Source organism: Pseudomonas sp. App30 (genome assembly GCF_047947025.1).
Taxonomy (GTDB): domain Bacteria; phylum Pseudomonadota; class Gammaproteobacteria; order Pseudomonadales; family Pseudomonadaceae; genus Aquipseudomonas.
Genome location: NZ_CP133165.1, coordinates 4,427,501 through 4,542,843, shown reverse-complemented (window position 1 = coordinate 4,542,843; position 115,343 = coordinate 4,427,501). Strand labels below are relative to the sequence as shown.

At 62.8% G+C, this 115,343-nt stretch carries 97 protein-coding genes, 2 tRNA genes, 3 rRNA genes, 1 other RNA gene and 1 pseudogene (2 of these 104 running past the window's edge); 58 read left to right on the top strand and 46 right to left on the bottom strand.

The annotated features are described in order from the left end of the window. The 11 genes from RAM80_RS21160 to RAM80_RS21110 form a co-directional block, all read left to right on the top strand. Positions 1-1,335 carry the 3' portion of a lactate permease LctP family transporter gene (locus RAM80_RS21160; RefSeq protein WP_416422384.1) on the top strand. Its footprint begins 360 nt before the window's first position, so 1,335 of the gene's 1,695 nt are visible here — the last part of the coding sequence; the start codon falls outside the window, past its left edge; its stop codon occupies positions 1,333-1,335. Between the two features lie 93 nt (positions 1,336-1,428). Next, the gene (locus tag RAM80_RS21155) at positions 1,429-2,253 is read left to right on the top strand and encodes a (Fe-S)-binding protein (RefSeq protein ID WP_416422383.1); all 825 of its coding nucleotides are present in this window, start codon (positions 1,429-1,431) and stop codon (positions 2,251-2,253) included. Beyond that, positions 2,250-3,698: a LutB/LldF family L-lactate oxidation iron-sulfur protein gene (locus tag RAM80_RS21150; protein ID WP_416422382.1), complete on the top strand. Its 1,449-nt coding sequence runs from the start codon at positions 2,250-2,252 to the stop codon at positions 3,696-3,698. Before RAM80_RS21155 ends, RAM80_RS21150 begins: the two co-directional genes overlap by 4 nt. Then, on the top strand, positions 3,695-4,366 hold the full coding sequence (locus RAM80_RS21145) for a LutC/YkgG family protein (RefSeq protein WP_416422381.1): 672 nt from the start codon (positions 3,695-3,697) through the stop codon (positions 4,364-4,366). Before RAM80_RS21150 ends, RAM80_RS21145 begins: the two co-directional genes overlap by 4 nt. Beyond that, positions 4,363-7,173: an FAD-binding and (Fe-S)-binding domain-containing protein gene (locus tag RAM80_RS21140; RefSeq protein ID WP_416422380.1), complete on the top strand. Its 2,811-nt coding sequence runs from the start codon at positions 4,363-4,365 to the stop codon at positions 7,171-7,173. The genes RAM80_RS21145 and RAM80_RS21140 overlap by 4 nt, the downstream gene beginning before the upstream one ends. Positions 7,174-7,460: 287 nt before the next feature. Next, positions 7,461-7,742: a hypothetical protein gene (locus RAM80_RS21135; RefSeq protein ID WP_416422379.1), complete on the top strand. Its 282-nt coding sequence runs from the start codon at positions 7,461-7,463 to the stop codon at positions 7,740-7,742. Positions 7,743-7,836: 94 nt separating this feature from the next. Beyond that, positions 7,837-8,228, top strand: a transfer-messenger RNA (tmRNA) gene (gene ssrA, locus RAM80_RS21130). Positions 8,229-8,415: 187 nt separating this feature from the next. Then, on the top strand, positions 8,416-9,672 hold the full coding sequence (locus tag RAM80_RS21125) for an integrase domain-containing protein (protein ID WP_416422378.1): 1,257 nt from the start codon (positions 8,416-8,418) through the stop codon (positions 9,670-9,672). Positions 9,673-10,622: 950 nt separating this feature from the next. Further along, entirely contained in the window at positions 10,623-11,603 is a 981-nt protein-coding gene (locus RAM80_RS21120; protein ID WP_416427533.1) for an integrase domain-containing protein, read from the top strand. Then, the gene (locus RAM80_RS21115; RefSeq protein WP_122554816.1) at positions 11,600-11,875 is read left to right on the top strand and encodes a hypothetical protein; all 276 of its coding nucleotides are present in this window, start codon (positions 11,600-11,602) and stop codon (positions 11,873-11,875) included. Before RAM80_RS21120 ends, RAM80_RS21115 begins: the two co-directional genes overlap by 4 nt. A gap of 265 nt (positions 11,876-12,140) precedes the next feature. Then, positions 12,141-13,793, top strand: coding sequence for a DUF6119 family protein (locus RAM80_RS21110; RefSeq protein ID WP_416427532.1), 1,653 nt, complete (start codon positions 12,141-12,143; stop codon positions 13,791-13,793). A gap of 197 nt (positions 13,794-13,990) precedes the next feature. On the opposite strand, the gene RAM80_RS21105 is transcribed toward RAM80_RS21110, so the two are convergent. From RAM80_RS21105 to RAM80_RS21060, 10 genes are all read right to left on the bottom strand, one after another. Further along, positions 13,991-15,385 carry an N-6 DNA methylase gene (locus RAM80_RS21105; protein WP_416422377.1) on the bottom strand — a complete coding sequence of 465 codons (1,395 nt, stop codon included), beginning with the start codon at positions 15,383-15,385 and terminating at the stop codon, positions 13,991-13,993. Positions 15,386-15,390: 5 nt separating this feature from the next. Next, positions 15,391-15,978: a restriction endonuclease subunit S gene (locus RAM80_RS21100; RefSeq protein ID WP_416422376.1), complete on the bottom strand. Its 588-nt coding sequence runs from the start codon at positions 15,976-15,978 to the stop codon at positions 15,391-15,393. Then, complete coding sequence (locus RAM80_RS21095) at positions 15,944-16,156, bottom strand: hypothetical protein (RefSeq protein ID WP_134743149.1); 213 nt, start codon at positions 16,154-16,156, stop codon at positions 15,944-15,946. The genes RAM80_RS21100 and RAM80_RS21095 overlap by 35 nt, the downstream gene beginning before the upstream one ends. A 279-nt stretch (positions 16,157-16,435) precedes the next feature. After that, positions 16,436-19,624: a type I restriction endonuclease subunit R gene (locus tag RAM80_RS21090; RefSeq protein ID WP_416422375.1), complete on the bottom strand. Its 3,189-nt coding sequence runs from the start codon at positions 19,622-19,624 to the stop codon at positions 16,436-16,438. Positions 19,625-19,777: 153 nt separating this feature from the next. Next, a complete protein-coding gene (locus RAM80_RS21085) occupies positions 19,778-19,909 on the bottom strand; it encodes a hypothetical protein (RefSeq protein ID WP_416422374.1) in 132 nt (43 codons plus the stop codon). Continuing rightward, positions 19,902-20,852, bottom strand: coding sequence for a GIY-YIG nuclease family protein (locus tag RAM80_RS21080; RefSeq protein WP_416422373.1), 951 nt, complete (start codon positions 20,850-20,852; stop codon positions 19,902-19,904). The genes RAM80_RS21085 and RAM80_RS21080 overlap by 8 nt, the downstream gene beginning before the upstream one ends. Then, positions 20,849-22,105 carry a restriction endonuclease subunit S gene (locus RAM80_RS21075; protein ID WP_416422372.1) on the bottom strand — a complete coding sequence of 419 codons (1,257 nt, stop codon included), beginning with the start codon at positions 22,103-22,105 and terminating at the stop codon, positions 20,849-20,851. The genes RAM80_RS21080 and RAM80_RS21075 overlap by 4 nt, the downstream gene beginning before the upstream one ends. Beyond that, positions 22,102-24,021: a type I restriction-modification system subunit M gene (locus tag RAM80_RS21070; RefSeq protein ID WP_416422371.1), complete on the bottom strand. Its 1,920-nt coding sequence runs from the start codon at positions 24,019-24,021 to the stop codon at positions 22,102-22,104. Before RAM80_RS21070 ends, RAM80_RS21075 begins: the two co-directional genes overlap by 4 nt. A gap of 1,106 nt (positions 24,022-25,127) precedes the next feature. Then, positions 25,128-25,592: a restriction endonuclease gene (locus tag RAM80_RS21065; RefSeq protein WP_416422370.1), complete on the bottom strand. Its 465-nt coding sequence runs from the start codon at positions 25,590-25,592 to the stop codon at positions 25,128-25,130. 4 nt (positions 25,593-25,596) lie between these two features. Beyond that, a complete protein-coding gene (locus RAM80_RS21060; RefSeq protein ID WP_416422369.1) occupies positions 25,597-25,995 on the bottom strand; it encodes a restriction endonuclease in 399 nt (132 codons plus the stop codon). Positions 25,996-26,133: 138 nt separating this feature from the next. Between RAM80_RS21060 and RAM80_RS21055 the strand changes: the two genes are divergently transcribed. The 7 genes from RAM80_RS21055 to RAM80_RS21025 all read left to right on the top strand — a co-directional run bounded on the left by RAM80_RS21055 (position 26,134) and on the right by RAM80_RS21025 (position 34,331). Then, positions 26,134-26,811 carry a hypothetical protein gene (locus tag RAM80_RS21055; RefSeq protein ID WP_416422368.1) on the top strand — a complete coding sequence of 226 codons (678 nt, stop codon included), beginning with the start codon at positions 26,134-26,136 and terminating at the stop codon, positions 26,809-26,811. 62 nt (positions 26,812-26,873) lie between these two features. Continuing rightward, entirely contained in the window at positions 26,874-27,335 is a 462-nt protein-coding gene (locus RAM80_RS21050) for a hypothetical protein (RefSeq protein ID WP_416422367.1), read from the top strand. A gap of 54 nt (positions 27,336-27,389) precedes the next feature. Continuing rightward, the gene (locus tag RAM80_RS21045; protein ID WP_416422366.1) at positions 27,390-28,826 is read left to right on the top strand and encodes a hypothetical protein; all 1,437 of its coding nucleotides are present in this window, start codon (positions 27,390-27,392) and stop codon (positions 28,824-28,826) included. Between the two features lie 163 nt (positions 28,827-28,989). Then, positions 28,990-29,988, top strand: a complete 999-nt coding sequence (locus RAM80_RS21040) for an ATP-binding protein (protein ID WP_416422365.1) — start codon at positions 28,990-28,992, stop codon at positions 29,986-29,988. Between the two features lie 10 nt (positions 29,989-29,998). Then, entirely contained in the window at positions 29,999-31,243 is a 1,245-nt protein-coding gene (locus RAM80_RS21035; RefSeq protein WP_416422364.1) for a hypothetical protein, read from the top strand. Continuing rightward, positions 31,240-33,684: a hypothetical protein gene (locus RAM80_RS21030; RefSeq protein ID WP_416422363.1), complete on the top strand. Its 2,445-nt coding sequence runs from the start codon at positions 31,240-31,242 to the stop codon at positions 33,682-33,684. Before RAM80_RS21035 ends, RAM80_RS21030 begins: the two co-directional genes overlap by 4 nt. Next, on the top strand, positions 33,681-34,331 hold the full coding sequence (locus tag RAM80_RS21025; protein ID WP_416422362.1) for an OmpA/MotB family protein: 651 nt from the start codon (positions 33,681-33,683) through the stop codon (positions 34,329-34,331). The genes RAM80_RS21030 and RAM80_RS21025 overlap by 4 nt, the downstream gene beginning before the upstream one ends. A 59-nt stretch (positions 34,332-34,390) precedes the next feature. On the opposite strand, the gene RAM80_RS21020 is transcribed toward RAM80_RS21025, so the two are convergent. Both RAM80_RS21020 and RAM80_RS21015 read right to left on the bottom strand, forming a co-directional pair. Continuing rightward, positions 34,391-35,443, bottom strand: a complete 1,053-nt coding sequence (locus RAM80_RS21020) for an ADP-ribosylglycohydrolase family protein (RefSeq protein WP_416422361.1) — start codon at positions 35,441-35,443, stop codon at positions 34,391-34,393. 9 nt (positions 35,444-35,452) lie between these two features. Next, positions 35,453-35,707 carry a hypothetical protein gene (locus RAM80_RS21015; RefSeq protein ID WP_416422360.1) on the bottom strand — a complete coding sequence of 85 codons (255 nt, stop codon included), beginning with the start codon at positions 35,705-35,707 and terminating at the stop codon, positions 35,453-35,455. Between the two features lie 120 nt (positions 35,708-35,827). On the opposite strand from RAM80_RS21015, the gene RAM80_RS21010 reads away from it, so the two are divergent. Then, on the top strand, positions 35,828-36,700 hold the full coding sequence (locus tag RAM80_RS21010) for a helix-turn-helix transcriptional regulator (protein WP_416422359.1): 873 nt from the start codon (positions 35,828-35,830) through the stop codon (positions 36,698-36,700). A 116-nt stretch (positions 36,701-36,816) separates the two neighbouring features. Here RAM80_RS21010 and RAM80_RS21005 read toward each other — a convergent pair whose 3' ends face one another. The 3 genes from RAM80_RS21005 to RAM80_RS20995 form a co-directional block, all read right to left on the bottom strand. Continuing rightward, positions 36,817-37,164 (bottom strand): DUF6124 family protein, encoded by a 348-nt coding sequence (locus RAM80_RS21005; RefSeq protein WP_416422358.1) that lies wholly within the window; start codon positions 37,162-37,164, stop codon positions 36,817-36,819. Between the two features lie 378 nt (positions 37,165-37,542). Next, entirely contained in the window at positions 37,543-38,067 is a 525-nt protein-coding gene (locus RAM80_RS21000) for a VOC family protein (RefSeq protein WP_416422357.1), read from the bottom strand. A gap of 57 nt (positions 38,068-38,124) precedes the next feature. Further along, a complete protein-coding gene (locus RAM80_RS20995) occupies positions 38,125-38,877 on the bottom strand; it encodes an SDR family NAD(P)-dependent oxidoreductase (protein WP_416422356.1) in 753 nt (250 codons plus the stop codon). A 112-nt stretch (positions 38,878-38,989) separates the two neighbouring features. Between RAM80_RS20995 and RAM80_RS20990 the strand changes: the two genes are divergently transcribed. From RAM80_RS20990 to RAM80_RS20980, 3 genes are all read left to right on the top strand, one after another. Beyond that, the gene (locus RAM80_RS20990) at positions 38,990-39,922 is read left to right on the top strand and encodes a LysR family transcriptional regulator (RefSeq protein ID WP_416422355.1); all 933 of its coding nucleotides are present in this window, start codon (positions 38,990-38,992) and stop codon (positions 39,920-39,922) included. A 101-nt stretch (positions 39,923-40,023) separates the two neighbouring features. Beyond that, positions 40,024-40,422, top strand: a complete 399-nt coding sequence (locus RAM80_RS20985) for a nuclear transport factor 2 family protein (RefSeq protein ID WP_416422354.1) — start codon at positions 40,024-40,026, stop codon at positions 40,420-40,422. Between the two features lie 134 nt (positions 40,423-40,556). Next, on the top strand, positions 40,557-40,718 hold the full coding sequence (locus tag RAM80_RS20980; protein ID WP_416422353.1) for a DUF2986 domain-containing protein: 162 nt from the start codon (positions 40,557-40,559) through the stop codon (positions 40,716-40,718). Positions 40,719-40,728: 10 nt separating this feature from the next. On the opposite strand, the gene RAM80_RS20975 is transcribed toward RAM80_RS20980, so the two are convergent. Then, on the bottom strand, positions 40,729-41,067 hold the full coding sequence (locus tag RAM80_RS20975) for an acyl carrier protein (protein ID WP_416422352.1): 339 nt from the start codon (positions 41,065-41,067) through the stop codon (positions 40,729-40,731). A 308-nt stretch (positions 41,068-41,375) separates the two neighbouring features. Next, positions 41,376-41,615: a DUF6124 family protein gene (locus RAM80_RS20970; RefSeq protein WP_416422351.1), complete on the bottom strand. Its 240-nt coding sequence runs from the start codon at positions 41,613-41,615 to the stop codon at positions 41,376-41,378. Positions 41,616-42,305: 690 nt separating this feature from the next. On the opposite strand from RAM80_RS20970, the gene RAM80_RS20965 reads away from it, so the two are divergent. Continuing rightward, positions 42,306-42,749: a hypothetical protein gene (locus RAM80_RS20965; protein WP_416422350.1), complete on the top strand. Its 444-nt coding sequence runs from the start codon at positions 42,306-42,308 to the stop codon at positions 42,747-42,749. Positions 42,750-42,838: 89 nt separating this feature from the next. Here the strand turns inward: RAM80_RS20965 and RAM80_RS20960 are convergent, their stop codons facing one another. After that, positions 42,839-43,162, bottom strand: coding sequence for a hypothetical protein (locus tag RAM80_RS20960; RefSeq protein WP_416422349.1), 324 nt, complete (start codon positions 43,160-43,162; stop codon positions 42,839-42,841). 333 nt (positions 43,163-43,495) lie between these two features. Further along, complete coding sequence (locus RAM80_RS20955) at positions 43,496-44,056, bottom strand: helix-turn-helix domain-containing protein (RefSeq protein WP_416422348.1); 561 nt, start codon at positions 44,054-44,056, stop codon at positions 43,496-43,498. 94 nt (positions 44,057-44,150) lie between these two features. Here RAM80_RS20955 and RAM80_RS20950 point away from each other — a divergent pair, with 94 nt between their 5' ends. Next, positions 44,151-45,011: a DMT family transporter gene (locus RAM80_RS20950; protein WP_416422347.1), complete on the top strand. Its 861-nt coding sequence runs from the start codon at positions 44,151-44,153 to the stop codon at positions 45,009-45,011. 33 nt (positions 45,012-45,044) lie between these two features. Here RAM80_RS20950 and RAM80_RS20945 read toward each other — a convergent pair whose 3' ends face one another. After that, positions 45,045-45,236, bottom strand: a complete 192-nt coding sequence (locus RAM80_RS20945; RefSeq protein WP_416422346.1) for a hypothetical protein — start codon at positions 45,234-45,236, stop codon at positions 45,045-45,047. Between the two features lie 236 nt (positions 45,237-45,472). Here RAM80_RS20945 and RAM80_RS20940 point away from each other — a divergent pair, with 236 nt between their 5' ends. The 9 genes from RAM80_RS20940 (at position 45,473) to RAM80_RS20900 (ending at position 54,354) form a co-directional block, all read left to right on the top strand. Further along, the gene (locus tag RAM80_RS20940; RefSeq protein WP_416422345.1) at positions 45,473-46,876 is read left to right on the top strand and encodes an MBOAT family O-acyltransferase; all 1,404 of its coding nucleotides are present in this window, start codon (positions 45,473-45,475) and stop codon (positions 46,874-46,876) included. Then, positions 46,863-47,876 carry a DUF459 domain-containing protein gene (locus RAM80_RS20935; RefSeq protein ID WP_416422344.1) on the top strand — a complete coding sequence of 338 codons (1,014 nt, stop codon included), beginning with the start codon at positions 46,863-46,865 and terminating at the stop codon, positions 47,874-47,876. The genes RAM80_RS20940 and RAM80_RS20935 overlap by 14 nt, the downstream gene beginning before the upstream one ends. Then, complete coding sequence (locus tag RAM80_RS20930) at positions 47,877-49,079, top strand: SGNH/GDSL hydrolase family protein (protein ID WP_416422343.1); 1,203 nt, start codon at positions 47,877-47,879, stop codon at positions 49,077-49,079. A 319-nt stretch (positions 49,080-49,398) separates the two neighbouring features. Then, a complete protein-coding gene (locus RAM80_RS20925; protein ID WP_416422342.1) occupies positions 49,399-49,989 on the top strand; it encodes an amino acid synthesis family protein in 591 nt (196 codons plus the stop codon). 18 nt (positions 49,990-50,007) lie between these two features. Next, positions 50,008-50,841, top strand: coding sequence for an alpha/beta fold hydrolase (locus tag RAM80_RS20920; RefSeq protein ID WP_416422341.1), 834 nt, complete (start codon positions 50,008-50,010; stop codon positions 50,839-50,841). After that, positions 50,838-52,319: an aldehyde dehydrogenase gene (locus RAM80_RS20915; protein ID WP_416422340.1), complete on the top strand. Its 1,482-nt coding sequence runs from the start codon at positions 50,838-50,840 to the stop codon at positions 52,317-52,319. The genes RAM80_RS20920 and RAM80_RS20915 overlap by 4 nt, the downstream gene beginning before the upstream one ends. A gap of 13 nt (positions 52,320-52,332) precedes the next feature. Beyond that, on the top strand, positions 52,333-52,818 hold the full coding sequence (locus tag RAM80_RS20910; RefSeq protein ID WP_416422339.1) for a flavin reductase family protein: 486 nt from the start codon (positions 52,333-52,335) through the stop codon (positions 52,816-52,818). A gap of 217 nt (positions 52,819-53,035) precedes the next feature. Next, positions 53,036-53,788, top strand: coding sequence for a GntR family transcriptional regulator (locus tag RAM80_RS20905; RefSeq protein ID WP_416422338.1), 753 nt, complete (start codon positions 53,036-53,038; stop codon positions 53,786-53,788). Positions 53,789-53,790: 2 nt separating this feature from the next. Next, positions 53,791-54,354, top strand: coding sequence for an NUDIX hydrolase (locus tag RAM80_RS20900; protein ID WP_416422337.1), 564 nt, complete (start codon positions 53,791-53,793; stop codon positions 54,352-54,354). On the opposite strand, the gene RAM80_RS20895 is transcribed toward RAM80_RS20900, so the two are convergent. Beyond that, positions 54,355-54,666 carry a DUF1330 domain-containing protein gene (locus RAM80_RS20895; protein WP_416422336.1) on the bottom strand — a complete coding sequence of 104 codons (312 nt, stop codon included), beginning with the start codon at positions 54,664-54,666 and terminating at the stop codon, positions 54,355-54,357. Positions 54,667-54,749: 83 nt separating this feature from the next. Between RAM80_RS20895 and ribBA the strand changes: the two genes are divergently transcribed. The 5 genes from ribBA (at position 54,750) to RAM80_RS20870 (ending at position 60,107) form a co-directional block, all read left to right on the top strand. Further along, positions 54,750-55,859, top strand: coding sequence for a bifunctional 3,4-dihydroxy-2-butanone-4-phosphate synthase/GTP cyclohydrolase II (gene ribBA / locus RAM80_RS20890; RefSeq protein ID WP_416422335.1), 1,110 nt, complete (start codon positions 54,750-54,752; stop codon positions 55,857-55,859). Positions 55,860-56,173: 314 nt separating this feature from the next. Beyond that, the gene (locus RAM80_RS20885) at positions 56,174-57,199 is read left to right on the top strand and encodes an ABC transporter substrate-binding protein (protein WP_416422334.1); all 1,026 of its coding nucleotides are present in this window, start codon (positions 56,174-56,176) and stop codon (positions 57,197-57,199) included. Then, the gene (locus tag RAM80_RS20880; RefSeq protein WP_416422333.1) at positions 57,184-58,131 is read left to right on the top strand and encodes an ABC transporter permease; all 948 of its coding nucleotides are present in this window, start codon (positions 57,184-57,186) and stop codon (positions 58,129-58,131) included. Before RAM80_RS20885 ends, RAM80_RS20880 begins: the two co-directional genes overlap by 16 nt. A 6-nt stretch (positions 58,132-58,137) precedes the next feature. Beyond that, entirely contained in the window at positions 58,138-58,959 is an 822-nt protein-coding gene (locus RAM80_RS20875) for an ABC transporter permease (RefSeq protein WP_416422332.1), read from the top strand. Next, positions 58,956-60,107, top strand: coding sequence for an ABC transporter ATP-binding protein (locus RAM80_RS20870; RefSeq protein WP_416422331.1), 1,152 nt, complete (start codon positions 58,956-58,958; stop codon positions 60,105-60,107). Before RAM80_RS20875 ends, RAM80_RS20870 begins: the two co-directional genes overlap by 4 nt. Positions 60,108-60,261: 154 nt before the next feature. Here RAM80_RS20870 and RAM80_RS20865 read toward each other — a convergent pair whose 3' ends face one another. Continuing rightward, entirely contained in the window at positions 60,262-61,662 is a 1,401-nt protein-coding gene (locus RAM80_RS20865; RefSeq protein ID WP_416422330.1) for a purine-cytosine permease family protein, read from the bottom strand. Positions 61,663-61,848: 186 nt separating this feature from the next. Here RAM80_RS20865 and RAM80_RS20860 point away from each other — a divergent pair, with 186 nt between their 5' ends. Together RAM80_RS20860 and RAM80_RS20855 are read left to right on the top strand one after the other, a co-directional pair. Then, entirely contained in the window at positions 61,849-62,334 is a 486-nt protein-coding gene (locus RAM80_RS20860; RefSeq protein ID WP_416422329.1) for a flavin reductase family protein, read from the top strand. Positions 62,335-62,453: 119 nt separating this feature from the next. Then, entirely contained in the window at positions 62,454-63,491 is a 1,038-nt protein-coding gene (locus tag RAM80_RS20855; RefSeq protein WP_416422328.1) for an LLM class flavin-dependent oxidoreductase, read from the top strand. A gap of 115 nt (positions 63,492-63,606) precedes the next feature. On the opposite strand, the gene RAM80_RS20850 is transcribed toward RAM80_RS20855, so the two are convergent. Further along, positions 63,607-64,914 carry an MFS transporter gene (locus RAM80_RS20850; protein ID WP_416422327.1) on the bottom strand — a complete coding sequence of 436 codons (1,308 nt, stop codon included), beginning with the start codon at positions 64,912-64,914 and terminating at the stop codon, positions 63,607-63,609. 238 nt (positions 64,915-65,152) lie between these two features. Between RAM80_RS20850 and RAM80_RS20845 the strand changes: the two genes are divergently transcribed. Next, the gene (locus RAM80_RS20845; RefSeq protein WP_416422326.1) at positions 65,153-65,971 is read left to right on the top strand and encodes an NAD-dependent epimerase/dehydratase family protein; all 819 of its coding nucleotides are present in this window, start codon (positions 65,153-65,155) and stop codon (positions 65,969-65,971) included. A 732-nt stretch (positions 65,972-66,703) separates the two neighbouring features. Here the strand turns inward: RAM80_RS20845 and RAM80_RS20840 are convergent. The 5 genes from RAM80_RS20840 to glnT all read right to left on the bottom strand — a co-directional run bounded on the left by RAM80_RS20840 (position 66,704) and on the right by glnT (position 72,507). After that, positions 66,704-68,026, bottom strand: coding sequence for an ammonium transporter (locus RAM80_RS20840; RefSeq protein WP_416422325.1), 1,323 nt, complete (start codon positions 68,024-68,026; stop codon positions 66,704-66,706). A 152-nt stretch (positions 68,027-68,178) separates the two neighbouring features. Then, a complete protein-coding gene (locus RAM80_RS20835) occupies positions 68,179-69,501 on the bottom strand; it encodes an FMN-binding glutamate synthase family protein (protein ID WP_416422324.1) in 1,323 nt (440 codons plus the stop codon). Between the two features lie 11 nt (positions 69,502-69,512). Continuing rightward, entirely contained in the window at positions 69,513-70,196 is a 684-nt protein-coding gene (locus tag RAM80_RS20830) for a protein glxC (protein ID WP_416422323.1), read from the bottom strand. 11 nt (positions 70,197-70,207) lie between these two features. Continuing rightward, positions 70,208-71,113 carry a class II glutamine amidotransferase gene (locus tag RAM80_RS20825; RefSeq protein ID WP_416422322.1) on the bottom strand — a complete coding sequence of 302 codons (906 nt, stop codon included), beginning with the start codon at positions 71,111-71,113 and terminating at the stop codon, positions 70,208-70,210. A 59-nt stretch (positions 71,114-71,172) separates the two neighbouring features. After that, positions 71,173-72,507, bottom strand: a complete 1,335-nt coding sequence (gene glnT / locus RAM80_RS20820) for a type III glutamate--ammonia ligase (protein WP_416422321.1) — start codon at positions 72,505-72,507, stop codon at positions 71,173-71,175. A gap of 258 nt (positions 72,508-72,765) precedes the next feature. Here glnT and RAM80_RS20815 point away from each other — a divergent pair, with 258 nt between their 5' ends. The 9 genes and pseudogenes from RAM80_RS20815 to RAM80_RS20775 all read left to right on the top strand — a co-directional run bounded on the left by RAM80_RS20815 (position 72,766) and on the right by RAM80_RS20775 (position 82,548). Then, positions 72,766-73,371: a helix-turn-helix domain-containing protein gene (locus RAM80_RS20815; protein WP_416422320.1), complete on the top strand. Its 606-nt coding sequence runs from the start codon at positions 72,766-72,768 to the stop codon at positions 73,369-73,371. A gap of 284 nt (positions 73,372-73,655) precedes the next feature. Beyond that, complete coding sequence (purU, locus tag RAM80_RS20810) at positions 73,656-74,522, top strand: formyltetrahydrofolate deformylase (protein WP_416422319.1); 867 nt, start codon at positions 73,656-73,658, stop codon at positions 74,520-74,522. Continuing rightward, positions 74,519-75,415: a bifunctional methylenetetrahydrofolate dehydrogenase/methenyltetrahydrofolate cyclohydrolase FolD gene (gene folD, locus RAM80_RS20805; RefSeq protein ID WP_416422318.1), complete on the top strand. Its 897-nt coding sequence runs from the start codon at positions 74,519-74,521 to the stop codon at positions 75,413-75,415. Before purU ends, folD begins: the two co-directional genes overlap by 4 nt. Next, positions 75,397-76,638, top strand: coding sequence for an FAD-dependent oxidoreductase (locus tag RAM80_RS20800; protein WP_416422317.1), 1,242 nt, complete (start codon positions 75,397-75,399; stop codon positions 76,636-76,638). The genes folD and RAM80_RS20800 overlap by 19 nt, the downstream gene beginning before the upstream one ends. A 10-nt stretch (positions 76,639-76,648) precedes the next feature. Beyond that, on the top strand, positions 76,649-76,945 hold the full coding sequence (locus RAM80_RS20795) for a sarcosine oxidase subunit delta (protein WP_416422316.1): 297 nt from the start codon (positions 76,649-76,651) through the stop codon (positions 76,943-76,945). Continuing rightward, positions 76,942-79,836 carry a 2Fe-2S iron-sulfur cluster-binding protein gene (locus tag RAM80_RS20790; protein ID WP_416422315.1) on the top strand — a complete coding sequence of 965 codons (2,895 nt, stop codon included), beginning with the start codon at positions 76,942-76,944 and terminating at the stop codon, positions 79,834-79,836. The genes RAM80_RS20795 and RAM80_RS20790 overlap by 4 nt, the downstream gene beginning before the upstream one ends. Before the next feature lie 3 nt (positions 79,837-79,839). Continuing rightward, positions 79,840-80,394, top strand: a complete 555-nt coding sequence (locus RAM80_RS20785) for a sarcosine oxidase subunit gamma (RefSeq protein ID WP_416422314.1) — start codon at positions 79,840-79,842, stop codon at positions 80,392-80,394. Positions 80,395-80,643: 249 nt separating this feature from the next. Then, positions 80,644-81,645 (top strand): annotated as a pseudogene (locus RAM80_RS20780) (methyl-accepting chemotaxis protein); the annotation flags it as partial. A 39-nt stretch (positions 81,646-81,684) separates the two neighbouring features. Then, a complete protein-coding gene (locus tag RAM80_RS20775) occupies positions 81,685-82,548 on the top strand; it encodes a methyl-accepting chemotaxis protein (protein WP_416427531.1) in 864 nt (287 codons plus the stop codon). An 83-nt stretch (positions 82,549-82,631) separates the two neighbouring features. On the opposite strand, the gene RAM80_RS20770 is transcribed toward RAM80_RS20775, so the two are convergent. The 6 genes from RAM80_RS20770 to RAM80_RS20745 all read right to left on the bottom strand — a co-directional run bounded on the left by RAM80_RS20770 (position 82,632) and on the right by RAM80_RS20745 (position 90,094). Next, on the bottom strand, positions 82,632-84,059 hold the full coding sequence (locus RAM80_RS20770; protein WP_416422313.1) for a hypothetical protein: 1,428 nt from the start codon (positions 84,057-84,059) through the stop codon (positions 82,632-82,634). Positions 84,060-84,193: 134 nt separating this feature from the next. After that, positions 84,194-85,651 (bottom strand): hypothetical protein, encoded by a 1,458-nt coding sequence (locus RAM80_RS20765; RefSeq protein WP_416422312.1) that lies wholly within the window; start codon positions 85,649-85,651, stop codon positions 84,194-84,196. Positions 85,652-85,765: 114 nt separating this feature from the next. Further along, the gene (gene ggt, locus RAM80_RS20760; protein WP_416422311.1) at positions 85,766-87,433 is read right to left on the bottom strand and encodes a gamma-glutamyltransferase; all 1,668 of its coding nucleotides are present in this window, start codon (positions 87,431-87,433) and stop codon (positions 85,766-85,768) included. 114 nt (positions 87,434-87,547) lie between these two features. After that, positions 87,548-88,441: an NAD-dependent epimerase/dehydratase family protein gene (locus RAM80_RS20755; protein WP_416422310.1), complete on the bottom strand. Its 894-nt coding sequence runs from the start codon at positions 88,439-88,441 to the stop codon at positions 87,548-87,550. A gap of 95 nt (positions 88,442-88,536) precedes the next feature. After that, a complete protein-coding gene (locus RAM80_RS20750; RefSeq protein ID WP_416422309.1) occupies positions 88,537-89,442 on the bottom strand; it encodes a LysR substrate-binding domain-containing protein in 906 nt (301 codons plus the stop codon). A 61-nt stretch (positions 89,443-89,503) separates the two neighbouring features. After that, positions 89,504-90,094, bottom strand: coding sequence for an NAD(P)H-dependent oxidoreductase (locus tag RAM80_RS20745; RefSeq protein ID WP_416422308.1), 591 nt, complete (start codon positions 90,092-90,094; stop codon positions 89,504-89,506). A 150-nt stretch (positions 90,095-90,244) separates the two neighbouring features. Between RAM80_RS20745 and RAM80_RS20740 the strand changes: the two genes are divergently transcribed. Beyond that, the gene (locus tag RAM80_RS20740; protein WP_416422307.1) at positions 90,245-90,556 is read left to right on the top strand and encodes a putative quinol monooxygenase; all 312 of its coding nucleotides are present in this window, start codon (positions 90,245-90,247) and stop codon (positions 90,554-90,556) included. Between the two features lie 111 nt (positions 90,557-90,667). Here the strand turns inward: RAM80_RS20740 and RAM80_RS20735 are convergent, their stop codons facing one another. Continuing rightward, entirely contained in the window at positions 90,668-91,432 is a 765-nt protein-coding gene (locus RAM80_RS20735; protein ID WP_416422306.1) for a sulfite exporter TauE/SafE family protein, read from the bottom strand. 86 nt (positions 91,433-91,518) lie between these two features. Here RAM80_RS20735 and RAM80_RS20730 point away from each other — a divergent pair, with 86 nt between their 5' ends. Together RAM80_RS20730 and RAM80_RS20725 are read left to right on the top strand one after the other, a co-directional pair. Next, on the top strand, positions 91,519-92,406 hold the full coding sequence (locus RAM80_RS20730; protein WP_416422305.1) for a LysR substrate-binding domain-containing protein: 888 nt from the start codon (positions 91,519-91,521) through the stop codon (positions 92,404-92,406). A 96-nt stretch (positions 92,407-92,502) separates the two neighbouring features. Further along, positions 92,503-92,847: a cupin domain-containing protein gene (locus tag RAM80_RS20725; protein ID WP_008373643.1), complete on the top strand. Its 345-nt coding sequence runs from the start codon at positions 92,503-92,505 to the stop codon at positions 92,845-92,847. 70 nt (positions 92,848-92,917) lie between these two features. On the opposite strand, the gene mmsB is transcribed toward RAM80_RS20725, so the two are convergent. Together mmsB and RAM80_RS20715 are read right to left on the bottom strand one after the other, a co-directional pair. After that, on the bottom strand, positions 92,918-93,802 hold the full coding sequence (mmsB, locus tag RAM80_RS20720; RefSeq protein WP_416422304.1) for a 3-hydroxyisobutyrate dehydrogenase: 885 nt from the start codon (positions 93,800-93,802) through the stop codon (positions 92,918-92,920). Positions 93,803-93,812: 10 nt separating this feature from the next. Beyond that, a complete protein-coding gene (locus RAM80_RS20715; protein ID WP_416422303.1) occupies positions 93,813-95,330 on the bottom strand; it encodes a CoA-acylating methylmalonate-semialdehyde dehydrogenase in 1,518 nt (505 codons plus the stop codon). A 102-nt stretch (positions 95,331-95,432) separates the two neighbouring features. On the opposite strand from RAM80_RS20715, the gene RAM80_RS20710 reads away from it, so the two are divergent. Then, positions 95,433-96,386, top strand: a complete 954-nt coding sequence (locus RAM80_RS20710; protein ID WP_416422302.1) for a LysR family transcriptional regulator — start codon at positions 95,433-95,435, stop codon at positions 96,384-96,386. A 113-nt stretch (positions 96,387-96,499) separates the two neighbouring features. Here the strand turns inward: RAM80_RS20710 and RAM80_RS20705 are convergent, their stop codons facing one another. Beyond that, a complete protein-coding gene (locus RAM80_RS20705; protein ID WP_416422301.1) occupies positions 96,500-97,435 on the bottom strand; it encodes a diguanylate cyclase domain-containing protein in 936 nt (311 codons plus the stop codon). A 334-nt stretch (positions 97,436-97,769) separates the two neighbouring features. On the opposite strand from RAM80_RS20705, the gene RAM80_RS20700 reads away from it, so the two are divergent. The 4 genes from RAM80_RS20700 to RAM80_RS20685 are packed head-to-tail and all read left to right on the top strand — an operon-like array spanning position 97,770 to position 102,086. Continuing rightward, positions 97,770-98,618, top strand: a complete 849-nt coding sequence (locus RAM80_RS20700; protein WP_416422300.1) for a sugar phosphate isomerase/epimerase family protein — start codon at positions 97,770-97,772, stop codon at positions 98,616-98,618. A 9-nt stretch (positions 98,619-98,627) separates the two neighbouring features. Continuing rightward, positions 98,628-99,665 (top strand): isopenicillin N synthase family dioxygenase, encoded by a 1,038-nt coding sequence (locus RAM80_RS20695; RefSeq protein ID WP_416422299.1) that lies wholly within the window; start codon positions 98,628-98,630, stop codon positions 99,663-99,665. Positions 99,666-99,694: 29 nt separating this feature from the next. Beyond that, entirely contained in the window at positions 99,695-100,486 is a 792-nt protein-coding gene (locus RAM80_RS20690) for an ABC transporter substrate-binding protein (RefSeq protein ID WP_416422298.1), read from the top strand. 58 nt (positions 100,487-100,544) lie between these two features. Continuing rightward, positions 100,545-102,086 (top strand): amino acid ABC transporter permease/ATP-binding protein, encoded by a 1,542-nt coding sequence (locus RAM80_RS20685; RefSeq protein ID WP_416422297.1) that lies wholly within the window; start codon positions 100,545-100,547, stop codon positions 102,084-102,086. A gap of 108 nt (positions 102,087-102,194) precedes the next feature. Here RAM80_RS20685 and recD read toward each other — a convergent pair whose 3' ends face one another. The 8 genes from recD to RAM80_RS20645 all read right to left on the bottom strand — a co-directional run. Next, positions 102,195-104,264 (bottom strand): exodeoxyribonuclease V subunit alpha, encoded by a 2,070-nt coding sequence (recD, locus tag RAM80_RS20680; RefSeq protein WP_416422296.1) that lies wholly within the window; start codon positions 104,262-104,264, stop codon positions 102,195-102,197. After that, positions 104,261-107,959 carry an exodeoxyribonuclease V subunit beta gene (gene recB, locus RAM80_RS20675; protein WP_416422295.1) on the bottom strand — a complete coding sequence of 1,233 codons (3,699 nt, stop codon included), beginning with the start codon at positions 107,957-107,959 and terminating at the stop codon, positions 104,261-104,263. The genes recD and recB overlap by 4 nt, the downstream gene beginning before the upstream one ends. Further along, positions 107,956-111,432 carry an exodeoxyribonuclease V subunit gamma gene (gene recC, locus RAM80_RS20670; protein WP_416422294.1) on the bottom strand — a complete coding sequence of 1,159 codons (3,477 nt, stop codon included), beginning with the start codon at positions 111,430-111,432 and terminating at the stop codon, positions 107,956-107,958. Before recC ends, recB begins: the two co-directional genes overlap by 4 nt. A gap of 195 nt (positions 111,433-111,627) precedes the next feature. Further along, a 5S ribosomal RNA gene (gene rrf / locus RAM80_RS20665) occupies positions 111,628-111,743 on the bottom strand. Between the two features lie 144 nt (positions 111,744-111,887). After that, positions 111,888-114,780 (bottom strand): 23S ribosomal RNA (locus RAM80_RS20660). A 238-nt stretch (positions 114,781-115,018) separates the two neighbouring features. Beyond that, positions 115,019-115,094 (bottom strand) — tRNA-Ala (locus RAM80_RS20655). A 10-nt stretch (positions 115,095-115,104) separates the two neighbouring features. Beyond that, positions 115,105-115,181: transfer RNA gene (locus RAM80_RS20650), tRNA-Ile, on the bottom strand. An 84-nt stretch (positions 115,182-115,265) separates the two neighbouring features. Next, positions 115,266-115,343 (bottom strand): 16S ribosomal RNA (locus RAM80_RS20645); it runs 1,459 nt beyond the window's last position. The 16S, 23S and 5S rRNA genes sit together here with 2 tRNA genes alongside, the layout of an rRNA operon.

Genomic DNA, 115,343 nt, shown 5'->3' with positions numbered 1-115,343 from the left:
ATCGGCTTCTGCTTCGGGGCGTTCCTGGAAGGCGCCGCCGGCTTCGGCGCGCCCGTGGCCATCACCGCGGCGCTGCTGGTGGGCCTGGGTTTCAACCCGCTGTACGCCGCCGGCCTGTGCCTGATCGCCAACACCGCGCCCGTGGCGTTCGGCGCCCTGGGCATCCCGATCATCGTCGCCGGCCAGGTCACGGGCATCGACGCCTTCAAGATCGGCGCCATGGCCGGCCGCCAGCTGCCGCTGCTGTCGGTGTTCGTGCCATTCTGGCTGGTGTTCATGATGGACGGCATGCGCGGCGTGCGCGAAACCTGGCCAGCCGCCCTGGTGGCCGGCGCCAGCTTCGCCATCACCCAGTACTTCACCTCCAACTTCATTGGCCCGGAACTGCCGGACATCACCTCGGCGCTGGTCAGCCTTATCGCCCTGACCCTGTTCTTGAAAGTCTGGCAGCCGCACCGCAGCGCCGGCGACCACATTGCCGGCACCGCCGAGGGCGCATCGGCCGTGGCCAGCATCGGCGGCTTCGGCAAGCCGCGCACGCAGCTGGTCTCGCCCTACAGCCTGGGCGAGATCTTCAAGGCCTGGTCGCCGTTCCTGATCCTCACCGTGCTGGTGACCATCTGGACCTTGAAACCCTTCAAGGCCCTGTTCGCCGCCGGCGGCGCCATGTACTCGACGGTGTTCAACTTCGCCATCCCGCACCTGGACCAGCTGGTGATCAAGATGGCGCCGATTGCCGCCACGCCAACGCCCATCGCCGCGGTGTTCAAGCTGGACCCGATCGCCGCCACCGGCACCGCCATCTTCCTCGCCGCGCTGATCTCCATGGCCGTGCTGAAGATCAAGACGAAGATTGGTCTTACCACTTTCTTTGAAACCCTGTTCGAGCTGCGCTGGCCCATCCTGTCCATCGGCATGGTGCTGGCCTTCGCCTTCGTCACCAACTACTCGGGCATGTCTTCGACCATGGCCCTGGTGCTGGCGGCCACCGGCGCGGCGTTCCCGTTCTTCTCGCCGTTCCTGGGCTGGCTGGGGGTGTTCCTGACCGGTTCCGACACCTCCTCAAACGCGCTGTTCAGCTCGCTGCAGGCCACCACCGCGCACCAGATCAACGTCAGCGACACCCTGCTGGTGGCCGCCAATACCAGCGGTGGCGTGACCGGCAAGATGATCTCGCCGCAGTCCATCGCCGTGGCCTGCGCCGCCACCGGCCTGGTGGGCAAGGAGTCGGACCTGTTCCGCTTCACCCTCAAGCACAGCCTGTTCTTCGCCACCATCGTCGGCCTGATCACCCTGGCCCAGGCCTACTGGTTCACCGGCATGCTGGTGCATTGATGCAACACGCCCGGCGCTGCCCTGGGCGGCGCCGGTACTGATAACCCCGGCCCTCACGGCCGGCTAACCGGGCCAACCCGGAGACAACGCCTGATGAGCGAGCTTTTCCACAACGCCATGCCCAACGCCACCCGCGTTGCGCCCCCCATTCCCCAGCCGCGCCGCTACCCTGCGGCGAAGCCTGCGCGGGTGTACCTGTTCGGCACCTGCGTGGTCGACCTGTTCTACCCCGAGGCCGGCATGGACGCGATCCGCCTGCTGGAACGCGAAGGCATCCGCGTCGATTTCCCCCAGGGCCAGACCTGCTGCGGCCAGCCGGCCTACACCAGCGGCTACACCGACCAGGCCCGCGAAGTGGCGCGCGCGCAGCTCAAGCTGTTCGCCAACGACCAACCGGTGGTGGTGCCCTCGGGCTCCTGCGCCGGCATGCTGCGCCAGCACTACGCCGACCTGTTCAAGGACGAGCCTGAAATGTTCGAGCAGGTGCAGGCCCTGGCCGAGCGTACCTATGAGCTGGCCGAATTCCTGCTGCACGTGTGCAAGGTGCAGCTCAAGGACCGCGGCCAACCGGTGAAAGTGGCGCTGCACACCTCCTGCTCCGCCCGCCGCGAAATGAACACCCACCTGCACGGCCGCGCCCTGCTGGCGCAGCTCGGCAACGTCGAGCGCGTGGAGCACAGCCATGAAAGCGAATGCTGCGGCTTCGGTGGGACCTTCAGCGTGCGCATGCCGGACATTTCCGGCGCCATGGTGGCCGACAAGACCCGCAACCTGAAGGAGTCCGGCGCCCACCAGGTGCTCAGCGCCGACTGCGGCTGCCTGATGAACATCAACGGCGCCCTGGAAAAACAACGCGAAGCCCTGCGCGGCCAACACCTGGCCACCTTCCTGTGGCAACGCAGCGGGGGTGGCCAATGACCGGCCAGGCACGCATTCCCGCCGTCGAAATAGAAGACGACTTCCGCACCCGCGCCCACCAGGCCCTGGGCGACACGCAACTGCGCAACAACTTCCGCACCGCCATGGACTCGCTGATGACCAAGCGCGCCGTGGCCTTCGCCGACCCCGACGAGCGCGAGCAGCTGCGCGCCCTGGGCAACGCCATCCGCGCCCGCGCCCTGTCGAAGCTGCCCGACCTGCTGGAAACCCTGGAGCGCAACCTCACCCGCAACGGCGTCAAGGTGCACTGGGCCGAGACCGTGGACCAGGCCAATGCCATCGTCCAGGGCATCATCGACGCCCACGGCGCGCGCCAAGTGATCAAGGGCAAGTCCATGGTCAGCGAAGAGATGGAAATGAACCACGCCCTGGAGGCCCGCGGCATCGAATGCCTGGAGTCCGACATGGGCGAGTACATTGTCCAGCTGGACCACGAGAAGCCTTCCCACATCATCATGCCGGCCATCCACAAGAACGCCGGCCAGGTGGCGTCGCTGTTCCACGACAAACTGGGCGTGGAATACACCAATGACGTCGACCAGCTGATCCAGATCGGCCGCCGCGTGCTGCGGCAGAAATTCTTCGAGGCCGACATCGGCGTGTCCGGCGTCAACTTCGCCGTGGCCGAGACCGGCACCCTGCTGCTGGTGGAAAACGAAGGCAACGGCCGCATGACCACCAGCGTGCCGCCGGTGCACATCGCCGTCACCGGCATCGAGAAGGTGGTGGAAAACCTGCGCGACACCGTGCCGCTGCTGTCGCTGCTGACCCGCTCGGCGCTGGGCATTCCCATCACCACCTACGTCAACATGATCAGCGGCCCGCGCAAGGCCGACGAGCTCGACGGCCCCCAGGAAGTGCACCTGGTGCTGCTGGACAACGGCCGCAGCCAGGCCTTCGCCGACAGCGAACTGCGCCAGACCCTCAACTGCATCCGCTGCGGCGCCTGCATGAACCACTGCCCGGTGTACACCCGCGTCGGCGGCCACACCTACGGCGAGGTGTACCCCGGCCCCATCGGCAAGATCATCACGCCACACCTGGTGGGCCTGGCCAAGGTGCCGGACCACCCCAGCGCCTCGTCGCTGTGCGGCGCCTGCGGTGAAGTGTGCCCGGTGAAAATCCCCATCCCGGCCATCCTGCGGCGCCTGCGCGAGGAAAACGTCAAGGCCCCGGACAGCCCCCACCCCGTGATGCGCGGCCAGGGCAGCAAGTATTCGCGCAAGGAACGCTTCATCTGGAACGCCTGGGCCACGCTCAACCGCTCGCCGCTGCTGTACCGCGCGTTCAGCTTCTGCGCCACGCGCCTGCGCCGCCTGGCACCGAGCAACGTCGGCCCCTGGACGCAAAACCACAGCGCCCCACAACCCGCCGCGCGCTCGCTGCACGACCTGGCCCGCGACCACCTGGGAGACTCGAAATGAGCGCCAAGCAGAACATTCTGGGGAAACTGCGGCAAAGCCTGACCGGCACCACGCCCATTGTGGATAACTTCGACGAAGCCCTGGTCACCCGCCCGTGGACTTATCCACAAGGCGAGCGCCTGGCCCAGCTGCGCAAGCTGATGGAAGCCGTGCACACCGAAATCCACCTGACCACCGACGCCGCCTGGCCGGCGTTGCTGGCGCAGCTGCTGCGCGACCGTCAACTGCCCAACCTGCTGATCGCCCCCGGCACGCCCCACGGCCAGCGCATCAGCGCCCATTGGCAAAGCGAGCCTGGCCTGCCGAACCTGAAAGCCTACGACCGCCCCGTGGAAGAGTGGAAAGCCGAGCTGTTCAACGACACCAGCGCCGGCCTCACCAGCACCCTGGGCGCCATCGCCGCCACCGGCAGCCTGATCCTGTGGCCAACCCGCGAGGAACCGCGGCTGATGAGCCTGGTGCCGCCGGTGCATTTCGCCCTGCTGAAGGCCAGCCAGATCCACGACAACCTCTACAGCGTGCAACGCCAGTTTAACTGGGCCGCCGGCATGCCCACCAACGCGCTGCTAATCTCCGGGCCATCGAAGACCGCCGACATCGAACAGGTGCTGGCCTACGGCGCCCACGGGCCCAAGGATCTGGTGGTACTGATTCTGGAGGACCAATGAGCCTGCCCGCTGCCTTCCTGCGTGACGCCTGCCAGTTGATTCCGGCCGCACGCCGTTTCGACGACCCCACCTCCACCCTGGCCTTCGGCACCGACGCCAGCTTCTACCGGCTGATCCCCAAGCTGGTGATTCGCGTCGAGTCCGAAGACGAAGTGGTGGCCCTGCTCAAGCTGGCCCACCAGCACCAGGTGCCCGTCACCTTCCGCGCCGCCGGCACCAGCCTGTCCGGCCAGGCCATCAGCGACTCGGTGCTGCTGGTGCTGGGCGACAACTGGAACGGCCGCGAAATTCGTGGCCAGGGCACGCAGATCCGCCTGCAGCCCGGCGTCATCGGCGCCCAGGCCAACGCCTGGTTGGCGCCGTTCGGGCGCAAGATCGGCCCCGACCCGGCGTCGATCAACGCCTGCAAAATCGGCGGCATCGTCGCCAACAACGCCAGCGGCATGTGCTGCGGCACCGCGCAAAACACCTACCACACCCTGGCCGGCATCCGCCTGGTGCTGGCCGACGGCACCCGGCTGGACAGCGAAGACCCGGCCAGCGTCGCCGCCTTCCGCCACAGCCACGGCGCGCTGCTGGAGCGCCTGGCGGAACTGGGCCGCGAGACCCGCGCCAACGCCGAACTGGCCGCGCGAATCCGCCACAAATACCGTCTGAAAAACACCACCGGCCTGTCGCTCAACGCCCTGGTGGACTACGACGACCCGCTGGACATCCTCAGCCACCTGCTGGTCGGCTCCGAAGGCACCCTGGGCTTCATCAGCGCCGTCACCTACGACACCGTCATCGACCACCCCTTCAAGGCCTCGGCGCTGATCGTGTTCCCCAGCGTGGAAACCTGCTGCAACGCCGTCACCGTGCTCAAGACCCAACCGGTGGCCGCCGTGGAACTGCTGGACCGCCGCAGCCTGCGCTCGGTGCAGAACATGAAGGGCATGCCCGCGTTCGTCCGCGAATTGTCCGACGGCGCCTGCGCCTTGCTGATCGAAAGCCGCGCCGCCAGCCAGGCCCTGCTGCACCAACAACTCGCGCTGATCATGGCCGCCCTGGCGCCTTTCCCGGTGGAACGCCAGGTCGACTTCAGCGAAGACCCGGTGGAAAACGCCCGCCTGTGGGCCATCCGCAAAGACACCTTCCCGGCCGTGGGCGCCGTGCGCCAGACCGGCACCACGGTGATCATCGAAGACGTAACCTTCCCGGTCGAACAACTGGCCATCGGCGTCAACCGCCTCATCGCCCTGTTCGACAAACACCGCTACGACGAAGCCATCCTGTTCGGCCACGCCCTGGAGGGCAACCTGCACTTCGTCTTCACCCAGGGCTTCAACAACCCCGCGGAAGTGGCGCGCTACCAGGCCTTCATGGACGACGTGGCGCAACTGGTGGCGGTGGAATTCGGCGGCTCGCTGAAAGCCGAGCACGGCACCGGCCGCAACATGGCGCCCTTCGTCGAACTGGAATGGGGCCACGACGCCTACCAGCTGATGTGGCAGCTCAAGCGCCTGCTCGACCCCACCGGCATCCTCAACCCTGACGTGGTGCTCAGCGAAGACCCACAAATCCATCTGAAAAACCTGAAGCCACTGCCCGCCGCCGACGACATCGTCGACAAGTGCATCGAGTGCGGCTTCTGCGAACCGGTGTGCCCGTCCAAAGGCCTGACCCTCAGCCCCCGGCAGCGCATCGTGATGTGGCGCGACATCCAGGCGAAAAAACGCGCCGGCACCGACACCAGCGCCCTGGAACAGGACTTCCAATACCAGGGCATCGACACCTGCGCCGCCACCGGCCTGTGCGCCCAGCGCTGCCCGGTGGGCATCAACACCGGCGAACTGGTGAAAAAACTGCGCGCCCGCAACGCCCACAACCTCAAGGCCGCCACCTGGCTGGGCGAACACTTCAGCACCGCACTCAAGGGCGCGCGCTTCACCCTGCACGTGGCCAACGGCGCACGCCTGCTGCTGGGCGCGCCGCGCCTGGCCAGCCTGTCCGCCAGCCTCACCCGCGCCTCCAAAGGCCGCGTGCCGCGGTGGACCGCCGCCATGCCGCAACCGGAAAACGCCATCCGCATCAGCCCGCCGGTGACCGACGCCCGCCCCCGCGTGGTGTACCTGGCCGCCTGCGTGTCCCGCGTCATGGGCCCGGCCGCCAGCGACCGCGAACAAGCGTCCCTGCTCGACAAAACCCGCGGCCTGCTGGAAAAAGCCGGCTACCAGGTCATATTCCCCGCCAACCAGGACAGCCTCTGCTGCGGCCAGCCCTTCGCCTCCAAAGGCTACCCCGAGCAGGCCGAACACAAACGCCAGGAACTCATCGCCGCCCTGCTCACCGCCAGCCGCGGCGGCCTCGACCCCATCTACTGCGACACCAGCCCCTGCACCCTGCGCCTGGTGCAGGACCTTACCGACACCCGCCTGGACCTCTACGACCCGGTGCGCTTCATCCGCACCCACCTGCTGGACAAACTGGTGTTCACCCCGCAAGACACGCCCATCGCAGTGCACGTCACCTGCAGCACCCAGCACCTGGGCGAAAGCCAGGCCCTCATCGACCTGGCACGGCGCTGCAGCACAAAGGTCGTCATCCCCGAAGGCATCCACTGCTGCGGCTTCGCCGGCGACAAAGGCTTCACCACCCCCGAACTCAACGACCACGCCCTGCGCACGCTAAAGGATGCCGTCCAATACTGCGAAGAAGGCATCTCCACCAGCCGCACCTGCGAAATAGGCCTGAGCAGCCACAGTGGCATCGACTACCACAGCCTGGTCTACCTGGTAGACCGCGTCACCCGCCCACGGGCACTCTGAGGCCTGCAAAAAGCCGATCCCGTAGCCGCTGCCGCCAGGCTGCGCTGGCCTTATGACTCACTGAAAATCTTCAGGCTTCATACCCAGCGCAGCCTACCGCAGGGGCTATAGAAGTATTCTGTTGCAATTGAAATGGCTTTTTCACACTATCGCCGCGCAAATATTTCGAACCCCTTGCACCCCCCAAAGTCCATCTATCAAGGCCTGCTAAAAAGGCTCAATCGCGCTCGGTGCCTGAGCCTTTCCTGGTCGGCGCTGCCGAGTCTTCCACGTCGAGGAGACTTACCATGAAACGCCTTACCCTGACCGGCCTGTGCATGGCCGCCGCCCTGATGACCTCCCACGCCTTCGCCGCCGACGACCTCTGCGCCGCCAACCTGCAGAAAATCGACGACGCCGACAAAACCGCCGGCAGCGCCTCCGCGCAAATCATGGAAACCAACAAGGAAGACATCCAGAAAGCCCAGGCCGCCCAGGCCAGCGGCGACAAGAAAACCTGCATCGCCCTGTCCACCCGCGTGCTGGGCGACATCGACAAAGCCACCAACACCGACGGCAAATCGCAGTAAAGCCGTCCAGACGTGACAGACGGTCGACTCCCGCCACGTTTTGCCGTACACTGAGCGTCCTGCCCGCTAGCGCGGACAGGCAAGAGCAGAAAGCGGGGCCGATTAGGATTCGACGCCGGTAACGAAACTCTAGGTGCATGCCGAGTGGGTAACAGAACTCGTAAATCCACTGTTGCAAACTTTATAATTGCCAATGATGACAATTACGGGGAATTCGCTCTCGCCGCGTAAGCGGTGTTAGCTTTCCCTTCTGGTAGCTTCGGCTCCAGCAATCGTTAGAGGATGTCTGTAAACTCGAAGCGATTGTCATATAGAACAGAATCGTCGCCTAGTACGTTGTGGACGAAGCGCCTAAAACTTACACAACTCGCCTGAAGCACCCTGCCCGTCGGGCGGCCGAGGGTTAACTTAGTAGACACGGCTAAGCATGTAGAACCGACAGCAGAGTACTGGCGGACGGGGGTTCAAATCCCCCCGGCTCCACCAAATGATCAAAAAAAGACGTCCACGGACGTCTTTTTTTGTGCCTGCGATCCAGTAAATACGCGGCCTCCAGCGCTTTTACGGTCTTTTGAGAGTTTCTGAGTTCCAGCCATTCTGGTATTCCAGACGGTCTTCCAGTCCATCCGGTGCTAATCTTTGGAATACCGAATCAGTGCCTGAGGACAATCTCATGCCTGCCCAAAACCTCCGCCTCTCCGATCGACAGCTCAAGGGAGTCAAACCCGCGTCCAAGGATTACGTCCTCACTGACGGTGACGGTTTGCAGCTCCGCGTACGCAGCAACGGCTCGTTGCTGTGGAATTTCAACTACCGCGAACCGCTCACCAAAAAGCGCATTAACATCGGCTTCGGGACCTACCCCGAACTGTCACTGGCGAACGCACGAAAGAAGGCAGTCGAAGCGCGCGAGCTACTCGCCCAGGGCATCGATCCGAAGGTGCAGCGCAATACGTTGAATGAAGTCAAGCGCGCAGAAACGGAACACACCTTCGAGAACGTGGCCACCGCCTGGTTCGAGCTCAAGAAAGACTCGGTCACCCCTGCCTACGCCGAGGACATTTGGCGATCGCTCACGCTGCACGTGCTCCCCGACCTGAAGACGACGCCACTCGCGAAAATCACCGCGCCGATGGTGATCGAGTTGCTTCGTCCGATCGAAGCGAAAGGCAGCCTGGAGACGGTCAAGCGTCTTAGTCAGCGGCTTAACGAGATCATGACCTACGGCGTGAACTCCGGCCTGATCATCGCCAACCCGCTCAGCGGCATCAGGGCAGTATTCAAGAAGCCCAAGAAAGAGAACATGGCTGCGCTTCCGCCCGAAGAGCTCCCCGAGCTGATGCTGGAGATCGCGAACGCCAGTATCAAACGCACGACCCGCTGCCTGATCGAATGGCAGTTGCATACTATGACTCGGCCAGCAGAAGCGGCGACAACTCGCTGGGCAGACATCGACTTTGAAAGGCGTGTCTGGACTATCCCTCCGGAGCGGATGAAGAAGCGCCGCCCACATAGCATCCCGTTGAGTGATCACGCTGTCGCACTGTTGGAGTCACTGAAGACTCACAGCGGCCATCGCGAATACGTCTTCCCGGCAGACAGAAATCCGCGCACCCACGCCAATAGCCAGACCGCCAACATGGCGTTGAAGCGCATGGGTTTCCAGGATCGTTTGGTCAGCCACGGCATGCGTTCGATGGCGAGCACTATCTTGAATGAACATGGGTGGGATCCGGAGCTCATCGAAGTGGCTTTGGCGCACGTCGACAAGGATGAGGTGCGCAGCGCCTACAACCGAGCCGACTACATCGAACGCCGGCGACCGATGATGGCCTGGTGGAGTGAGTACATCCAGAAAGCCGCCACCGGCAGCTTGCTCGCCTCAGCGTACGGCCAAGTCAGAGACAAGAACGTGGTGCCGATTCGCTAGCGCGGTACAGGCGCAAGAACTGCAGAAACAACTGAACGTTCAAGATTCGGGGCAAGCAGCCTCACTTATCCGCTTCTAAGCGCGGGTCCATCCAAACAGGGCTGCAAAGCCGCCCTGTTTGGATGGACCTTACTTTGAAGAGCTAAAAGCGATCACGTTGCCCAGGATTTACCACGGAATTCCACCGGTGGATAACCGCTCTTCAAGTCCAAAGTGGCGCTGAATTTCGAACCTTGACCGGGTTTATCCACAGGCGTAGAACTGGCCGTGCAAGCGCTGTCGATGACAGCAACCCCAGGTGGCCCGAACCTTGAAGGTCACGCCGCTCTCGCGGTGGTTCCCCCCAAAAGGCGATTCGCGTCCGGCAGCTCGCCAGGTCACCTCCCCGGTGATGGATGCCTACTTCAGATCATGGCCCTCGTGCGCCAGACGACACTTCCTACTTCGCTGCCCTGCAGCAACCTATCCGCTTGGCCGAATCTTGCGCCAACCTGCGCCCGTCTCTTTCTCTTGGAAAGAGACGGACGCTCCCACCACTGCTGCAGCCCATATAGAACGGGGCTTTGCCGCAACCCTCCTCGTGACAATCGGCGTGACAAACGCTGATGTCACCAGCAACAGCGATGTAGATGATGGCGCCGCAGACCAGGAAATGGACTGCACCTGACTGACAGTCAGGCATGCCCCGGTCATCGCATTACTGCTTCCACCCGGCTCAGGATCTCGCGGCACCGGTCTCGTCAGCCAGTGCAGCCTCCACCCGCCCACCGGTATCGGTGCTCAGGAGGCCAGATCATGAGATGCCCTTGCTCCCGGTCGTAAGGAACCGCCAGTCCCGCGTAGTGGACACCCCCCACAGGTCGCAGGGGCCTTGATCCCTGATAACACTCAGCATTCTTGGCGGGAAGACGTGGGGCGAGGACGGGAGAACGAAAAGTGAGGTGACCGACATGGCATTAGTGGGTAGGCGCGGTGGTCGTAATTTCGGTTACGGCAGGCAGTTGAGCTATGCAGGACCGCAGGCGCTGAAAGATATGTTCGGCTGTGGCCACTACGGCACGGTTAAAGCGCACTGTGATCGGTGGCTGGCATTCGTGAAGTGGTGCCGCTCCGAACAGGGGCCCGGTATCAATGATGCGCGGCAGATTGATCGGAAGGTGTTGGCCGACTATGCGGCGTATCTACGCGACGTGGTTGGGCGCGGTGACCTCGCCGTCAGTACCGCACAAAACCGGCTATCCAGCGTTAACAGGACCATGGCGGCGCTTCGCGGTGATCAGTACGTGAAGTTACCAAGCCCGAGCAAGGCGTTGGGTATGCAGCGCACCAGGGTTCGCCAGTCGGTGCCGCAAGGGCAGGATCGCGCGCAGGTGCAGCAGATTGTCGATGTGCTTTGTAATCGTGAACAGCTACGCGCGGGGGCGATGATTCAGATGGCACGTGCCACTGGGATGCGGTTGCGCGAAACAATATTGGCTGATTTGCCCAGATTGATCCGTGAGGCTGACAGGCTCGGCAAGATCAATATCCAGGAGGGCACGAAAGGCGGCCGAGGTGGTGCATCTGCGCCACGATGGATTGCAGTGCATCAACATATTCGGGATGCACTGAGGTTTGCGGCAAAGGTGTCGCCGAAAGGTAGCCGTAACATGATCGCGCCAAGCGAGAGCTATGCGAACGTGTTGCAACGAGTAGCCGGGGCATCGCGGGACGTCCTGCATAAAAACGCCCTGAAAGGATTTCATGAGTTGCGCGCGGCGTATGCCTGTGAGCGCTACGAGCAGATTACCCAGCATCCTGCACCGATTAATGGTGGTCATTGCTATGCCATCGATCCGCGCCTCGACCGTGAGGCTCGCATACAGATCAGCTATGAGCTAGGGCATGGCCGGATTGAGGTAGTCGCTGCCTACATCGGGGGACGGGTATGACCAAGGCGTTTGATATGGAGGTGTTCTTGGCTGCCGCGCTGACTGGGTCTCACGCGACGCGGCAGCGACACTTGCGCCAAGCGAAGATTATCCAGGCTGCAATCGTACAGCGATGGCAGCGCGAGTCGCCTTGGGGATGGAAACGGAAGCATCTAGCTTGGTTTCTCAAACATAGCCTGAAACATCGCGGTGAGGGCACACGATATTACTATCTGCTCACTGTTCGACTGATCACCCGACGCCTAGAAACGTCATGGGTTTTCGATCTTTGAAAAGAAATAGGGCCTCCGCTGCGAGCGGCGGCCAGAATCGGCCAGGAGCCGTCACCGAGATGCGTGGATGAAGCGATTTAAGTTCTGCTCCGAAGGTCAAACTAGCTTTAACTTCGCTAGGAAGGCCAAGCCAATACGGACTGAATGGATACTCGACAAGGAATTGAACAGTCGCGACGTAGATTGGACAGCTTGATGGCCTATTGCTACGCTAAATTGGTTCTCTGACATTGGCTGACACACAAGGAATAGTGCTTTGCCTAACGTGGAAAAAGTCAGGACGTTATCAATTCGGCTCCTACGCGAGGAGTTTGATATTGCGGAGACGTTCAAGGACGAGTATTCGCCCGGTACTGGAAGAGTCCAGCTCAGGCGTAGCGACTGGCCGTTAGTGGAAGGTGGCGAGCTGTTTGTGGGCCAACTATTCACGAGCCGTCCAAGCTGGCTCGGGTTCTTGGAAGAGCAAGCAGGGCCTCAGCCTGAGAACCTGATTGCTAGCGGTGCCGGAGGCGTCCTGTTTTTGCCTACAGATGACCGCATTTTCGCCATCTGCTTCGGGCATATTCATTTTGCTCTTAATGACGAAGCATTCGAACGCCAGTTTGGCCTTAAGGTCACGCTTAACTCAGTGCCGCGTGATGGACTGCGGACGCTGGACCTGGCGACACCAGATGCCGTCACATTCCAAAAGCGAGTGCAGGCTAGCAAAGACAGTGATTTGCAGGACTTTGGAGTAGATGTTCTAAGAGACCTCGCGCGTGTAGCGGGTGGTACTCCCAGTGATGTGTCCTTCGCAAGATTTGCAGCCGGCCGTGACACTCTTTCGATTACGTGCAAACTAACGTCAGAGACTCTGGCGGATAAGTGCGAGCAGGTACTGGCTGTCTATCGAAGCGATACGTACAAGCAGCGATTCCCGTGGATCGACAACATGCAGGTTGTGCGGATAAAGGAGACTCTCGCTACCCTCGACGGACACTTGTTCGAGGCAATTAACTCATTGCGAGCAGGGGATGAGAGTGAGCTCCATATGGCCCCCCCAGAGATTGTTGACTATGAGGAAGGCTGTCTCCTTCATTACAACGGCTTCGGCAGCAGTGGTACAGATTTTCACAGCCTGTCGATCGAAGACTATGTGGCGGAACTAAATCGCTGTGAGTTCGATGGTACGATTGATGACATCCGCGAGCGCCACTACATCAAAGCCAAGGCCCCAGATGCTGAGGTGTTCAAGGAGCAGTGGCGGGTATACCACTGCTTTACCTTCGAAACCAACCTCAGAGCGGATGATGAGGATCGCAGCTATGTGCTTTTCGCTGGGCACTGGTACAGCGTAGACCGCAATTTCAAACGACAGGTCGAAGCTCGTTTCCAGGCTATCCCTCGGGTAGATATCATAGGGCCGACCGAGTGTCGGAATGAGCGAGAGCTCATTGCAAATCTCGTTGAGCATCGTGAAGACCTACTATGCCTGGATCAGGTAAAAATCAATCCGCTGGGGGTACGCTATGCCAACATCGAACCGTGCGATTTTCTGTCCAGCGATAAACAGTTTATCCATCTGAAGGACGGCCACTCTTCGGGGCCAATAAGCCACCTTTGGTCACAAGGTGTGGTGAGCGCGGAGGCGCTTGTGAGCGATGCAGATTTTCGCAAGAAGCTTCGCAGTGTAGTGCGAGGGCTTCGTAACGAGGCTGTACGCCTCTTGCCTGCAATCAATGGTCGTGTCGTCCGAGCCGACTACACCGTCGTCTATGGCGTAATGCGCAAACCCTACAAGAATGGTGAACTCGATCTGCCTTTTTTCAGCAAGGTGAGTCTTCAGGCGGCCGTGGACCGCATTGATCAGCTCGATATTCCCGTCGCGCTGGAGATCATAGCCAAACCTGCCAACGAGCAAGACGAAGGAGAAGAGTAGATATAGGGTAGAGCAGCAGGTCTGCAGGGCAAGCACACCGCGACAGATCCGCAATTACTCTCTCCAGATTATTACCTGAAATCAAAGTTTCAAGTTGCTTGCTATAAATTGCCACTTCAAACCCACGGCAAACGTCGGGTCAGTAAAATTCTCCTCGGCTCAACCACCGCGCTGCAAGCCAGAAACCACGATTTAAACTAATCAATATTGTCCCGACTCAACAGCAATCTCATCTCTTGCTGCAATACGCTTAGTTCGAACTGCAATTTTTCTTGTCGCTCCAATAGTGTAGCCATAGACTCCACTCCCTCTACAGCAGGAGGGGCAACATATCTAGAAACCGTCAGATTCCAGTCATTCTCTTCCAAATCCTTAACAGGAACGCAACAAGCAAGACCATTAATATTTTTTCGCTCTGCATACAATTTTGAAACTTTTTCTATCGCATCTTTCCCCAGACGATTCAGGCGTTGACTTCTCGAAAAAAAACTTGATCCATCAATAAATAGCACATCACTGAAGACTGAAGACTTCCTCATTATCAAAATATTCGCCGGTATGGCAGTACCATAAAATGACATTGCAGGAATTGAAATAACGGCATCCACATTATTCTCTAACAGCATCCTCCTTCTGATTTCCCTCTCTACTCCCCCTCTGAATAGAACCCCCATAGGCACAACCATTGCTGCTCGACCATTCTTATTCAAACTGAAAAGGACATTCTGGATAAATGCAAAATCCGCATTAGCTTGAGGAGGCAACCCATAGCGCAGAAAGTCAACGGATCTTTCGCCATCCCAATGACGAAGTGAAAAAGGCGGATTTGCAAGAGCTAAGTCAAACCTTCCGCAAATTTTCTCTTCATAATCCATACGGGCTAGCGCATCACAAACTTCTATACTATCCACACTAACTCCGTGGACATAAGCATTTGCCATTGCTATAAAAGCTGTCTCAGCAGACCTTTCCCGCCCTAAAACATACAGCCAATTCCTTTCCGATGACTCCTTAACTTTATTGATAGCCCCTATCAAAAACTCTCCGGAGCCACATACCGGGTCATATAGCTTTTCTCCACTTTTAGGATCGAGAAGCTGGACCATCAAACTTACTATTCCGTCAGGAGTAAAGAAATACCCTCCCTTATTAGAATTTCGCTCAGCTAACTCTACCAAGAACCACTCAAAAAATGCGGCCAACCCGTCTTCGTGATTACACTCATCAAAAGAAAAACACCTAAGCTCATCCCAGAGCCTAACCAACTCACTCCTCTCCGACATATCAGAGCTGAGGACAGGATTTATTTCACCCCAAATACTTAGAATGGAATCTGAGAAAAACGAACTTGATTTACTCTCAACTATCCGCCCAATAACCGATGCCAACGACTCCACATCGCTCAACTCATCAGTATCTGAGTCTTTAACCAAGCCCTCTCTCGCTTGAATACTCCGCTCCTCATCAAGTGCTTTTTTGCAGACCATAAAGAGCAACAAAACCTTTACTGCATCCAGATCCGTTCCGCTCAAGCGCATACGCTCAATACTTTCCAGCACAAACGCTTTCAAACCAGCAAACGAAATACCCATACCTATCAGTCTCCACCCAATATTTCGTGCGCAGCACTTACCACCATATTCTCTCCATTAAAAATCAACTTACGCAACGTATCCCTCTGCGCACACCAATTATGATAAATATCAACGATTTGCTTTTGCCTTTTCGGGCTTGGAACTGGCACCGATATTTCAAGTAAATTCTTAACACTTATATTGGGTATGCTTGCGGAGGTTCGTATAGACTCAAGTAAAACACTACCCTTAGCTGAATTAAAAAACCAATGGAGGTACTCCAAACTCACCCCTCCATCCTGCCTTGGGCGAATTATGGCGACTTGGTTTGTTGTGGTGACATTACCGCTCTCCCCTCTAAACACCATGGCTTCAGTTCGCATACCTCTCAGCGGCAATAGCAAATCTCCGACCAGGAGCTTAACCTTCAATTTAGAGGGCTCGATATCAGCATAAGGGAGGGAATTTATATCATTCAGCTCCCCCTCCCGGACGTCCTTTATCTGAATCAACCTAACGCCGCTTTCGGGGCTGTCTGTCTCCGCCCGCTCCCGAAAAGTCTGACCTAATGAGACATCAGCGATGTGAGAGAGTATTTTTTTCGCCACCATTGATTAACTTCCCATGTTCAAATTTTTTTATATCTACTTGCAGGTTTCTAGTTTCACTGCCATCAGCATGTACCTGCCACGAACGATTGAAGCCGACCTCGATATTGGGGCTGAGAGCAAGGTAGACCACAAGGGAAAGATACGTCGGGGGTGCTAATTTCAATCGTTTTCGTTTCATTCTATCTCCTTGCGTGTCTGCCAATAGTCAATTCGATCCGTTGCAATCGCAGAATGCAATCATACTGCAGTCGACTTGAAAGCCATGCTAAGGGAATGCCAGTGAGCCGTCAATGCAGTATTGATGCATTCTGCATTTTTGTACGCAAAAAGGTCAGCTTGAAGAGACAAGCCTTATGAGATGAAATGCACCCTACCTAATCCAGAGGGGCGTCCAGCGATTCGACAGCAAATAGCTTTCAAAGCCGCTTGCCCCTCAAGGTTGAGGACTAGCCGATCTCTACTTACTCGGCCTCGCTAGGTCAAAGAGCTCTGCCCCAGGATCTTTCTTTAACAGCTCGTACACCACCGTCAGGAACACCTCGCGTGTCGATTCATCGCTGAGCAGCTTGGTCGCCATACTAGTGTGGCTGCTCATGGCGGCAGCGATGGCAGAGATGGCTTTTGAAGGCAGGTCCGCCTTCATGGTCTGTTCCATCGTGTTGTTCTGCACTTGGGCCATCACCACGCGGTCAGCGCGCAGCTTCTCGGAAACGTGCACCGCGAAGGCCACCTGGTCAGTGTCGGTAATGTCCTTGCCGAAGGAGTTGTTGAGCTTCTCAATCAGCTCGGCAAGGTATTTTTTCTCGCGGTCGCGGGCGTCGCGCAGGCCGTTATCGGTCATACCATAGAGGCCAGGTGTTTCACCCAGCACGGCGACGCCACTGAGGTTGCTGCCCTTCTTGATTTTGTAGTGGCTGAGCTTGAGGTCACCCAGATCCACCTGTTCGGCAGTGATGCCTTTGAGCCGTTTGCGCAGCAGGCGTGCATAGCTGGCAAAGGCCTCCAGGCTGGGGTCGCCGAAGTCGATCAACTGGGCGATGTACTCATAGCTGCGCACGAACTTGGTCAGGCTCTCACTGAAGATCATCAGCTCGTCGCGTGCCTTGCAATATTCCGAACGCTGCACATCGGCGTATTCCATGTCCTTGTCGCTACCCTCGTCATGGGCCTTCTCCCAGGCTTTTTCCCACTGGTCGATGGCATCGTTGAGCGTCTTCAACTTTCCGTTGAAGCGGTCGGTGGCTGACTGAGTAAGCGAGAACAGCTTCTGGTGCGTCACCTTCGGATCGACGATGGCATCACCGAAAGCCTCCACCTCAGCCTGCTCATAGATGAACATGCCATCCAAGCGCTGCTTGATGTCATAGACGATGTTCGGATCCTGGATGTCCGCCACCTGGGCATCACGATAGAAGGTCTTGAATGACGCCAGTATCTCGTCGGCCTTGTTAGCGAAGTCGATGACGAACGTCTTGTCCTTCCCGGGGAAGGTACGGTTCAGACGCGAGAGGGTCTGCACGGCCTCCACACCGGATATTTTTTTGTCCAGGTACATGGCAACCAGCTTGGGCTGGTCGAAGCCGGTCTGGTACTTGTTGGCGACGATCATCACCCGGTAGTCCGGAGTGTCGAACACCTTGCGCATGTCGCGGCCATGCAGGCCGGGGTTCAGGTTGGTTTCACTGAATTGGTGATCCTTGGGCAGGCTGGCCGCTTCCACATCCGTATTAGGCACCTCACCAGAGAAGGCCACCATCGCCAGCACGTTGTCATAGCCCTTGCGCTTGCAGTAGTCCTCCAGCGCCAGGTGGTACTTCACCGCTGCAGCACGCGAGCTGGTCACCACCATGGCCTTGGCCTGGCCACCGAGCAGGTGCGCGACGTTCTTGCGGAAGTGCTCGACGATCAGCTCGACCTTCTGTCCCACATTCACCGGGTTGAGCGACAGCCATTTGGCCAGTTTGCGCCCGGCGCTCTTCTCGTCCACGCGCTTGTCATCGACCATCTCGCTGCCAATTTTGAACGCCACCTCGTAGCTGGTGTAGTTCTTCAGCACATCGAGGATGAAGCCTTCGTCGATCGCCTGCTGCATGGTGTAGAGGTGGAACGGTGCCGGCGGGTTGTCGGTGCTGACGGGCTGCGCCGGATTGCGCGGGCGACCGAACAGGCTCAGCGTCGAATGCTTGGGCGTGGCGGTGAAGGCGAAGTAGCTGGCATTGCCTGGGCGCGAGCGCGAGCTCTGCCACACGGACAACCGCTCCGCCTTGGAGAGTTTTTCCCACTCCGCCTCGCTCTGCCCGGTCAGTACATAGCGTAGGTCATCCGCCGTGCTGCCCCCGGTGGAGCTGTGCGCCTCGTCGATGATGATAGCGAAACGCCGATCGCGCAGGCTCTGCTCGCCGAGGATGGCCTTCTGCGCATAGGGGAACGTCTGTAGGGTACAGACGATAATGGGCACACCATCGAGCATGGCCTTGGCCAACTGCTGGCTCTTGGGCAGATTCGACTGTTGGCGGTCTATGGCGCATACCACGCCGGCCTGGTGCTCGATCTGCTGGATGGCATCCTGCAACTGCTGGTCAAGCACTTGGCGGTCGGTCACCACTATCACACTGTGGAAATACGGCTCACCGTCCGGACGGCGCACACGAATCAGCGAATGCGCGGTCCAGGCGATGGTATTGGTCTTGCCCGAGCCGGCGCTGTGCTGGATCAGATACGGTTGCCCTGCCCCTTCTACCTGCACCGCGTCGATCATCCTGGTCACGCCTTCCCATTGATGGAAGCGCGGGAAGATCAGGCCTTCTTTAAAGTAGGTTTTGCCGTTGACGTCCTGAGCTTCCTTACGCTCCTGCAATACGAAACGGTGGAAGATGTGCAGCCAGTTGTCCTTCTGCAGCACCCGCTCCCAAAAGTAGCTCGCCGGGTAACTACCGTTTTCACCCGGCGGGTTGCCGGCGGCACCATCGTTGCCCCGGTTGAACGGCAGAAAGAAGGTCGAATCCCCGGCCAGTTTGGTGGTCATGCGTATGTCGCTGTCGCTCATTGCGAAATGCACTACCGCGCCACGTTTGAAGGTGAGCAGCGGCTCCAGGCCACCGCTCTTGCGCTCAGGACGGCGATCCATACAGTACTGCTGCATAGCAGCCTGGACTGACTGGGTGAAGTCGGTCTTCAACTCCACAGTGGCCACCGGAATGCCGTTGATAAAGAAGGCCAAATCGATCTCGTCGGCCTTGTCCAAAGAGTAACGCAGCTGTGGCAAGACGCGCAGCCGATTGGCTGCATAGCGGGCGATCACCGTGTCGTTGCGCGCGTCCTCAGGCAGCGCCTGGCTCATAGCTAGGGTGCCGCCACCGGCCACAGCAAAGCCGTAGCGCAGCACATTTACCGTGCCGCCTTCGACTTTATTTTCGAGCTGCTTGACCAACCGATCCAGCAGCACATCGCGCGTGCCAGCACCATTCATGACGCGGAGCTTATCCATGGCTGCAGGCTGGCTGGCCTCCAGCCACCCCAGCACATCCTCAGGGACCAACGCCCGCCCTTGGTCATAGTCAGCGGACTTACCCACCAGCCAGCCGGCAGCTTCAAGCTGCTCGACAATATGGCGTTCCAGTTCGCACTCGTGGTGGATATGACTCATCGTTTCGTCCTTTAACTTCTCGGCCATACCTAGGAACGGCCCATCAAATAATGTCTATCGGGCGTGTCCACTGATACAACTGGGGCACATCTACTCGCCGCAGTTTTTGGTATCGCTAATCATGTCGGCACCGTAGTAGCACGCCGTTCTTGTTCAGGTAGAGCAACAGAGGGTCGAAGCACCCTGGCCCCGGGCACGACAGAAGGCATCGCACAGCGACGGGCCAATCTTGCTGATGTACTCGTAGCTCAGGTTCAACCGCTGCGGCTGCTTGATCTTATTCACTGAGCAACTCATTTTCTGGCTTCACACCGATACCACTCAGTTGACTGTCCTGCCAGGCGGCATAAGTTTCGCCACTACCCTCGACCAGCCAAGAGACTCGACCACTGGCTGCACGACCATACACAACCGCTGCTGCGGCACTCGGACTACTGAAGGCATAGTCGTCCTTGAACATTAGGTACTCACTTCCGTCACTGATCATGACACCGTCACTCACCAACTGCTGGTACAGGTTCCGGTAGTTGTGATCCGCAGTTCCTACCCACTGAGCTCGAGCTCGGGACCCTTTCAGTACAAAGAACTCCCCATCAACCTCTTGCGCTTGCGCGCGCTCCTTGCTCTTTGGAAGCTGTAATGCAAAACGCGGCGATTGGCTAACCGGTTGCTCGACTGGTGCCATAACGAGCTTGGAGGGTTTGATCAGCTCGCGCAGGAAGTCGAAACCCAGCACTGGTAGCACAATGCGGATCTGCTCGAGGAAAAACGCCATGTCAGCACGGTCCGACTCAGGCAAGTTGGTGTAGCTATGCGCTGTGCCATTACCTACTACACAGCGACCGGTTTGACTGGCGATCTGGATAAGTTGGCTCTCCAGATACTTGGCATGGGCCTTGGTCAGGTTTTGGTCCTTGCTGGTAATCAGACACACACGCTCCCAGAAGTCCTTGCCACCTTGCTCTTGCGGACGGTTATGTTGCTTTAGACGCTGGGCCACATCATCAGACTCGCCGATATACACCCGGGTACGCAGGCTGTCGTCCGGGTCGGGACCGACAAGAAAGTACACGCCGGTGCGCGCGCATTCGGGACGCTGCACCAGTTCGGCCAGCTTGGAACGCGGGCCGGTCAGCACATGGCCGGTCCAGTTCATGATCTCGGCGGTCAGCAGGCCATTGGGCGTGCCATCCACCAGGAACAGACGCAGGCTGCGGCCCTGGCTCACACAGCCTCCCGAAGATCGATCTGACCGGTGACGGCGGCAGTAATCAAAGCGGCGCGGCGCTCTTTGAGTAGGTCGATACTACGCTCGGTTTTATTGAGTATCGAATTAAGACGAGCCGTTGCCTTACTCAATACACCCTCAATGTCAGCCTGCTCCTTGCTCGGAGGTACGGGAACAAGTAATTCCTTGACCGTTGCTATCGATACTTCATTAAACGTTGAGCCTTGCTTAGCAAGCTGCCAGTAGCCATCGACAGCTACGCTGCTGAGATATGCCACGAGAAAATGGCTCGACAACTCAGACGAACAGTCGATCCTTGCAACACCTCTGGAAAGGTTCACTCCAGCTAGATGCTTTGGGACAACGAAAGCAGCCCCAATCGATGCTCGAATCCCTAATATGACCTCTCCCCCTGCCAAGCGCGACCGAGGAAAGCCAGCTGCGATTTCTGGAGTAGTTTTTTGCAGACTTTCGATCTCGAAATCGCCAGAAGACATGTTGGTAGTCTGGACAAAAGGCACACCTTCATCCAGAGGATCCCCTGGCTGAACAATACCGTAAGAGATTGTGGATTCCTCTTTGACGAGTAACTTCAAGGGTTTTACGCCCCAATGCTCTGGCACCTCCCCCAGCCACTCCACGCCGGAGTCTTTCATCTTAACGCTGGAGTCTAGGCCCTTAGTGACGGCATGGGTGATCAGTGCCTGGCGTTTTTCGCTCAGCAGTTGAATAAAGCGGGTTTTCTTCTCAATCAACGCATCGATGCGGGCGGTGTCGCGGTCCAAGTGACCAGCGATAGACTGCTGTTCTTCGAAGCCTGGAAATGCAACAACGTGCGAGCCCAGCACACTTTTCGTCATGCTGGGTAGCGCTGTGTTTGTTGAGTACATGTCGAAGGGGATTGTAGTCGCGATGTAGTACGCAAATCGCCCATGCGCCTTGGGCTTTATGACCGACCAGTACATGGTGTCGACCGCCCAGAAAGCTCCATTAATGTAGAGCGGCTTATCAATAGTTCCCTTCCTACCAAGTAGGACAGACTCACCGTCGTACATCAACTTCGAAGAGTATGCGAACGGACCTCCGGAACCAATCACGGGGTACCCGTCATCAGCCTCAACGTCTTTGTAATCCGAACCGTTCTCGATCTGAATCGTTGCTTTGTACGGACCAATAGTCCAATGCGCCGGCACCCGCCCCAACCACTCCACCCCGGAGTCTTTATAAGCCGGATAGGGCTTGTACTGGCTCATGCCGTCACCTCGCCCAGCAACTCGGCAATCTCGGCCTCCACGGCTTTAAGATCAGCATCTATCTCGGACAGCGGACGCGGCGGCTGGTAGACGTAGAAGTAGCGGTTGAAGTTGATCTCGTAGCCGACGATGCCGATCTGACCGTCCTTCTCGTCTCGTTTGCCGGTGTCGACCCAGGCATCCGCTACATGGGGCAGCACTTCGCGAACAAAGTAGTCGTCAATGTTCTGGCTAAGCGGCACATTCTCGAACTCGCGCAGATCTGAGTCGGCCTGCAGGTTGCCCTTATCGTCCAACACCGGCTGAGCATTCGTGTCGCGCTCGCCAAAGCAGGCCAATGCGGCCTTGAGCGCGCCCTTGCCGAGCTTCTTGATGCCGGCGGCATTGAGAAAGGCAGGCAGGTTATCGAACTCGCCAGGCACGCCAGCAAAAGCCTCGGCCTGATCGGAGCCCTTGCTGTTCTGGTAGGCGGCAAGCTTGTCCGGGGTGACCGAGAAGCGCAGGCGCAACGGGCGCTCGACGGTGATACGACGGTAGCCGAAATCGGTGGTGGCGAAGATCTTAGACTTCGGGCCTTCCTCGTAGTCATCGTGCAGCTTGGCGATCTCGGCAATCTGTACATCCGACAGATACTTGCGTTTGCTGCCCAGGCTCTTGCGCATAGGCACGTGTATGGCACTGGCGTCGATCATCTGCACCTTGCCCTTGCGCAGCGCGTCCTTGTGGTTGGATAGCACCCAAACAAAGGTGCCGATACCAGTGTTGTAGAACAGGTCGGTGGGCAGCGCGATGACCGCCTCCAGCCAGTCGTTCTCCAGAATCCAGCGGCGGATCTCCGACTCTCCGGAGCCCGCGCCGCCGTTGAACAGCGGCGAGCCGGACAGCACAATTCCGATACGGCTGCCGCCCAGCTCGATGGGCTTGCGCTTGGACAGCAGGTGCATAAGAAACAGCAGAGAACCATCGCCCACACGCGGCAGGCCCGGGCCGAAACGGCCGGCGTAGCCTTGCTGGCTGTGCTCGTACTGCACCTGCTTCTGCACCTTCTCCCACTTCACGCCGAACGGCGGGTTGGCCAAGCAGTAGTCGAACTGCTCATGGGGCAGTTGGTCGTTGGACAACGTGTTGCCGAGCTTGATGTTGCGGGTCTCGAAGCCCTGGATCAGCTTATCCGCCACGGAGATGGCGTAGGTTTCCGGGTTCAATTCCTGAGCGTAGGGTACCAAGCGGGCATTGGGGTTCCACTCGGCCACCTGCTCGATGGCCGAAGACAGAAAGCCACCGGTGCCGGCGGCGCAGTCGTACACGGTACGCACTACACCTTCTCCATTGAGCGCCTGGTGATCGGGGGCGAACACTAGGGTGGTAGCCAGGCGCACCACATCGCGCGGGGTGAAAAACTCTCCTGCGGTATCGTTGGCGGATTCGGCGAACTTACGGATCAGGTGTTCAAACACCAGACCCATCTCGTGGTTGCTGATGGTTTCCGGATGCAGGTCGATGCTGGCGAACTTCTGCGTCACCAGGTACAGCAAGTTGGCCTTGTCGAGCTGAACCAACCAGTCGGAGAAGGCGAAGTGCTCGAACACTTGGCGGGCGTTGGCGGAAAACTTGGCGACATAGTCCTCTAGATTGGCGCGGGTACTCGTGGAACCGACAGAGGCCAAGGAGAAGTGGGAGACGTTGTAGAAGGTGGCGCCGGCTGTGGTCGGCAGGATCAGGTCCATGTCTACACCGCTGGCCTTCATGCTCTCGTACTGGCTGCACACCTTGTCACGGGTCGGCTCCAGCACGCACTCCAAGCGGCGTAGCAAGGTGAAGGGCAGGATGATGCGGCCGTAGATGGACTGTTTGAAATCGCCGCGCAGCACGTCGGCCACGTTCCAGATGAAATCGGCGAGGTTTTGCTGGTTCAAGCTATTGTTCCTTACTGGGCGGACGAGGCGATTGGCGCGCCTTCCTGCGGGATATCTTGATTGATGCCGAACCTTAACCGGTTGGGTAGCTCCGTACCAGTATCAGAAGCCGGCTAGGGTACTGATTTGCCTATTCAGCTAGCGAGCTCTCATTTCGGGAACGTTCATGTCTTCGCCACGTCGCCGCGACCTGTGCAAGGCTATGCAGTTGTCGCGAGTAGGTTACGAGCAACGCTATTTCCTGAGCCTGGAGAGTGCCTAGAAAACTAGGGGGATTCAAAGTCCTGATTAGAACGAAAGCGAAAGCCGGCGCGCACCAGGTGAGTACTTGAAAGTAACGGTGCGACACTGGTGCAAGGAGATTGGCAAAATTCGCCCCCCGAAACGGCGCCTTGGAAGTCCAGATGAGGGTTTCATAGCCGTACCAAGCCCATCGAGGGCCGCTCGCAAATCGGTTGAAGACTCGGAGCAGAAAAAACCCTGCTCACCATCGCTCTCACTGCACCGAATGAGAACATTGGTATTCCAGTTGGTATTCCACAGGTAAAACCTAACCGCTAAAAACATAGAAAATTCATATGAATAGGCTATCGTTTCAAATTACCCCGGCCCAACCAAAGCGTTACAAAAAAGACACCACTCCCGGCGCGCCCGAACACCAGCCAAAGACGGCCCTGCTACCCCCGCATGCTCCACACCCAGGTAGCCAAGACGACAGCCACGCAAACCATCAGGATGGGCCGGCACACACTTTTGATTTTCATCAGCTCCTGCTCGGCCTTAAGCTTCTCAATTTCGGCCTCAATCTTTCGCGTCTCAGCGAGAATGGCATGTGTTGCAGTTGATCACGCTCTTCGACATCCATCTCTCGACTCACCTTCAGTAACCGTTCAGTCCCAGCAAGCGCCGGTAGCGAGACGATATGTAAACTCGGATTGCACGTCCATAGTGTGATCTTGTACAGGTAAAGTATTCGTGCAGATGCGGTATGGGCAAAGCGCCAAGGAGTCGTTAAAAAAAGGATCTAGGCCCGAAACTGTGACCTTGCCAGTGGAACCTCCCGATGCTCGCAGCGCGTTGCCTGTCCACTTTAAGAACACACCTCCCTAAGCCGGCACATAAAAATACCTCAACGGCACCAACCGCTTCGTCTCCGGATCGGTCGCCGGATAATGCGCCATCAACGTCCGCGCCAACTCATCCAACGTCCACATCGTCAGCTGAACGTTAGCCCTCTCCCCTTCATACAGCGCATCCTTGGTAAACCCGCCAGTACTCACATAAAGCCCGCGATCATCCTTGTGCCGCCCGCCCAAAAAGCTGCGGATCTCACTGCTGCCCATGCGCTCATTACGATGCTTGACCTCAACCACAATGCGGGGCGGTTCGAAGCCGAAGCCATCGGGCGACGCGATGATGTCCTTGCCGCGATCAGCACCTGCAGGGGACACCAGCGTCTTATAGCCCATTGCCCGGAGGATACCGGCAACCAGCTCCTGCATCTCGGACCAGTCCAGGCTGTTGATCTGGTCTTTAATACGCTCGAAGGCAATTTCTTGAACGCCCTTCAATGGGTCATCCAGTGCTGCTTAGTTTGTCGCGGTCAACTTCTTGCGAAAGCCACCTCACGGGGCGCGCCAACGCCATTCCCTGTTCCGCTAATTCTGGGCGATGTTGGCAGGCGCCGGTGAAGTGGCCTACCGAGTAGGTGCGGTTGGCGGGCGAGTAGGTTACGACGGCATCGCCTTCCTTGACCTCGTTGACGAAGCGGAACACTTGGGAGGCGCCCGATATTGCCGTGCCGTCTTTGATGCCTGGCTCTACGTTTTTGTATGCCCGGATCAACTCTGCGCGCGATACGCCCGGCTTCGCTGACGGAGCCAACCCTGTCCAACCAATGGCCGCCAGGCTGCGCTCTCTGAAATCGTCATAAAGCCGCCCACCATCACCCCGAATCATCCACATCGTTGGCATACGCTCACTCGCTCGTCCTTGGCTACGGAAGCAGAACTCTAGCAACTCTCGCCCCACGCCGAAATGCCCCTTTAGCAGGACTCGACACAACCAAGGCAATTAGCCATCATCGCCACCCCCTGCATCGGACGCACGCCCATGAACGTAATGAACGTAATGCCCCAACTTTCCCTCTCCCCCACCGGCCCCGTAAACGAGGCCGGTGAACCGGTGCACTTCCGCCAAGGGGACCTCGACGGCGCCTGTGGCCCATACAGCCTGATGATGGCGCTGGTAGCCAACGGCATCGTCACCCGTTCGGAGGCCAGTTATATGGGCCTGCACGATGGCCGCACGCGTTTGGGCAAGTTCTACAACCGCTTGGTGGAGTTCGGCGGGCTCATCAATAACGGCACCAATGAGTACGACCTGGACTGGCTGATGGACTGCTTCCGCAATCAGGTAAGCCTGAAGAAATTCAATGGCACTACGCGCTCGTTGGTGACTGACCTGGTTACTGCGGTAACCGCGGGCTACTCGACTATCGTCGGCGTGGATTGGCCGGGTGGTGAAGGGCACTGGCTGTTGGTGGTGGGTTATCAGGGCCATTTAGTCGATGGCCCGGGTGGGAGTGAGAAAACCAACGTGACGCATTTGCTGTGCCTGGACCCGCTCCTGGAAGCGCCCAAAGTGTCGCTGTGGAACGCGGTGCTCGAGGTGCAGGCGGAAGATGGCAGCGTGGTAAACGCGGGGCGCTATCCGTCGAACCATTGGGGGTATCCGCAGCCAACGAAGTGCCGGATTACCAATGGGCTGGGCATCGGCAAGCGTAATTAAGCTCATCTGAATCGCTGCCGAAAGCTTGTGGAGCTTTCGGATAAATAACTACAGGAGTTGAAATGGGTTTTGTACTTGCGATCTTGGTCGGGCTGTTCGGCCACAAACTGCTTCAAACCAAACTGTTCGCCGGCGGCTATTCGCTGGGGCAGGCGTTTTGGGGGTTCGGGGTGCTGGGCGGGATGGTGTTGCTCGCTGTCGCGGGTGGGTATGTGGCACATGTAGCGCATAACGATCAGAGCAGCGGCGCCGGCTGGACTTTGGCCGCTATTCGCGGTGTCGCTACGCCGGTGGGGTTGTATGCATTTGTGGCGTTCATGGGCATTTGGCGGTCTGCGCGGCATAGCGATATGTGGGTGAAGATTGTGTCGCGCTACTTCTCGGTTTTCTTCCTGAGCACGGCTGGCGCCTGCGTGATGTTTGGCTGGTTCAACATGCTCATTGCCGGTGGTGTGTTCTTGCTCAAGCAGCGTGTACAACGCAATCGTGCGCTAAAGGCTTTGGCGAACGCCGAAGAGGCTTAAAGCGGCCGATGGCCCGTCTGCTGGTTTATCTGGATTCCCTGAACAGGAGGTCGCGTGCAGCGCGCTCAGTTTTTAAAACAACCCGAAGTGGCGGCATTTGTAGAGTGGCTAGTGAAGACCCTGCCGACTTTGACATTCAACCTGGACTTCAAGCGCAGCAAGTATGTACCGGACGGCTTGAAGGTCCAGGTCCACGGTTTTGAAAACGTCCTTGCCCATTACTGCTGGGGAGCAAGCTGGACGGATCAACATGGCAAGCCTTTCCCCTCCCGGGACTGGCCATCTACCAAGGCTTCTCTTGCCAGGCTCCGTCAGTGGCTGGATGCTGCGGTGGCCAGTAATAACAACCCGGATGCGCTGGCGGCGTGCCTGGAGGTTTTGCGTTGGGGTGGTGTTCGCGGCGCGATTCCGTTTTTGAACCGCATGGCTGGCAGTGGGCTGCTGGTGAATTACTTGCAGGCGGTGCGTGACCATCTGGCGCTGGACGATAGTAACCGGGTAAGCGGCCTCAACAAGATCAGTGTCCAACGCTTCGACGCTGGCCTGACCAAGATTCACGCGTTGCTGGATGAGTCGGGCTCGCCGATCTACGACAGCCGGGTGGGCGCTGCAATCGGGATGCTGCACTCGCTGTTTCGCCAACAGTACAGCGGCGAGCGTTTCCTTTCGCCGTTTCCGTCTGGTGCGGCGCGCGGCAGCCAGCTGCGCAATCCAGGCGCCCTGCCCGGGGGCCTGCCTGCACCACAGTTCGGTACGCTGGCCTATGAGGAGTGGGCGCGCTGGCAACTACGGCTGGGGTGGATTATTCGGGCGGTGCTGGCTAGCTCCAAATGGTTCGAGAGCGAAGGTTCCCTCGCTGAACGCTGCCACGCATTTGAAGCATCGCTCTTCATGATTGGCTATGACCTGCGTTGTTTTGGTGGCGTGAGCGCTACGGTAAGCGCGCATCCGGCCAAAACTGGCTGGGTGCCGACGGGCCATCCGTTCAGCACTGTGGTGAAATGCTATCTGAAGTTTCGCCAACTTGGTTTGCCGGATAATAAATCGAGCTTCGTGGAATGGCTGATGGTTAACCTGGGTGGAGACGCGCCGCTGAAGAAGTCCACTGCCAGCGGTTACTGCTTCGCCTTCACGATGCAGGAGTTCGACCTCTTCCAACGGCCCCTAATCGAGATCCAGGCTATTGCGGCAGGTGGGGAGGATGGTCTTAAAGCTGCACTTGGCATGCCCAAACTGGAACCGTTTGAATGGAGCGCTGAGCGCGAGCGAGTTTGTCTCGTTGACGTATGGTTGACCGGTATCGCTTACCGCAACCACTCCACCAGCCAGGCTCGTGTTAAATGGCTGATTACCCAAGGGCACGCTGGCACCGCTAACGCTGCATCCACCTTATTGGCGTTGGGCCGCAATGTAGGCCGGCATTTTGGGCTGCTGGGGGATGACAACCTGCCGACTGAACTGTTCGACCGGTTCTTCATAAACCTCCCTTGACGCTACGCTCGTAATCGTCCAACAGCACGTTGGACGATTACGCTTCCCAGCCTCCCGGCCCTCCGCAACCCCCAAATGGCCAAACGCCACTTTTTCTCCCCATCACCCATAAAGTAATCCCCCACCCCGTCGATACGCTCTCGACGAACTCCGTGCGCAAGGCATGTACGGGCGCCTTTGCGCGCATTGTGATGGACAACGACGAGACTCTTTCATGTCCTCAAAGGATTACCTGCTCGGCCGCATTCGGCCGCATCTCAAGGAAGGTCTGGAGGCTGAGGCCTTCCCCGCACAGCAGCCTGCGCTGCAGGCGGTGGCCACGCGCTATACGTTGAATGACGTGGTGCTGGGCCCTTCCATCCGCCAGCAGCTGGACGAGGCGCTGGCCAAGATCAAGTATTTCCAAACCATCTATGTGGACTGGGGCTTCGGTGCGGTCGACCCGGCCGGCAAGGGCGTGGTGCTGAACTTCTTCGGGCCGCCTGGCACTGGCAAGACGCTGACCGCCGAGGCCTTGGCGGGCAGCCTGGGCAAGCCCCTGATGTTCATGAGCATCGCCGACCTTGAAAGCAAGTTCATGGGCGATACCTCGAAGAATATCGCCCAGGTGTTCAAGACGGCGACCGCAGAAGGGGCGGTGCTGTTTTTCGATGAAGCCGACACGTTGCTGGGCAAACGCCTGTCCTCGGTGACCCAGGGTATCGATAACGAAGTGAACGCCATGCGTTCGACGTTGCTGATCGAGTTGGAGAAGCACGAGGGCGTGGTGATCTTCGCCACCAACTTTGCCAAGAACTATGACTCGGCGTTTGTCAGCCGCATTTCCCAACACATTCAGTTTGAGCTGCCGGGCGCACTGGAACGTCATGCGATCTGGTCGCGAATGCTGGTGGCGGGTATTCCCGTTGCGCAAGACCGCGAGACACTGCTGTCAACGCTCACCGAGCTATCGCACGGGTTCTCGGGCCGCGAGATTCGCAGCTGCCTGCGCCTCGCGCTGCCCAAGCCGCTACTGGAACCCGGCGAGCCAGTGTTGCTGCTGCGGCACCTGGAAGAAGCAATCAGCCAAATGCGCAGTACTCACGCTGCCTTGGCGACAGAGCAACGTGCAAACGGAAACAACAACTTGGACGCGGCAAGAAAGCTGCTGGGCGTCAACTAAGGAGCGTGTCATGGGATGGTTAAGTTCGTTTGTCAGCAAAGCGGTTTCCGTCGTCTCGGCAGTCGTGAAGAAGGGCAAGGATATTGCGGCCAAGGCGATCGGCTGGCTCGCCGATGAAGCGGAGACGTTTGTAGGTGATGTGCAGAAAGTCTGGCGCACCGTGCAGCCGTACATCACCAAGGCTCGCGCGGGCTTGCTGGTGGTGGCGCGAACGGTGCCTTGGCCTTGGGTTCGGGGCCTGGCGACCGGCCTTGAGCGGGTACTTGCCTTCGTTGAACAATTGGACAAGCACCCTATTGCCGAGAACTTGCAGAAGGCGATGGACTGGGTCATCAAGATGGCCCGCGACCTGAAGGCCAAGATGCTCGATGAAGCCGAGATTGCGACTGCCGAAGCGAACGCCAAGCACTTCGCCGAAGCCATGACACTGGTGCCCGAGGCAGAAAAAGAAGCCCTTAAAGTCAGCGAGCTGGTCAATAACTACCTGTTGGTAAAAGCCAAGGTTGCCCGTGCCGTGGCCCAGGACTCGGTGCAGAACTTCGAACACTTCCTGCGTATTCGCGCGGCGCAAAAGTTGCTGGGCGGCTACCAGCAGATGATGGACGACCTGCAGTCCATCGAGAACGTGGACCCGGACCTGTTCTTCATCATTGAAGCGGCAAACGACCTGATTTCCGATAACCCGCAACTTAGCCAGGAACAGACGCAGCGCCTGGATGCGGTAACCATCAAGTTGTTCGGCAAGCCGCTGGTGCCGTTCGTGTTCGAAGAGATGATTATTGCCTGGGCGCTGGATGTGGAGGCTATCGAGCAACAATGGGCGACACTCAACAAGGAACTGGCCAAGGACAAAGTACTGCGCCGTCGCCTGGAGCTGACCAAGGACATCGAGCCGTTGAGCACTGATGAGCAGCTGCTGCTGAGCAACCTGGTGGTCAGCACTGACCGCGACACCGTGGCGCTGCAGGCGCTGGACACCGCCGGCCGCGAAAAACGCAATTACGTCTACGCCTCCGAAGGTTTCCTGCAGTTGCTGGAAAAGGACGAAGCCACGCTGATCGAGGAAGACCGCGAATACCTGGCCGAGGAAGGTGGCGAGGTGGGCATGTTGTTGATTGCCTGCGCCCAGAATGGCCGCCCGTGGGCATCGCTGAGCGCCGATGAGCGCGCGCTGATCACTGACTTCGCGAACATCTTCAAGGCTGACTGCAAAGCCCGCGGCGCCGCGTTCAAGGAAGTCGAGGTGATGGCGTGATCAAGGATATCGTCGAGTTCCTGACGCCTGCCCAGGAGCCAATTCAGATTGTATTCTTCACGGTCATCGCCCTGGGTGTACTGGTGTCCGTATTGCTGGTCAGCCTGAAGGCCAATGCCGCATCCTGGCAACGCAAGTGGGAGGGCGAGGAACTTGATGCCACCCCTTCTGGGCTTGAAGTCGAACATGGTTCGATCAGCGAGCTGAGCCAGGCGGTGGCTACCCCCGCCGAGAAACTCGCCAGCATGATGCCGGGCCTGCTGCTGATTGTCGGCCTGCTGGGCACCTTCCTGGGCTTGGGCCTGGCACTGGACAAGGCTTCGTCGATTCTACAGAGCAGCGGTTCATCCGTCGGTGCGATGGATGACTCGATGCAGAACCTGATGGCCATGATGCAAGGCCTTGGCACCAAGTTCAAAACCTCGACCTGGGGCATCATTGCTTTCATCTTGTTGAAGGTGTGGGAGTCGTGGAGTGGTTTTGAAGAGCGCCGCCTGAAGTGGTGCATCAACAAGATGAAAGGCGAGCTTGGCCAGGCGCGCGAAGTACGCCAGCAGGAAAAACAGGCGAGCGAAGAACGGCAGCACCTGTCGCTGATGGGCTCTTCGCAGCTGATTGTCGACGCGCTGGCTGCGCAAACAGCGGCCCTGAATGCGGCGATGGAGCAGCAAAACCTGCAGGCGCGGCAGATCCACAAAGTATGGCGGCAGAAGTTCGAGACGGTAGAGACCGGGCTGGGCGCATTGCAGGCTGGTAACAAGGTGCTGGTCAACCAGGCGGCGAAGCTGAATGAAGCTCAGGTGAACGTGTTGAACGAAGGGTTTGCCGAGTTGCAAACGCTCCATCAGCGCAGCCATGCGGCCGCGGCTGAGCAGCACGTGGCTCAGGTTGAGTCACTGAAGGAACGCTTTGCTGAACTTCAGGGGCTGCAACAGCAATTGGCGTCGCACGCCGAGGCTGAGCACGTCTCGCGTCACGATGCGCACATTGAAGCCATGAAGCAGTCGTTCGCTGAACTGCTGACGGACTATCACACCCTTGCACTCCAGGCTGAGCAACGCGACAACGCCCAGCTTGAAGCGCTGAATGTAGGGTTTACCGGGCTGCAGAGCAGCCATCAAGCTGCCGCCGATCGAGCTGATGAACAGCAGCAAGCGCAGAGCGCCGCGCATATCGACGCCCTGAAGCAGTCTTTCGACAACCTGATGGCAGACAACCATACCCTTGCCCAGCAGGCTGAACAGCGCGACAACGCCCACCTTGAGGCGATGAGCGTGGCGTTCAACGGGCTGCAGGCCAGCAATCAAGCTGCCGCCGACCGGGCGAATGAACAGCAGCAGGCGCAGACCGAAACCCTGACGCACGGCTTCGCCAGCCTTGAGGCCGGCAACCAACTGCTCGCACAGGAGGCCGCCGCGCGTGGCGCCACGTTGCTGCAAGCCGTAGAGCCGATTGGCGCTATCGCGTCGGCCACCCGCAACACCAACGAAGTGCTTGCCGGCTTCACCGAGAAAAGCCGCGAGAACCAGGAGGCGATGCAGAAAGCCGGTGAAACCATGAGTGCGGCAGCGGTCGACGTGGGCTCTGCTGCCAGCGGCCTGGCTGCAGTGGTGGAGGACTTGAACCGTGAAATGGGTGCGGTGCTGCAAAGCGTCAAGACCGACCTGAACGGCGTGCTGACGAACATGAACCAGGACTTCACCCAGAACCTGACAGCGATGGCTGAGCAAATGGGTGGGGCTACCCACAAGCTTTCGGAAATCATGGAGTCGGTGAAGCATGACCTGGGCGGGACGATTCAGGTGATGAGCGAGGGCTTCAAGGACAACATGGTCGGCATGGCCAGCGATCTGCGCTCAGCGACTGACAATATTTCGACCTCCATCAACGGCATGTCGGATAACGTCAATGCGGCCATGCAGGAAGTTGCCAAAAATATGGAGCACGCCTCGGCGGTCCAGAAGGCTACCAGCGTGCAATTCTCCACCATGAGCGGTGCGCTCAGCGAAAACGTCACAGTCATGAGCAACAACATGGATGCGATTGGCACCAGCGTCAGCGGTGGGTTGGAATCGGTCTCCCACAGCAATCAACGCATTGGCAAGCTGGCCAGTAGCTTTGAAAAGATCGCCACATCCCTCCAGGAACTTCCGCAAAACCTGGAGCTGGTAGTAAAGGCATTGGGCAACAGCTCGAATGATGTTTCCTCCCAACTTGAGGGAATTCATAGCACCCTGACCCAAAGCACCCGCTACGCAAACGCAGCCGACGCCATCATGAAGGTCCCCGCCTCCATCGATGAACTCTCCACCCAACTGCTGAAGCCGAAAGACGAGATGTTGAAGGTTCAGCAATCGTTGTCCCAACTGCTGGAAGTGGCCAGTGGCATCCACGACAACATCCATGCCCTCAAACCAGCTGAGGTCTTGCAGGAAGCATGAAAGAGAAACCAAATGAATGGGTATCTATTTCTGACCTGATGGCCGGGGTCATGGCCGTTGTCATGCTCCTGTTGGTACTGTCGGTGCTGCAGAACAAGTTTGCCGCACTCAAGCGCGAGCAGGAGAAAGCCCAAGGCGCGCAGACCGAGCAGCAGCGCGTGGTGGACATGCTCAAGTCGATGCAGAGCACCATGGACGACGAAGGGGAATCCGGGCTTGTATCGTTCGATTTGACCGGCTCGAAAATCACCCTGCGCGACCGCATTTTTGCTCGCGGCAGTGCATGCGTGACGGATGAGGCGCGTCACGCCCTTTCAAGCCTGGGTCCGAAAATCGCCGAGTTTGTGAATGGCTCGGCGCAGGCCCAGGTGTTTGTCGAGGGGCATACGGACAACGTCCAGGTGTCCCGCCCGGTGACCGACTACAGCAAGTTCTGCACGGTGTATGACGACAACTTCACGCTGTCGGCGGCACGGGCTCGCGAGGCGCGCAAGCTGCTGATTGCGCTGCTCGACGAGCAGCAGGCCAAACGGGTGATTGTTGCCGGCTTTGGCGACTCTCAGCCCTTGCCAGGCCTGGAACCAGGCGACGAGAAAAACCGCCGAGTGGAAGTACAGTTCCTGACCCGTCCAGCGCCACGCACCTGATCGGCAAACCACCCACGACGCTGGCAACCTTGCCAGCGTCGTAACCACACAAGCGGGCATCACCCCCCCGGATACGCCACCTCAATCCACCCATCCTCCTCCCCCCCATACCCACAATAGTCGCGCGGCACCCGCACGATATCCTCCGCCACCCGCTCAATCACCGCGCGCAACTCCAGGCGCTGAAACCATCGCGCCGGTATCGCCGCCGCGCCGTATTCAACCCCCAGCAGGTGCCCGGCCACCAGCCCGGTGCTGTCGCTGTCACCGCTATGGTTCACCGCGCGGATTATGCCCTCCTCCAGGTTGTCGGCCGTCAACGCGCACCACACGCCAATGGCCAAGGCTTCCTCGGCCACCCAGCCGCCGCCCAGTTCGCCAATGCGCTCCGGGGTTGGCCGGTAGCCTTCGCGCACGAAGAACAGCACGCGCTCCAGCAGTTCGCGTACCTCTCGCATGCCCGGCTTGTGGCCGTGGGTGGCCAGGCTGTCGACCACGGCTTTTTCCAGACTGCCCGCGTGGTCGACCATGCGCTGCAGAATGTCGGCGAACAGCGCGGCCGCCAGGTAACCGCTGGGGTGGCCGTGGGTGAGGCGGCCGGCTTCGGCGGCGTAGTCGAAGGCCTTGGCGAAGAAGGCGCAGGGGGCGCTGCGCATCAGCGCGCCGCAACCTTTGCTGTGGTTCTGCGCCAGGCTACCCAGGTGCTGGCTGGCCTTGAGGGCGCCGATGCAGGTGGTGCCGGGGGAACGGCGCGCCCACAGGGCTTTTTCGCTGATCAGCCAGCCGTCCGCGCTGACGTGAATGGCCGGCACTTCGCCCTGGGTCAGCAGCCACCGCAGCAACGCATGGTGGATGACGCTGGGCACATGGCAGATCCCGCGGGAACTACCACGTACATAGGCGCGCAGCAGGCCTTCAGCGGTGAAGAGCATCATTTGCGTGTCGTCGGTGACGGCGCCGATCTGGCCGTAGGCCGGGGTGAAGTCGGTAATACCGTGGCGGCCGTATTTGGCCTCGATCACAGGCCACTCAAGAAATTCTACCGGGGCGCCAAGGGCGTCGCCGACGGCGCCGCCCAGCAGGCAACCCTTGATGCGTTCGAGTCGGTTCATGAGGTGTCCTTACAGGGCGGCTTCGGTGTGTTGCAGGCGGGCCAGCTTTTGCTTCAAGTCGGCGATGCAGGCTTTCTCGGCGCGCAGGGCCGAGCGCAGCTCGCGGTTTTCCATTTCGCGGATGCGCGCCCAGCGCACGCCGTTCTGGCAGTTGCGGGCCAGTTGCCACAGGTCGCGCAGACGCAGGTATTGCATCAGGAGGATCAGCAGGATGACGCCCATCAGGGTGATGGCGCCTGTCGAAACCAGGTCCGACGTACTCATGTTCATATCCTTTGGATGACGGCTTGAATTGCCTTTGCCAGACAAACGATATGTAGTGTTAAGCGACAGGTCTAGAATGTAGACTTATACAGGTAAACATTCCGCACACATGGAGACGCGATGAAACGCCTGCAGGAAATCGAACAAGTCCGCTGGGACCTGGCACTTCGCTATCGTCTGATTGAAACCGTTGCCTGGTGGGAAGGCCGGCTGACCACGGGGCACCTGATGCAGAGCTTCGGCATCAGCCGGCAACAGGCCTCGAAAGACATCAATACGTACATCAACGAACATGCGCCTGAAAATCTTACATATGACAAGAAGCTGAAGGGCTACGTACCGGCCAGGAGCTTTGCGCCGCGGTTTATCGAGAACAGCGCCAGCGCGTATCTGCACCTGCTCTATCAGAACAACGAGCGCAAGGATCATATCGAGGGGCTGGCCCTGGCCTATGCCCATACGCGAGTACTGGAGGTGCCGGATCGCCCCATTCGGCCGGAGGTGCTGCGGCCGTTGCTGAAGGCCTGCCGCGAGGGGCTGCGGCTTGAGACCGAGTATGTGTCGCTGAACACACCCCAGGCCGAGACACGGCTGATAGCCCCGCACACTTTGGTGTACACCGGCATGCGCTGGCATGTGCGCGCGTATTGCGAGAAGAATCGGCAGTACCGGGATTTCGTCTTGAGCCGGTTGCGTGGCGAGCCGGAACTGCTGGACGCATCGGCGAATGGCGCCGATCAGGATGAGGACTGGAACACCGACATTCCGGTGATATTCACCGCCGACCAACGATTGAAGCCTGAGCAAATGGCGATTATCGAAACGGACTTCGGCATGGTCGACGGGCAACTGGTAGTGCCTAGCCGTCGGGCACTGGTGAAGTATGTGTTGCAGCGGTACCAGATCGATCCGAAAAGCCATAACCCCAAGGCGGCGGCACAGCAGATTGTGGTGCAGAACCTGGAGGCGTTGAAGCCTTGGCTTTATGACTAGGGATGACCGGGTAGGCCGTTGTAACCACTGCCGCCAAACTGCGCTGGACCTTTGCGACGCTAGGAAGCTCGAGTGTCCGTGAGGGCCAGCGCAGCCTGACGGCAGCGGCTACAGAGCTACCGCGCCTTGGGCAGCCCCGCAATAGCCGCCTCCACCAACGCCCGCGCTATTTCACTCACGTGCTCCACGTTTCGCGCCAACGCGCGCCATTCCTCTGGGCAGTTTTCCACCAGTTCGGTGGCGCCGGCACTGGCGCTGCGCAGGTAGGCGCTGGCTTGTACCAGGACTTCTTCGAGTGGCATGCCTTCGCGTACGGTGAAGATGGGCATGTCGCCAACGCAGGGGCCGAAGGCGTGATGGGCGGTGACGTGGGGGCTCAGGGGGACGGGGTGGGTGTAGGGGGAGATGCCTTCGGCGGCGAAGGTTTCGGGTGGCGCGGGTGGATCGGGGACCGGCTTGAACATGGTGAACCTCTGGCTGGTGCAACTGAAGCCGCCGCCTTCGCGACTAAACGAAGGGAGGCGACCGTACGCGGGTTAGTCGACCGGTAGCCAGCACCCGGCGCGCCGAAGCGCCCCACGTACGATCACCATAAAACGCTGCTGGCAAACCTGCCGGCAACACTTCAGGAGGGCGCTTTACGCGCCTGGCTCTGTTCCGAGCGACTAAACCCGACCGCTGATGAGCAGCGGCGACCGGAGAGTAGCCCCAGAAAAAAACCAGCGCAAGCGCCAATCATGAAAGCGAAACATGGAAACTTTTAGTAATCATTTCAAAGCCGTAAGACGATTATCGCAGATCTTGTAGGATCTGTCCTACACCTTTCCTCTATCCCAAACAGATCACGCTTTAGGCAACGCCACCAACTCAACCTGCGCCCCCCACGGCGTCTGGAAGTAGAACCAGCGAATCCCATCCGGGTTGGTGATCGGCTCGTTGAGAATGGTCACGCCCCTGCCCTTCAACAGCGCCAGGCTGCCGTCGATGTCGTCGGTCTTCAGCGCGATGTGGCTGGCACCCGCATCATCGCCATGGGGCTGCTGGTGGTTGATTTCGGTGCCGCGGTACTGGAACAGTTCAAGCTTGGCGCCGCCCTGCAGTTGCAGCATCACGAAGCGCTGCAGGTCGCTGGAAGCATGCCAGCGGAACTGGGCTTTCCACTGGTCCGGAATGCTGCCCGGCTGCATGTCGGAGATGACCTTGGCGCCCATCAGGTCGGTGAAGAAGCGCGTGGCGGCGTCGATGTCAGGCACGTTCATGCCGACGTGGTCGATGGTGGACACCGCCAGTGTGGGCGGGGTGGCGGCTTGGGCGGCGGTGCCCAGCAGCAGGCTGAGGGTGAGTGCGGCGAGTTTTGGCATACGCATGTGAAGCACCTCCTTTGAGTGGGCGGGCGGCCTGGGGTGGGCCGCCCGGCGCGTGGGTCAGACCTGGGCTTGGCCGCCGTCCACGAACAGTTCAATGCCGTTGACGAAGCTGGCGTCGTCGGAGGCCAGGAACAGCGCGGCGCTGGCGATTTCTTCGGCTTCGCCGACTCGGCCCATGGGGATGAGCGAGGCCAGGTAGTCGAGCAGGCCTTGCTGTTGCGCAGCATCCGGGCCGGCCAGGTCTACCAGGCCGGGGGTGCGGGTGGCGCCGGGGCTGATGGTGTTGATGCGCACGTGGCGGTCTTTCAGGTCCAGTATCCAGTTGCGGGCGAAGGACCTTACGGCGGCCTTGGACGCGGCGTAGACGCTGAAGGCGGCGGTGCCCGAGCTGCCGGCGGTGGAGCCGGTGAGGATCACCGAGGCGTTTTTGGCCAGCAGTGGCAGGGCCTTTTGTACGGTGAACAGTACGCCTTTGACGTTGCGGTCGAAGGTGTCGTCGTAGTGCTGTTCGGTGATCTCGCCCAGGGGCAGCATCGAGCCGCCGCCAGCGTTGGCGAACAGCACGTCGAGGTGGCCGTGGGTGGCGCCGATCTGGGCATACAGGCTGTCGAGTTGGTCCAGGCGGGTGGAGTCGACTTGCACGCCGGTGGCGTTGCCGACTTCGGCTACGGCGGCGTCGAGTTCGGCCTGGCGGCGGCCGGTGATGTAGACGTGGGCGCCTTCGGCGGCGAAGCGTTTGGCGGTGGCCAGGCCGATGCCAGTGGTGCCGCCGGTGACCAGTGCGATTTTGCCTTCAAGTTTGCGAGCCATGATGTTTCTCCAGGGTTGAATCGTTGGGTTGTGTTGCGGTGTGGGAGAAGCATATCGACGGCTGTTACCTTTCAAAATAGAATCATCTGAAACTCATCATTGCAGATTTGAAATGAGCAAACTTCCCGATTTCGAAGGTCTGGCCATGTTCGCCAAGGTGGCGGAGGAAGGTTCGTTCGCGGCGGCGGCGCGGGTCATGAGTGTGTCGGTGCCCACGGTGTCGCGGGCGGTGGCGCGGCTGGAGGAGCGTTTGGGCGGGCGGCTGTTCAACCGTACGTCGCGGCAACTGTCGCTGACCGAGTTCGGCGCCAGCATGGCGGCCAAGGCGGGGGACATTTACCGCCAGGCTGAAGAGGTGGAGAGCGAGGCCCAGGAGTTGTCGGTGCAGCCGCGTGGGCAGGTGCGGCTGGCGGTGCCGATGTCGTTCGGGCTGCGCTGGGTGGCGCCTCTGATGCCGCAGCTGATGCGCCAGTACCCGGAGTTGTCGGTGGACTTGCACCTGTCGGATGCCTCGGTGGACCTGATTGCCGAGGGCTTTGATGCGGCCCTGCGCATTGCGGTGATGCCTGACTCGTCCCTGGTGGCGCGGCGCATTTGTGCGGTGACGCAGTATCTGGTGGCGTCGCCGGCCTACCTGGCGGCGCACGGCACGCCGCAGCACCCGCGCGAGCTGGCGAGCCGGGCCTGCCTGAGTTACGCCTACCGCGCGCGCAGCCAGGTGTGGCGCTTTACCCATGCAAGCGGCACTGAAGAAGACGTGGTGCCCAGCGGGCCGTTGCGGGTGACGAACTCGGACGCGTTGTTGCCGGCGTTGCTGGAAGGCCTGGCGATTGCTGAGTTGCCGGAGTTCATTGCCAGCGAGTACCTGGCGGATGGGCGCCTGGTGGCGCTGCTGCCGGAGTGGAGCATGGCCCGTGGCGGGCTGTATTTCGTCACGCCGTCGGCGCGCACGCGGCCGGTGAAGATCAAGGCGCTGTCGGATTTCTTCGCGCAGCATTTGGCGGAGCCGGTGTGGCGCTGGCCTAAAAGCAACGAACAAAAATGAAATGATGGCTTTCTATAATTGCCATTTTAACTAGGCGGGAGCTCCCTTACTGTGAGCGCACAGGCACACAGCAACGTGCCCACCTCAAGGAGAACGCCACCATGAAAAACGCCGTCGAACTGCTTCAGTCGTATCTTGAATCCATTCAGTCACCCCAGGCCGCCGCTGCGCTGTTCGCCGACGATGGCGTGCTGGAGCTGCCGTACCTGCAGTCGCTGGGCATTCCCCACCATGTGCAGGGGCCGGAGGCGATCGCCGGGTTTATCGGCTCGTTGCTGGGCAAGGTGCCTGGATTCAAGTTCCACAACGTGCGGTTCTTGATCGACACGCCTGACCAGGCGTTTGCCGAGTACAGCGTGGAGGCCTTGGTGCCGGCGACAGGGCGGGTGTATCGCCAGTTGTATGCCGGACGGCTGGTGGCGCGCGATGGCAAGATTCAGTTGCTGCGCGAGTCGTTGGACACGATGGCGGCAGCGCAGGCTTTCGCGCCGGTGGAATAAGATGCCCCACTGGCAGCCCGGACAACCGCGGCTGCCGGTACCGTTTGCGCAATTTCTATTACATGGTTTTACCCGGCTCTGGCACCATGCATCCCATGGAAACACCGTAACGCCCTCCAGCCTGAGCAAACACCATGAACCGTCGCAAGAAAATCAATCAAATCCTCAAAGCCAACGCCAAGAAGGCCAACGCCAAGCTGGCGCCCAAGAGCAAGCCGCAATACATCAGCAAGGCGGACCGGGCGAAGCTGGCGTTGGAGGCGGAGCAGGTTGCGGGGGATGCCGCTGAAGTTTGAGCTGGCCTGTTCAGGTGCCCGACAACTTTTGTTTGAGCGATGCTAGCGTGCGCTTGAGCCGGCTGGGCGGCTGCGGGGGATAGTCTTCGGGGTGCTCACGGCAACGGATGATCAAATCGACGATTTGGCCGATGGTCTCGATGACTTGCCATTCTTCGCGGGGGGCGTTCAGGGGAAATGCCTTCTGCACCTCCAGGACAAATACTGTCAGGTCATCGTCGATGATGTTGAAGTCGGTCAGGAAGCGGGTGTGCTCGTTGACCTTGTCGCGCGGGATGAAGCCGATGGTGCTGACGAAAATATCGATGACGGCGGTGACCAGCGCTTGCCTGGGGGTATCACTTTGCATTTTTGGCCTCGTATGCACACAGACCGATGCTGATTAAATCGAATACTGCCAGACGATGATTTGCGAAGAAGGTGCCAATTTCAGACCGGTCCGCCGCAGCTCATCCACGCCCAGTAAAACTGACATCGGCAGGTCTGTCTCGTGCAGCATGCAACAACCTTTTAATTTTCTCCGTGGAGCCGCAGAGGGTAACACCCCCTGCTTTTCCGCATTAGCGTAGAAATTGTAACTGCTGATTTGGGCCGTATTCTGCACGTGGAATTTACAGCAAGGGCCAGCGCAGCCTGGCGGCAGCGGCTACGCGTTGGTTACGCAGCCTCCATCTCCAGCAACCGCCCCACCAACACCTGCGCCGCTTCCATGGCATGCACCACGGCCAAGGCCAATCCTCCGGCGTTGAAACCCGGGTTTTCCGTCAGCTCGTAAGCCGCCGCCTCCCCCACCCGCAGCACTTCCGACAGATGCAGCAGCACCTCCTCGGCGCTGACGTCATCACGCACGCGGAAGAGGGATGCAGGGAGGGCTCGATTCGTTAAAGCGTCATTCATGGACATCTCCGTATTTCCTGAACCAACGTAAAGCGCCAACCACCCAAGCCTTCTCACAGAATTGGGTGGCAGCCGCACGCAGGGTGAGAACCAGGGAAATACGGGAAACCCGGTCGGGCCAAGGCCCGCCCGCGTGCAGCTGCCATAGAGCGAGCATGCAGCGACAGAACAGCCAGCGGGATGGCTGGCTGCGCTCCGATTTTCCGACGGGTTCTCACACCCGACCGCTGGTTTTCAGCGGCAGGGGAAGGCTATCACTGGGAATTGCGGACGCCTGTCGGACGGTGCCTATGCTAGCGCACTACCGAGCCGGGATTGGTGTAGGGCATAACTACGAAGGATGTGGGAAATGTCTGGGAAGGCTTTGCCTGGCAGGGGATTTCGGCGGCAGCGCCTAGGCGCGCACCGAACACCGTCCCGTAGCAGCGGCCACCAGGCCGCGTCAGAAAGCACCGCGCATTCCCAGGAACACCCCATTGCCCCAGACGCAGCCTGCGGCAGCTGCTACGGGCGTCGTGCATCAGCACTGCCCTTCCATTTACCGTTTATCACCACTGCCCTTCGAACAATCGCCCCCCGCCCGCAGTCTTAACCAAGTAACCGGTGCCAACTGCTGCCACCGCCCACGGCACTGGATTCACAGGTGGCATCGTCTAGACGGAGCCCTGCGTGGGCTCGGGAGTGGTGATCATGCAAGCGTTGCGATTACTCACGCTGTCCGGCGTCATTCTGGCAGGCCTGGCCTGCGGCCCGGTGCAGGCGGCCTGCACTGAAGCGGTGGACCCTGCCGGGGTGCACCTGGAGCCGATGAACCAGAACGGCGTCGCGTATATGTCCGGCGGCATTGGCATCGATGAGTCGTGTGCCATCCAGAAAGAGCACGGCTACAGCCTGCAGCTGACGTTCTCCGCAGGGGCGGACAACAAGTATGAGTCAGGCATCAAGGTCAGCATTCAGAACGCCCAGGGCAAGCAGCTGTTGAGCGTGGATGATGTGGGGCCGATGTTGCTGGTGCAGCTGCCCGCCGGGAAGTACCAGGTGGTGTCGCAGTTGGATGGCCATGAAATGCGCACCCCGGTCGACCTGAGTACAGGCAAGCATCAGGCAGTGAACGTGCACTGGAAAGCCATGTAACCCCGTAGCAGCTGCCGCAGGCTGCGTCAGGCAGGCACCGCGTTTTACCGGTGTATGCGCGGCGCCAAGGACGCGGCCTGCGGCCGCTGCTACACCGGTTCGGCAGGCTTGCGGCGCAGGCCCTTTGGCGCCAAGGTCTCGCTCAACACAAAAAAGAGACCGACGCACCCTGCCATGGCCATGGCGCCTTTCGTTGTCATCGCCAAGGCCAGCATGCCCGGGCTGAACGCAGAAATTGCCAGCACAACGAAAGGGGCGATCGTCGTGCCGTTCAGAAACGCAAATACGCATTCATCCTTATGGATGCGCCACCCTTGCTGTCCCCACCGCAGCACTACGCCGCAGAGGCCGGTTACCACGCTCCAGGAATCCAGCGTCCAGTGTTCCAGCAACGTGGATACCGTAATGGACATCAACGTGCCGTTAGCTTGATGGCCGCAAACGCCGCTACTGCACCCCCAATGCAGGCCAAGGTCATGCCCATGCCCTGCGAAGTGTCCACCCCAGCCCAGCCGGCTACTGCCAGGCCAACGATGCCGCCCGAAAACATCAGCCTTATCAAGCGCAAATTCATGATCACAGATTTCTCCATGGCCCATGGTTTCGCCTAAATGCGTTGGGCCTTGGAGAACTGTGCAACGAACCACCCGCAATTTCCAGCCAGCGAATCGCCCTGAAACACATTAGCGAGGAGGCTCAATTTCCGCCGGAAAAAATTCATTCAAACCCGTCGGAAATGCCCTGCTTCAACCCTGCTCAATGACCATCACCGCCACAACCTCCCCACCCACCGCCTCAAACTCATGGGGCCCATCCGCCGAGTACCGCACGTAGTCCCCCACCGTCACTTCCACCGCCCGACCGACCGGGCCGACCCGTGCGGTGCCGCTGCAGATGATGACGTGCTCGTGGGTGCCCGGCCCATGGGCCCGGGAGATTCGGGGTTCGCCCGGCAACACCTTGACCCGGTAGATGTCCCGCGGCGCGCCTGCCGGGCAGGCGGCCAGCAGGGTGGCGGCGTAGTTGGCCTGTTCGGACTCGGCAGCCGCGCCCTCGTTCGCGCGAATCACCTGCACGTGCTGGCTGGGCTGGGAGATCAGCCGGCTGACCGGCACGTCCAGCGCCAGCGCCAGGGCCCACAGGGTTTCCAGGCTGGGGTTGCCGGTGCCGGACTCCAGCTGCGACAGGGTGGATTTGGCCACGCTGGCGCGCTTGGCCAGTTCGGTCACGGACAGCCCCGCACGCTCGCGCTCGCGGCGGATGGCGCTGGACAGCAAGGCAATGGGGCTCAAGGTCGGGTCAGTCATTGTTCACCAAATCATCCGTTCGTTCGTCTTGACGAACAATTATCAGGCGTTCAGCATATCGTCCATTCGTTCGTTATGACAGGAAAACCACACCATGGATGGCAGAACACGCGGCACGCTGGAGATGACCGGGGCCATGCTGATCTCCGGCACGGTCGGCTGGTTTGTGCTGATGGCCGGGCAGCCGGCGGCGACGGTGGTGTTCTGGCGCTGCGCGTTCGGCGCGTTGGCGATGCTGGTGGCGTGCGTGCTGTTGGGCGTGTTCAAGACCGCCATCAAGCCACGGCAATTGCTGTTGGCCGCAGTGGGTGGCGTGGCCTTGGTGCTGAACTGGGTGCTGCTGTTCGGCGCCTATTCGCGCGCGTCAATTGCGGTGGCCACGGTGGTGTATCACACCCAGCCGTTCATGCTGGTGGCGTTGGGCGTGCTGGTGTTCAAGGAGCGCGTCAACGCAAGGGCGTGGGCGTGGCTGGCGGCCGCGTTCATGGGGCTGCTACTGGTAGTCAACGGCCAGGCAAACGGACCAGGCGACTACCTGGGCGGCGTGGCCATGGCCTTGGGCGCGGCGTTCTTTTATGCGCTGACGGCCGCGATCACCAAGCGGCTGACAGGCATGCCACCCCACCTGATCGTGCTCATTCAAATGGCGGTAGGGTGCGTGATGCTGGCGCCTTTTGCAGCGGTGATCAGCGCCCAGCCGCCGCTGCAAACCTGGGCCTGCCTGCTGGCCATCGGCCTGATCCACACGGGGTTGATGTCGACGCTACTCTACGGAGCGCTGCAGAAAATTCCGACAGCCCTGGTCGGCGCGCTGTCGTTTATCTACCCGGTGGTGGCGGTGCTGGTGGACCGGCTGGCGCTGGGCCACAGCCTGTCAGTGGGGCAATACGCTGGCGGGGTGTTGATTCTGGCGGCCGCAGCCGGCATGACCTTGCAGCCAAAGCAGCGGCGGTGACCAACCACCTGCCACCACCGCCTTGCTCAAGCCTTACTCTTCCTCTTCTTCCTCTTCCATGTTGTACCCGGCTTCATGGCGCAGGTAGCCTGCTGCCCCTCCGCGCGCGGTGCCCCATGGCTGTTCTATCACTTCCCCGCTGTCCCATTCCTGGTACAGATTTTCCCTGACCACTGCGCTATCCATAGCGGCCATACGTGAACGATCACTGTTTGAGCGGTCCATAACCACCTCCTTTGGTTGAAAGGAAAAGCCTAGCAAAGGGTCGGAAAAATGGTTTTCGACAAGGCTGCCGCATGTCGGAATGTCGGACAAAAGCGCCAACCACCAGCACGAAAGTTCATCCCCGGCCTGCTTGTTGGCGGGGATGGCGCTCTGACATAATCCGCGCCCTGATTTGCGGCCCAGCGCTTGAAAACGCGCCCCTCCTGCTGCCGCAGACTGCGTAACGGACTACGTTGATGAGCTACTTTTCGATCGAATTCGGTCTCTGCTTCATTGTATTTTTCCTGCTGTACTGGTGCCTGAACTTCAGCCTGCGCGTGCAGAACCTGTTGTTGCTGGCGGCCAGCTACGGGATTCTGGCCAGCTTCAACCTGAACTTCCTGTACATCCTGCTCGGCTACAGCGCGGCGGTGTTCGGGCTGGGGCAGCTGAGCGCGCGCTACCCTGGCCGGCGGCTGACCTATGGGGCAATCCTGGCGCTGGTGCTGGGCTGTTTCTACTTCTTCAAGTACCAGGACTTCTTCGTCAGTGGCGCGCAGCAGGGCTTGCAAGCCATGGGCCTGGATGTGGCGCTGCCGCTGATGGAAGTGCTGCTGCCGGTGGGGATGTCGTTCTACATTTTCCACTCGGTCAGCTACCTGATGGGCATCAACCGCGGCACGCTGAAGCCGGCGGCGCCGCTGGACCTGGCGCTGTACCTGGCGTTCTTCCCCAGCCTGATCGCCGGCCCGGTGAACCGCGCCGAGCACCTGCTGCCGCAGATCCGCCCCACGGCGCCGCGCGAGGTGCTGGAGCCGCAACGGGCGCTGGGCCTGGTGGCGCTGGCGGTGGTGAAGCTGTTCCTGTTCAGCACCTGGCTGGCGAACAACTGGGTGGACCCGGTGTTCGACACGCCCACCGGTTTCTCGCCGGAACAGATCCTGCTGGCCATCTACGGCTACTCGCTGCAGATCTACTTCAACTTCAGCGGCTACACCAACCTGGTCACCGGCATCGCCCTGCTGCTGGGCTTCCGCCTGCCGCGCAACTTCGACTACCCGTACCTGGCGCGCAACCTCAAGGAGTTCTGGGACCGCTGGCACATCAGCCTGTCGAAGTTCATCCGCGACTTCGTCTACATCCCCTTGGGCGGCAACCGCCGCGGCTTCTGGCGCAGCAACCTGAACCTGTTCGCGGCCATGGTGATCTCCGGGCTATGGCACGGCGCCAGCGTCAACTTCCTGATCTGGGGCGCACTGCACGGGCTGGGGCTGATCGGCTACAAACTGTACAGCCGCGCCTTCCCGGGTGAGCGCAGCTGGCCGGGCGCCGACCTGCTGGCGCGCCTGCTGACCTTCCACTACGTGGCGTTCGCCTGGATCTTCTTCCGCAGCGCCACCCTGGAAGACACCCAGGACATGCTGGCGGGCCTCACCCACCTGTCGTTCAGCGGCGTGGACCAGGGCCCGTGGGGCGGCATTCTTGCCTGCCTGGCGCTGGTGGCCGCCTACCCCTGGCTGGTGCGCAGCCTGCGCAAGGCGTTCGCCGCCAGCCAGCACATACCCTGGCTGGTATACCCGGTGCCCTTGGGCGTGTTCATTTCCATGGTCATCTTTGCCTCACCGTCGGGCGTGCCGGGGTTCATCTATGCAAGCTTCTAACGTGGTGGCCCGCCAGTTCATCAAGGCGTTGCAGGTGGCCGCCGGGCTGGTGGTGGCAGCGGTGATTCTGCTGTGGCTGAACCAGACCTCCGTGCGCCTGTACTGCCAGCAGAAATACCACGCCGACTGCAGCGTGCCGGGCCTGGGCGACAACCCCGCGTGGAGCGCGGGCGCGCAGTTGACCGAGGCCATGGACGACGCCCGCACGGCGTTTTTCGCACGCCTGGATGACACCCCGCCGCCGGCACCGCTGGTGGTGGCCGAGCCTGAGCCGGTGCCCGTGCCGGTGGTGGTGCCAGAGGTGAAGACGCCAGCACCGGTGAAGATCACGCCGCTGACCATCGCCAGCCTCAGCGCCAGCGACGAGGTGTTCTTCGTCGGCGACTCGCTGATGCAGGGCGTGGCGCCGCACATGGCCAACACCCTGCTCAAGCGCTACAAGATCAACAGCGTCAACCTCAGCAAGCAGAGCACCGGCCTTGCCTACCCTGGCTTCTTCAACTGGCCGCTGACGGTGCAGCAGACCCTGCAGGCCAACGCCAACATCCGCCTGATCGTGGTGTTCCTGGGCCCCAACGACCCGTGGGACATGCCGGTGGCCAAGGGCAAGCCGTTCCTGCGTTTCCACAGCGCCGACTGGGAAGCGTCCTACCGCCAGCGCGTGGAAAGCATCTTCGAACTGGCCAAGGCCCACCACGTGCAGGTGATCTGGGTAGGCCCACCGAACATGCGCAAGGACAAGCTGTCCACTGCCATGGCCTACCTGCGCGACCTGTACAAGAGCGAGGCCGAGCACTACGGCCAGCTGTACCTGTCGGCCAACGACGTGCTGGGTTACCACGACGACGCGTTCTCGCCCTACCTGGAGAGCGCCGACGGCAAGAAGGTCAAGACCCGTGTCGATGACGGCATCCATTTCACCACCACTGGCCAGAAGCTGATCGCGGAGCGCGTGATGTCGCTGATCAATGTCCAGACCCATGACTTAACGGAGCGTTGAATGAACCGACTGCCTGGCCCCATGACGCTGCTGAGCGCCCTGCTGTTGAGCGGCTGCAGCCCGGTCTCGGCCGTCGCCACGCAAACCGCGCCAAGCCCGGCGAAAGTGGTGCGGGTGAACAAGGCCGCCGACGCCGAGCCTAACCTGCGGCTGCTGCAGAACAAGCTGAAGAACGCCCAGCGCCAGGCGGTCACCATCGTGCAGCTGGGCGACTCGCACACCGCCGCCGACCTGCTCACCGGCGAGCTGCGCACGCGCTTCCAGCAGGACTACGGCAACGGCGGCATCGGCTTTATCTCCGCCACGCCGGTGCCTGGCACCCGCTATGACCAGGTGCGCCTCACCGCGGCGAAGAGCCAGTGGGCGCTGACCTCGGCGCGCAACCAGCACAGCGACCGCTTCCCGCTGGGCGGCTACCTGTCGGTGCCGCAGACCGCCGGCGCCCACGTGCACCTGGAGCCCACGCCGCCCACCGACCTGCGCTACCGGGTCTCGACCCTGTACCAGGCCGGCAGCATCAACACATTGCAGGCGCGCGACGACTACACCCAAACAGCGCGCCCGCTACCCGCGACCAATGGCCAGTGGCGCTTCAGTCCGGCCATCGGCAACCTGGCGCTGCCGCTGGACCTGACCTTCGCCAGCAGCCAGAACCTGGCCGTGGGCGGCTGGAACGTGCTGGGCCAGAACAACAGCGGCGTGGTGTTCTCGACCCTGGGCATCAATGGCGCGCAGTTCAGCGTGGTGGACAAGTGGCAGCCCGGCTGGCTGGACACCTTGAAGGCGCTCAAGCCTGACCTGCTGATCATCGCCTACGGCACCAACGAAGCCTTCGACGACGACCTCGACCTGGGCCTGTACGAGAGCCAGCAGAACCAGCGCATCCAGCAGCTACGCCAGGCGCTGCCGGGCACCGTGCTGCTGATTGTCGGCGCGTCGGACTCGATCAAGAACAAGGGCGCCAGCGGCTGCCAGGCACGCCTGCCGCGCAGCCTGCACGGGGTGATCGACACGCAGCGACGCGTGGCCAGCCAGAACCGCACGCTGTACTGGAGCTGGCAGGCGTTCATGGGCGGTGACTGCTCGATCAACAGCTGGCAGGCGCAGGACCTGGCGCGGCCGGACCTGGTGCACTTCACAAAAGAGGGGTACATCAAGGTGGCCAATGGGCTGTATGACTACCTCAAGGGCGTGATTCGCTGACTCTGGTAGCAACAAACATCTTGTGGGAGCTGGCTTGCCAGCGAGCTTTCGGGGCCCCCAACAGCTCGCTGGCAAGCCAGCTCCCACACTAAACGCCGCTGCCACGGCATTGTAGTGATCCGCTTTTAGCTCCACCCATCTGCTCCTTCTTGTCCCCCCGCCTCCTGCGCTATGATTCTTGGAATGTCATCTTCTGGCATACCGAATACCTTTTGTCGCCCCGCCCTGCCCCCACCTTGCACAAAGGGGCTTGCACGCAGAATATTATGGTATACCATCATACAACAACACCAATCCCATCCCTAAAATGGAGCAGGCCATGAGTTTCGAAATCCGCAAGATCGTCAGCTACACCGAGGAAACCCTCATCGAAGGCGGCAAGGCCACTGACAAGCCCGTGACCATGGTCGGCCTGGCCGTGGTGATCAAGAACCCCTGGGTGGGCAACGGTTTCGTCGAAGACCTGAAGCCGGTGATCAAGGCCAACTGCTCCGAGCTGGGCGCGTTGATGGTCGAGCGCCTGACCGCTGCCATCGGTGGCGCCGACAAGATCGAGGCCTACGGCAAGGCTGCCGTGGTGGGCGCCGATGGCGAGATTGAACACGCCTCCGCGGTTATCCACACCCTGCGCTTCGGCAACCACTACCGCGAAGCGGTGAAGGCCAAGAGCTACCTGAGCTTCACCAACAAGCGCGGCGGCCCGGGCACCTCCATCCAGATCCCGATGATGCACAAGGATGACGAAGGCCTGCGCTCGCACTACATCACCCTGGAAATGCAGATCGAAGACGCCCCGCGCGCCGACGAGATCGTGGTGGTGCTGGGCGCCGCCAACGGTGGCCGCCTGCACCCGCGCATCGGCAACCGCTACATCGACCTCGAAGAACTGGCCGCTGAAAAAAACAATTAAGGCTTGCAGGAGCGTTCCATGATTCGGCCTACCGCTGAAACTACCCCGGCCGGCACCAGTTACCTGGCGACCGGCCAAGGCCACCCGGTGATACTGATTCACGGCGTGGGCCTGAACAAAGAAATGTGGGGCGGGCAGATTGTCGGCCTGGCGCCGCATTACAGTGTCATCGCCTACGACATGCTGGGCCACGGCGCCAGCCCGCGCCCGGCCAGCGGTACGCCGTTGGGCGGCTATGCCGATCAATTGCTGGAACTGCTCGACCACCTGCAGATCCCCCAGGCCATCGTCATCGGCTTCTCGATGGGTGGCCTGGTGGCCCGCGCCTTTGCCCTGCACCACCCCACCCGCTTGTCGGGGCTGGTGGTGCTCAACAGCGTGTTCAACCGCAGCGCCGAACAGCGTGCCGGGGTGATCGCGCGCACCGCCCAGGCTGCCGAACACGGCCCGGACGCCAACGCCGAGGCGGCCCTGTCGCGCTGGTTCAGCCGCGAGTACCAGGCGGCCAACCCGGCGCAGATCGCCGCCATCCGCCAGACCCTGGCCAGCAATGACCCCCAGGGCTACCTCACCACCTACGAACTGTTCGCCACCCAGGACATGTACCGCGCCGACGACCTGGCCAACATCCAGGTGCCGACGCTGATCGCCACCGGCGAGCTGGACCCCGGCTCCACGCCGCTGATGGCCCGCCAACTGGCCGAGCGCATTCCCGGCGCGCAGGTTGCCGTGCTGGACGAACAACGGCATATGATGCCGGTAGAGTCGCCGCGCCTGGTCAACCAGGTGCTGCTGGACTTCCTCGCCCACGCGCTCGTTACCCAGAACCCAGCCAAGGGGATAGTTGCATGACGCTCGAACGTTTTCAGATGTGCATCGATGGCCAATGGGTCGATGCCCTGTCCGGCAAGACCTTCGAAAGCCTCAACCCGGCCACCGCCCAAGCCTGGGCGCAGTTGCCCGACGCCGACGAGGCCGATGTGGAGCGCGCTGTGCAAGCGGCGCAAACAGCCTTTGAAAGCCCGGCCTGGCGTGGCCTGACCGCTACCGCGCGGGGCAAGCTGCTGCGCCGCCTGGGCGACCTGATTGCCGAGAACAAGGAGCAACTGGCGCAGCTGGAAAGCCGCGACAACGGCAAGCTGATCCGCGAGACCCGCGGCCAGGTGGGCTACCTGCCGGAGTTCTTCCACTACACCGCCGGCCTTGCCGACAAGCTGGAAGGCGGCACCCTGCCGCTGGACAAGCCCGACCTGTTTGCCTACACCGTACACGAGCCCATGGGCGTGGTGGCCGGCATCATTCCGTGGAACAGCCCGCTGTACCTCACCGCCATCAAGCTGGCCCCGGCGCTGGCCGCCGGCAACACCATCGTGCTCAAGCCGTCGGAACACGCCTCGGCGACCATCCTGCAGCTGGCGCGCCTGGCGCTGGAAGCCGGCATCCCGCCGGGCGTGGTCAACGTGGTCACCGGCTACGGTCCCAGCACCGGCGCGGCGCTGACCCGCCACCCGCTGGTGCGCAAAGTCGCCTTCACCGGTGGCGCCGCCACGGCCCGCCATGTGGTGCGCAGCAGCGCCGAGAACTTCGCCAAGCTGTCGCTGGAGCTGGGCGGCAAGTCGCCGAACATCATCTTCGCCGACGCCGACCTGGACAGCGCCATCAACGGCGCCGTGGCCGGCATCTATGCCGCTTCGGGCCAAAGCTGCGTGTCCGGCTCGCGCCTGCTGGTGCAGGACGAGATCTACGACGAATTCGTCGCCCGCCTGGTGGAACGCGCCCAGCGCATTCGCATCGGCAACCCGCAGGACGAGACCAGCGAGATGGGCCCCATGGCCACCGCGCAGCAGCTGGCCGTGGTGGAAGGCCTGGTGGCCGCAGCCATCGCCGAAGGCGCCACCCTGCGCACCGGCGGCAAGCGCGCCGACACCGGCAGCGACGGCTGGTATTACGAGCCGACGTTGTTCGAATGCGACAGCAACTCGATGAAGATCATGCAGGAAGAAGTCTTCGGTCCGGTGGCCTCGGTCATCCGCTTCAAGGACGAGGCCCAGGCGCTGGCGATTGCCAACGACTCGCAGTTCGGCCTGGCCGCCGGCATCTGGACCCGCGACCTGGGCCGAGCCCACCGTTTGGCCCGCGACGTGCGTTCGGGCATCATCTGGGTCAACACCTACCGCGCGGTGTCGGCCATGGCGCCCATCGGCGGCTTCAAGAACAGCGGCTACGGCCGCGAGAGCGGCATCGATTCGGTGCTGGCCTATACCGAGCTGAAAACGGTATGGATCAACCTCTCCCAGGCGCCCATGCCTGACCCCTTCGTGATGCGTTAAGAGACCCGCTGCCATGATCGAACCCGGCATCTACAAAGAAGTAATGGCGTCCTTCCCCTCCGGGGTCACGGTGGTCACCACCCTGGGCCCGGACGGCGGCATCGTCGGCATCACCGCCAGCGCCTTCAGCGCCCTGTCCATCGACCCGGCACTGGTGCTGTTCTGCCCCAACTACGCCTCCGACACCTACCCGGTGCTGCGCGACAGCAAGCGCTTCGCCATCCACCTGCTGTCGGCCGACCAGAAGGCCGAGGCCTACGCCTTCGCCGGCAAGGGCAAGGACAAGGCCGCCGGCATCGAGTGGCACCTGAGCGAACTGGGCAACCCGCTGCTGGCCAAGGCCACGGCGATCATCGAGTGCGAGCTGTGGCGTGAATACGACGGCGGCGACCACGCCATCATCGTTGGCCAGGTGAAGAACCTGATCCTGCCCACCGAGCCGGTGACGCCGATGGTGTACCACAAGGGTAAATTGGGGGCGTTGCCTACTATCACCTGACTCTTGTGGCGATCGCACAACCCGTAGCCGCTGCCGCCAGGCTGCGCTGGCCCTCACGTTCACTCGAGATCTCCAGCGAGGCACCCGGCCAGCGCAGCCTAACGGCAGCGGCTACGTTGCGTGGCATTCGCATGGTAAACTCGCCCATGATTTTCGGCCCTTGTCCGGCCCGCATTCCGGCCCTGAGGTACCCCCACAACTAATCAGAGCGGACCCGATGAAACGCCTGCCCCTCGACGACAGCTTCAAGGTCAATCGCAACCCGGTCACCCTGCGCGAAATCGTGCTGGATAAACTGCGCAGCGCCATCATGAATTTCCAGCTGCTGCCCGGCGACCGCCTGGTGGAGCGCGACCTGTGCGAACGCCTGGGCGTGAGCCGCACCTCGGTGCGTGAAGCCCTGCGCCACCTGGAATCCGAAGGCCTGGTGGAATTCGCCGACGCCAAGGGCCCGCGCGTGGCCATCATCACCCTGGAAGACGCCCGCGACATCTACGAGCTGCGCTGCGTGCTCGAAGGCCTGATCGTGCAGCTGTTCACCCTGAACGCCAAGGCCAAGGACATCCGCGCCCTGGAAAAAGCCCTGGACGAGAACCGCAAGGCCCTCAACGAAGGCGAGCTGACCCAGGTGCTGGACTCGGTGCAAGGCTTCTACGACGTGCTGCTGGAAGGCTCGGGCAACCACATCGCCGCCACCCAGCTGCGCCAGTTGCAGGCGCGCATCAGCTACCTGCGTGCCACCTCGGTGTCCCAGGAAAACCGCCGCGGCGCGTCCAATGAAGAGATGGAGCGCATCGTCGCCGCCATCAAGAGCGGCGACCCGCTGGCCGCCCACCAGGCCTCGGTGGACCACGTGCGTGCTGCTGCCAAGGTGGCCCTGGACTACCTGCGCCTGAAGCAGAACGACACCAGCAAGCTGCGTGACATCGCCACCCCCATCGTCCAGAAAGAACCCCGCATAGGGAGTTGATCATGCCCAGCCCGCGCTTCTGCCCGCAATGCGGCGCCGCCAGCCTGGCCAACCAGGTGCCCGCCGGCGACACCCATGAACGGCTGATGTGCACGGGCTGTGGCTACATCCACTACATCAACCCCAAGATCATCGCCGGCTGCATCATCGAGCAGGACGGCAAGTACCTGCTGTGCCAGCGCGCCATCCCGCCGCGCCCCGGCACCTGGACGCTGCCCGCAGGCTTCATGGAAGCCGGCGAAACCACCGAGCAGGCAGCCGTGCGCGAGGTGTGGGAAGAGACCGGCGTGCGCGCCGACATCGTCTCGCCCTACTCCATCTTCAGCGTGCCGCGCATCAGCGAGGTGTACATCATCTTCCGCGCCATCGCCGTGGAGATCACCGGCGCCTTCGGCCCGGAAACCCTCGACTACCGCTTCTTCGCCCCGGACGAAATTCCCTGGGACGCCATCTACTACCCGGCCATCCGGCAGATCCTCGAACGCTATATCGAGGAACGCCAGGCCGGGGTCTACGGCATCTACATGGGCAACGACGACAGCGGCAAGATCCACTTCATCCGCTGACTACACAGCGTCGTCGTCCCCCAGCGGGTACCCCTCGACTATGATGATTTCAGCCGTGGCCACCCCTTGGCGGTGGGCCTTGGCCTGCTGGTATTCCGGCGAGTTGTAGCAGTCGATCGCGTGCTGGTACGAGGGAAACTCGATGACCACGCTGCGCTGCGGCGTCTCGCGCCCTTCCATGGCAATGCTGCGCCCGCCACGCGCCAGGAACTTGGCCCCGTACAGGGCGAAAGCCGTGGGCGCGCGCTGGGTGTATTCGACGTATTGCTCGGGGTCGGTGACATCGACCTGGGCGATCCAGTAAGCCTTCATTACTACCTCGACAGTTTCGACTCAAGTTGTATTATGGTATACCAGAATAACGTTACAGCCTGCCAGTCATAGTGAGACAACACATGGCCTTCAATAGCACCGAAGAAATCATCGAGGACTTCCGTCAGGGCAAGATGGTGTTGCTGGTCGACGATGAGGATAGAGAAAACGAAGGCGACCTGCTGCTGGCAGCCGACCGTTGCACCGCCGCCGACATCAGTTTCATGGCCCGCGAAGCCCGTGGCCTGATCTGCCTGACGCTGACCGACGAACACTGCCAACGCCTTGGTCTTGAGCAGATGGTGCCGGCCAACGGCAGCGTGTTCGCCACTGCCTTTACCGTGTCCATCGAGGCCGCCACCGGGGTGACGACCGGTATCAGCGCCGCCGACCGCGCACGCACAGTGCAGGCCGCCGTGGCTGCTGGCGCCACCGCCAACGACATCGTCCAGCCGGGGCATATCTTCCCCCTGCGCGCCCGCGAAGGCGGCGTGCTGACCCGCGCCGGGCACACCGAGGCCGGCTGCGACCTGGCGCGCCTGGCCGGCTTCACCCCGGCAGCGGTGATCGTCGAAGTGATGAACGACGACGGCACCATGGCCCGCCGCCCGGACCTGGAAGTGTTCGCGCGCAAGCACGGCATCAAGATCGGCACCATCGCCGACCTGATCCACTACCGCCTGAGCACCGAGCACACCATCGTGCGCAACGGCGAGCGCGACCTGCCCACGGTGCACGGCACCTTCCGCCTGGTCACCTACGAAGACCGCATCGAAGGCGGCGTGCACATGGCCATGGTGATGGGCGACATCCGCCGCGACGACCCTACCCTGGTGCGCGTGCACGTGATCGACCCGCTGCGCGACCTGGTCGGCGCCGAGTACAGCGGCCCCAGCAACTGGACCCTGTGGGCCGCCCTGCAACGGGTGGCCGAGGAAGGCCGCGGCGTGGTGGTGGTGCTGGCCAACCATGAATCGTCCCAGGCGTTGCTGGAACGCGTGCCGCAGCTCACCCAGCCACCGCGGCAGTACAGCCGCTCGCAGTCGCGGATCTATTCCGAGGTGGGCACCGGCGCACAGATCCTGCAGGACATTGGCGTAGGCAAGCTGCGCCACCTGGGGCCGCCGCTGAAGTATGCGGGGCTGACGGGCTATGACCTGGAGGTGGTGGAAAGCATTCCGTTTACCCTCTGACCCTGTGGGAGCTGGCTTGCCAGCGAGCTTTTCGGCGCCCCAAAAACTCGCTGGCAAGCCAGCTCCCACATTTTCTACCGTGTGAAGTCCCCATCCGCAGATAGCCGGTAAGGCGAAACTCTTGTACAAATCTTGGAATACCATAATATGATATTCCAGTAGACCGAAAGAATGTGTCAGGTGCGCCCGCCAGGGACAGCACAAACAACAAGCCCTGACGCGGTCGACCATTACCAGGTCCCCCTGGACCCACTGCTCCCGAAAGGCGGGCGTTGCTACAGCCCGCTCAAAACACAACAAATGAGGGCGTACAAATGGTGTTCAACAAAGGTGCTACCGCGGTGTTCGCCGCCGGCATTCTGGCCTTATCCACAAGCGTTGCATTTGCCGCCGACAGCATGAGTTTCGTCAGCTGGGGTGGCAGCACCCAGGACGCGCAGAAAGCCGCCTGGGCCGAGCCCTTCAGCAAGGCCGCCAACATCAAGGTGGTGCAGGACGGCCCCACCGACTACGGCAAGCTCAAGGCCATGGTCGACAGCGGCAACGTGCAATGGGACGTGGTGGACGTGGAAGCGGACTTCGCCCTACGCGCCGCCGCCGAAGGCCTGCTCGAACCGCTGGACTTCAAGGTGATCGACCGCGACAAGCTCGACCCGCGCTTCGTCGGCGACCACGGCGTGGGCTCGTTCTACTTCTCCTTCGTGCTGGGCTACAACGAAGGCAAGCTGGGCGCCGGCAAGCCCCAGGACTGGACCGCCCTGTTCGACACCAAGACCTACCCCGGCAAGCGCGCCCTGTACAAATGGCCGAGCCCCGGCGTGCTCGAGTTGGCCCTCCTGGCCGACGGCGTGCCTGCCGACAAGCTCTACCCGCTGGACCTGGACCGCGCCTTCAAGAAACTCGACACCATCAAGAAAGACATCGTCTGGTGGGGCGGCGGCGCGCAGTCGCAGCAGCTGCTGGCCTCGGGTGAAGCCAGCCTCGGCCAGTTCTGGAACGGCCGCGTCTACGCCCTGCAACAGGACGGCGCGCCGGTGGGCGTGAGCTGGAAACAGAACCTGGTCATGGCCGACTTCCTGGTCATTCCCAAGGGCTCGAAAAACAAGGACGCAGCGATGAAGTTCCTGGCCAATTCCAGCTCGGCCAAGGGCCAGGCGGACTTCGCCAACCTCACCGCCTACGCCCCGGTGAACAAGGACAGCGTGAGCCTGCTCAAGCCTGAACTCGCGCCCAACCTGCCCACTGCCTACGCTAAGGATCAGATCACCCTCGACTTCGCCTACTGGGCCAAAAACGGCCCGGCTATTGCGACACGGTGGAACGAATGGCTGGTCAAATGAAGATGACGGCGGCTTCCCACCGTCACGGCACCGGCAGCGCCCCCAGCGCTGCCGGCGCCACCCACGGCAAGGCACCTGCCATGAACACACCGACCCTGGCCCAACGCTGGCGCGGCAGCCGCAACCTGCTGCCGGCCCTGCTGTTCCTGGGCCTGTTCTTCTTCGCGCCGCTGATCGGCCTGCTGCTGCGTGGCGTGCTGGAACCGGTGCCGGGCCTGGGCAACTACCAGGAGCTGTTCGCCAACTCGGCCTACGCCCGGGTGCTGTTCAACACCTTCTCGGTGGCCGGCCTGGTGACCCTGTTCAGCGTGCTGCTGGGCTTCCCGCTGGCCTGGGTGATTACCCTGGTGCCGCGCGGCTGGGGGCGCTGGCTGCTGAACATCGTGCTGCTGTCGATGTGGACCAGCCTGTTGGCGCGCACCTACTCCTGGCTGGTGCTGTTGCAGGCCAGCGGGGTGATCAACAAGGCGCTGATGGCCATGGGCATCATCGACCAGCCGCTGGAGATGGTGCATAACCTCACCGGCGTGGTCATCGGCATGAGCTACATCATGATCCCGTTCATCGTGCTGCCGTTGCAGGCCACCATGCAGGCCATCGACCCGATGGTGCTGCAGGCCGGGGCCATCTGCGGCGCCAGCCCGTGGACCAACTTCTTCAAGGTGTTCCTGCCGCTGTGCCGCTCGGGGCTGTTCTCCGGGGCCTTGATGGTGTTCGTGATGTCCCTGGGGTACTACGTGACGCCGGCGCTGCTAGGCGGCGCGCAGAACATGATGCTGCCCGAGTTCATCGTCCAGCAGGTGCAGTCGTTCCTCAACTGGGGCCTGGCCAGCGCGGCGGCGGCGCTGTTGATCGTCATCACCCTGGTGCTGTTCTACTTCTACCTGAAGCTGCAACCGGAAAGCCCGGTCGGCTCCAGCAACGCGAGGTAAACCGACATGCTGCTGACCCCCAATGCCATGAGCACGCGCCTGCGTGTCGGCCTGTACACCACCACGGGCATCATCGCGCTGTTCCTGTTGCTGCCCATCGTGTTCATCGTGCTGCTGTCGTTCGGCTCGTCCCAGTGGCTGGTGTTCCCGCCACCGGGGTGGACGCTGAAGTGGTACGTGCAGTTCTTCTCCAACGCCGACTGGATGGACGCCGCCGTGTCGAGCCTGAAGGTGGCGGTACTCACCACCTTCTTCGCCGTGGCCCTGGGCCTGCCCACCGCTTTCGCGCTGGTGCGCGGCAAGTTCCCCGGCCGGGAAATGCTCTACGGGCTGTTCACCCTGCCGATGATCGTGCCGTTGGTGATCATCGCCGTGGCGGTGTACGCGCTGTTCCTGAAGCTGGGCTACACCGGCACGCTGTTCGCCTTCGTGGTCAGCCACGTGATCGTGGCGCTGCCGTTCACCATCATTTCCATCATCAATTCGCTGAAGCTGTTCGACCAGTCCATCGAGGACGCCGCGGTGATCTGCGGCGCCTCGCGCTTGCAGGCGATCTTCAAGGTGACCTTCCCCGGCATCCGCCCGGGCATGGTGGCCGGCGGCCTGTTCGCCTTCCTGGTGTCGTGGGATGAAGTGGTGCTGAGCGTGATGATGGCCAGCCCTACCCTGCAAACCCTGCCGGTAAAAATGTGGACCACCCTGCGCCAGGACCTGACCCCGGTGATCGCCGTCGCCTCGACGCTGCTGATCGCCCTGTCAGTCATGGTGATGGTCATCGCCGCCGCCCTGCGTCGGCGCAATGAAATGCGTCTGGGAGTAGTCAAATGAGTGCCGTGATCAACGAAACCGCCCAGCCAGGCAAAACCCTGGTCAGCCTGCGCAACCTGAACAAGCACTACGGCGACTTCGCCGCTGTGGATAACATTTCCCTGGACATCCAGGACGGCGAATTCCTCACCTTCCTGGGCTCCAGCGGCTCGGGCAAGAGCACCACCTTGTCGATGCTGGCCGGCTTCGAGACCCCCAGCAGTGGCGAGATCCTGGTCAGCGGCCAGTCGCTGGTCAACGTGCCGCCGCACAAGCGCGACATCGGCATGGTGTTCCAACGTTATTCGCTGTTCCCGCACCTCTCTGTACGCGACAACATCGGCTTCCCGCTGAGCATCCGCAAGCACTCGGCGGACGAGGTGAAGAAGCGCGTCGACGCCATGCTCAAGCTGGTGCAGCTGGAAGCCTTCGCCCACCGGCGCCCGTCGCAGATGTCCGGCGGCCAGCAGCAACGGGTGGCCATCGCCCGCGCGCTGGTGTACGAACCGCGCATCCTGCTGATGGACGAGCCGCTCGGCGCGCTGGACAAGAAGCTGCGTGAAGACCTGCAGGACGAACTGCGCCAGCTGCACCGCCGGCTGGGCATCACCATCGTCTACGTCACCCACGACCAGGAAGAGGCCATGCGCCTGTCCCAGCGCATCGCCATCTTCAGCCACGGCAAGATCGTCGGCCTGGGCACCGGCTACGACCTCTACCAGAACCCGCCGAACGCCTTCGTGGCCTCGTTCCTCGGCAATTCCAACTTCCTCAAGCTCAAGGCCCAGGGCAACGCCGCCGCGACCTTCGAAAACCAACCGCTGTCGATTCGCCTCACGGCCAACCTGCGCACCGACCAGGACGTGCTGCTGATGGTGCGCCCGGAGAAAGCCCTGGCCCTGAGCGTGGCCCAGGCGGCCAGCGAGCCGTTGCAGGCGGGCTGGAACGAGGTGGCGGCGAAAGTCACCGAGGTGTTGTTCCTGGGCGAAAGCCAGACCTGCAGCGTGATCACCGCCGGCGGCACCGCCATGACCGTGAAGGCCCTGAGCGCCGCGGGCATGCCGCTGAAAGCCGGTGACCCGGTGCGAGTGCGCTGGGCCACGGCCGATGCGTGCGTGTACACCGAGTGGGCCGAAGGCGACCTGAACAAGGCGGCCGGCGCGCACTGAGCCTGATCCCACCCACAAAAAAGGCGCCTCAACAGGCGCCTTTTTTCATGCCGGAATCGCGTTGCCTGCATCGCGGCCAAGGCCGGCTCCTACCTCGGACTATGTAGGAGCCGGCCTTGGCCGCGATGGCGTCAGAGGGAGCAACGCCCATGGGTCATTCGCTATACGCAAGCTTTGCGGCTTGGGCTTGATGGCCGCGGGTGGCCAGGCACCAGTACAGCGGGCAAGTCACCAGCAACCCCACCAGCCACGACAGGTCCACCCCATCGATCACGTTCGCCCACGGCCCCACATACAGCGAGGTATTGGCGAACGGCAACTGCACCAGGATGCCAATGAAATACGCCACGATCGCATGGGGGTTAAACCGCCCATATACGCCACCATCGGCGGCGAAAATCGAGGCAATGTCATAGCTGCCGCGCTTGATCAGGTAAAAGTCGATCAGGTTGATCGACGCCCACGGCACCAGCACCAGCAACAGCGCCAGGATCAACCCGATGAAGTGCGAGATGAAGTGCGACGAAGCGCCCAGCGCCATGAAGCAGCAGCCCGCCAGCACCACGGCCGACAGCAGCACGCGCACCTTGATGCTCGGCGTCCAGTTGCCGGCAAAGGTCTGGATCGAGGTAACGATGGAAAGCGTGGCGCCGTACAGGTTCAGGGCGTTGTGGCTGATGATGTTCAGCAGGAACAGCACCATCAATATCGGCCCCAGGCCACCGGTGGCCTGCTTCACCGCCGCCATCGCCTCGGTGCCTTCGGGGGTTGCCAGCACCGCCACCGCGCCAAAGCTGAACGACAGAATGGTGCCCAGGCAGGCACCGGCGTAGGTGGCCAGGAACGGCCGGGCAATGCCGATATCCGCCGGCAGGTAGCGCGAATAGTCCGACACGTAGGGCGAGAAGCTGATCTGCCAGATGATGCCCAGCGACACCGTGGCCAGGAAGCCCGACAGGTTGAAGGCGCCACGGCTGAAGAAGTCCAGCGGCAGGTCGTGGCTGAAGATCATCACGAAGCCGGCCAGCAGTGCGCTGCCCATCACCCAGGTGCCGATGCGGTTGAGGGTGTGGATAAAGCGGTAGCCGATCACACCGATGGCGGTCGCGCTCAGGGCGCCGATGACAATGCCGGCGGGCAGCGGCACGGCATTGACGATGCCGTGAATCGATTCACCTGCCAGGACGATATTGGAGATGAAGAAGCCCACGTAGATAATCGCCGCGAAGAACACGATCAGCAGCGCGCCGTAGCGCCCGAACTGGCCGCGGCTTTGCACCATCTGCGGTATGCCCATGCGCGGGCCCTGGGCCGAGGCCAGGGCAATCACCACCCCGCCGATCATGTGGCCAAGGACGATCGCGATCAGCCCCCACAGCAAATTGAGGTGGAACACCTGCACCACCATGGCCCCGGTCACGATCGGCAGGGGAGCGATGTTGGTGCTGAACCACAAGGTAAAGAGATCGCGCGCCTTCCCATGGCGCTCAGCTAACGGCACGTAATCCACCGTATGGTTTTCGATCAGTTGCGTCTGTTCGGTCTTCTGGGACATGGATGCACTCGATTCTCTGTTCTTGTCTTTGTATGGAAATGCAATTCGGGGGCCGTTCATCGACGGCCTTCAGAACGAAGACCATATTATGGTATTCCAAGCTTTCCACAAGCGAAAACTTGGCATACCATCAGACAACAAAGTGGCATAAAACCAATTCAGCCGCTGCCTACCGAGGAACACCAAATGATCGACGCCACCGTCTACAAAAACGTCATGGGCTCCTTCCCTTCGGGCGTGACCGTGATCACCACCCTGGACGACGACGGCCAGGTCGTGGGCCTCACCGCCAGTGCCTTCAGCTCGCTGTCCATGGACCCGGCGCTGGTGCTGTTCTGCCCCAACTACAGCTCCGACTCCTACCCCGTGCTGATCAAGAACAAGCGCTTCGCCATTCACCTGCTGTCGGGCCAGCAGCAGGCCGAAGCCTACGCCTTCGCGCGCAAGGGCAAGGACAAGGCCGCCGGCCTTGAGTGGACCCTGAGCGAGTTGGGCAACCCGCTGCTCAAGGGCGCCGTGGCCATCATCGAGTGCGAACTGTGGCGCGAATACGAAGGCGGCGACCACGCCATCATGGTCGGCGCGGTGAAGAACCTGGTGGTCCCTGAACAGGGCCCAACCCCGCTGGTGTACTGCCGCGGCAAGATGGGTGCGCTGCCCGCCTTCGCATAAAGACATTGCAGATTATTGGTATTATGGTATACCAATAATACGACCGCAGCGCCTTGGCGCTCCCACAGCATCAGGCCCGCTTTCGGCGGGCCAAAAACAAAAGATCCGAGGTACGCGTCATGAAGTTTTCCCTGTTCGTGCATATGGAACGCTGGGATGAGCAAGTCAGCCACCGGCAGCTGTTCGAAGACCTGACCGAGCTCACCCTGATGGCCGAAAAAGGCGGCTTCAGCACTGTCTGGATCGGCGAACACCACGCCATGGAATACACCATTTCGCCTAGCCCGATGCCGCTGCTGGCGTACCTGGCCGGCAAGACCACCACCATTCACCTGGGCGCCGGCACCATCATCGCGCCGTTCTGGCACCCGCTGCGGGTAGCCGGTGAATGCGCCCTGCTGGACGTCATCAGCAACGGCCGCATGGAAGTGGGCCTGGCCCGCGGCGCCTACCAGGTGGAATTCGACCGCATGGCCGGCGGCATGCCCGCCAGCAGCGGCGGCAACGCCCTACGGGAAATGGTGCCGGTAGTGCGCAAGCTGTGGGAAGGCGACTACGCCCACGACGGCGAGATCTGGAAATTCCCCACCTCCACCAGCGTGCCGAAACCAGTGCGTACCCCGCCGATCTGGATCGCCGCCCGCGACCCTGACTCGCACAACTTCGCCGTGGCCAATGGCTGCAACGTCATGGTCACGCCGCTGATGAAAGGCGACGAGGAAGTGGTGGACCTGAAGAACAAGTTCGAAGCCGCGCTGGCCAACAACCCGAGCATCCCGCGCCCGCAACTGATGGTGCTGCGCCACACCCACGTGCACGCCAAGGACGACCCGGACGGCTGGCAGGTCGGCGCCAAGGCCATCTCGCGCTTCTACCGCACCTTCGACGCCTGGTTCGGCAACAAGACCACCCCGGTGAACGGCTTCCTCGACCCAAGCCCGGAAGAAAAATTCGCCGAGCGCCCGGAGTTCCAGCTGGAGAACATCCGCAAGAACACCATGATCGGCACGCCGGAAGAGATCGTCGCGCGCATCAAGTATTACCAGGAGCTGGGGGTGGATGAGTTCAGCTTCTGGTGTGACAACAGCTTGCCCCATGAAGAGAAGAAGAAGTCGCTGAAGCTGTTCATCGACCACGTGGTGCCGGCGTTCCGATAGTCCCTGTGGGAGCTGGCTTGCCAGCGAGCTGTTAAGGCCCTAAAAGCTCGCTGGCAAGCCAGCTCCCACAAGGTTGTTGTTGCCCCATCGAACGCGTCGTCAGGGGTTCAGGAAATCAAGACCCCACCACCGCCCCACCCTGCACCACGCCCGGCGCATCCGCCTCCGGCTTGATCCGCACCACTTCCCGCGCCACCGTCCAGACGATGATCGCGGCAATGATGTCGAAGATCGCCAGCACCACGAACAACGGGCTGTAGCCAACCTGAGTGACCAGCACACCAAACACGGCGGTGAAGGCGGCAGCGCCAAGGAAGCCGAACATGCCGCCGGCACCGGTAGCGGTGGCCACTTCGTTCTTGCCGAAGGAGTCGGAGGTGATGGCGTACAGCGCACCCGACAGGGTCTGGTGGGCGAAGCCACCTACGCACAGCAGGGCGATGGCCATGTAGGGGCTGTCGACCAGGCCGATGCAGGCCGGGCCGATCATGCACGAGCAGCCGAACAGCATGACCATTTTGCGCGAGGTGAACAGCGAGACCTTGCAATAGCGGTGGAAGATCGGGCTCAGGTAGCCGCCCAGCACGCAGCCCAGGTCAGCGGCCAGGAACGGCAGCCAGGCGAACATGGCGATTTCCTTAATGTTCATGTGCCGTTCGGTCATCAGGTACAGCGGGATCCAGGCGTTGAAGGTCTGCCAGGCCGGCTCGGAAAGGATGCGCGCCGAGGCGATGGCGTAGAAGTTGCGGCTGGCGACGATCTTTTTCCAGCTGCCGCGCTGCTTGGGTTCTTCCTTGAAGTGCGCTTCCTGGCCGCTGAGGATGTACTCGCGTTCTTCGTCGCTCAGGCGTTTCTGGTCACGCGGGTGCTTGTAGAGGAACAGCCAGCCCACGCTCCAGACGATGCCGGCGGCGCCGACGATCAGGAACGCCAGCTGCCAGCCGCTGTGCAGGATGGCCCAGACCACCAATGGCGGTGCCAGCAGTGCGCCCACCGAGGAGCCGATGTTGAACCAGCCAATGGCTACCGAGCGCTCCTTGGCCGGGAACCACTCGGTGGTGGCTTTGACGCCGGCCGGCAGGCCGGCGGCTTCGGTCAGGCCCAGCAGGCCGCGCAGGAACGCCAGGCTCTGCCAGCCGGTTGCCAGGGCGGCGCCGGCGCAGGCCAGCGACCAGGCGAGGGCGAACACCGCGAAGCCCATCTTGGTGCCGATGGCATCGAGGATGTAACCGGCAATGGGTTGCATCAGCGCGTAGCAGATCTGCCAGGCGACGACGATGTGGGAATACTGCTCGGTGGAGATGGTCAGTTCGCTCATCATCGTGGGCGCTGCGACCGACAGGGTGTTACGGGCCAGGTAGTTGACGATCAGGCCGCCCATGACCAGGGCCACCATCCACCAACGGATGCCTTTAATCTTCATCACATCACCTTGATTGTATTTTTGTTAGGTGAGCGTTATCCACAGGAGGGAGTCGCGCTATCGACACATTTAGTCATACGTTGTCGTATAACTACCTTATAGCGATACTGGCGAATAGGTGTCAATGCCGATTCCGCGCTTCGTCGATTGACAGCGACAGGCTGCGCTCCCAATAATTCGCCCAAAGTTGTACGATGACATTCACACCATAACAATGAACAAGAGGCCAGAGCCGCCCATGACCACCCCAAGCAAACCCCTCAACCGCCTGCTGCTGACCGGTGCCGCTGGCGGCCTGGGCAAGGAACTGCGCCAACGCCTGAAGCCTTTCTGCCGCACCCTGCGCCTGTCCGACATCGCCAGCATCGGCGCCGTGGATGACAAGACGGAAGAATTCCAGCTGTGCGACCTTTCCGACAAACAGGCGGTGCACCACCTGGTGGAAGGCGTGGATGCCATCGTGCATTTTGGTGGCGTGTCGGTAGAGCGCCCGTTCGAAGAGATCCTGGGCGCCAATATCTGCGGGGTGTTTCATATTTATGAAGCAGCGCGCCGCCATGGGGTGAAGCGGGTGATTTTCGCCAGTTCCAACCACGTCATCGGCTTCCACAAGCAGACCGAGGTGCTGGACGCCCATAGCGCCCGCCGCCCGGACAGCTACTACGGCCTGAGCAAATGCTATGGCGAAGACATGGCCAGCTTCTATTTCGACCGCTACGGCATCCAGACCCTGACCATCCGCATCGGCTCCTCGTTCGCCGAACCGCAGAACCGCCGCATGCTGAGCACCTGGCTGAGCTTCGACGACTTGACCCAGCTGATCGCCCGCGGTTTGTACACCGCCGACATCGGCCACACCGTGGTGTACGGCGCCTCCGACAACACCCCCAACTGGTGGGATAACCGCTACGCAGCACACTTGGGCTACCAGCCCAAGGACAGCAGCGAACCGTTCCGCGCCAAGGTGGAAGCGCAGCCGATGCCGCCGGCCGATGACCCGACCATGGTGTACCAGGGTGGCGCGTTCGTGGCGGCCGGTCCATTCGGCGACAACTGAGACAAACCTTGCCGCTGCCGAAGGCTGCGCTGGCCCGCGTGAACCCCGGATATCCCCAGTGGTCATGAGGGCCAGCGCAGCCTGACGGCAGCGGCTACGGGGGTTCGTGCACGCTTGGAAACGTTCAGAAATAACACCAGGCAGCGTCAGGACCTGAATACCCAAATCCCTGCGGCAAAATGGCAATCCAGTCGTACAAGGACCGCCGATTGTCTCGCTTCAGATCACCGCAATCCCTGCTTGTCCCCGATGGCGTTGACTAACACGAAGATCATGCTTTCTGTCACCCGCTGATAGGCAAGGAACACTGGGCAAAGGTTGAAGGTTGTGTGGTGCTGGCCGCGTTTGCAGACTTGATCAGCGAGGACGAGGTCTTCTATAGCGTGGTGACTGCTTATAGAAATCGAGCCACCAACGGCCGGGCAGTTGCGGTAGTGAGGGCCTGACACGAAAAAAGGCGCCATCAAGGCGCCTTTTTGCTGAATACGGAGGGCTGGTAGTCGCAGCGCTCGCTTAGCTAGCTTCCGAAGAAACTGGGTTACGTGCTAACTGGTTGGCCGAAGCCTCTGAGTTACCGCTACCGCGAAACTGGCGCGTTTCGCACATCCGCAGTACCGAGCCAATTCGCCTGATGCTCTAGTACCCCTGCTCTTATGTGAGCCCTCAGCCGACATTCTTGATCAGCCCCCCTTCGGAGTCAATTCCGAATCGACAGTCGTCACGTCGAATATGTCAGTGGTTGTAAGCACTCTCATTATGCTCACCCAAGTCCAGCCCCAACTCCTCCGTAGCTTCATCCGCCCGCAAGCCAATCACCGCCTTGATCACCTTCAAGATGATCCAGCTCACCGCGAAGCAATACACGAAGGTGAAGCTCACGCCCTTGAACTGCGCCCACAGCTGCCCGGCGATGGTGACGTTGGGCACGTAGCCGCCCAGTGACGGCACGCAGAACACGCCGGTGAGCAGCGCGCCGACGATACCGCCGATGCCGTGCAGGCCAAACACGTCGAGGCTGTCGTCGTAGCCGAAGCGACGTTTCAGGCTGGTGGCGCCCAGGTAGCAGACCACCCCGCACAGCAGGCCGATGGCCAAGGCGCCGCCAGTGCCCACGTAGGCGCACGCCGGCGTGATGCCCACCAGGCCCGCCAACGCACCACTGGCCAGGCCCAGGGCGCTGGGGCGGCCGGCCTTGAACCATTCGGTAAACATCCAGCCGATGATGCCGGCGCAGGCGCCCAGCTGGGTGTTGATCATGACGATGCCGGAGATGCCGCTGAGGCCACCGCCCGAACCGATGTTGAAGCCGAACCAGCCCACCCACAGCATGGCCGCGCCGACCATGGTGAAGCTCAGGTTGTGCGCCGGCATGGGCGTATGTGGATAACCCTTGCGCTTGCCCAGCAGGATGCACGCGGCCAGCGCCGCGACGCCGGCGTTGATGTGCACGGCGGTGCCGCCGGCGTAGTCCAGGGTGCCCCAGTTGTGCATCAAGGCCCCTGCCCCGCCCCACACCATGTGGGCGATGGGCGCGTAGACCAGGGTGAACCACACGGCCATGAAGATCAGCGCCGCCGAGAACTTCATGCGCTCGGCGAAGGCGCCGGCGATCAGCGCCGGCGTGATGATGGCGAAGGTCATCTGGAAGGTCACGAACACGCCTTCGGGAATGTCGCCGACGATGCTGTCAGCGTTCATGCCGGCCAGGAACACCCGGCTCAGGCCGCCGACGAAGCTGTTGAAGGTCACCTGGCCGTCGACCATGTTGGTGGTGTCGACCACCATGCTGTAGCCGTAGATCACCCACAAAACGCCGACCACGCCGGCGATGCCGAAGCACTGGGTGAACAGCGACAGCATGTTTTTCGCCCGCACCAGGCCGCCGTAGAACAACGCCAGGCCCGGCAGGCACATGAACAGCACCAGGACGGCGGCGGTGATCATCCAGGCGCTGCTGCCCAGATTGAGCACCGGGGGAGGTGTGTCGGCGGCGTTGGCCAAGGTGGAGAAGAGGGTTAATGCAAGGAGGGAAATGCCGGGTAGACGGTTGACCATTTTCGAAGCTCCTGCGAGGAATGGAAGGTTGTCTGGCAGCAAGCTAAGTGGGGAAAACTTCGGGCGTTGTTGGCCTCTTCTTGGGGCACTGACGCGGCCTGCGGCCGCTGCTACGGGGGTAGCAGCGGCCGCAGGCCGCGTCCGGGCTCAACTCAATACCCGCTGCCGGGCACCCAACTGGTCCCCGCCAACGGCACCCGCGCCATGGCTGCGGCTTCCACGGTCAGCGCCACCAGGTCCTCGGGGTCGAGGTTGTGCAGGTGCGACTTGCCGCAGGCGCGGGCCATGGTCTGCGCTTCCAGCACCAGCACGCGCAGGTAGTTGGCCAGGCGGCGCCCGCCTTCCACCGGGTCCAGGCGCTTGGACAGCTCCGGGTCCTGGGTGGTGATGCCCGCCGGGTCGCGGCCGTTCTGCCAGTCGTCGTAGAAACCGGCCGCCGAGCCGAGCTTCTTCAGCTCTTCGTCCAGGCGCGGGTGGTTATCACCCAGCGCGATCAGCGCGGCGGTGCCGATGGCCACCGCATCGGCACCCAGGGCCATGGCCTTGGCCACGTCGGCGCCGTTGCGGATGCCGCCCGACACAATCAGCTGCACCTTGCGGTGCATGCCCATCTCCTGCAAAGCCTGTACCGCTTGCGGAATGGCCGGCAGGATCGGAATGCCCACGTGCTCGATGAACACTTCCTGAGTCGCGGCGGTGCCGCCCTGCATGCCGTCCAGCACGATCACGTCGGCGCCGGCCTTCACCGCCAGCTTCACGTCGTAGTAAGGCCGGCTGGCGCCGATTTTGACGTAGATGGGCTTTTCCCAGTCGGTGATCTCGCGGATCTCGGCAATCTTGATGGCCAGGTCATCCGGCCCGGTCCAATCCGGATGGCGGCAGGCTGAGCGCTGGTCGACGCCAATGGGCAGCGTGCGCATGCCCGCCACGCGCTCGGTGACTTTCATGCCCAACAACATGCCCCCGCCGCCCGGCTTCGCCCCCTGCCCGAGCACGATCTCGATGGCGTCGGCCTTGCGCAGGTCGTCCGGGTTCATTCCGTAGCGCGACGGCAGGTACTGGTACACCAGGTGCTGGGACTGGCCGCGCTCTTCGGGGGTCATGCCGCCGTCACCGGTGGTGGTGCTGGTGCCGGCAATGGTCGCGCCACGGCCCAAGGCCTCCTTGGCGTTGGCCGACAGCGCGCCGAAGCTCATGCCGGCGATGGTCACCGGAATCTTCAGGTGGATGGGCTTCTTGGCGAAGCGGTTGCCCAGTATCACGTCGGTGCCGCATTTCTCCCGGTAGCCTTCCAGCGGGTAGCGCGACACGCTGGCGCCCAGCAGCAACAGGTCGTCGAAATGCGGCACCTTGCGCTTGGTGCCGCCGCCGCGAATGTCGTAGATGCCGGTCTCGGCGGCACGCTGGATTTCCTGGATGGTCAGGCGGTCGAAGGTGGCGGACTCGCGCAGCACCGGAGGGTTCTTCTCGCTCATATCAATGCTCCTCAGTACGCGGACGCGTTATCGACTTTGAAGTTGTACAGCTGACGGGCCGAGCCATAGCGCTTGAAGTCGCTGGCCTGGTGGGCGAAACCGGCGCGGTTAAGCAGCTCCTGCAGCTCTTCCAGGTGCTCGGCGCGCATCTCTTTTTCGATGCAGTCCGAGCCCAGGGACTCGACCTTGCCCTTCACATAGATGTGGGTTTCATACAGCGAGTCGCCCAGCGCATCGCCGGCATCGCCACACACCACCAGGCGCCCGGCCTGGCCCATGAAGCAGCTCATGTGGCCGATGCTGCCGCCGACGACAATGTCGACGCCCTTCATGGAAATGCCGCAGCGGGCGCCGGCATCGCCCTCGATCACCAGCAGGCCGCCATGGGCCGTGGCCCCGGCCGCCTGCGAGGCGCTGCCCTTGACCCGCACGTAGCCGCTCATCATGTTCTCGGCGCAGCCGACGCCGACGTTGCCGTGCACGGTGATCGAGGCCTTCTGGTTCATGCCCGCGCAGTAGTAGCCGGCGTGGCCCTGGATATCGATGGACAGCGCCTCGTTCACGCCCACGGCGAGGTTGTGCTTGCCGTTGGAATGGGTCACCACCCACTCACGGTCTTCAACGTTGTTGACCTGGTCGTGCAGCGCCTGGTTGAGGTCGCGCACGCTGGCAGTGGAAAGGTCGATGGTTTTCATGTGCGTGCTCCTTAGGCCGACTCGCGTTCCCAGACGTAAAGGGTGGCCGGTGCCGGCTCCCAGATTTTCGCGTTTTCAATGCCCGGCAGGCTCGACAGCGCCTGATACTCCGAGGCCATGGCCACGTAGTCATCGGTCTCGGCGAGGATGGCCGGCTTGCAGGCGATCGGGTCGCGGATCACCGCGAAACCGTTGCGGGTGCCGATGGCGAAGGTGAAGAAGCCGTCGAGGTTTTCTAGCGAGTTATCCAGCGCCTCCTTCAGCGAGTCGCCCTGCTGCAGGCGCCAGGTCAGGTAGCCGGCGGCCACTTCGGTGTCGTTGTCGGTCTCGAACGTGATGCCCTCACGCTTGAGCTCCTGGCGCAGGCGGAAGTGGTTGGACAGCGAACCGTTGTGCACCAGGCACAGGTCGGCGCCGGTGGAGAACGGGTGGCTGCCTTCCATGGTCACCGCGCTTTCGGTGGCCATGCGGGTGTGGCCGATGATGTGGCTGCCCTTCATGCCAGCCAGGCCGAAGCGCTGGGAAATTTCCCGTGGCAGGCCCATGCCCTTGAGAATCTCGATGCTCTGCCCGGCGCTCATGATGCGCAGTTCAGGCGCCAGCTCGGCCAGGGCGGCGCGGGCGCTGGCCTCGTCGGTGTTGACCTTGAGCACCGCAGCGGTAGCGTTCTGGAACCAGTCCAGCGAGCAACCCAGCTGGCCTTCAAGGGCGCTCATCAGTGCGTGAAAATCGAAGCCTTCGGTGGTGCTTTGCAGGGTCAGCTTGACCCAGCCATCGGCCACTTCATCGCCGTAGATGGCAAAGCCGGCGCTGTCGGGGCCGCGGTCGGTCATGGCCTCCAGCATTGGTTCGAACAGCTTGCCCAACTGGGCTTCGAGCTGCGGGTTCTTCAGGTACAGCCCCACGATTCCACACATAACAGGTCTCCTTCGCTGGGCGGCACACGCGCCGCCAGCGCTTCATTGAAGGGTAAGAATCAGAAGAATTCGGTGTAGCGCTGGATCTCCCAGTCGGAGACGTGGCGGCTGTATTCCACCCACTCCATGCGCTTGAGCTTGATGAACTCGCCGACGATTTCCTGGCCCAGCACTTCGCTGAACAGCGGGTCGGCTTCCAGTGCGTCGCAGGCTTCCTTGAGCGACTGCGGCAAGGTCTTGATGCCGCGCGCGGCGATTTCTTCCAGGCTCAGCTTGTAGAGGTTTTCGTTGCAGACCTGGTCGGGCATCAGCTGGCGGTCGATGCCGTCGAGGCCGGCGGCGATGATCGCGGCGCTGACCAGGTACGGGTTGCAGCCGGCATCGGGCAGGCGGAACTCCAGGCGGCCGTAGGGCACGCGGACCATGGCCGAGCGGTTGTTGGCACCGAAGGCAATGAAGGCCGGGGCCCAGGTGGCGCCGGACAGCGAATTGCCCACCACCAGGCGCTTGTAGGAATTGACCGTGGGCGCCGCGAACGCACACAGCGCCGGGCCGTGGGCCAACAGGCCGGCGGCGAAGTGGTAGGCCAGCTTCGACAGGCCCATGCCGCTGGGGTCACTGGCGTCATGGAAGAGGTTCTTGTTGTCGGCGCTGGCGATCGACAGGTGGAAGTGCATGCCATTGCCGGCGCGCTTGGGGTCGGGCTTGGGCATGAACGAGCAGATCATGCCCAGGTCGTTGGCGATCTCGCCGGCGGCCATGCGGAAGAAGGTGAAGCGGTCCGCCGAGGTCATGGCGTCGCTGTAGGTGTAGTTGATCTCGAACTGGCCGTTGGCGTCCTCGTGATCGATCTGGTAGATCTCGAAGTCGACCTTCTGCAGCGCCTCGGTCAGGCGTTCGAGGAATTCACGGGAGCGCGACAGGCCCTTGTAGTCGTAGCAGGGCTTGTCGAGGTTGTCGCTGGCGTCCACCAGTTGCAGCTTGCCGCTGCCATCGCGGCGCATCAGGTTGAATTCGGGCTCCAGGCCGGTGTTCAGGGTCCAGCCCTTGTCGGCCAGGCGCTGCACCTGTTGCTGCAGCACGTAGCGGCTGTCGTACGGGTGGGGCTTGCCGTCCACATGGCCGATGCACACCACGCGGCCGTAGCCCGGCTGCCAGGGCACCGGGGTCAGGGTGGCCAGGTCGCCGCGGGCCATGAAATCCGGGCCGTGGGGCTCCATGCCCATGCCGCAGATGGCGAAGCCGGCGAAACCCGCGCCTTCCTCGGCCACGGTCTTGAGGCCACACACCGGCACCGACTTGGTCTTGGCCGCACCGTGGATATCGACGAACTGGGCCAGCACGTACTTGATCCCGTGCTGCTCGATAATGCGCTGGGTTTCTTCTGGCAACATGTGCACTTCACTCCTCGCGACTGGCTGGCTGATCGTTTATTCCGCTAAAGAAACTTACTTTCCCAATGGGAATGCAAGCCGCTTGCCAGAATCGTCGATGCCGGTGGCTGGTCGCGAAAACGAGCTTTGTACTCTGTCTATATGGGAATATAGTTTTCCCAGGGGGAATACCAGCAAACGCCGGACGGCGGAGCTCCCCGGATTTGCACATTCATGGTGCGAAACTAATATTAATGTACAGAAACCGTGCAGGCCTTTATGAACATGCCTATCGACCCCCAACCACGTTTGAAGCTGGAGCAGTACCTGGGGATGCAGATCAAGCGCCAGCGCCAGGCGCAGGAACTCAAGCTGGCCGACGTGGCCCGCATCGCCGGCATCAGCCAGGGCATGCTGAGCAAGATCGAGAACGCCCAGGTGTCCACCAGCCTCGACACCCTCAGCCGCCTGTGCGACGTGCTGGGCATGCCCATGTCCAAACTGTTCAGCCAGTACGACCAGCAAGGCAGCAGCGCCCTGCTGGTGAAGGCCGACGAAGGGCTGGAGGTGGTGCGCCGCGGCACCGAGAAGGGCCACACCTACCACCTGCTGAACCACACCCGCGGGCCGAAGAAGAGCTTCGAGGCGTACATGGTCAGCATGGACGACGCCAGCGAGGAGTTCCCGACCTTCTCGCACCCGGGCACCGAGTTCCTGCACCTGCTGGAAGGCGAGCTGATCTACCGCCATGGCAACCAGCTGTACCGCATGGAGGCTGGCGACAGCCTGACCTTCGACGGCGAGATCCCCCATGGGCCGGAGCAGCTGGTGCAGGTGCCGATCAAGTTGCTGTCTATCATGAATTACGGCAGCGAGAACCAGTAAGCCGGGGGCCTTGATCAAAACCTGTGGGAGCTGGCTTGCCAGCGAGCTTTTGGGGCCTGAAAAGCTCGCTGGCAAGCCAGCTCCCACAGGGATTGATTTCGTGCCTCAACCCCTCAATAAAATTCCTGCCAGTTAAAAAACTTTCACCACCCCTCTAGACGCCCCCCGCGCTTTCCCCTATAAAACCCACCAAGGAATATTTTATTCCCCACAGGCAATTTCCTGTGGGACGCCTTTTTTCGCCCTGCGATGCGCTGCCGCCACCCTTCCCCCGAGGACAAGCCATGCAACACGAAAAACACCAATTCATTCTCAAGATAAGCTGCCCGGCCACCTCGGGCATCGTGGCGGCGGTGACCTCGTACCTGGCCGGCAACGCGTGCTACATCGGCGAGATGGCCCAGTTCGACGACGAGCTGAGCGGGCGGTTTTTCATGCGGGCGGTGTTTCGCTTCAACGACGGCCACGCCGGTGACATCGATCAATTGAAAGCCGGCTTCGGCGACGTGGCCGGCCAGTTCGACATGGACTGGGAGCTGCACGACAACAGCCAGCCCATGCGCGTGCTGCTGATGGTGAGCAAGTTCGACCACTGCCTCACCGACCTGCTGTACCGCTACCACAAGGGCGAGATGGACATGACCATCACCGCCATCGTCTCCAACCACCTGGAGCTGCGGCCCATGGCCGAGCGCGAGGGCATTCGCTTCATCTACCTGCCCGTGACCAAGGACACCAAGGCGCGCCAGGAGGCCGAGCTGATGAAGGTGGTGGACGAAACCGGCACCGACCTGGTGGTGCTGGCCCGCTACATGCAAATCCTCTCCGACGACCTGTGCAAGCAACTGGCGGGGCGTGCCATCAACATCCACCACTCGTTCCTGCCCGGCTTCAAGGGCGCCAAGCCCTACCACCAGGCCTACCAGCGCGGCGTGAAGCTGATTGGCGCCACCGCCCACTACGTCACCAGCGACCTCGACGAAGGCCCGATCATCGAGCAGGAAGTGCAGCGCGTGGACCACGCCTACCTGCCCGACGATCTGGTCGCCATAGGCCGCGATACCGAAACCGTGGCGCTGTCCAAGGCGGTGAAATACCACCTGCAGCACCGCGTCTTCCTCAACCAGGACCGCACGGTGATCTTCCGGTGAACAGCCTCAAGTTGATCGACGGCAAGGCCGCCGCAGCCGGAGTGTTGCGCCAGGTAAAAGCCGATATCGCCCGGCACGGTATCCACCCGGCTCTGGCGGTGATCCTGGTGGGCGATGACCCCGCCAGCCACGTCTACGTGCGCAACAAGGTGCTGCGCGCCGAGGAAGCCGGCATCCGCTCGCTGGAGTACCGTCTGCCCACCGATATCCCACAGGCCGACGTGCTGGCCTTGATCGCCCGGTTGAACGCCGACCCCAGCGTCAACGGCATCCTGCTGCAACTGCCGCTGCCGGCGCATATAGAAGAAGCCCTGGCGCTGCAGGCGATTGCGCCGAGCAAGGACGTCGATGGTTTTCACAGTGAAAACGTTGGCGGCCTCAGCCAGGGCCGCGACGTGCTCACCCCCTGCACGCCTAGCGGCTGCATGCACTTGCTGCAGGCCACGCTGGGCGACCTGAGCGGCAAGCACGCCGTGGTCATCGGCCGCTCGAACATTGTCGGCAAGCCCATGGCGGCGTTGCTGCTGCAGGCCCATTGCTCGGTCACCGTGCTGCACTCGCGCAGCGTCAACGCCCGCGAACTGTGCCGGCAGGCCGACATTGTCGTCGCCGCCGTCGGCCGCCCGCAGATGCTCGACGCCAGCTGGCTGAAGCCCGGCTGCGTGGTCATCGACGTGGGCATCAACCGTATCGAAGCAGGCGGCCGCAGCCGCCTGGTGGGCGACGTCGATTTCGACAGCGCCCTGGCCGTGGCCAGCGCCATCACCCCGGTGCCCGGTGGCGTCGGCCCCATGACCATCGCCTTCCTGATGAAGAACACCCTGACCGCTGCGCTGCAGCAGGCCAACACCCCACGCAGTCTGTCGGAGGCCCCATGCCTTTCAACCTGTTGAAATATGGCCTGAGCTCGGAGTACCCGGTCGAGGTCGACCTGCCCGCGCCCAAGGAACTCAAGCCCCGCTACGACGTGGTGATCATCGGCGGTGGCGGCCATGGCCTGGCCACGGCCTATTACCTGGCCAAGTACCACGGCATCACCAACATCGCCGTGCTGGAAAAGTCCTACCTGGGCGGCGGCAACACCGCGCGCAACACCGCGGTGATTCGCTCCAACTACCTGACCAGCGAAGGGGTGAAGTTCTACGCCGAATCGGTGCGCCTGTTTGAGGGCCTGTCCAACGAGTTCGACTTCAACATCATGTACTCGCACCGCGGCCAGCTGACGCTTGCGCACACCGACGCCACCGTGCGCTCGTTCCGCCAGCGCGCCGAGGTCAACAAGCACTTCGGCGGCCGCACCGAGATGATCGACCGCCAGCAGATCCGCGAGCTGGTGCCCACCCTCAACCTGGACCCCGGCCACCTGCCGGTGCTGGCCGGCCTGTGGCACATGGACGGCGCCACCGCCCGCCACGACGCCGTAGCCTGGGGCTACGCCAAGCAGGCGGCCAAGCGCGGCGTGGAGATCCACCAGCTCACCGAAGTGCAGGAACTGGTGATTGAAAACGGCGCCATCACCGCCGTGAAGACCAACCGCGGCACCGTCCAATGCGGCTGCGCGGTGCAGGCCATCGCCGGCATGAGCTCGCAGATGATGGCCAAGGCCGGCATCCGCTCGCCTATCCAGACCTTCCCTCTGCAGGCCATGGTGACCCAGCCGTTCAAGCCGTTCCTCGACCCGCTGGTGAGTTCCTCGGCGCTGCACTGCTACGTGCAGCAGACCAGCCGTGGCGAGGTGGTGTTCGGCGGCGGTTCCGATCCCTACCCGCTGTTCAACAGCCGCTCCACCCTGGATTTGAAAGAGAGCCTGCTGGCCCACGCCATCGAGATGTTCCCGTTCCTGGCCAACGCCAAGCTGATGCGCCAGTGGGCCGGCATCACCGACATGACCCCGGACTACAGCCCGATCATGGGCCTGAGCCCGGTGAAGAATTACTACTTGGACGCCGGCTGGGGCACCTGGGGCTTCAAGGCCACGCCCATCTGCGGCAAGACCATGGCCGAGCTGGTGGCCAGCGGCGGCAAGGTGCCGGAGCTGATCAAGCCGTTCAGCCTGGCGCGTTTTTCCACCTTCAAGCAGGTCAACGAAATGGGCGCCACCGCGGCCAGCCACTGAGGAACGGACGATGAAAATCATGAATTGCCCGCTCAACGGGCCGCGCAACATCAGCGAATTCACCTACGGCGGCGAGTTCAAGGCCATGCCCGACCCGGCCACCTGCACCGACGCCGAATGGGCCGACTACGTGTTCAACTGCGAGAACCTCGCCGGCGTGGTGCGCGAGTGGTGGATGCATACACCGTCCAGCTACTGGTTCCTGGCCGAGCGCCACACGGTCACCGACGAGATCATCCGCACCTTCGACCCGAAGGAAGTCTTCACCACCCGCGTCGAGTTCGCCACCCAGGAGATCGCCGGATGAACCGCCTCCCCGCCCCCATGGGCCTGCTGATCGACCGCGAACAACCGCTGACTTTCAGCTTCGACGACACGCCCTACCAGGGCTTCGCCGGCGACAGCCTCGCTAGCGCCCTGCTCGCCAACGGCCGCTTCCTGCTCTCGCGCTCGTTCAAGTACCACCGCCCGCGCGGCCCGCTGAGCATGGCCGGGCAGGACGCCAACAGCCTGGTACAACTGCCGCGCGAGCCCAACGTGCTGGCCGACATGCAGCCGCTGGAGCAGGGCCTGCAAGCCAGCGGGCAAAACTTCAACGGCACCCTGGACAACGACAAGGACGCCTGGCTGGGCAAGTTCTCGAAGTTCATGCCGGTGGGCTTCTACTACCGCTCGTTCTACAAGCCCAAGGGCATGTGGAAGGTGTGGGAGCCGATCATCCGCAAGAAGGCCGGCCTGGGCGTGCTGGACCTGACGTTCCAGCCCGAGTATTACGACAAGGCCTACCTGTTCACGGACCTGGCCGTGGTGGGTGCCGGGCCTGCCGGCCTGCAGGCAGCGCTGACTGCGGCCAATGCCGGGGCCAAGGTGCTGTTGATCGAGCAGAGCCCGCTTTTGGGTGGTTCGCTGACCTACGCGCGCTTCGACATCGACGGCACCCGCGCCGAAACCCTGCGTCGCGAACTGGTGAGCGCCGTCGAACAGCACGCCAATATCCAGGTGCTCACCCAGGCCACCTGCAACGCCTGGTTCACCGACAACTACCTGCCGGTCATCCAGGGCAAGCGCCTGTATAAAGTGCGCGCCAGCCAGTGCCTGGTCGCCAGCGGCTCGTTCGACCAGCCGGTGATTTTCCGCAACAACGACCTGCCCGGCATCATGCTCACCAGCGCCGCCCAGCGCCTGATGAAGCTGTACGCGGTGAAACCGGGCAACACCGCCGTGGTGCTCACCGGCAACGACGACGGCTACCTGGCGGCGCTGGACCTGCACGACCAGGGCGTGAAAGTGGCCGCCGTGGTCGACCTGCGCAACGGCCCCGCCGACCGCGCCCTGCTGCGCGCGCTGGACCAGCGCTCGATTCCACTGCACGTCGACACCACGGTGTTCGAAGCGCTGCACGAGCGCGGCATGCGCCACGTCAGCGGCGTCGAGCTGCGCAAGATCACCGGCCAGGGCCAGGTGGCCAGCAGCGCGGTGAAACTGGACTGCGACCTGCTGTGCATGTCCGGCGGCTACATGCCGGTGTACCAGCTGCTGTGCCAGGCCGGTGGCAAGCTGGCCTACGACGACCAGCTGGCGGAATTCACCCTCAGCGGCCTGCCGAAGATCCTCCACGTGGCCGGTTCGGTAAATGGCTGCCACAGCCTGCAGAACGTGCTGGCCGACGCCAGCAACTGCGCCGCCGCCATCGCCGCCGCCCTGGGCCTGGGTGCCCCGGCGCGCGCCAGCCTGGCGCCCGAGGCCCGGGTCAATTTCCCCTGGCCGATTTTCCCGCACCCCAAGGGCAAGGACTTCGTCGACTTCGATGAAGACCTGCAGGTGCAGGACATCATCAATGCCACCAGAATCGGCTACCGCGACGTGCAGTTGGTGAAGCGTTATTCCACCGTCGGCATGGGCCCGTCCCAGGGCCGTCACTCGGCGCTGCCCACGGCGCGCCTGGTGGCGCAAGCGACCCAGCGCAACATCAGCGAGACCGGCGTCACCACCGCGCGGCCGCCGTTCGTGGCCGAGAAACTCGCCCACGTTGCCGGGCGCGCCTTTGACCCGTATCGGCAGACACCGCTGCACCGCCGCCACCTGGAAGCCGGGGCGAAAATGATGCCCGCCGGCATCTGGCAGCGCCCGGCTTACTACGGCAAGGCCTCGCAGCGCGAGCAGTGCATGCAGGCCGAGGCGCTGCACGTGCGCAACAAGGTCGGCATCATCGACGTTTCTACCTTGGGCGGCCTGGACGTGCGCGGCCCGGACGCCGCCGAACTGCTCAACCGCCTGTACACCTTCGCCTTCCTCAAGCAGCCGGTGGGCCGTTCGCGCTACGCGCTGATGACCAACGAGCACGGCGTGGTGATCGACGATGGCGTGTGCGCACGCTTCGCCGACAGGCATTTCTACGTCACCGCCACCACCAGCGGCGTCGACCGTATCTACCAGCAGATGCTCAAGTGGAACGCCCAGTGGCGCCTGAACGTCGACATCGCCAACGTCACCGCGGCCATTTCCGCGGTGAACGTGGCGGGGCCGGACGCGCGCAAGGTGCTGGAAAAAGTCTGCAGCGACCTGGACCTGTCACCGGCCGGTTTCCCCTACCTGGCGGTGCGCCAGGGCACCGTGGCCGGCATCAAGGCGCGGCTGCTGCGGGTGGGCTTCGTCGGCGAGCTGGGCTATGAAATCCACGTGCCGGCGCGCCACGCCGTGCAGCTGTGGGACGCGCTGATGGACGCCGGCAAGGCCTTCGACATCCGCCCCTTCGGCGTCGAGACCCAGCGCCTGCTGCGCCTGGAAAAAGGCCACGTGATCATCAGCCAGGACACCGACGGCATGACCCACCCGGCCGAGATCGACATGGGCTGGGCGGTCAGCCGCAGCAAACCGTTCTTCGTGGGGCGGCGCTCGGTGGACATCCTCGAAGCGCAGCCCATGACCCGCAAGCTGGTGGGCTTTACCTTGCCCAAGGGCAGCGTGCAGCCGCTCGAAGGCCACCTGGTGCTCAGCGGCGCGGACATCAGCGGCAACGTCACCTCGTGCGAATACTCCGCAACCCTGGGCCAGGTGATCGGCCTGGCCTACGCCGGTTTCGACCAGAGCCAGCCCGGGCAGAAGATCCCGATCCGCGTGGAAGGCGGCATCGTCGTCGAGGCCACCGTGGTCAAACTACCGTTTTTCGACCCTGATAACCTGCGCCAGGAGTTGTAAGCCATGTCCAGTCTCAAAGCTGAAGATTACATCGGGCAGGCCGTGCAGCCCTGCACCCTGCTGGACCTCACCGACCTGCCCCGGGTGGGTTTCCGCGGCGCCGACAGCGCCGCCTACCTGCAACAGCGCGGCTTCGAACTGCCCCAGGCCGCCAACCGCGCCGTGGCCCAGCCCGATGGCAGCCGCGTGGCGCGCCTGTCGCAGACCGAGTACTTGCTGCTGGGCAGCCAGGGCGACCAGGGCCAGCGCATTGCCGATGAGGAGGCGCGCTGGGCGCTGGACCACAGCGCCAACTACCTGCTGCCGCGCCAGGACAGCCACGCCTGGATACGGCTGGGCGGCAGCCTGCTGCCGGCGCTGATGGCCAAGCTGTGCGGCGTCGACCTGCGCGCACAGGCCTTCGCCCCCGGCGCGGTGGCGCAGACCTCGGCGGCACGCATCAACGTGATCATCATCAACGCAGGCGGCGAGGTGCCGACCTTCGACGTGCTGTTCGACCGCGCCTCCCACGAATACTTCCTGTCCGCCGTCCAGGACGCCCTGCAAGAGTTCGCCTGATACACCACCCACCTGTAGCCGCTGCCGCCAGGCTGCGCTGGCCCCCACATTCACTGGACACCTTCAGCGAGGCACAGGGCCAGCGCAGCCTGACGGCAGCGGCTACAGGCTTATGACTAAAATTTCATGTTTGCGCTTTCCCCGCCGATAAACCGTGCCTAAGAAGAAAAAAACTGCTGGCTGCCAACGATAAAAAAATACCCCCCAGCAACCAACGATCAAGAAGCGCACAAGTTTCCGGAGGGAAGAATGAACAGTTGGTTTGCCAACATAAGCGTGAACAAAAAGCTGGGACTGGGCTTTGGCCTGGTGCTGGTACTGACCACCCTGCTGGCCGCCACCGGCTGGAACAGCATGGGTGGCCTGATTAACCGCAGCAACTGGATGAGTGACATCACCCAGCTCAACTCTGCCTTGACCAAACTGCGCGTGGCGCGCCTGCAGTACATGCTCGCCAACGGCGACGACACCGCGGCGCAATTGGTGCAGACCACCCTGGACGGCTTCGAGGCCCAGCAGAAGAAGATCCTCGACACCTTCAAGAGCCCGGAAAACATCAAGCTGCTCAAGGAGCAGAACGGCCAGCTGGAAGCCTACAAGGTCTCGCTGAACAAGATGCGTGCCGCCTACCGCGCCAGCAACGCCGCGCGCCAGGACCTGAACGACACCGCCCTGGCGGCGTTCCAGACCATCGACAAGGTCAACCTGTCGGTGCAGGCTGACCGCCGCATGGAAGAAGTGGTGGCCGTGGCCAAGGCCAAAGACCTGCTGCTGGTGGTGCGCTACGAAGTACGCGGCTACCTGGGCGACGCCAGCGCCGCCAACGAACAGACCGCGTTCGCCCAGCTCGACGCCGCCCAGGCCGCCGTGGCCCCGCTGTATGGCGCGCTGCCGGGCCAACAGGACGGCATCAAGCTGTACGAGGGCGCCGTCAACAGCTACCGCGCTGCGCTGAACCGCTTCAAGGCCGCCAACGCCGACATCGTCCAGGCCCGCAAGGAAATGACCGACCAGGGCAACGAGATCGTGCGCATCAGCGACGCCCTGTACAAACTGCAACTGGACCGCCGCGACAGCGAGAGCGCCCAGGCGCAATCGGTGCAGTTGATCGCCACGCTGCTGGCCCTGCTGTTCGGCATCGCCGCCGCCCTGATCATCACCCGCCAGATCACCCGCCCTATCCAGGAAACCCTGGACGCGGTGAAACGCATCGCCGACGGCGACCTGACCCAGACCCTGCGCGTGACCCGCAAGGACGAGTTGGGCGTGTTGCAGCAAGGTATCCAGAACATGGGCACCACCTTGCGCGAGCTGATCACCAGCATCCGCGACGGCGTGACCCAGATCGCCAGCGCCGCCGAGGAACTGTCGGCCGTGACCGAGGAAACCAGCGCCGGGGTCAACAGCCAGAAGGTGGAAACCGACCAGGTGGCCACTGCCATGCACGAGATGACTGCCACCGTGCAGGAAGTCGCGCGCAACGCCGAGCAGGCCTCCATGGCCGCCACCGATGCCGACGGCCAGGCCCGTGACGGTGACAAGGTAGTGAACCAGGCCATCGACCAGATCGAACGCCTGGCCGCCGAGGTCAAGCGCTCCACCGAGGCCATGGGCCACCTGCAGCAGGAAAGCGACAAGATCGGCAAGGTCATGGACGTGATCAAGGCCGTGGCCGAGCAGACCAACCTGCTGGCGCTGAACGCTGCCATCGAAGCGGCCCGTGCCGGTGAAGCCGGCCGCGGTTTCGCCGTGGTGGCCGACGAGGTGCGTGGCCTGGCCCAGCGTACGCAGAAGTCCACCGAGGAAATCGAAGGCCTGGTGGCCGGCCTGCAGACCGGCACCCAGCAAGTGGCCAACGTGATGCTCAGCAGCAGCGCGCTGACCGACAGCAGCGTGGCCCTGACCCGTCAGGCCGGCGTGTCACTGGAGAACATCACCCGCACGGTGTCGAACATCCAGCTGATGAACCAGCAGATCGCCGCGGCGGCCGAGCAACAGAGCTCGGTGGCCGAAGAGATCAGCCGCAGCATCATCAACGTGCGTGACGTGTCGGAACAGACCGCGGCAGCCAGCGAAGAAACCGCGGCCTCCAGCGTCGAGCTGGCGCGCCTGGGTGGACAGCTGCAGATGATGGTCAGCCACTTCCGCGTGTAACGGCTACAAACCTGGTGGGAGCTGGCTTGCCAGCGAGCTTTTCGAGGGCCTGAAAAGCTCGCTGGCAAGCCAGCTCCCACAGGTCACTGCACTGTCTTGAGCGTGCGGTCGTCGTAGTACAGGGCGTTCTTGTCGGTGCCCTGCTTGAAGAAGTACCCGTAGTCCTCCAGGTACCACACCGTGTCCACGCGGTTGTAGGGGTCCCCTTCCCCGCTGCACCGCAACTTCTTCGCCTGGCCGCTGAGGCTGGCGTTGAGCTGCGCCGCCGGCGCCTCGCTGTCCACCTTGCACTTGACCACCTGGCGGCTCTCGCCCAGGTCGCCCATCATCGAGTTCTTGCGCTTGCCCTGGGTGATGTAGGTCAGCTCCTGGCCCACCGGCATCTGCTGCCAGTCACCGCTGAAGGTCAGGTTGGTGAGCATCGAGTCCTCGGTCATCACCGTCTTGCCGAAGAAGCGGGTCTTCTGCGCCAGCGCCACCAGGCCACGGAAGCTCACTTCGCTGCCTTCGTAGCTGTCGGCGCGGGTGCGGATGCCCAGCTGGCCGCTGGCCTTGTCGACCTCGAAGAAGCGCTCTTCGCGAATCGGCAGGTTGCTCTTGGCGGTGTTGGCCATGCCGGTTTCCAGGGTCTGCTTGAACGCCTTGCGCGGCGGCGCCAGGTTCAGGTGCTTGATGGCGGTCATGGGCACCGCGCCCACCGCCGGCAGCGGCGTGTTGATGGGCGCCTTGCTGCGCGGGCTGAACGCCGGCAGCTGGGCCAGCGCCTCGGGCTTGGCGCACACGGCGCGGAACAGCGTCTGGTACTCGGGCACGCTGCGGCTGAAGGGCTGCGGCTGCGGGTCCTTGAACAGCTTGCCGTCGGTCACCTTGTCGCGCTCGTCGACGTCGTAGCCCATCAGCAGGCGGAAGCTCTGCTTGGCGCAGTCCACGGCGTAGTGCTCGCGCTTCTGCGCGCTGGGGGCGTTGTAGGGGCGGCCGGCGGTGACGGTGGGCTCGTCGAGGGCGGCCCAGAAGCGCATCTCGTCGCCTTCGGCCTTGAGGCTATTGCGGTCCAGCAATACCCAGAACACCTGGTCGCCGCCCTTGATCACCCGCCACTCCGGCACCGCGGTGGCCTGGCAGGCGGCCTTGAAGGCGGCGTTGCTCTTGAGGTTGCCGGCCAGTTCGTCAGGCACGTCGCGCGGCGGCATGTAGCCGCCGTTGCTGCTGCCGAAGTACACGCGTTTCTCGCCCTGCACGTAGGCAATGCGCGCCTGGTAGCTGCTGCACGACGCCTCGATTTGCGCGGCGAACGGGTAGGGTTGCTGCTCGGTGACGGGGGGCACGGCCAGGTAGCTGAGGGTGTCGCCGTTGCGCATCACTGACTCGGGCACGGGCGGCAGGGCCAGGGTGTCGCTGAGCATTTTTTCCGCGTCGGTTGGCACGTGCGGCTTCGGCGCCTCGGGGCTGGGCGCGTGCTGGGCGCAGCCGGCCACGAGGGCAATCAGCAGGGCCAGGGGCAGACGTTGCATAGTGATCCTTCATCAAGTTCAGCGTCCCCACACTGTAGCCGCTGCCGTCAGGCTGCGCTGGCCCCGGAGTACACTGAAGATCTTCAGCGTGGACAAGGGCCAGCGCAGCCTGGCGGCAGCGGCTACAAGGGTGCTTAGTGGACTTTGCGCAGTTGGCGCTGGCTGTAGTACTGGTCGTTCTTGTCGGTGCCCGACTGGTAGAAGTAACCGTAGTCTTCCAGGTAGTACAGGGTATCGACGCTCTGGCGCTTGTCACTGCTCACGGTGCAGCGCACCAGCTTGGCCTGGCCGCTGAGGTGCGGGTTGACCTGGGCGGCGCTGACCTGGCTCTTGATGGCGCACTGCACGTTGGTGTGGGTGAGGATGGCGCCGGTGTTGCCGCTGACCGCGCTGGTGTCCAGCACCACGCCCACGGTGCTGCCCACCGGCATAGTGCGCCAGTCACCGGTGAAGTGCGCGTCGATCACCGACGAGCTTTCGAACACGGTGTCCAGGCCATGGAAGGTGGTCTTGCTGGCCAGGGAGAACAGGCCACGGAACGAGATTTCGCTGCTGTCGAAGCCATCGCTGGTGGAACGCACCGCCAGCTGGCCGGTGGTGGCGTCAGGCTTGATGAAGGTGTCGACGTTCAGCGGTACTTCGCCGTTGGGGCCGTTGGCCGTGCCGGTCTCGGACAGGTAGGTGAGCGGCTTGCGCGGCGCCGGCATGCCCAGCTTGTGCACGGCGGCCAGTGGCAGCGCCATCACCCCGGGGAACGGGCCGGCCAGCGGTGCTTTCACCCGCGGGCTGAACGCCGGGAGTTTTTCCAGCGCCTGCGGGTTGCCGCAGATGGCCTTGTAGGTGGCGTGGTTGTCGGTGTCGCGGGCGATCTGCTGGGCCTCGGGCACGAAGTGCACGGCGCCGTCCGTGACGTTGTTGCGTTCGTCCAGGTCGAAGCCCGACAGCACCTTGAAGGTCTGCTGGGTGCAGTCCACCGCCACGTATTCACGCTTCTGCGCCATGGGCGCGTAGTACGGCAGGTCGAAGGTGGTGACCGGTTCATCCCACGCGGTCCAGAAGCGCAGGGTGTTGCCCTGGGGCTTGATACTGGCGCGGTCGACCAGGGTCTGCTGGCCGTTGGCGGCGGTGCGCACCACGCGCCAGTCCGGCTGCGGCGTGCTGGTGCAGGCGTCGACGAAATCGGGGTTTTTCAACAGGGCCTGGGCCACGTCCTTGCGCATGCGCACGGCGGGCATGTACAGGCCGTCCTGGCTCTTCACGTAGGAGCGCTTGCCGCCGTCGAAGTACATCAGCTTGGCGGATGGCTCCACGCACGAGGCCTGGATCTGCATCATGATGTCCTGGCGCAGGGTGTCATCCTTGGGGCGGATGACCATGAAGCTGAGCTGGTCGCCGTCACGCAGCACGCTGTTGCTCAGCGGGGTGCGCTTGACCATGTCGAACATCAGCTGGTTGGCCTTGTCGACCGGGGCCGGCACCTTCAGCGTCGGCTGGGCCTTGGCCACCGGGGCGGCGGGCGCGGGCGCCGGGGTGGACTGGTGGGCGCAGGCGGCGGTCGCGGCGATGGCCAGGGCAAGGGCAACACGTTTCATGGGTTTTCCTGATTTGGCAGGCGAGGTCCCTGTAGCCGCGGCCGCAGGCTGCGGCTACAGGGTGGCGCGAAAAGGAAACCATCTTACCGCTAGTGACGGTTCACTTCATGAACTTCATTTGGCCAGCAGGCCCACCCCACGGCCACGCGGGTCGGAGGCAGTCTCGACCTTGCGGCCATCGACCTTGATGGCCTGGACATCACCCATTTCCCAGCCCTGGTCCTCGAGCTTGTAGCCCATGGCCTTGAGCTCTTCGGCCGTTTGGCCGGTGAGCGGCGCGTAGCTGTCGTAGTAGATGGTGTCCTTGGGCAGCAACTGGTGGTGCACGCGCTGCGCTGCCACGGCCTTGGCCAGCGGCAGGCGGTAGTCGTAGGTGTTGTTCAGCACCTGGAAGATCGAGGTGAAGATCCGCGAGCCACCCGGGGTGCCCAGCACCAGGGTCACGCGGCCGTCGCGGGTCACCAGGGTGGGGCTCATGGACGACAGCATGCGCTTGCCCGGCTCGATGGCGTTGGCGTCGCCGCCCACCACGCCGAAGGCGTTGGCCACGCCTGGCTTGGAGCTGAAGTCGTCCATCTCGTCGTTGAGCAGGAAGCCTGCGCCCTTCACCACCACGCCGCTGCCGTAGTCCCAGTTCAGGGTGTAGGTGTTGCTGACGGCGTTGCCGTCGTGGTCGACGATGGAGAAGTGCGTGGTCTGGTGCGCTTCAAGGCCAGGGTGCACGTTCTCGGTGGCGGAGATGGCGGTGGGGTTGACCTCGTCGGCGCGCTTGAGCAGGTAGGCCGGGGCAATCAACTTGTTCACCGGCACGTCGTTGAAGTCCGGGTCGCCCAGGTAGTTGGCGCGGTCGGCGAACACGCGCTTCTCGATCTCGGCCAGCAGGTGGATGTAGCGCGCCGAGTTCAGCGCCACGCCCTTGAAGTCGTCCTTGCGGATGTCCTTGATGCCCAGCAGCTGGGCCAGGGCGATGCCGCCCGAGCTGGGCAGCGGCGCGGTGTAGATGATGTTGCCGCGCCAGTCGATGTGCAGCGGCTCACGCCAGTTGACCTTGTAGTCGTGCAGGTCCTGCTTGGTGATCAAGCCCTTGTCGGCCTGCATCTGGGCGACCAGCAGGTCGGCGGTCTTGCCTTCGTAGAAGTCCTTGGCGCCCTGGTCGGCGATGCGCTCCAGGGTCTGCGCCAGCTCCGGCTGGCGGAAGGTCTGGCCGGGCTTCATGGTGCCGAAGTAGTCGTTGAAGTTGGTCTGGCCGTTGAACAGTTTCAGCGCATCCTGGCGGTACTGGAACTGCTTGTCGGCGACGGTGAAGCCGTCTTTCGCGTAGCCGATGGCCGGGGTCAGCAGCTCGGCCCACGGCAGCTTGCCGAAGCGCTTGTGGGCTTCCCACAGGCCCAGCACGGTGCCGGGCACGCCGCTGGCCTTGGCGCCGACCAGGCTGAGGTTCTCGATGACCTCGCCCTTGTCGTTCAGGTACATGTTGCGGCTCGCGGCCTTGGGCGCGGTCTCGCGGTAATCGAGGAAGTAGGGCTTGCCCTTGACGTACAGGGTCATGAACCCGCCGCCGCCCAGGTTGCCGGCCTCGGGGTAGGTGACGGCCAGGGTGAAGGCCGTGGCGACGGCGGCGTCCACCGCGTTGCCGCCCTGCTTGAGAATCTGCGCGGCGACCTTGGCGCCGTATTGGTCGGGCGCGGCGACGGCGCCGCTGTCCAGCAACGCTGCGTAGGAGTGGGTGCTGGCGAAAATGGCGGCACTCAGGGCAAGGGTCTTGAACAACACAATACGCATCGGGTGTCCTTACTGTTGTTATGAATTGCAGCCACAGTTAGGCCCAGGATGGCGGTGGTTTCAACCCCTACAGGGCAAAACGGCCGCCCAGGGGCGGCCGCGTTGCTGCTGGTTTCACAGCATTTCGTCGAGAATCCACTGCTGCGCCGAGCTGCGCTTGGGCGCCCAGCCCAGCAATTCCCGGGCGTTCCTGCCACGCACGCGGCTGTTGGAGCCCAGGCCGTAATTGGCCATTTCATAGCCCCATTCTTTTTCCGCGTCGGCCAGTGGCCAGTCCTGGGGTTCACCCAGGCCCAGGGCGGTGGCCATGGCGCGGGTCATGTCGACGAAGGCTGCCTCGCCGCTCTCGACGAAGTAGAAGGTGCCGGCCGGGTTCTTCGCCAGCGCCAGCAGGTACAGCGCCACCACGTCCTCGATGTGCACGTTGGACCAGATGTTCTGGCCCGGGCCCACGTGGCGGACGATGCCGCTCTTGCGCGCCTGCTTCAGCAGCCGTGGCAGCTGCACGCTGTCGCGCTTCACGCCCAGGCTGTGGCCGTAGATCAGCGTGTTGCAGATGACCGCCGAGCGCACGCCCTGGGCGGCGGCGGCCAGCACCAGGTTGTCGATGGCCACGCGCGCGGCCTTGTCCACAGTAGGTTCGGGCAGATGGCCTTCGTAGTAGATGACGTCGCTGCCCTTGCCGCCCGAGGCGTCGCCGACAATGCTCGAACCGCTGGTGTGCAGCAGCGGCTTGTCGGAACCCTGCAGGCCTTCGATCAAGGCTTCGACGGCGCCGCGGTGGTCGCTGCTGGCGGCGTTGATCACGGCATCGCTGGCGCGCGCCTGGGCAATCAGCAGTGCACGGTCATCGAGGCTGCCCAGCACCGGGGTGATACCCAGGGCCTGCATTTCCTCGGCCTGCTCGGCGCTGCGCACCAGGCCGGTGACCTGGTGGCCGGCCTGGACCAGGGCGGTGGCGATCGAGCCGCCGATGAAACCGGCGGCACCGGTGACGAATACGTTCATGCTCAAACTCCCGTTCGATGTGTGAGGGCAGCCAGTATCGAAGGGTTATCCGTGCGGAAACAGCCGGTGGCGGCCAATAGACTTTTGCCCGCCGGTCACGAATCCCCGTGGGCGTAGCAGGCCAGCTTTTCCTGCATGAAATCCAGGAAGCACTGGATGCGCAACGCCAGCTGCGAGTTGCGGTAGTACACGGCATTGATGGTCTGCCGCTCACCAGTGTTGGCCGCTACCAGCAGCGGCACCAGGCGGCCCTGGGCGATGTCTTGGTGGGTCATGAAGTCTGACAGGCAAGTAATGCCCTGCCCGGCCAGCGCCAGCTGCCGCAGGGTCTCGCCACTGGAAGCGGCCACCCGCGGGCTGGCCTGCCAGCGGTCGCCGTCGGCGTGGCGCAGCGGCCACAGGTTCAGGTGGTCGGGCTGGGTGAAGCCCAGCAGGCTGTGCTCGCGCAGCTCTTCCACCTGGCGTGGCGTGCCGTGCTGGCGCAGGTATTCGGGGCTCGCGAGGATGTTCAGCGGGCTGCGGCCCAGCAGGCGCGCGTGCAGCGTGGAGTCGGCAAGCACGCCGATGCGGATGGCGACGTCGGTGCTCTGTTCGAGCAGGTCGATCAGCAGGTCGTCGGTATTGAGTTCCAGGGTGATATCCGGGTAGCGCGCGCGGAATTCGCCCACGTACGGCACGATGGCGTGCAGCATGAACGGCGAGGCGGCGTTGACCCGCAGGCGCCCGGACGGCGTCTGGTGGCGCACCGCCAGGCGTTCCTCCAGCTCGTCCATCTGTTGCAGGATCTGCTTGGCCTTTTCGAAGAAGAACCGGCCTTCTTCAGTGAGGTCCATGCGCCGCGTGGTGCGGTTGATCAGCGTGGTGTCGAGCTTGCTTTCCAGGCGCGACAGCGTGCGGCTGATGGCCGAGGGGGTCTGCCCCACCTGCTCGGCCGCCGCTGAAATGGAACCGCACTCGATGACCGAGATGAAGACCTGGAGTTCGTCGGATCTGGCTTTCAACCTGGGTTTCCCTGTAAGGCTCGCCGGCAGGCCGGCTGGCGCGCTGGTCACCCACTTTACCTTACAGCTGGAAACCGAACACCTGCGCCAGGTGCGCCTGGTAGCGTGCCACGTCGCCTTCGATGTTCGGGCGCTTCATCACGTCCACCGCCAGGAAGGTCGGCAGGCCGGTCATGCCCAGGAACTGATTGGCCTTGTGGAACGGGAAGTACACGGCGTCCACACCCTTGGCTTCGAAGAAGTCGGTGGGGTCGTCGAAGGCCTGCTGCGGGGCGTTCCAGGTCAGCGACAGCAGGTACTGCTTGCCCTGCACCAAGCCGCCGCTGCCGTATTTCTGCGAGGCGTCGGAGCGGGTGCGGCCGTCGCTGGCGTACAGGCTGCCGTGGCCTTCGGTGAAGACTTCGTCGATGTACTTCTTCACGGTCCAGGGCGCGCCCATCCACCAGCCGGGCATCTGGTAGATGACCACGTCGGCCCACAGGAACTTCTGCACTTCTTCGGCGATGTCGTAGCCGCCGTCGATGAAGGTGGTCTTCACGTCGAACCCGGCGCGGTCGAGCACGGCCACGGCGGCGTCGTGCAGGGTTTCGTTATAGCGGCCTTCGGAGTGGGCGAACTGCTTGCCGCCGTTGAGCAACAAAATCTTTTTCATGGGAAAGGTCTCGGTAAGGAATGCAGCGCACTCTACCGGCCTTGCGCGGGCGGAATAAGGCCTGATCGGGCAAATTACATTTGCTTGAATATCACGAATGGCGGCGGATTGTTGCCTTTAGAATCACTGCAACTTCCCTGGAGACACCCCATGCACGAACAACACGGCTTCATCCTCAAGGCCAAGACCAAACCGCACATGGCCGACGCCTTCCGCGACCTGTTCCTGGGCTACGTGAGCGCCAGCCGCAGCGAGCCGGGCTGCATCGAGTACCACATGCTGCGCGACCTGAACGACCCGACGCTGTTCGTGTTCTACGAGATCTGGGCGTCGAAGGCCGACCTGGACGTGCATTCGGCGTTGCCGCACATGGCGGCGTTCTTTGCCCAGCGCATGGAATACCTGGAGGCGGATTTCGACGTTCAGCGAGTGGAGATGTTGAGCCCGTCCAGCGCGGTGTGAGGTTCCCCCCGTAGCCGCTGCCGAAGGCTGCGCTGGCCCTGTGCCTCGCTGGAGATTTCCAGCGCACCCGATGGCCAGCGCAGCCTGGCGGCAGCGGCTACGGGACCTGTGTCAGCCATTGATGAGCAAATGCGCGCCCAACAGCGCCAGCCCGGTGAAGAACACCCGCTTGAACATCACCGCGCTGATGCGCTGGCGCAACCATTGCCCCAACTGCATGCCCAGCAGCGCCGGCACCAGCAACAGCAAGGACGCCCCCAGCTCGCCGCCACCCAGCTCGCCGTGCCACAGCAGCCCCAGCGCCAACGCCAGGGTCGAGACGCTGAACGACAGCCCCAGCGCCTGCACCAGCTCGTCACGGTTGAGCCCCAGCGCTTGCAGGTAAGGCACCGCCGGAATCACGAACACCCCGGTGGCGGCGGTGATGATGCCGGTGGCCACGCCACACAACGGCCCCAGCCACGCCTCATGCCGGGCCGGCACGCGCAGCACCGGCAGGAACAGGCCGCTGAGCGAGTACAGCACCAGCGCCCCGCCCAGCGCATGCACCACCCATTTGCCGCCATCGATGCCCAGCCACAGGCTGCCGATGCCAGTGCCGACGAAGATCGCCAGCAGCATCGGCCACAGCCGCACGGCCAACCCGCGCAAGTGCCCGCCGAGCATCAGTTGCCAGATATTGGTGAAGGTCGATGGCACGATCAGCAGCGCGGCTGCCTGCGCCGGGGCCATAGCCAGGCCCAGCAGGCCCATGGAAACCGTGGGCAGCCCCAGGCCAATCACGCCCTTGACCGTGCCGGCCAGCAGGAAGGTCGCCAGCACCAGCAGCGACAAGCCCCAGCCCATTTCTTGATACAGCGCGAGTAAGGTATTCATGGCCCCATGCTGACGGCTCGGCGGCCGGCTGAAAATCTGCCATATACTGAGCCAGCCTCTTGTCCTGGTTGAGGCTGGAGCCTGCCATGCATTTCGATCTCGTCGACCTTCGCCTGTTTCTGCACACCCTGGACAGCGGCAACATGACCGCCGGCGCCCAGCGCACGCACTTGTCCCTGGCCGCCGCCAGCGCGCGCATCCGCGCCATGGAAGCGTCGCTGGGCATTCCGTTGTTCGAGCGCAACCGCCGTGGCGTGCAGCCCACTGCCGCCGGGCAGGCCCTGGGCGAGCACAGCCGGCGGGTGCTGCAACAGGTGGAGCACCTGCAGTTCGACCTGGCGCAATACGCCCAGGGCATTCAGGGCCAGGTGCGGCTGCTGTGCAACACCGCCGCCCTCACCGAATACCTGCCCGAGCTGCTGGGCGACTTCCTGCAGCGCCACCCCGGCGTCGACCTGGACGTGGAGGAAATGCCCAGCCAGCGCATCCTCCATGCCCTGCGCCAGGGCGCGGCGCCGCTGGGCATCGTCTCCAGCGCCGTGGTCACCGAAGGCCTGCAGACCCGGCCGTTCCGCGACGACCCGCTGATGCTGATCATGCCAGTGGACCACCCGCTGGCGCGCCAGCCCAAGGTGACCTTCGTCGACAGCCTGGCCCACGGCCATGTGGCCCTGGCAGCCGGCAATGCCCTGGGCATTCTGGTGGAGGAACAGGCGCTGCACAGCGGCCGGCGCATGCAGGTGCGGGTGCGCGCCGAGGGCTTCGATGGCGCGGTGCGCATGGTGGCGCGCGGCGCCGGCGTGGCCGTGGTGCCGCTGGCGGCGGTGCGGCGCTGCCAGGGCCAGTTGCAGTTCGCCAGCTGCGCCCTGCCGGAACCCTGGGCGGCGCGGCGCCTGCTGCTGTGCTCGGCGGACTTCGACGCCCTGCCCGGCCACGCCCAAGCGCTGGTGGCCAGCCTGCTGCCGCAAGGCTGAGCGCGCAAACAGGCACCCGGGTGTCGACCTCAGGCATCCGCGCCGGGCGTGGGCGGGTCAGCATGCGGGCTCTTGAAACCACTGCCGGAGCCCGCCATGTCCAAACCCCTCGTTGTGCTGCGCGACACCCACCCTCTGCCCGTGCTGGATGCCTGCAAGTGGGAGAAGCTGGAAGGCGACCCACATACCGTCAACCTCAACGCCTACACCAGCGAAGACGGCAGCAAGATCATGGGCACCTGGATCTGCACCCCCGGCAAATGGCGGGTGGACTATGTGAAGTGGGAATACTGCCACTTCCAGGAAGGCTATTGCGTGATTACCCCGGACGGCATGGAGCCGGTGCACCTGCGCGCGGGGGATATCTTCATCGTCGAGCCGGGGATGAAGGGCACATGGGAAGTGGTGGAGACGGTGCGCAAGTATTTCGTTTTCGCGTGAAAGCGGGACGCGGCCTGCGGCCGCTGCTACGGGATGTACGTAGCAGCGGCCACAGGCCGCGTCAGCACTCTCAGGGTTTCTGGTACCCCTTCACGATCGCCGAGAAATCCAGCCCGCCATCACCGCGCAAGCTCATCGCCTGATACAGCTGCTGCGCCACCGCCCCCAGGATCACCGGTTGGTGCGCCTGCCTTGCGGCTTCGGTGGCCAACCCCAGATCCTTGAGCATCAGCTCCGCACCAAAGCCACCGGTGTAGCCACGGGCCGCCGGCGCCGTGGGAATAATCCCCGGCCAAGGGTTGTAGGTGTCCGCGCTCCAGCAGCGCCCGGTCGAACTGTTGATGATGCCCGCCAGCACCCCGGTGTCGATGCCCAGCGCGTTGCCCAGGGCCATGGCCTCCGAGACGCCGATCATCGAGATGCCCAGCAGCAGGTTGTTGCAGATCTTGGCGATCTGCCCGGTGCCCACTTCGCCGCAGTGGACGATGTTGCGGCCCATCTGCGCCAGCACCGGGTGCAGGGTGTCGAACAGCGCCGCGCTGCCGCCGACCATGAAGGTCAGGGTGCCCGCTGCCGCGCCGCCGGTGCCGCCTGACACGGGCGCGTCGCCCAGGTCGACGCCCTGCTTGGCAGCGGCGCTGGCGATGTCGCGGGCGGTCTGTGGGTCGATGGTGCTGCAATCCACCGCCGGGGTGCCGGGGCGAATACCGGCCAGCACGCCGCCCTCGCCCAGGTACACGGTACGCACGTGGGCTGCGGCCGGCAGCATGGTGATCACCAGGTCGCTGGCCGCCGCCGCTTCGCCGGGCGAGGCGCTGATGATGCCGCCCTGGGCGGCCAGTTCGTCGAGCACGGCCTTGTTCAGGTCGAACAGTTGCAGGCGGTGGCCGGCCTTGAGCAGGTTGCGGGCCATGGGCGCGCCCATGTTGCCCAGGCCGACAAAGGCGATGTTCATGGGCAGTCTCCTAGCGCAGGTTGATGGTGGTGTTGACGCCGTCGTTGACGCTGTCGTCGTCGAACCAGCGCGCCGTCACCGTCTTGGTCTGGGTGTAGAACTGCACCACCTGCTTGCCGTACGGGCCCAGGTCGCCGAGCTTGGAGCCGCGCGAACCGGTGAAACTGAAGAACGGCACCGGCACCGGGATGGGAATGTTGATGCCCACCTGGCCCACGTCAATCTCGCTCTGGAACTTGCGCGCCGCCGCGCCGCTCTGGGTGAACAGGCCGGTGCCGTTGCCGAACGGGTTGCGGTTGACCAGGGCGATGGCCTCGTCGAGGGTGTCGACGGTGAGCACCACCAGCACCGGGCCGAAGATTTCCTGGGTGTAGATCTGCATGTCAGTGGTCACTCCGGAGAACAGGGTGGGGCCGACGAAGTTGCCTTCCTCGAAGCCCGGCACCTGCACGTCGCGGCCGTCCAGCTCCAGCACGGCGCCCTCCTTCACCCCACTCTCGATCAGGCCCAGCACGCGCTGCTTGGCCTGGCGTGAAATCAGCGGGCCGACGTCGGTGCCGGCCTCGCTGCCGGCGTTGACCTTGAGCTTCTGCGCCAGGGCCTTGAGCTCGGGCAGCCACTGTTTCGCCGCGCCCACCAGCACCGCCACCGAGGTGGCCATGCAGCGCTGGCCGGCCGCACCAAAGGCGGCGCCCACCAGGGCGTTGAGGGTTTGCTCGCGGTTGGCGTCGGGCAGCACCACGGCGTGGTTCTTGGCGCCCATCATCGCCTGCACGCGCTTGTGATGCTGGCCGGCGAGGTTGTAGACGTGGGTGCCCACTGCCGTGGAACCGACAAAGGAGATTGCCTTGATGTCGGCGTGGGTGCACAGCGCGTCCACCACCTCCTTGCCGCCCTGCACCACGTTGAGCACGCCCTTGGGAATGCCGGCCTCCAGCGCCAGCTCCACCAGTTGCACGGTGGACAGCGGGTCCTGCTCGGAGGGCTTGAGCACGAAGGTGTTGCCGCAGACGATGGCCATGGGGAACATCCACAGCGGGATCATGGCCGGGAAGTTGAACGGGGTGATGCCCGCGCACACGCCGATGGGCTGGCGCAGGGTGTAGGTGTCGACGCCGCCGGCGACGTTCTCGACGAACTCGCCCATCTGCAGGCTGCCGATGGAACAGGCGTGCTCCACTACCTCCAGGCCGCGGAAAATGTCGCCTTCGGCGTCGGCCAGGGTCTTGCCCTGCTCGGCGCTGAGGGTCTGGGCGATGCGCTTGGAATGCTCGCGAATCAGCGCCTGGAACTTGAGCATGATGCGCATGCGCGCGCCCACCGGGGTATTGCGCCAACTGAGGAAGGCTTTTTGCGCCGCCGCGACGGCGGCATCCACCTCGGCCTGGGTGGCAAACGGCACCCGCGCCAGCACCTGTTGGGTGGCGGGGTTGACGATGTCGCGCCACTCGCTGGCCTGGGACTCGACCCACTCGCCGTCGATCAGCAGCTTCACCTTGGGGATACCGGCATTTACCGAAACGTTCATCAAGACCTCCGCGTAATTGTTTTTGTGCATGGCGTGATGGCTCTTTCCTGGAGTATAGATGTGCAAACATCCAACAAGAACGCGGATAAAAGCCGGTCCAACATGCAAAAAAACATCACCTCCCTGGGCAACCTGAACTGGGATGACCTGAAGTTTTTCCTCGAGGTCGCCCGCACCCGCAAGGCCAGCAACGCCGCCCGGCGCCTGGGCGTGGACTACACCACGGTGTCGCGGCGCATCACCTCGCTGGAAACTGCCATGGGCACCCTGCTGTTCGAGAAGTCGCGCACCACCGGCTTCATCCTCACCGCCGAGGGCCAGCGCCTGCTGGGCTACGCCGAGTCCATCGAAAGCACCCTGCACATGGCCTGCGAGCAGGTGTCAGGGTCGGGCGTGGCGCTGTCGGGGCACATCCGCATGGGCTGCACCGAGGGCTTCGGCAGCTTCTTCATCACCCCGCAGCTGAGCCACTTCGTCGATGCCTACCCGGCCATCAGCGTGGACATCCTGCCGCTGCCGCACTTCATCAGCCTGTCCAAGCGCGAGGCCGACGTGGTCATCGCCCTGGAACGCCCGGAGCACGGGCCCTACGTGTGCTGCAAGCTGTGCGACTACCGCCTGCAGCTGTACGCCACCCAGGCTTACCTCGACCACCACCCGCCCATCCGCCACGGCCGCGACCTGGCCGGGCACCGCTTCATCAGCTACGTCGACGACCTGGCCTTCAGCCCGGAGCTGCTGTACCTGGCCAATTTGCTGCCCAACGCCAGCGCCGGGCTGCGCAGCACCAGCGTCATCGCCCAGTACGTGGCGGCGCGCCAGGGGCATGGCATGGCGATATTGCCGTGCTTCCTGGCGGCGCAGGCTGACGACCTGGTGCCGGTGCTGGCGGGGGAAATCAGCGTGACGCGGCAGTTCTGGATGTATTGCCGGGAGGATCTGCGCAAGTTGAAGCGGATCAATTTGCTCTGGGATTACATCCGCGAAGTGACGGAGCTGAACGCCCCCTTCCTGATGGGCGAAACCCATTCATTGAAATTCACCACCCCCCCGTAGCAGCTGCCGAAGGCTGCGTCCGGCCGCACCGCCGGTGGTGCGCCCGGGACGCAGCCTTCGGCAGCTGCTACGGGGGATTCCAATACGGCGCGTCCGCGTCCGTTGGCGGGTGTTCACACCGCCAGGTTGGTGGGCTCCGCCTGGTGCCATCGGCCGCGGCCCAGCCGCTTGGCCTGGTGCAGGGCGTCGGCGGCGGCCGCCAGCAGCTCGGTGGCGACCTGGCCATGTTCGGGGGCCAGGGCCACGCCGACGCTGATGGAGGCGTGCAGGCTGTCGGCGTTGGGCAGCACCAGCGGTGCGTGCAGCGCGGCGATGATGTTGTCGGCGATGCGCCAGGCATCGTCGCTGTCGTTGAGCGGCGACAGCAGCACGGCGAATTCGTCGCCGCCCAGGCGCGCCAGCAGGTCGTTTTCGCGCAATTGCGTGCGCACCCGGCCGGCCAGGCAGATCAGCACTTCATCCGCCGCGGCATGGCCATGGCGGTCGTTGATGGCCTTGAAATGGTCGGCGTCGATGTACAGCACGGCCATGCGCCGCGGCTGCTTGTCACTGAGGTTGCGCGCCAGCCGCGCTTCGAAGAACACCCGGTTGGGCAGGCCGGTGAGGATGTCGAGGCTGGCCTGCAGGTAAGGCTCGGGCTGGTTGTGGGCACTCAGGTGTTCCAGCTCGTCGAGCAGCGCGTTGACGTCGCTGCCCAACTGTTCCAGGTCATCCACCTCGCTGTGCGGCACCCGCCGTTCAAAGCGGTGCTCGCGCCGTGCGGCATCGGCGACGTTGGCCAGGCTGTGCAGCGGCTCGGTGATGTCGCGCAGCAGGCGCCGCGACAGGTACAGCGCGCCCAGGGTGCCGAGCGTCGTGCAGATCAGCGCGCCAGCGATGCCGCCCAGGGCCAGGCGCCATTGCGTGGCCGCCGGCAACGCCTCGATGGCCTGGGTGCGCCAGGCGAATGCGCCCAACACGATCATGCAGCCGGCGCACAGGCCGGCCGCGCCCAGCGCCACCGTCAGTTGCGCACGCCGCAGCGCGCTGCGCAGGGTGCGGCCGCTCATGGTGCAGGCTCCCACATGCGCTTTCCGTAGCCAATGACACCCGCCATCCAGACAGCTCCCTGATGAAAACCCATGTGATGCCCGGTCGTGCCAAAACGATAGCACAGCCTTTTCACCTTACCCGGTTCGGTAGCGGGCTATTGGTTCAAGGATTTCTGAACTATCGATTTGAGCTTTCCTATTCTTCCCGACACACGGCCCTGCCTAAGATCCAGCCATCCAACCGGACCGGTTCCGCCAGAGACCCGGCCATTCGCGTGCCCTTTTGCTACTGCCCAGCCCAATGACGCCCCGGCCCATGCCGCCAGGGTGCTGCGTAGCATGAGGAGCCTCGATGAAACTGGAAACGTTCCGCACCCTGTGGGGCTACACCGCCAGCAAGGCCCAGGCCCTGGAAGAGCTGCAGGCCGCCGGCTTCGACGGCATGGAAGCGCGGCTGCCGCTGGTGGCCCGCGAGCGCAGCGAATTCGCCGCGTTCCTGCGCGCCAACTCGACGGGGTACATTTGTACTCTGTTCACCGCCTACGACGTTTTGCCCCAGCAATCGGCCCAGCCCGCCGAACACCTCAATGACCTGGACACCAAGCTGGCCTGGGCCGGCGAGCTGACGCCGCGCTTCATCAACGTGCTGGCCGGCAACGACCGCTGGCCCCTGGCCCAACAGGTAGAGTTCTTCGGCCGCGCGTTGGAGCTGGGCCACAAGCATGGCCAATTCCTCAGTTTCGAAACCCACCGCTCTCGCTCGCTGTTCAACCCCTGGGTGACCCTGGAGCTGATCCGCCAGCTGCCGGACCTGCGTTTCACCAGCGACATCAGCCACTGGGTGGTGACCTGCGAGCGCCTGCTGGACGACCCGGCGGACGACCTCGGCGCGTTCGTCGAGCGCGTGCATCACATTCAGGCCCGGGTCGGCTACGACCAGGGCCCGCAGGTGCCGCACCCCGGCGCCCCGGAATACGGCCGCGAACTGGCTTTCCACCAGCAACATTGGGAGGCCATCTGGGCCTCGCAACAGGCGCGCGGCTACCAGGTCACCACCCTGACGCCTGAGTTCGGCGCCGACGGCTACCTGCACCACCTGCCCTTCACCAATGTCCCGGTCGCCGACCTGTGGTCGCTGAACGTGTGGATGGCCCGCACCGAACGCGCCCACTTCGAGCGTTTCCGCGCCGCCCACTGCTGAGGAACCCTGATGAACAACATTGAGCCCAAGGCCAACTTCAAGAGCATCCCGGTGGTGAACATCGCCGGGCTGTTCAGCGTCGAACTGGAACACCGCCTGGCGGTGGCCGAGCAGCTGGGCCGCGCCGCCAGCGAGGTCGGTTTCCTGTACATCACCGGCCACGGCATCGCCCCGCAGCTGATCGCCAACCTGCGCCAGGCCGCCCGGGACTATTTCGCCCAGCCGCTGGCGGCGAAGATGCAGCACTACATCGGCACCTCGGCCACCCACAAGGGCTTCGTGCCCGAGGGCGAAGAGGTCTACTCCAAGGGCAAGCCCGACCACAAGGAAGCCTTCGACGTGGGCTTCGAGGTGCCCGCCGACGACCCGCTGGTGCTGGCCAACACGCCGCTGCTGGGCCCCAACCACTGGCCCGAGGTGCCGGGTTTCAAGGCCTCGGTGCAGGCCTATTACGCGGCGGTGTTCGCCTTGGGCCGCAAGCTGTTCGGCGGCTTTGCCCTGGCCCTGGGGCTGGCCGAGGACTATTTCGACCCGCTGGTGACCCGCCCGCCCTCCAAGCTGCGGCTGATCCATTACCCCTTTGATGCAGACGCCGTCGACGCGCCCGGTATCGGTGCACACACCGACTACGAGTGCTTCACCATTTTGCAGGCCGACCAGCCGGGCCTGGAGGTGATGAACGACCTGGGGCAGTGGATCGACGCGCCGCCCATTGCCGACGCCTTCGTGGTCAACATCGGCGACATGCTGGAAGTGATGACCGCCGGTACGTTCGTTGCAACGGCCCATCGGGTGCGCAAGGTCAGCCACGAGCGCTATTCGTTCCCGCTGTTCTATGCGTGCGACTACCACACCCAGATCAAGCCCCTGCCCGCCTTCGCCCAGGGTGGCCAGGACTACGAGGAAATCGCCATCGGCGAGCACATGTACGGCCAGGCGTTGCAGACCTACCAGTACCTGCGCAAACGCGTGGAAAACGGCGAGGTGCAGCTGCCCGCCAAGGCCCGCAAGCCGTCGAGTTTCGGTCATTTGAAAAAACAGGCCTGACGTTCTTCCCCTTACTCTGGAGCACCCGCATGTCCAACATTACCCGCCTGACCCTGCTGGCCGCCTGCCTGCTGAGCACCACCGCCGCCCTGGCCTCGACCACCGCCACGCCCGGCCAGCTGAAGGTCGGCATGGAAATCACCTACCCGCCGTTCGAGTCCTACGACAGTGACAAGAACGTGGTGGGCTCCGACCCGGAACTGGCCCACGCGCTGGCCAAGCAGCTGGACGCCAAGGCCGAGTTCGTCGACACCAAGTTCCCCAACCTGATCCTGGGGCTGAACGCCGGGCACTACGACGCGATCATCTCCGGCATGTACATCACCCCGGAACGCCAGGCCCAGGCGCAGACCATTCCCTACGCGCGCACCGGCGCGGCGATCATGGTGCCGGCCGACAGCCCGCTGAAACCGGCGGTGCCCGAGGACCTGTGCGGCCTGAAAGTCGGGCTGGAGCAGGGCACCACCTGGGTGGCGCAGTTCCAGAAGCTATCCACCGATTACTGCCTGCCCAACAACAAAGGCGCCATCACCGTGAGCGAATACCCCTCGGCGCCCGAGGTGACCCAGGCACTGCTGTCGAAGAACATCCAGGCCCAGGTCGAGATTTCCGGCGCCGCGCACATGATCGCCGAGAAGACCAAGGGCCGCGTGCTGGTGACCTCGCAGCAGCTGGTGTACCCGCAGACCCTGGGCATCTACGTGAAAAAGGGCAATGAAGAGACCTACCAGGCGCTGCTCAAAGCGGTGGCCCAGAGCAAGCAGTCCGGCGAATACGCGGCGATCCTGAAGAAGTACAACCTGGAAGAAGCCTCCAACTGACCCTGGCGCCGGCTGCCCTTGCCAGGGTGGCCGGCCGTTCAATGCGGAGCGGGTACCCATGCAATTCGACTGGTCCTATTTCATCTCGCTGTTCTCCATGCCCGCGTTCTGGGAAGCCTGCGTCACCGTGGTCGAACTCAGCGCCCTGGGCTGGTTCATCGGCATGCTGCTGGGCTTCGGCCTGGCCAGCGCCAAGCTGTCGAGCATCAAGTGGCTGAGCCTGCCAGCGGCGGTGTACATCTGGTTCTTCCGCAGCATTCCGTTGCTGGTGCTGGTGGTGTTCGTCTACAACCTGCCGCAGCTGTTCCCGGTGACCGGCAGCGTGCTGTCCAACCCCTTCTATTCGGGGCTGTTGGCGCTGGTGGTGACAGAGGCGGCGTACATGGCCGAGATCCACCGCGGCGGCCTGATTTCCGTGCACAAGGGCCAGAAGGAAGCCGGCCGTGCCCTGGGCATTGGCGCCCTGGGCCTGCAACGGCTGATCGTGATTCCCCAGGCGTTCCGCATATCCCTGCCAACGCTGATCAATGAATACATCACCGTGGTGAAACTCACCTCGCTGATCTCGGTGATCTCCCTCACCGAGCTGCTCACCGTGGGCCAACGCCTGTACGCGCAGAATTTCCTGGTCATGGAGACCCTGGCGGCGGTGGCCGTGTACTACGTGCTGATCGTCAGCCTGTTCGGCTGGCTGCTGCAGCGCCTGGAGCGCTACCTGGACCTCAGCCAACGCAGCCCGCAGACCCTGGCGGCCAACCCGCTGGCGCAACTGCGCCAGAGCCTGGCGGCGCGGCTGCCGAGCACCGGGCGCAAGCCCCTGGCCGGCGCGGCGCCAGCGCTGCAGTTGCAGAACATCCACAAGCGCTATGGCGACCATGAGGTGCTCAAGGGCATCGACCTCAGCGTCGCCAGCGGCCAGGTAGTCTCGATCATCGGCCCGTCGGGCTCGGGCAAGACGTCGTTGATTCGCACCATCAACGGCCTGGAAAGCATCGACCAGGGCGAGATCGTGCTGTTCGGCGAAAGCTTCATTCACGCCGGCGACACGCCGAACAACCCGCAGATGCGCCGGGGCGTGCGACACATCGGCATGGTGTTCCAGAGCTTCAACCTGTTCCCGCACCTGAACCTTGTGGACAACATTACCCTGGCGCCGATTTACCACGGTGGCGACAAGCACGTCACCCGCCAACAGGCCTTTGCCCTACTAGATAAAGTCGGCCTGCTGGCCCACGCCAACAAGTACCCGCACCAGTTGTCTGGTGGCCAACAGCAACGCGTGGCCATCGCCCGCGCCCTGGCCATGGAGCCGCAGGTGATGCTGTTCGACGAACCCACCTCGGCGCTTGACCCGGAGCTGGTGGGCGACGTGCTGAAGGTGATCGCTGACCTGGCCAAGGACGGCATGACCATGCTGATCGTGACCCACGAGATGGACTTTGCCCTGTCGATATCCGACCGGGTGGTGTTCATGGAAAACGGCAACGTGCAGCTGGATGCCAGCCCCGAGCGCATTCGCCATGCGCCCGAAGCGGAGCGGGTGCGGCGGTTCATGGGGCTGGGGGAAGCGGAGCCTGCACGGTTGGCCAGCAATTCCTGAAAGAGCCCGGTAGGAGCCGGCCTTGGCCGCGATCGCGCTACGCCTGACACCGCGCGGTGCGCCATCGCGACTAAAGTCGGCTCCTACCTGGGGAGGGCAGCCTGCCGTCTATTGTTCCAGCATCAACCCGCTCAGGCGTTTCACCTTGCGCCGCACGGCGTCTTCGAACACCCCGGCGCGGGGTTCGATCAGGCTGAACCAGTGCTTGGCGCGGGTGATGCCGGTGTAGATCAGCTCCTTGGTCAGCACCGGGTTGAGCGCGTCGGGCAGGATCAGCGCGGTGTGGGCGAACTCCGAGCCCTGGGACTTGTGCACGGTCATGGCAAACACCGTTTCCACGTCATTCAGGCGGCTGGGCAACACGAAGCGCACGCCACCCTGGCCGTCGTTGCGGGGAAAGGCCACGCGCAGCACCTGGCGGTCTGGCGCACCGCTTTCGGGCAGGCGCAGGGCAATGCCAATGTCACCGTTCATCAGGCCCAGGCCATAGTCGTTGCGGGTCATCAGCACCGGCCGGCCTTCGTACCAGGGCTGGTCGCCTTCGATCAGCCGCGCGGCAGTCAGCGCCTGGGTAGCGCGCTGGTTCAGGCCCTCCACCCCCCATGGCCCCTTGCGCACCGCGCACAATAGCTGGAACGACTCGAACGCCTCCAGCACCTGTTTCGCCCAACCGGCCCAGAGCTCGCTTTCCAGCGCGGTGCGCGGCGCCGGGCGGTTGGCCTGCAGCACGTTCAGGTAATGGCGGTAGCCCTGGGGGCCGGCGCTGCCCTGGCCTTGCAGCAGCAGGCGGTCGAGCTTGCGATCGTGCTCGCCGCTGAGCTTGATGGCGAAGATGTCGCCGAACTGGCCGGCGTTGAGCAGCTCGCGCGCCTGGTCGGCCTCCTGGCGGTTGACCCGCAAGGCCAGCTGGCCAATACCGCTGCCTTCGCCGAAGCGTCGCGAGTGGCGCAGCATCACCACCTGCTGGGCCAGCGGGTTGCGCTCGGCGCTGCCCACCTGCAGGCCGCCGTCGGCCAGTGCTTCGCCGCTGACCGCTTCCAGCCACGCCAAGGTCTGCGGGCTGTAGCAGCCCTGCTCGGCGTCGCGGCACAGGTCGCCCAGCACCGCGCCAGCTTCCACCGAGGCCAGCTGGTCCTTGTCGCCCAACAGCACCAACCGCGCGTGGGCGGGCATGGCGCCCAGCAGGTTGGCCATCATTTCCAGGTCGATCATCGACGCCTCGTCCACCACCAGCACGTCCAGCGGCAACGGGTTGGCGGCGTTGTGGCGGAAGTGGCGGGTGCCCGGACGGCTGCCCAGCAGGCGGTGCACGGTGGTCACTTCAGTGGGGATCTTGGCCTTGACCCAGTCGCTGACTTCCAGCTGCTTGACCTGGGCGCTGATGGATTCGGTCAGCCGCGCCGCGGCCTTGCCCGTGGGCGCGGCCAGGCGGATGCGCAGCGGTGCGCCCGCCTCTACCGCCGGGGCCTGCAGCAGGGCCAACAGGCGCACCACGGTGGTGGTCTTGCCGGTGCCGGGGCCGCCGGTGACGATGCTGAAGGCGCTGCGGGTGGCCAGGGCGCAGGCCAGCTTTTGCCAGTCGATGCGTTCGCTGCCGGGGCTGCCGAACAGCTGTTCAAGGCGCGTGCGCAAATCGTCCGGCGTGGCTTCCTGTGCGGCCAGGCGCTGGCGCAGGGCCGTGTCGATGCGCCGTTCGTAGCTCCAGTAGCGGCGCAGGTACAGGCGCTGGCCGGCCAACACCAGCGGCCGTTCACCGCTGTCGTTGTCGGCCAATGCCACCAGCGGGCTGGCCGCCAGGGTCTGGCGCCAGGCTTCGGGTTGCAGGTGTTCCAGCAGTTGTGAGGGCAGCAGCACCGGGCCTGCCAACGCGTCGCCCTCGGGCGGCAGCGACAGCGCGAAGTCGGGCTCTTCCAGGGTTTGCGCCAGGTCCAGGCAGACGTGGCCGTGGCCCAGCTGGTGGCTGGTGAGCGCAGCGGCCAGCAGCACCAGCGGGTCACCGCCCGGGTCACGCTCGGCGAGGAAACCGACGAAAGCCTTGTCCAGCGCCCGCAGCCAGCCGCGCTCGGCCCAGCGCTCCAGCAGCGCCAGCAGGTCGTCGACCTGTTGCAGCGGGGCCAGCTCGGCGAGGCTGCGGGCCTCCAGCGCAGTAGGCAGCAGATCGGCAAATGTACGGCTCATGCCGGTTCTCCTTCGAACAGGTCACCCATGGGTTCAGGCTGGCGCACCACACCGCGGAACAGCTCGTCCAACCGCTCGATCAACTCGCGCGGTGGCCGCGCGAACGCCAGGCCCTGGCTGGGCGCGTGCACGCCGCGCAGGAAGATGAACACCGCGCCGCCCACGTGCTGGTCGTAGTCGTAGCCGGGCAGGCGGGCCTTGAGCTGGCGGTGCAGGGCCAGCAGGTACAGCACGTATTGCAGGTCGTAGCGGTTGTCGAGGATGGCCTGGGTCATGGCCAACTCGGTGTAGGCACTCTCGTCGGCGCCCAGCCAGTTCGACTTGTAGTCGGCCACGTAATAGCGGCCTTCGTGCTCGAAGGTCAGGTCGATGAAGCCCTTGAACATGCCGTTGAGCATGGCGCCCTCAGCGGGCGCACGCGCGGCGCCGTCGTGGGTGTGGTCGCGCACCAGGGTATCGAGCTGGGTCACGTCGACGCGGTGGCTGGCGAACCAGAACTCCATCTCGATCTGGTACTGCGTAAGGTCGGTCAGGCTCAGGCGGGTGTCGCCAATGGCCAGGGGCGTCTGCAACAGGTGCAGCAGCCAGCTGTTCAGCGTCGGGATCCAGCCCTTCCAACCACGCAGGTTGCAGCGCGCGCCCACTGTTTCCGCCAGCAGCTCAGGTTGCCCGGCGACCGTAGCGAAGCCTTCGCGCCCGGCCCACTCCAGCAGGCCGTGGAGGAAGGTGCCGGGGTTGGGGCCGCGCGGGAAGCGGTGGATATCGCCACTGATCGCCTGGGCTTCGCGCGGCGCGGTAGGGTCCAGGCGTTCGTCGTCGAACAGCTTCTGGGCCTGGGGGCTGTCAGGGGACTGGTCGCTGCCCGGCGCCACGCTGTCGCTGATGCGCAGGGCACTGTAGGAGGCGATCCACCAGTTCTCTGCGGCCCGGCGCTTGGGCTGCTTGGCTGCCAGCAGGTTGGCTTCGTTGCGCGGCGGCACGTAATGCTGGGTGGTGGCCTCGGGCATCAGCCCGGCGTGAATGGCCGGGCAATCGGCCGCCAGGTCGCGCAGCCAGATGGCCAGGGCCTGGGGCTCGCCCAGGCGCTGGCCACCGCCCAGCAGGTAGCCCAGGGCCGAGCGGTGCAGCACCGAGTCCTTGGTGTTGCCACGCTTGAGGTCGGCAACACCCAGCCAACAGGCGTGCTGGGCGCGGGTCAGGGCCACGTACAGCAGGCGCAGGTCTTCGGCCAGGCGCTCGTCGTCAGCCAGTTGCACCTGCTCGGTGGTCGGGCTCAGGGTCACCTGCACGTTGCCCTGCTCGTCGTGGAACGCCAGGGGCAGGCGCTTGCCGTCCACCGGTTTGGCCGAGCAGATGAAGGGCAGGAACACCAGCGGGTATTCCAGGCCCTTGGATTTGTGGATGGTCACCACCTTGACCAACTGCTCGTCGCTTTCCAGGCGCAGGATCTGTTCTTCACCGGCCTGGCCAGCCGTAGCCAGGTGCTCGGACAGGTGGCGGATCAGCGCCTGTTCGCCGTCCAGCTCGCCAGCGGCCTGCTGCAGCAGCTCGGACAGGTGCAGCAGGTTGGTGAGCACGCGCTCGCCGTCGCTGCGCAGCATCAAGGTCTGCGGCAGGCGGAAATCGTGCAGCAGGCGGCGCAGCATGGGCAGCACGCCCTGGGTGCGCCACAGGGTGCGGTAGGTGCGGAACTGCATCACCCGCCGCTCCCAGGCCAGCTCGTCCTGGTTCAGCTGCGCCAGGGCGCTGAGGGGCAGGTTCAAGGTGGTGGTGGCCAGGGCGCCACGCAGCGGGCGCTCGGCGTCCGGCTCGGCGCAGGCCTTGAGCCAGCTCAGCAGGTCGTGGGCTTCCTGGGCGGCGAACACCGAATCCTTGTCGGACAGGTACACGCTGCGCACCCCACGCGCCGCCAGTTCGCCGCGCACCGCCTGGGCCTCCTTGCCGTCACGCACCAGGATGGCAATGTCCGCCGGCGTGACCGGGCGCATGGCTTCGCCGGGCTTGCTGAAACCGGCGCCGCCCTGCTGGCCGCCGCTGAGCAGCTCGACGATGGTGCTGGCACAGGCCGCCGCCAGCTGCTGGCGGTAGACCACGCCGGACAGCGGCGCGTCGCTTTGCAGCTGCCACAGGTTCAGCGCCGGCACGGGCTGGCCGCCGACGCTCAAGGCCTCCTTGCGGCCCTGGGCCAGCACCGGCAGGAACGGCACGGGATTGTCCTCGCCCTGGCGGAACAGGAACGCGCCGCGCCCCAGCTCACGCTGTTCGCCGACGTTGAATACGTGGTTCACCGCCTCGACCATCGCATGGCTGGAACGGAAGTTGGTGCCCAGGGTGTGCAGGCGGCCGGTGGTGGCCTGGCGCGCGCGCAAGTAGGTGTAGATGTCGGCGCCCCGGAAGGCGTAGATCGCCTGCTTGGGGTCGCCAATCAGGAACAGGCCGCTCTCGGGCTGGTTGGCCTCGATGTGGTAGATGCTTTCGAAGATCCGGTACTGCACCGGGTCGGTGTCCTGGAATTCGTCGATCAACGCCACCGGAAACTGCTCGCGAATCAACCCGGCCAGGCGCTCGCCGCCACTGCCCTGCAAGGCAGCGTCCAGGCGCAGCAGCATGTCGTCGAAGCCCATTTCGGCGCGCCGGCGTTTCTCTTCCTCGAAGCGCGCGCCAACCCAGCGCGCGGCGTGCTCAAGCACCGCGGCATCGGGGGTGGGCAGGCTGGCCAGGGCGTCGGCCAGGCCCTGCATGGCTTCCAGCGCCGGGTGCGCCGGCGGCTCGCCTTTCCAGGCTTCGGCCATGCCGTCCGGGGTCAGGCGGCTGAAGCCGGTGCCGATGTCCAGGTCCACCAGGCTTTCGTCAGCGGCCCAGGCGCCAAGCTTGTCGAACCAGGGCTCGAAGTAACGAGCCTGCATCTTGCGGCCGTCCACCGCCTTGGCCGCCACGGCCTCCAGGCAGATGGCCCGCAGCTCTTCGGCCCATTGCGCCCAGGGTGCCTTGAGTTGCTGCAAGGCCAGCTTGCGCTCGGCCAGCGCGGCCTCGATGAGCTCGGCGGGCTCCTGGCCGCTGTCGCCACGGCGCGGGGTGCCGAACAGCGCACGCACGCGCGGCAGCAGCGCGGCCGGACCACCCCAGTTGCTGCGCACCCAGTTGAGCGTGTCACCCTGCATGGCGTAGCAGAAGCGCCGCCAGTAGTCGCGCACCACCTCGCCCAGCAGGTCGCTGTGGTCGGTCTCCAGGGTCTGGGTGAACAGGCTGCCGCTGTCGAAGGCGTGCTCGCGCAGCATGCGCTGGCACCAGCTGTGAATGGTCGAGACCGCCGCTTCGTCCATCCATTGCGCGGCGATGTCCAGGCGGTTGGCGCACCCGGCCCACTGCTCGGGGGCGAACTCGTCGCGCAGCTGGCTGATCAGGTCGTCGGGGCTGGGCATCTCGTCGCGGAAGAAACGCGCAGCCTCGGCCAGGCGCGTGCGGATGCGTTCGCGCAGCTCCTTGGTGGCGGCGTCGGTGAAGGTCACCACGAGGATCTGCGGCGGCAGCAATTCGCGGCCAAAGCCTGCCTGTTCGCCACCGTGGCCCAGCACCAGGCGCAGGTACAGCGCCGAGATGGTGAAGGTCTTGCCGGTACCGGCGCTGGCCTCGATCAGCTGGCTGCCACGCAGGGGGAAGGCCAGCGCCAGGGGCTTGAGTCGGGAGTCGGTCATGAGCGGGCCTCGTCGGCATCGATGGAGCGCCAGGGCGCTTCGAACATGGGGCGGTACAAGGCATCGCACCAGCCTTCGAACTCTTCGCTGTCGACCAACGCATTGAAGTCGGGGAACTGCCGGGCGAGCGCCACGCTCTCGCGGCGCTCACCATCGGTGGTGATGCCATCGCCTTCATAGGCCTTGCGCGCGGCGGCCTCGGCCTTGACCGGGTCGCCCTGGCCCAGCCAGGCGAACGCGGTTTTCACCGCCACCGGCAGCGGCCGGCGCATGCCCTGTTGCCAGGCTTGCAGCAGGTGGCCCAACACTTCGCGGGCCTGCCCTGGCTCCAGCGCTGCCAGCACCAGGGTGTCGTCGCTGGCAACCACCGCAGTGGTCAGCGGCAGGCCAACCGCGCAGGCCGCCAGGTGGGTGACCCAGCTGCGGGTGAGGCGGTGCCATTTGCGCGAACGGGCGCCGCCGATGGCGTTGGCGATGGCCGTGACGCTCAGCAGGTTGCCATCGGCACGCTGGTGCAGGCTGCTGACCCAGCCATCCAGGCGCAGCTCCTTGTATTCGAAGTTCACCGGCTTGGCGGCCACCACAGGCGTCGGCCATAGCACCAACAGCTGCTGGAAGCGTTGCAGCAGGTCGGGGAGCGGTTCTATCAGTTCCTCTTGCAGCAAGGTGCCGAAACCGGCCATGGGCAGCAGGCCGCTGCCTTGCATGCGCCGGGCCTGGGTGTGCAGCGCTTCATCGACGGCGCCCAGGGTAGCCATGGCCGTGGTCAGCAGCTGGTCGCTGAGGGTGTAGCGCTCCAGGGCGTCGAGCACGAACGGCTCTTCATCGGCCAGCGGCGCCTCGGCGGTTTCGAAGAACACTTTCAGGCGCTGGCTGAAGAAATGCCGCACCGGGTTGCGCAGGAAATCCTGCAGTTGCGTGAGGGCCAGCGGCTCGTCCTGTTCATGGGGCGGCAGCACGGCTTCGGTGGGCTGTTCGCTCTGCTCGGTGTGCAGCACCCGCCATTCGGAGGCGAAGCTGAACAGGCCGCTGCCTTCATGGAAATAACGCGCGCTGAACGGCTGCAACGGGTGCTCCAGGCTCAGGGCATGCACCAGTTGCTCGCCAGCGTTGAGCTTGCCGCCCTCCTCCGCGCCCTGCAGGGCCCAGCCGCTGGCGAGGTGGTCGCGCAGTTGGCCGATCAGCACCGAGGCCGGGCGCTCGCTGTTGTCGCGGATGCTGCGGCCTACCCAACTGATGTACAGCTGTTCGCGCGCCGACAGCAGGGCTTCGAGCAGCAGGTAGCGGTCGTCCTCGCGGCGCGAGCGGTCGCCGGGGCGGTAGTCGCTGCCCATCAGGTCGAAGTCCAAGGGGGGTTGAGCACGCGGGTAATCACCGTCGTTCATGCCCAACAGGCACACCACCTTGAAGGGGATGGCGCGCATGGGCATCAGCGTGCAGAAGTTCACCGCACCGGCGAGGAAGCGCTGGGACAGCTTGCCCTGGTCGAGCCCGGCCAGCCAGGCCTCGCGTACCACGGTCAGCGGCAGCGGCTCGTGCAGTTCCACCGAGGCGCAGGTGCGCAGCCATTGCTCGCGCAGCTCTTCGAGTTGCACCAGCAGGTAGTCGTCGTGCTCGGTGCTGGCCTGGAAAAATACCTGGACCAGGCCATGCAGGCGCTCGCCCCACTCCTGCGGCTCGGCAGGCGTGGACAGCACTTGGTGGGCGACCTCCAGGGCATCGAGCAAGGCCACCAGCGGGCCGATCAGCGCCGCATCCAGGCCACCGATTTCATCATAGGGTTCGATACCGCCATAGCCCTCGCCGCCGCCTACCGCGTAGCCCAGCAGCATGCGCCGCAGGCCGAACCGCCAGCTGTTCTGCTCCAGTTGCTCGGGCAGGCCCAGGCCAGCGCGCTGGGCCGCGTTGAGCCCCCAGCGGATGCCGGCACCTTCGATCCAGCGGTGCAAGGTGGGCAGGTCGTTTTCCTGCATGCCGAAACGTGCGCGCAGGGCGGGCACGTCCAGCAGATCGAGGATTTCGCTGACCGCGAAGCGGCTGTCAGGCAGCTTGAGCAAATGCTCTATGGCGATCAGCAACGGGTCGCGGCCACGCTGGTTCTGGTCGGTCAGGGTGAACGGAATGAAGCGTGGGTCGTGGCGGTCCAGCTGGCCGAACACGGCACGAATATGCGGGGCGTAGCTGTCAACGTCGGGGACCATGACGATAACGTCGCGGGGCCTGAGGTTTGGATCGGCGCTGAACCGGGCCAGCAGCTGGTCGTGCAGGATCTCCACTTCGCGCTGGGCGCTGTGGGCCACGTGGAAGCGTATCGAGCGGTCCTTGGCCGGGTTTACCGCAGGCCAGGTGGTGCGGGTTTCGGCCAACGGGCGCAGCTCGAGGATGTCGTCCTGCAGTTGGCCGAGCAGCGTGGTGGGCTCGTCCTCGGTGAACAGGTCGATGCGCCCTTCGCGGAACGCGGCGCGGTAACTGTTGGGGTCGTCGTAGCTGTCCAGCAGGTTGATGTAGTCACGGCCCTGCTTGCCCCAGGCGGCCAATAGCGGGTGGGCGTGCTGGTGCAGCGCGTCGGCGTCGATGACGACCGGCATGCCCTGCTTGCGCGCCTGGCGCTTGTATTGGTGGCGCAGCAGGTCCTTGTCGGCAACGATGTCGGACCAGTGATGGCGGCAAGGGTTGTGTACGCACAGCAGCACCTGGCTGAAGCGTGCCAGCCCTGCCAATGCTTCAAGCGCCTGGGCCGACAACGATGAGATACCGAAGACGATCACGCGGTTGGGCAGCCCGGGCGGCGCGGTGTCCAGCGCGTTGATGCGCTCGATGAAGCGCTGATGCACGCCGGCACGGCTCTGGGCCATGCCCTGCTCGCCGACGTCGTGCAGCAGCGCGCGCCACAACTCCGCCTGCCAGCGGTTGGCCTCGGGCAAGGGCTTGGCCTCGCCACGCACGTTGCGCAGCTGATGGCGGCCGGCGGCCCAGTCTTCCAGCCAGTCGGCACGGTACACCTGGTATTGGTCGTACAGGTCGGCGAGGCGCTCGGCCAACTGATAGCGCTTGCGCAGGTCGTTGTCGTCGGTAAGGAAGCGCTGCAGTGGCTCGAAATGCGGTTGGTCGATCAGTTGCGGCAGCAGGCGCATCAACCGCCAGGTCAGCGGTGCCTTGTCGAGCAGCGAGGCCTGGGGGATCTCGTCCTTGCCCAGCACCCCGCGGTAGAGCTGCCACATGAAACTGCCGGGCAGTTGCACATCGATGGCCGCGGCAATGCCGCAGCCACCCAGGTCATCGTCTTGCGCGTCTTCGGCCAGGGCCAGCTTCAGCCACTGGGCGATGCCGTTGCTCTGCACCAGGGCGATTTCGTTTTCCAGCGGCGCCAAGGGGTAACGCCGCATCCAGCTCACCACCAGGCTGCGCAGTTCATCCAGGCGGTTGCCGTGAACCACCATGAAACCTGGTGTAAGGGAGGGGCTGGCCGGCATGGGCAATTCCTTGGCTGGGGAAACGGGGACAGGTGGAAACCTTATCAGATGTGGTTTGCCCGTAGCAGCTGCCGAAGGCGGCGTCCGGCGTCTGCACGGTATCAAATCATTGCGCGGTACGGCGGAACGCATTTTGCGCACGCCAGAAAGACAAAACCCCCACCTGCCTGCGCAGATGGGGGTTTCGGAATTTAATCTTGACGATGACCTACTCTCACATGGGGAAACCCCACACTACCATCGGCGATGCATCGTTTCACTGCTGAGTTCGGGATGGGATCAGGTGGTTCCAATGCTCTATGGTCGTCAAGAAATTCTGTAGCCAGGATGCCCTTTGGGAGGCACTCCAGCGAATCGGGTATGTGATGGTATTTGTGAATCAGCAAACTTTCGGTTCGTATCATCTTCACAACACCGCAATCTGGTCTGTTCGACGCAAATTGCTTGGGTGTTATATGGTCAAGCCTCACGGGCAATTAGTATTGGTTAGCTCAACGCCTCACAGCGCTTACACACCCAACCTATCAACGTCGTAGTCTTCGACGGCCCTTCAGGGAACTCAAGGTTCCAGTGAGATCTCATCTTGAGGCAAGTTTCCCGCTTAGATGCTTTCAGCGGTTATCTTTTCCGAACATAGCTACCCGGCAATGCCACTGGCGTGACAACCGGAACACCAGAGGTTCGTCCACTCCGGTCCTCTCGTACTAGGAGCAGCCCCTCTCAAATCTCAAACGTCCACGGCAGATAGGGACCGAACTGTCTCACGACGTTCTAAACCCAGCTCGCGTACCACTTTAAATGGCGAACAGCCATACCCTTGGGACCGGCTTCAGCCCCAGGATGTGATGAGCCGACATCGAGGTGCCAAACACCGCCGTCGATATGAACTCTTGGGCGGTATCAGCCTGTTATCCCCGGAGTACCTTTTATCCGTTGAGCGATGGCCCTTCCATACAGAACCACCGGATCACTAAGACCTACTTTCGTACCTGCTCGACGTGTCTGTCTCGCAGTCAAGCGCGCTTTTGCCTTTATACTCTACGACCGATTTCCGACCGGTCTGAGCGCACCTTCGTACTCCTCCGTTACTCTTTAGGAGGAGACCGCCCCAGTCAAACTACCCACCATACACTGTCCTCGATCCGGATAACGGACCTGAGTTAGAACCTCAAAGTTGCCAGGGTGGTATTTCAAGGATGGCTCCACGCGAACTGGCGTCCACGCTTCAAAGCCTCCCACCTATCCTACACAAGCAAATTCAAAGTCCAGTGCAAAGCTATAGTAAAGGTTCACGGGGTCTTTCCGTCTAGCCGCGGATACACTGCATCTTCACAGCGATTTCAATTTCACTGAGTCTCGGGTGGAGACAGCGCCGCCATCGTTACGCCATTCGTGCAGGTCGGAACTTACCCGACAAGGAATTTCGCTACCTTAGGACCGTTATAGTTACGGCCGCCGTTTACCGGGGCTTCGATCAAGAGCTTCGCGTTAGCTAACCCCATCAATTAACCTTCCGGCACCGGGCAGGCGTCACACCCTATACGTCCACTTTCGTGTTTGCAGAGTGCTGTGTTTTTAATAAACAGTCGCAGCGGCCTGGTATCTTCGACCGGCATGGGCTTACGGAGCAAGTCCTTCACCCTCACCGGCGCACCTTCTCCCGAAGTTACGGTGCCATTTTGCCTAGTTCCTTCACCCGAGTTCTCTCAAGCGCCTTGGTATTCTCTACCCAACCACCTGTGTCGGTTTGGGGTACGGTTCCCGGTTATCTGAAGCTTAGAAGCTTTTCTTGGAAGCATGGCATCAACCACTTCGTCGCCTAAAGGCAACTCGTCATCAGCTCTCGGCCTTAAGATCCCGGATTTACCTAAGATCTCAGCCTACCACCTTAAACTTGGACAACCAACGCCAAGCTGGCCTAGCCTTCTCCGTCCCTCCATCGCAATAACCGGAAGTACAGGAATATTAACCTGTTTTCCATCGACTACGCTTTTCAGCCTCGCCTTAGGGACCGACTAACCCTGCGTCGATTAACGTTGCGCAGGAAACCTTGGTCTTTCGGCGTGGGTGTTTTTCACACCCATTGTCGTTACTCATGTCAGCATTCGCACTTCTGATACCTCCAGCAAGCTTCTCAACTCACCTTCACAGGCTTACAGAACGCTCCTCTACCGCATCACCCGAAGGTGATACCCGTAGCTTCGGTGCATGGTTTGAGCCCCGTTACATCTTCCGCGCAGGCCGACTCGACTAGTGAGCTATTACGCTTTCTTTAAAGGGTGGCTGCTTCTAAGCCAACCTCCTAGCTGTCTAAGCCTTCCCACATCGTTTCCCACTTAACCATGACTTTGGGACCTTAGCTGACGGTCTGGGTTGTTTCCCTTTTCACGACGGACGTTAGCACCCGCCGTGTGTCTCCCATGCTCGGCACTTGTAGGTATTCGGAGTTTGCATCGGTTTGGTAAGTCGGGATGACCCCCTAGCCGAAACAGTGCTCTACCCCCTACAGTGATACATGAGGCGCTACCTAAATAGCTTTCGAGGAGAACCAGCTATCTCCGAGCTTGATTAGCCTTTCACTCCGATCCACAGGTCATCCGCTAACTTTTCAACGGTAGTCGGTTCGGTCCTCCAGTCAGTGTTACCTAACCTTCAACCTGCCCATGGATAGATCGCCCGGTTTCGGGTCTATACCCAGCGACTAAACGCCCTATTAAGACTCGCTTTCGCTACGCCTCCCCTATTCGGTTAAGCTCGCCACTGAATATAAGTCGCTGACCCATTATACAAAAGGTACGCAGTCACAGAACAAAGTCTGCTCCCACTGCTTGTACGCATACGGTTTCAGGATCTATTTCACTCCCCTCTCCGGGGTTCTTTTCGCCTTTCCCTCACGGTACTAGTTCACTATCGGTCAGTCAGTAGTATTTAGCCTTGGAGGATGGTCCCCCCATATTCAGACAAAGTTTCTCGTGCTCCGTCCTACTCGATTTCATTGATAAGAGATTTTCGCGTACAGGGCTATCACCCACTATGGCCGCACTTTCCAGAGCGTTCCGCTAATCTCAAATCAACTTAAGGGCTGGTCCCCGTTCGCTCGCCACTACTAAGGGAATCTCGGTTGATTTCTTTTCCTCAGGGTACTTAGATGTTTCAGTTCCCCTGGTTCGCCTCTTGCACCTATGTATTCAGTACAAGATAACCATCTTATGATGGCTGGGTTCCCCCATTCAGACATCTCCGGATCACAGTCTGTTTGCCGACTCCCCGAAGCTTTTCGCAGGCTACCACGTCTTTCATCGCCTCTGACTGCCAAGGCATCCACCGTATGCGCTTCTTCACTTGACCATATAACCCCAAGCAATCTGGTTATACTGTGAAGACGACATTCGCCGAAAATTTGCATGCTTGCTCAATTAAGAGCAGTCACAAATTTTACCTTAGCCTGATCCGTTACCAGTGAAAGTAACGTTCAGTCTATCTTTCTATCACATACCCAAATTTTTAAAGAACGATTCTGATAAAGTTCAGAAATCAACATTCGATGCGAATGCTCATTTCTAAGCTTTGACACGGTAGCAAGGGGTGGTGGAGCCAAGCGGGATCGAACCGCTGACCTCCTGCGTGCAAGGCAGGCGCTCTCCCAGCTGAGCTATGGCCCCAACAAGAAACTGGTGGGTCTGGGCAGATTCGAACTGCCGACCTCACCCTTATCAGGGGTGCGCTCTAACCAACTGAGCTACAGACCCAGTTAAGAGCTGTTACCGATATCGTCTTCTTCAATGAATCAAGCAATTCGTGTGGGAGCTCATGATACAGCTGATGTCGTCGATTAAGGAGGTGATCCAGCCGCAGGTTCCCCTACGGCTACCTTGTTACGACTTCACCCCAGTCATGAATCACACCGTGGT

Bases quoted from the DNA above. Each gene is read 5' to 3' on its own strand.
- ribBA (WP_416422335.1), top strand. From the start codon at position 54,750: ATGGCCTTCAATAGCACCGAAGAAATCATCGAGGACTTCCGTCAGGGC.
- RAM80_RS20855 (WP_416422328.1), top strand. From the start codon at position 62,454: ATGAAGTTTTCCCTGTTCGTGCATATGGAACGCTGGGATGAGCAAGTC.
- RAM80_RS20990 (WP_416422355.1), top strand. From the start codon at position 38,990: ATGAGCAAACTTCCCGATTTCGAAGGTCTGGCCATGTTCGCCAAGGTG.
- RAM80_RS20700 (WP_416422300.1), top strand. From the start codon at position 97,770: ATGAAACTGGAAACGTTCCGCACCCTGTGGGGCTACACCGCCAGCAAG.
- glnT (WP_416422321.1), bottom strand. From the start codon at position 72,507: ATGTTGCCAGAAGAAACCCAGCGCATTATCGAGCAGCACGGGATCAAG.
- RAM80_RS20910 (WP_416422339.1), top strand. From the start codon at position 52,333: ATGATCGAACCCGGCATCTACAAAGAAGTAATGGCGTCCTTCCCCTCC.
- RAM80_RS20980 (WP_416422353.1), top strand. From the start codon at position 40,557: ATGAACCGTCGCAAGAAAATCAATCAAATCCTCAAAGCCAACGCCAAG.
- RAM80_RS20955 (WP_416422348.1), bottom strand. From the start codon at position 44,056: ATGACTGACCCGACCTTGAGCCCCATTGCCTTGCTGTCCAGCGCCATC.
- RAM80_RS20950 (WP_416422347.1), top strand. From the start codon at position 44,151: ATGGATGGCAGAACACGCGGCACGCTGGAGATGACCGGGGCCATGCTG.
- RAM80_RS20730 (WP_416422305.1), top strand. From the start codon at position 91,519: ATGCATTTCGATCTCGTCGACCTTCGCCTGTTTCTGCACACCCTGGAC.
- RAM80_RS20875 (WP_416422332.1), top strand. From the start codon at position 58,138: ATGCTGCTGACCCCCAATGCCATGAGCACGCGCCTGCGTGTCGGCCTG.
- RAM80_RS20710 (WP_416422302.1), top strand. From the start codon at position 95,433: ATGCAAAAAAACATCACCTCCCTGGGCAACCTGAACTGGGATGACCTG.
- RAM80_RS20815 (WP_416422320.1), top strand. From the start codon at position 72,766: ATGAACATGCCTATCGACCCCCAACCACGTTTGAAGCTGGAGCAGTAC.
- RAM80_RS20920 (WP_416422341.1), top strand. From the start codon at position 50,008: ATGATTCGGCCTACCGCTGAAACTACCCCGGCCGGCACCAGTTACCTG.
- RAM80_RS20965 (WP_416422350.1), top strand. From the start codon at position 42,306: ATGCAAGCGTTGCGATTACTCACGCTGTCCGGCGTCATTCTGGCAGGC.
- RAM80_RS20970 (WP_416422351.1), bottom strand. From the start codon at position 41,615: ATGAATGACGCTTTAACGAATCGAGCCCTCCCTGCATCCCTCTTCCGC.
- RAM80_RS21105 (WP_416422377.1), bottom strand. From the start codon at position 15,385: ATGGGTATTTCGTTTGCTGGTTTGAAAGCGTTTGTGCTGGAAAGTATT.
- RAM80_RS20870 (WP_416422331.1), top strand. From the start codon at position 58,956: ATGAGTGCCGTGATCAACGAAACCGCCCAGCCAGGCAAAACCCTGGTC.
- RAM80_RS21145 (WP_416422381.1), top strand. From the start codon at position 3,695: ATGAGCGCCAAGCAGAACATTCTGGGGAAACTGCGGCAAAGCCTGACC.
- RAM80_RS20795 (WP_416422316.1), top strand. From the start codon at position 76,649: ATGAAAATCATGAATTGCCCGCTCAACGGGCCGCGCAACATCAGCGAA.
- RAM80_RS21040 (WP_416422365.1), top strand. From the start codon at position 28,990: ATGTACGGGCGCCTTTGCGCGCATTGTGATGGACAACGACGAGACTCT.
- RAM80_RS21055 (WP_416422368.1), top strand. From the start codon at position 26,134: ATGAACGTAATGAACGTAATGCCCCAACTTTCCCTCTCCCCCACCGGC.
- RAM80_RS20860 (WP_416422329.1), top strand. From the start codon at position 61,849: ATGATCGACGCCACCGTCTACAAAAACGTCATGGGCTCCTTCCCTTCG.
- RAM80_RS21050 (WP_416422367.1), top strand. From the start codon at position 26,874: ATGGGTTTTGTACTTGCGATCTTGGTCGGGCTGTTCGGCCACAAACTG.
- RAM80_RS20935 (WP_416422344.1), top strand. From the start codon at position 46,863: ATGCAAGCTTCTAACGTGGTGGCCCGCCAGTTCATCAAGGCGTTGCAG.
- RAM80_RS20690 (WP_416422298.1), top strand. From the start codon at position 99,695: ATGTCCAACATTACCCGCCTGACCCTGCTGGCCGCCTGCCTGCTGAGC.
- RAM80_RS21035 (WP_416422364.1), top strand. From the start codon at position 29,999: ATGGGATGGTTAAGTTCGTTTGTCAGCAAAGCGGTTTCCGTCGTCTCG.
- recD (WP_416422296.1), bottom strand. From the start codon at position 104,264: ATGAGCCGTACATTTGCCGATCTGCTGCCTACTGCGCTGGAGGCCCGC.
- RAM80_RS20975 (WP_416422352.1), bottom strand. From the start codon at position 41,067: ATGCAAAGTGATACCCCCAGGCAAGCGCTGGTCACCGCCGTCATCGAT.
- RAM80_RS21150 (WP_416422382.1), top strand. From the start codon at position 2,250: ATGACCGGCCAGGCACGCATTCCCGCCGTCGAAATAGAAGACGACTTC.
- RAM80_RS20995 (WP_416422356.1), bottom strand. From the start codon at position 38,877: ATGGCTCGCAAACTTGAAGGCAAAATCGCACTGGTCACCGGCGGCACC.
- RAM80_RS20735 (WP_416422306.1), bottom strand. From the start codon at position 91,432: ATGAATACCTTACTCGCGCTGTATCAAGAAATGGGCTGGGGCTTGTCG.
- RAM80_RS21140 (WP_416422380.1), top strand. From the start codon at position 4,363: ATGAGCCTGCCCGCTGCCTTCCTGCGTGACGCCTGCCAGTTGATTCCG.
- recC (WP_416422294.1), bottom strand. From the start codon at position 111,432: ATGCCGGCCAGCCCCTCCCTTACACCAGGTTTCATGGTGGTTCACGGC.
- RAM80_RS20685 (WP_416422297.1), top strand. From the start codon at position 100,545: ATGCAATTCGACTGGTCCTATTTCATCTCGCTGTTCTCCATGCCCGCG.
- RAM80_RS21010 (WP_416422359.1), top strand. From the start codon at position 35,828: ATGAAACGCCTGCAGGAAATCGAACAAGTCCGCTGGGACCTGGCACTT.
- RAM80_RS21115 (WP_122554816.1), top strand. From the start codon at position 11,600: ATGACCAAGGCGTTTGATATGGAGGTGTTCTTGGCTGCCGCGCTGACT.
- RAM80_RS20765 (WP_416422312.1), bottom strand. From the start codon at position 85,651: ATGAAACGTGTTGCCCTTGCCCTGGCCATCGCCGCGACCGCCGCCTGC.
- RAM80_RS20900 (WP_416422337.1), top strand. From the start codon at position 53,791: ATGCCCAGCCCGCGCTTCTGCCCGCAATGCGGCGCCGCCAGCCTGGCC.
- RAM80_RS20930 (WP_416422343.1), top strand. From the start codon at position 47,877: ATGAACCGACTGCCTGGCCCCATGACGCTGCTGAGCGCCCTGCTGTTG.
- RAM80_RS20825 (WP_416422322.1), bottom strand. From the start codon at position 71,113: ATGTGTGGAATCGTGGGGCTGTACCTGAAGAACCCGCAGCTCGAAGCC.
- recB (WP_416422295.1), bottom strand. From the start codon at position 107,959: ATGACCGACTCCCGACTCAAGCCCCTGGCGCTGGCCTTCCCCCTGCGT.
- RAM80_RS20785 (WP_416422314.1), top strand. From the start codon at position 79,840: ATGTCCAGTCTCAAAGCTGAAGATTACATCGGGCAGGCCGTGCAGCCC.
- RAM80_RS20770 (WP_416422313.1), bottom strand. From the start codon at position 84,059: ATGCAACGTCTGCCCCTGGCCCTGCTGATTGCCCTCGTGGCCGGCTGC.
- RAM80_RS20895 (WP_416422336.1), bottom strand. From the start codon at position 54,666: ATGAAGGCTTACTGGATCGCCCAGGTCGATGTCACCGACCCCGAGCAA.
- RAM80_RS20835 (WP_416422324.1), bottom strand. From the start codon at position 69,501: ATGAGCGAGAAGAACCCTCCGGTGCTGCGCGAGTCCGCCACCTTCGAC.
- RAM80_RS20945 (WP_416422346.1), bottom strand. From the start codon at position 45,236: ATGGACCGCTCAAACAGTGATCGTTCACGTATGGCCGCTATGGATAGC.
- RAM80_RS21100 (WP_416422376.1), bottom strand. From the start codon at position 15,978: ATGGTGGCGAAAAAAATACTCTCTCACATCGCTGATGTCTCATTAGGT.
- RAM80_RS20740 (WP_416422307.1), top strand. From the start codon at position 90,245: ATGCACGAACAACACGGCTTCATCCTCAAGGCCAAGACCAAACCGCAC.
- RAM80_RS20830 (WP_416422323.1), bottom strand. From the start codon at position 70,196: ATGAAAACCATCGACCTTTCCACTGCCAGCGTGCGCGACCTCAACCAG.
- RAM80_RS20845 (WP_416422326.1), top strand. From the start codon at position 65,153: ATGACCACCCCAAGCAAACCCCTCAACCGCCTGCTGCTGACCGGTGCC.
- purU (WP_416422319.1), top strand. From the start codon at position 73,656: ATGCAACACGAAAAACACCAATTCATTCTCAAGATAAGCTGCCCGGCC.
- RAM80_RS21095 (WP_134743149.1), bottom strand. From the start codon at position 16,156: ATGAAACGAAAACGATTGAAATTAGCACCCCCGACGTATCTTTCCCTT.
- RAM80_RS20705 (WP_416422301.1), bottom strand. From the start codon at position 97,435: ATGAGCGGCCGCACCCTGCGCAGCGCGCTGCGGCGTGCGCAACTGACG.
- RAM80_RS20905 (WP_416422338.1), top strand. From the start codon at position 53,036: ATGAAACGCCTGCCCCTCGACGACAGCTTCAAGGTCAATCGCAACCCG.
- RAM80_RS20725 (WP_008373643.1), top strand. From the start codon at position 92,503: ATGTCCAAACCCCTCGTTGTGCTGCGCGACACCCACCCTCTGCCCGTG.
- RAM80_RS20865 (WP_416422330.1), bottom strand. From the start codon at position 61,662: ATGTCCCAGAAGACCGAACAGACGCAACTGATCGAAAACCATACGGTG.
- RAM80_RS20790 (WP_416422315.1), top strand. From the start codon at position 76,942: ATGAACCGCCTCCCCGCCCCCATGGGCCTGCTGATCGACCGCGAACAA.
- RAM80_RS21020 (WP_416422361.1), bottom strand. From the start codon at position 35,443: ATGAACCGACTCGAACGCATCAAGGGTTGCCTGCTGGGCGGCGCCGTC.
- RAM80_RS21025 (WP_416422362.1), top strand. From the start codon at position 33,681: ATGAAAGAGAAACCAAATGAATGGGTATCTATTTCTGACCTGATGGCC.
- RAM80_RS21000 (WP_416422357.1), bottom strand. From the start codon at position 38,067: ATGCGTATGCCAAAACTCGCCGCACTCACCCTCAGCCTGCTGCTGGGC.
- RAM80_RS20925 (WP_416422342.1), top strand. From the start codon at position 49,399: ATGAGTTTCGAAATCCGCAAGATCGTCAGCTACACCGAGGAAACCCTC.
- RAM80_RS20755 (WP_416422310.1), bottom strand. From the start codon at position 88,441: ATGAACGTATTCGTCACCGGTGCCGCCGGTTTCATCGGCGGCTCGATC.
- RAM80_RS20840 (WP_416422325.1), bottom strand. From the start codon at position 68,026: ATGGTCAACCGTCTACCCGGCATTTCCCTCCTTGCATTAACCCTCTTC.
- RAM80_RS20775 (WP_416427531.1), top strand. From the start codon at position 81,685: ATGGGCACCACCTTGCGCGAGCTGATCACCAGCATCCGCGACGGCGTG.
- RAM80_RS20745 (WP_416422308.1), bottom strand. From the start codon at position 90,094: ATGAAAAAGATTTTGTTGCTCAACGGCGGCAAGCAGTTCGCCCACTCC.
- RAM80_RS21120 (WP_416427533.1), top strand. From the start codon at position 10,623: ATGGCATTAGTGGGTAGGCGCGGTGGTCGTAATTTCGGTTACGGCAGG.
- RAM80_RS20695 (WP_416422299.1), top strand. From the start codon at position 98,628: ATGAACAACATTGAGCCCAAGGCCAACTTCAAGAGCATCCCGGTGGTG.
- RAM80_RS20880 (WP_416422333.1), top strand. From the start codon at position 57,184: ATGGCTGGTCAAATGAAGATGACGGCGGCTTCCCACCGTCACGGCACC.
- RAM80_RS20915 (WP_416422340.1), top strand. From the start codon at position 50,838: ATGACGCTCGAACGTTTTCAGATGTGCATCGATGGCCAATGGGTCGAT.
- RAM80_RS21090 (WP_416422375.1), bottom strand. From the start codon at position 19,624: ATGAGTCATATCCACCACGAGTGCGAACTGGAACGCCATATTGTCGAG.
- RAM80_RS20800 (WP_416422317.1), top strand. From the start codon at position 75,397: ATGCCTTTCAACCTGTTGAAATATGGCCTGAGCTCGGAGTACCCGGTC.
- RAM80_RS21135 (WP_416422379.1), top strand. From the start codon at position 7,461: ATGAAACGCCTTACCCTGACCGGCCTGTGCATGGCCGCCGCCCTGATG.
- RAM80_RS21155 (WP_416422383.1), top strand. From the start codon at position 1,429: ATGAGCGAGCTTTTCCACAACGCCATGCCCAACGCCACCCGCGTTGCG.
- ggt (WP_416422311.1), bottom strand. From the start codon at position 87,433: ATGCGTATTGTGTTGTTCAAGACCCTTGCCCTGAGTGCCGCCATTTTC.
- RAM80_RS21125 (WP_416422378.1), top strand. From the start codon at position 8,416: ATGCCTGCCCAAAACCTCCGCCTCTCCGATCGACAGCTCAAGGGAGTC.
- RAM80_RS21075 (WP_416422372.1), bottom strand. From the start codon at position 22,105: ATGAGCCAGTACAAGCCCTATCCGGCTTATAAAGACTCCGGGGTGGAG.
- RAM80_RS20850 (WP_416422327.1), bottom strand. From the start codon at position 64,914: ATGAAGATTAAAGGCATCCGTTGGTGGATGGTGGCCCTGGTCATGGGC.
- RAM80_RS21015 (WP_416422360.1), bottom strand. From the start codon at position 35,707: ATGAGTACGTCGGACCTGGTTTCGACAGGCGCCATCACCCTGATGGGC.
- RAM80_RS20885 (WP_416422334.1), top strand. From the start codon at position 56,174: ATGGTGTTCAACAAAGGTGCTACCGCGGTGTTCGCCGCCGGCATTCTG.
- RAM80_RS20940 (WP_416422345.1), top strand. From the start codon at position 45,473: ATGAGCTACTTTTCGATCGAATTCGGTCTCTGCTTCATTGTATTTTTC.
- RAM80_RS20715 (WP_416422303.1), bottom strand. From the start codon at position 95,330: ATGAACGTTTCGGTAAATGCCGGTATCCCCAAGGTGAAGCTGCTGATC.
- RAM80_RS20985 (WP_416422354.1), top strand. From the start codon at position 40,024: ATGAAAAACGCCGTCGAACTGCTTCAGTCGTATCTTGAATCCATTCAG.
- RAM80_RS21060 (WP_416422369.1), bottom strand. From the start codon at position 25,995: ATGCCAACGATGTGGATGATTCGGGGTGATGGTGGGCGGCTTTATGAC.
- RAM80_RS20960 (WP_416422349.1), bottom strand. From the start codon at position 43,162: ATGTCCATTACGGTATCCACGTTGCTGGAACACTGGACGCTGGATTCC.
- RAM80_RS21005 (WP_416422358.1), bottom strand. From the start codon at position 37,164: ATGTTCAAGCCGGTCCCCGATCCACCCGCGCCACCCGAAACCTTCGCC.
- mmsB (WP_416422304.1), bottom strand. From the start codon at position 93,802: ATGAACATCGCCTTTGTCGGCCTGGGCAACATGGGCGCGCCCATGGCC.